Raw genomic sequence first — 110,566 nt, 5'->3', positions numbered from 1 at the left:
CCCGAATCGTTGGTGTCGGCCGCGAGCGAGTGACGCACGATGGCCGTGTTGGCATCGACCACCTTGATGGTCTGCTCGGTGATCGTGATGGTCACGAAGTCCGACTTGCCATCGAGCAGGTCGCTGATGAAGCTGGCCTTGGTGTCGACCTTGCCGCCCGAGTGGCCGTAGCTCAGGTCGTCGGCCACCAGCGCGCCGAGCGCGGCGGCGGTCGGGTCGACCATGGCGATGCGCAGGCGCTCGGCGGCCGCGGCCACCGAAGCCTGGTCCGACGCACCACCGCCCGCGGGCATCATGGCGCAGCCAGTGAACACCGCGGCCGAAGCGGCGATGAGGAAGAGTTTCTTGATGAACATGTCGTTGACTCCGTTGTTGTGTTGATGCTTGTCGACTGCGAAAAAAACGAGGCTTCTTACTGCGGGCCGAGCGTGGCGATCAGCGCCTTCAACTCTTCCATCTCGCCGGGCTTGAGGTCGGTCAGCGGTGCGCGCACCGGACCCGCGTCGTGGCCGACGATCTTGGCGCCGGCCTTGACGATGCTCACGGCGTAGCCCGGCGTGCGGTTGCGCAGCTCGAGGTAGGGCATGAAGAAGTTCTTCAGCAGGCGGTGCTGCGTGGCGAGGTCGTCGTTGGCGACCGCGTGATAGAAGTCCATCGCCGTCTTGGGGATGAAGTTGAAGACGGCCGACGAGTACACCGGCGTGCCCATGGCCTTGTAGGCGGCGGCATAGACCTCGGCGGTCGGCAGGCCGCCCAGGTAGGCGAAGCGGTCGCCCATCTTCTGGTAGATCGCGACCATCGCCTCGATGTCGCCCACGCCGTCCTTGAAGCCGACGAGGTTCGGGTTGCGTTCGGCCAGGCCGGCGAGCGTGTCGGGCTTCAGGCGGCTCGAGGCGCGGTTGTAGACGATCACGCCGAACTTCACGCTCTTGCACACGGCCTCGACGTGCGCGGCCAGGCCTTCCTGGCCGGCTTCGGTGAGGTAGTGCGGCAGCAGCAGGATGCCGTGCGCGCCGGCCTTCTCTGCCGCTTGCGCGCACTGGATGGCAAAGCGCGTCGGGCCGCCGGCGCCGGCAATGATCGGCACCACGCCGCGGCAGGTATCGACTGCCGTCTGGATGATGCCGGGGTACTCGTCGCCGGTCAGCGAGAAGAACTCGCCCGTGCCGCCCGCGGCGAACAGCGCGCTCGCACCGTAGGGCGCCAGCCATTCGAGGCGCTCGACGTAGCCCTTCTTGTTGAAGTCGCCGTTGCTGTCGAAGTCGGTCAACGGGAACGAGAGCAGGCCGGAGCCCATGATGGTCTTGAGTTCTTGCGGGTTCATCGGGAATTCCAAGAAATAGGTAAGAGGAAAAGAATTCAGAAAGCGGGAAGGCGGCCGCCGCCGGGCCGCCCCAAGGCGAGCCGCGCCTCCCCCTCGGGGGATGGCGAATTACACGGAGCGAAGCGAGTGAAAAGCCGGGGGGCGAACATGACTAGTCGAGCTTGACGCTGGCTTCCTTGATGACTTGGGCCCAGCGCGCGCGCTCCTTGGCGAAGAACTGGTCCTGCTCGGGCGCGGTCATGGTCACGACCTCGGCGCCCTGGCCTGCGAGGCGGGCTCGGATGTCGGGGGTGCGGATGATGCGGGTGAGCTCGCGGTTGAGGCGCGCGATCACCGCGTCGGGCACGCCGCGCCCGGCAACCACGCCCTGCCAGGTGCCCGATTCGTAACCGGGTGCACCCTGCTCCGCGATGGTCGGCACGCTGCCGATCAGCGGCATGCGCGTGGCCTTGGACACGGCGATCAGCTTGAGCTTGCCGGCCTGCACCTGCGGGTAGGTGGCGAGCATGCCGTTCATCAGCACCTGCGTCTGGCCCGAGACGGTGTCGAGCACGGCCTGCACGCCGCCCTTGTAGGGCACGTATTCCCACTTGGCGCCGACCTTGCGCTGCAGTTCGATGCCGGCCAGGTGCGCGGTGCTGCCGCTGGCAGTGACGGCGAAGTTGAGATCGCTTTTCTTCGAGAGTTCGACCAGCTCCTTCAAGGTGCTCGCCTGCACCGACGGATGCACCACCAGCAGGTGCGGCGAGTAGGCCAGCATGCCCACGCTGCGCAGGTCCTTCGACGGATCAAATGGCAGCTTCGGGTACAGCGACGGGCTGATGGCCAGCGCGCCCAGGTCGCACAGCATCAGCGTGTAGCCGTCGGCCGGCGCCTTGGCCAGCAGATCGGCGCCGAGGTTGCCGTTGGCGCCCGCGCGGTTGTCGATGATGACCGACTGCCCCAGCGCTTCCGACAGCGGCTGGCTGATGGAACGCGCAATGATGTCGGACGAGCCGCCCGGCGGGTACGGAACGATGATCCTAATCGGCTTGGACGGCCAGTTGCCACCGCTGCTGCTGCCCTGCGCGAACGCGCGCACCGGCAGGCTGGCGGCCAGAGTTGTGGCCAGGGCGGCGCCGAGTGCGCCGCGTCGGTTGATGGTCATGCGGATGTCTCCAGTTATTCGATGTGCCCCATGGCTTCGCCTGAATGCCCTAGCGAGTGATCAGTCATCGTACAACTAGAGAAACAACTTGTCCAGATTTGGACGCAAAAAATTCAGCGGAAGGGTTAGTTGTCGGACGAAGCGGCGCCACCGCCCTGGCCTGCTGCCGCGCCCACACCTTCGGCTTTCGCCTTCTGCTGCTGCGCGGCTTCCTGCGCCATGCGCAGCCGCTCGCGGCTGTTGGTCAGGTGGATGCGCATGGCGGCGCGGGCCGACTCGGGATCGCGGCGCGCGATGGCCGCGTAGATCTCTTCATGCTCGCGGTTCACGCGGCTCAGGTACGCGCCGCCGTCCTGGATGCGGATGGCGCTGATGCGCGTGCGCGGAATGATCGTGGTGCCCAGGTGCCGCATGATGTCGGCGAAATACGGGTTGCCGGTCGACTGCGCGATCTGCAGGTGAAAGCGGAAATCGGGCGCGACGGTGTCGCCGGCGATCGTCACGTTGTGCTCGAAGTCGTCGAGCGCCTGGCGCATGGCGACCAACTGCTCCTCGGTGCGCCGGCTCGCGGCGAGCCCGGCGGATTCCGTCTCGAGGCTGATGCGCAGCTCCAGCACGGCCAGCACGTCGACCGAGGCGGCAATCTCACCCGGATCGAGCCGGAACACGCCACCCGGCCGCGGCTGCAGAACGAAGGTGCCGACGCCATGCAATGTTTCGACCAGCCCGCCGGCCTGCAGCTTGGAGAGCGCCTCGCGCACCACGGTGCGGCTCACGCCGTAGGCCTGCATGATGGCCGACTCGGTGGGGAGCTTGTCGCCCGGGCGCAGCGACTGGCTGCGGATCTTGTCGCCCAGGTCTTCCACCAGCCCGTGCGCCAGACCGCGGGCACGCTGGCGCGGCCGCCCCACGAAGGCCGCGGGGCCTGCCGCCGAGCCGGCTTCCGCCGGCGCATCTGAAACCAAGGGATTTCCCGCAGTCGTCTGAACCATGGCCACGATGATAATCTCCAATTAGTTGTACGACAACAGATAACTCATCACTTAACCCATTCAAGGGCTGCCTCGGCATCGTACCGACGGCTTTCAGCCAGTGCCCGCCGCGCCGTCCCAGTCACCACATCCCGGAAACACATGTCGACGCCCCAACAAGCCCCCAACAACAAGCTCGAACGCCTCCTGCTGACCGGCGCGGCCGGCGGCCTGGGCAAGGTGCTGCGCGAAAGCCTCAAGCCGTATGCCAGGGTGCTTCGCCTGTCCGACATCGCATTGCCGGCCCCGGCCGCCGATGCGAGCGAGGAAGTCGTGCCTTGCGACCTGTCGGACAAAGCGGCAGTGCATGCCCTTCTCGAAGACTGCGACGCCATCGTGCACCTGGGCGGCGTGTCGGTCGAGCGGCCGTTCGAGGAAATTCTCGAAGCCAACATCAAGGGCATCTTCAATGTCTACGAAGCCGCGCGCCGCCACGGCGTCAAGCGCGTGGTGTTCGCCAGCTCCAACCACGTGATCGGCTTCTACAAGCAGACCGAGCACATCGACGCGCACGCGGCGCGCCGGCCCGACGGCTACTACGGCCTGTCGAAGTCCTTCGGCGAGGACATGGCGCAGTTCTACTTCGACCGCTGGGGCATCGAGACGGTGAGCATCCGCATCGGCTCCTCGTTCCCCGAGCCGCTCAACCGCCGGATGATGAGCACCTGGCTCAGCTACCGCGACCTGACGACGCTGGTGGAGAAGGCGCTCTTCACACCCGATGTGAAGCACACCATCGTCTACGGCATGTCGGACAACCGCGACGTGTGGTGGGACAACAGCGCGGCCGCGCACCTGGGCTTCGTGCCGCAGGACGGCTCCGAGGTGTTCCGCGACAAGGTCGAGGCGCAGCCGCCGGTCGCGCCGACCGACCCGAACGCCATCTACCAGGGCGGCGCGTTCACCGCGCAGGGGCCCTTCGGCGATGCAAGCTGAGCTCGTTCTCGATGCACGCAACGGCACCGGCGAAAGCCCGGTGTGGCATGCCGCGGAGCAGGCGCTCTACTGGGTGGACATTCCCGCGCGCACGCTGAATAGCTGGCGTGCCAGCGAGGGCCATGCGCTGTGGCGGGCCGATGAAATGATCGCCTGCATCGCACCGCGTGCCGACCTGCCCGGCGCATGGATCGCCGGCATGGAGAGCGGCATCTTCTCGCTGCAGCCAGAGGCCAACGGCACGCTGGTTGCCACCTCGCTCGCTCCCGTCGCGCACGCAGCACCCGCCATGCGCTTCAACGACGGTCGCTGTGATCGTCAAGGCCGCTTCTGGGCCGGCACGATGCTGCTCGACATGGCCGCTGGCGCACGCGTCGGCCGCCTGTACAGCTACAGCAAAGGCAGCAACAGCGCCACCCTGCAGCTTGATGATTTCATCGTGCCCAACGGCCTCGCCTTCAGCCCCGACGGCCGCACGATGTACCTCTCGGACTCGCACCCGAGCGTGCAGGCGATCTGGGCCTTCGACTACGACACCGAGACCGGCATGCCGAGCAACCGCCGCCTCTTCGTCGACATGAAGCCCCTGCCCGGCCGCCCCGATGGCGCGGCGGTCGATGTGGACGGCTGCTACTGGATCTGCGGCAACGATGCCGGCCTCGTGCACCGCTTCACGCCCGACGGCCGGCTCGACCGCTCGCTCGAAGTGCCAGTGAAGAAGCCCGCGATGTGCGCCTTCGGCGGCCCGGCGCTCGACACGCTCTTCGTCACCTCCATCCGCCCCGGCGGCATCGACCTCGCGGACCAGCCGCTGGCCGGCGGCGTGTTCGCGCTGCGGCCCGGCGTGGCGGGCGTGCCCGAGCCTGCGTTCGGCGGCTGACCTTTTCTTTTCACGTTTTCGATAACCACCAAGCAGAGGAAGAGACAAATGAAACTCCACAAGACCCTGATCGCACTTGCCGTCGGCGCCGCAGCCGCGCTGTCTACCCTGGCTGCCAGTGCCACCGAGTTCCGCTCGGCCGACATCCACCCCGACGACTACCCGACCGTGACTGCGGTCAAGTTCATGAGCGAGCGCCTGAAGGCGCTGTCGGGCGGCAAGCACACCATCAAGGTGTTCAACAACAGCTCGCTCGGCAGCGAGAAGGACACCATCGAGCAGACCAAGATCGGCGCGCTTCAGATGGTGCGCGTGAACATCGCCCCCATGAACAACATCTGCGCCGAGACGCAGGTGCCGACCATGCCCTTCCTGTTCCGCTCGGTCGATCACCTGCACAAGGTGCTGGACGGCCCGATCGGCGAGGAAATCCTGAAGTCGTGCGAGAAGCAGGGCTTCATTGGCCTCGCCTACTACGACAGCGGCGCGCGCTCGATGTTCACCGCCAAGAAGCCGGTGCGCACCTTTGCCGACATGAAGGGCCTGAAGGTCCGCGTGCAGCAGTCCGACCTGTGGGTGTCGATGCTCGAAGCCATGGGCGCCAACGCCACGCCGATGCCCATGGGCGAGGTGTACACGGGCCTGAAGACCGGCCTGATCGACGCCGCCGAGAACAACTACCCCACCTACGAAAGCGCCCGAGCCTTCGAAGTGGCCAAGTACTACAGCAAGACCGAGCACTCGATGGCGCCCGAGATGCTGCTGTTCTCCAAGCGCGCGTGGGACAAGCTCTCCGCCGAAGAACAGGGCTGGATCCGCCAGGCCGCCAAGGAGTCGGTGCCCTATATGCGCAAGCAATGGGAAGAGCGCGAGATCAAGTCGCTCGCCACGGTGAAGGCCGGCGGCGCCGAGATCATCGAAGTCGACAAGGCCCCGTTCCAGGCCGCGATGAAGCCGGTGTACGACAAGTTCATCACCGACGCGAAGCTCAAGGACCTGGTCAAGCGCGTTCAGGACACGAAGTAAGCAAGTCAGTCCATTGAACTGGTTCCTTCCCCTTGCGGGGGAAGGTTGGGATAGGGGCAAGCGGCGAGGGAGCAGATACGCCGCTTGTCTTCACAAGAAAGAAGAACCTTCATGTACACCAAACTTTGCCGCACCCTCGCCCGTGCCTGCATGTGGTTGGGCATCCTCGGTCTCGTCGCGGTGATCTGCGCGGTGAGCTGGCAGGTGTTCGGCCGCTATGTGCTCAACAACACCCCGACCTGGGCTGAAAGCCTCGCGCTGCTGCTGGTGATCTACGTCACCATGTTCGGCGTGGCCGTCGGCGTGCGCGATGCCGGCCACATCGGCCTGGAGTCGTTTCTCGTGCTCGCGCCCGACTGGCTGCGCCTGAAGATGGAATACCTGATCCACGCACTGATCCTGACCTTCGGCCTGGCCATGGCCTGGAATTGCGCCTCGCTCGCCGAATCGGTGTGGGACTACAGATTGCCCACGCTCTGGATTTCGGAAGGCTGGAAATACGTGCCCGCGTCCATCGCCGGCGTGCTCATCGTGATGTTCTCCATCGAACACATCATCGCGCTGGCACAGGGCCGCGAAGTCGAACCTGCTTGGGCTTGAGCCACCATGACGATCCCTCTCCTCATTCTCTGCATCTCGTTCACGGTCTTCCTGCTCCTGGGCGTGCCGGTCGCTTTCTCGATCGGCCTCTCGGCCCTGGCCACGCTGCTGTATGAAGGCCTGCCGCTCGCGGTGGGCTTCCAGCAGATGACCTCGGGCATGGGCATCTTCTCGTTCCTTGCGATTCCGTTCTTCATCTTCGCCGGCGAGCTGATGCTCTACGGCGGCATCGCGGACCGCATCGTCAACTTCGCGCGCAACCTCGTGGGCCATGTGCGCGGGGGCCTGGGCATGTCGAACGTGGTGGCCTGCACGCTGTTCGGCGGCGTCTCGGGCTCGCCCGTGGCGGACGTCTCGGCCATGGGCGCCGTGATGATCCCGATGATGAAGAAGGAGGGCTATCACGCCGACTACGCGGTCAACGTGACGACCCACGCGGCCCTGGTCGGCGCGCTGATGCCGACCAGCCACAACCTGATCATCTATTCGCTCGCGGCGGGCGGCAAAGTGTCGATCGCGGCGCTGATCCTGGCTGCCCTGCTGCCGGCGGCCGTGCTCACCATCAGCAACCTCGCGGCGGCCTACCTGGTGGCGGTGAAGCGCGGCTATCCGGCCGGCAAGTTCCCGGGCTGGGACATCGTGGCGCGTTCGTTCGCGGCGGCGCTGCCGGGCCTCTTCATCGTGGTGCTGATCCTCGGCGGCATTCTGTCGGGCATCTTCACGGCGACCGAATCGGCGGCAGTGGCGGTGCTCTATGCGCTCGGCCTCACCATCTTCGTGTACCGCACGCTGAAGTGGGAGCACTTCATCAAGGCGGCCTCCAAGGCGGTGCGTACCACGGGCGTGATCCTGCTCTTGATCGGCATCTCGAGCACCTTCGGCTACCTCATCAGCCTGTACGGCGTGGCCGAGCTCACGGGCCAGATGCTGTCGCAGGTGACCACCACGCCGTGGATGATCTTCCTGCTCATCAACATCATCCTGTTCGTGCTGGGCACCTTCCTGGACATGGCCGCGACGATCCTGCTGTGCACGCCGATCTTTTTGCCGATCGCCCAGCACTACGGCATGACGTCGGTGCAGTTCGGCGTCGTGATGCTGATCAACTGCGCGCTGGGTCTCAACACACCGCCGGTGGGAACCACGCAATTCGTGGGCTGTGCAATCGGCGGTGTCTCGGTGGGCACGGTGATGAAGACCATCTGGCCGTTCTACGGCGCGCTGATCTTCGCGCTCGGCGTGGTCACCTTCGTGCCCGCGTTCTCCACCTGGCTGCCCGACCTCTTCATGGTGGTGAAGTAAGAAAAGAAAGAGCCCCACGATGGCCGACGCGAACACCCGCCCCCCGCTCTACATCCGCATCCACGCGGCCGACAACGTCGCCATCGTTGCGAACGACGGCGGCCTGAAGACGGGCGCGACGTTCGCCGACGGCCTCGTGCTGGTGGACAACGTGCCGCAAGGCCACAAGGTGGCGCTGGCCGACCTGGCCGAGGGCGACGCCATCGTTCGCTACAACGTGGTGATCGGCTACGCCCAGAAGTCGCTGCCGCGCGGCAGCTGGGTGCACGAGCGCGTGATGCGCATGCCGACGGCGCCCGAGCTCGACGGCCTGCCCATCGCGACCGTGAAGCCCCCCGCCCTGCCACCGCTGGAGGGCTACACCTTCGAGGGCTACCGCAACGCCGACGGCTCGGTAGGCTCGCGCAACATCCTGGCGATCACGCAGACCGTGCAGTGCGTGGCCGGCGTCACCGAATTCGCGGTGCAGCGCATCAAGGCCGAGCTGCTGCCGAAGTTTCCGAACGTCGACGACGTGGTGGCGCTGGAACACAGCTACGGCTGCGGCGTGGCCATCGACGCGCCCGACGCGATCATTCCGATCCGCACGTTGCGCAACATCAGCCTCAACCCCAACTTCGGTGGCGAGGTGATGGTGGTGAGCCTGGGCTGCGAGAAGCTGCAGCCCGAGCGCCTGCTGCCACCCGGCACCATTCCGATCACGGACCAGCGCGGCGAAGGCGCGACCGATGCTGCGCTCGACGTGGTGTGCCTCCAGGACGACGCGCACGTCGGGTTCATGTCGATGATCGATTCGGTGATGCGCCAAGCCGAGGTGCATCTCGCGCGGCTGAACGCACGCCGGCGCGAGACAGTGCCCGCGAGCGAACTCGTGGTGGGCGTGCAGTGCGGCGGCAGTGACGCCTTCTCGGGCGTGACCGCGAACCCGGCCGTTGGCTTTGCGACTGACCTGCTGGTGCGTGCGGGCGCCACCGTGATGTTCTCGGAAACCACCGAAGTGCGCGACGGCATCGACCAGCTCACTTCGCGCGCGTCGTCGCCCGAAGTGGCCGAGGCCATGATCCGCGAGATGGCCTGGTACGACGCCTACCTGCAGAAGGGCCGCGTGGACCGCAGCGCCAACACCACGCCTGGCAACAAGAAGGGCGGGCTCTCCAACATCGTCGAGAAGGCGATGGGCTCGATCGTGAAGTCGGGCTCCGCGCCGATCACGGGCGTGCTCTCGCCGGGCGAGAAGGTCAGGCAGAAGGGCCTGATCTACGCGGCGACGCCCGCCAGCGACTTCATCTGCGGCACGCTGCAGCTGGCCGCGGGCATCAACCTGCACATCTTCACCACCGGCCGCGGCACGCCCTACGGGCTGGCCGAAGTGCCGGTCATCAAGGTCGCCACGCGCAGCGACCTCGCACGCCGCTGGCACGACCTGATGGACGTGAACGCGGGCCGCATCGCCGACGGCGACGCCACCATCGAAGACGTGGGCTGGGAACTGTTCCGGCTGATGCTCGATGTGGCCAGCGGCAGGAAGAAGACCTGGGCGGAGCACTGGAAGCTGCACAACGCGCTCGTGCTCTTCAACCCCGCACCCGTGACCTGAGGAGGTGACGGCGATCTGATCCGGATGGCACGGCGGAGGAGCCGGGCCTGGTTTTTTCTACAACAGAAGGAGACAGAGGATGCAGAAACCCAAGCTGGTATTGAGCCTGATCGCAGGCGCCGCCCTGCTCACCGCATGCGGCGGTGGGAGTAACGGTGGTGGCGTGTTCATTCCATCCGTGGCGGTCAACCCGCCAGCGCCGCCGCCGGCCGAGACCCCGGTGGACCCTGAAGTACTCGCAGCCCAGCCCAAGCTGTCGAACAAGCCGATGGACGACATCGTGCGGGAGAACCTGCTGCCGACGATCGACCGCTTGTTCGAGCAGGTGCGCGCGCAGGGCATCAAGACCGTGATCCAGGGACAGGAAGTGTTCGCCCCCACGAGCGGCGACAAGTTCCTCCCGGGCAAGGTTGCCATCGGGTTCTCTTATCTGCTGCTCAACACCCCGCCGTCGGACCCGAAGTACCAGACCTACCTGGACGGCTACCGCGAGATCGCCGACGTCACCATCGATTCGACCAACGACAGCTGGGGCATCTACTACTACATGTCGGCCCTGTGGAAGCTCAAGAAGGCGGGCCTCCTGGACGGCGCGAGCCCCGCGATCAACGCGGGCACGCTCGACAAGCTCAAGACCAAGCTCGACTGGCGCGCCTTCGTCAACCCGGCCGACTATTCGCTGATCAACCTGCCCACCAACTACTACGGCGTGGCCTTCAGCATCGCGCGCCTGCGCTACCTCATGGGCTGGGAAGGCCCGGAGGCCAGCGAGGCATTGCTGCAGAAGATGATCAACCACTACAAGACCTTCTCGGCCTTCGGCTTCTCCGACGAGACCGACGGCAGCGGGCGCTTCGACCGCTACAGCATCCTCTTGATCGGCGAGATCATGCAGCGGCTCATCGAGACCGGCATGACGGTCTCGGCCGAGGACGAAGCCTCGCTCAAGGGGTGGCTGCGCCAGTCGGTGGACGTGATCAAGGCCCGGCTCAACCCGGCCGGGAATGGTGTGGACTTCGGCCGCAGCCTCGCGGGTTATGCCGACACGGCCTTTGCCGAAGTGCTATCTGCCGCCGAGCACGAGAACGTGCTCACCGCCGAAGAGAAAGACATCGCCTATGCCTTCGCCACGCGCGTCACGGCCAAGTACGTCGAGTTCTGGTACGACGCCGAGGCCGGCTCGCTCAACATGTGGAACAAGGGCCGGCGCGTGGACAGCTACCGCGGCATCGCGCGCATCCTGGGCGAGAACCTGAGCCTGTCGCACCAACTGATCTACACCAACAACCTGTGGAAGAGCGCGGGCTATGCGCAGAAGCCGCCGGTGTCGACGCAGACTTTCCTGGCCTACCTGGACAAGCTGCCGCGCTCGACGCTGACCAAGTTCGCCGGCTTCGACGGCCAGCCCGCCACCTACGACCGCGGCCTCGTGACCTATCGCGACGGCCTGCGCGTGATCAGCCTGCCTGTGGTGAACGGCGCAGCGACCTACCACCGCACCAATCCGTACTTCGCGGTGCCCTACTCGTACAACATGCTCTCGGGCGTGGCCGACACGCGCTGGCCGCAGCTGCAGCCGCAATTCACTTTCGTGAATGCGGGCACGCCGCAGGTGCTGATTCCCGCGTCGTACCAGAAGAACCTCAAGATGCTCGAGGCAGGCAAGGTGCTGACGGTGAACTACGAGCAGGACGCGATGGACCGCGTGGCCGGCACCAGCAGCGGCGGCAGTCCGTTCAAGGACGCGCGCATCACCTCGTCGACCGCCTACACCTTCGAGCCGGGCCGGATCACCCGCTTGGACACCTACACGCCCGTGGGCACGCTCGACATCGGCAAGGTCGAGATGGAATTCGGCTCCTACTCCGACGGCGTGACTGCGCTCGGCGGCAACAAGTTCAGCTACGCCAACGGCGATGTGCAGGGCTTCGAGGTCGAAGGCCTGCAGGACTGCGCACCGGTCGACGTGAGCGCCGACAGGGACTACAACACGCCCACCGGCGCGCTCAAGACCAGCATCCGCTGCAGCACACCGGCCTTCAGCTTCGCCGCGCCGCTCACCATCAAGTGGGTGCTGAAGTACCGCTCGCCCAGCGTGGCGTCCATAGCGCCGCGCTGACCTTTCGATCTCATCAACGGAAGCTCTCATGGAAGACCTCAAGGACAAGACCGCGCTCGTCACCGGTGCCAGCACCGGCATCGGCGCCGCGGTGGCCATCGCTTTCGCCGCGCGCGGCATGCGCGTGGCGGTGCACTACAACAGCTCGGCCGACGCGGCGAACCAGGTCGTTGCGACGATCCGCGCCGCCGGCGGCACCGCGTTCGCGGTGAAGGCCGACGTGCGCGACACCGCCGCGATCCGCGACTGCGTGAAGCAGACCCAGGCGGAGTTCGGCCGCATCGACGTGCTGGTGAACAACGCGGACAGCCTGGTCAAGCGCGTGCCCATCGCCGAGTTCGACGATGCCCTGTTCGACGAGGTGATGCACATCAACGCGCGCTCGGTGCTCGCGTTCTGCCGTGAGGTGGTTCCCCTGATGCGCACGCAGGGCGGCGGCAACATCATCAACGTGACCTCGGTCGCGGCGCGCACCGGCGGCGGGCCGGCCGCGTACCTGTACGCGGGCTCCAAGGGCTTCGTGAGCACGGCGACGCACGGCCTGGCCAAGGAACTGGTGGGCGACAAGATCCGAGTGAACGCGGTCGCGCCGGGCGTGATCCAGACGCCCTTCCAGGACCGCTTCTCGACGCCCGCGATGCTGGAGAACTTCAGGGCGAGCATTCCGATGGGCCGCATCGGCGAGCCTGAGGAATGCGTCGGAGCATTTCTTTATCTGGCCTCGGAACAGCTCTCGGGCTATGTGACGGGCCAGGTCATCGAGGTGAATGGCGGGCAGTACATGCCCTGACCATTGGAGAGAGAGAACGCCCTCGCGGGCGTTCGTGGATCAGATCAACAACGGAGACAAGAGACATCATGAAAAGAAGCACATTCATTCGCGGACTCGCCGCCCTTTCGGCCACGGCCACCCTCTCGCTCGGCCTCGCCCCCACGGCCTCCGCGCAGGCGGCCAACGACTTTCCGAACCGCACGATCGAACTGCTGGTGCCCTACCAGCCGGGCGGCGGCACCGACGGCCTCGCGCGCGCTTTCTCGGAAGCGAGCCGCAAGCACATCTCGCAGAGCATCGTGATCGTCAACCGCCCTGGCGCGGGCGGCGCCATCGGCTGGACCGAGGTGATCAACGCCAAGCCCGACGGCTACAAGCTCGCGGTGCTCACGGTCGAGCTGCTCACGCTGCCGCACCTGGGTCTGGCGAAGTTCAACTACGACGACTTCCAGCCGATCGCGCAGCTCAACGCCGACCCGGCCGCGATCACCGTGAAGGCCGATGCGCCGTGGAACACGATCGAGGAGTTCCTGGCCGCCGCGAAGAAGTCGCCCGAGGGCATCCGCGTGGGCAACTCGGGCAACGGCTCGATCTGGCACCTGGCGGCGGCGGCACTCGAAGACAAGACCGGCACGAAGTTCGGCCACATCCCGTTCCAGGGCGCGGCGCCCGCGGTGCTCGCCCTCCTGGGTGGCCACATCGAAGCCGTGGCGGTGAGCCCGGCCGAAGTGACGACGCACGTGCAGGGCGGCAAGCTCAAGGTGCTGATGGTGATGGCCGACAAGCGCGTGAAGGGCTTCGAGAAGGTCCCGACCGCCAAGGAGCGCGGCATCGATCTGTCGATCGGCACCTGGCGCGGCCTCGGCGCGCCGAAGAACACGCCGCCCGAAGTGATGGCCAGGCTGCGCGAGATCACCGCGAAGACAGCGGCAGAGCCGCTGATGCACGAGGTGATGGACAAGCAGAACCTGGGCTACGTCTACACCGATGGCGCGGCGTTCAAGGAAACGCTGGCCAAGGACAACGCCTACTTCAAGGCGCTGATCACCAAGCTGAACATCAAGCCATGACCGGGCCATCGGAGACCAGAGACATGCAGCGCCGCACACTGATCCGAACCGCCCTCGCCACCTCGATCGCCTCTTCGCTCGCCACGGCCCTGCCCGCGTTCGCGCAAAGCAGCAACACCTGGCCCACGGGCAAGGCCATCACCTACCTCGTGCCCTTTCCCGCGGGCGGCACCACCGACGTGCTGGGCCGGTTGATCGGGCAGAAGCTGGGCACCGTGCTGGGCACGAGCGTGATCATCGACAACAAGGGCGGCGCGGGCGGCAGCGTGGGTTCGGAGATCGGCGCGCGCGCCGCGCCCGACGGCTTCACGCTGGTGGGCGGCACGATCAGTTCGCACGCGATCAACGTGAGCCTGTATCCCAAGATCGGCTACGACCCGCAGAAGTCGTTCGCGCCGGTGACGCTGATCGGCACCAACCCGGTGGTGCTGGTGGTGAACCAGGCGAGCCCGTACAAGACGCTCAAGGACGTGCTCGATGCGAGCAAGGCCAAGCCGGGCGGGCTCTCGTCGGCCTCGGCCGGCACGGGCACCTCGCAGCACCTGGCCCTGGAACTGCTGGCCTTCAAGTCGGGCGTGAAGTTCACGCACATCCCGTACAAGGGCAGCGGCCCGGCGATCCAGGACGCGATCGGCGGCCAGGTCGACATGATGTTCGACACCACGGTGGTCGCGGGCCCGCACATCCAGAGCGGCAAGCTGCGCGCCATCGCTGTCACCTCGGCCAGGCGCCTGGCCTCGATGCCCGACGTGCCGACGGTGGCCGAGTCGGGCATCGAGGGGCTGAAGGATTTCGAGGTGGTGTCATGGCAGGCGATCTTCGTGCCCGCGGGCACGCCGGCGCCGGTCGTCGAACGGCTGCACACCGAGATCCGCAAGATCCTCGCGACGCCCGAGATGCAGGACAAGCTCAAGGGCTTCGGCATGGAGCCGGCCGATCTGTCGACGGCGCAGATCGCGGCGTTCCAGAAGGCCGAGGTGGAGAAGTGGGCCGCGGTGATCAAGGCGGCCGGCATCAAGGCGGACTAAGTCATTCGCCGCCGGCCGGCACCCACGCAAAACCGAGGGAAGCTTCCTACGTTCCTTGCGGAGGGCGCTTTATAGAATGCCCCTCCAATCCGCATTCGAGGCTTCCCCCAACGTGTCCGACCGCTCCGCAGTTCTGCCCCAATACCTGTTCCCCAAGCAGGCCCTGACCAATTTCGCCGGCTGGGTCGCGGGGAAGGAACGCGGTGCCGTCACCACATGGATCATTCGCCGCTTCGTCGCCAAGTACGACGTGAACATGGGCGAGGCGCTCGAGTCCGACATCGAGCACTACAAAAGCTTTAACCAGTTCTTCACGCGCGCACTCAAGCCCGGCATGCGTCCGCTCGCGCAGGCCGACCTTGTGTGTCCCGTGGACGGTGCCATCAGCCAGTTCGGCGCGATCGAGGGCGACCAGATCTTCCAGGCCAAGGGCCACAACTACACGACCACCGCGCTGGTCGGCGGCGACGCCACGCTGGCCGCGAAGTTCGCGCACGGCAGCTTCGCGACGCTCTACCTGAGCCCCAAGGACTACCACCGCATTCACATGCCTTGCGACGGGCGGCTCGTTCGCATGATCCACGTGCCCGGCGAGCTGTTCTCGGTCAACCCGACCACCGCGCGCGGCGTGCCCGGGCTCTTCGCGCGCAACGAGCGCGTGGTGTGCGTTTTCGAATCGGCGCGCGGACCCTTCGTGCTGGTGCTCGTGGGCGCCACCATCGTCGGCAGCATGGCCACCGTGTGGCACGGCGTGGTGAATCCGCCGCGCGTGGGCGAGCTGCGCGAGTGGAGCTACAACGACCAGCAGATCGACATCAGGAAGGGCGACGAGATGGGCCGTTTCTTGCTCGGCTCCACCGTCGTCATGCTGTTCCCGGCGCCCGCGCTGGCGTTCAACCCCGACTGGTCGCCCACCCGCGCGATCCGTCTGGGCGAAGCCATGGCCGACTACACGAATTTGTGAGGCTTTGTCTCACAGCCCGCATGCAGCATGCCCTTACAGCTATAAAACTAGTAGCATCCACATCGTTTGCGCTATAGTCGCCGGCCAGCAGGACGGTCCATAACCAATCACAAACAAGAGCGCGCGGCATCGGCCAGCCACAGGCCCGCAGCCCGCCCAGCTTCGAGGAGATGATGTCGATGAGTACCAAGGAAAACGCAGCCGTCAGCCAGTTGCTCGCACTGCTCGAGGCCCGCTATGCGCTGCGTGTGCTCTGGGCCCTGCGCGACGGCCATGCCCAGACCTTTCGCCTGCTGCAGGACAGCGTGGGCGGCATCACTCCCAACACCCTGAACACCCGCATCAAGGAGCTGCGCGAGGCCGGCATCGTGAGCCACGGCAGCGACGGTTATTGCCTCACCCTGAGCGGGCAGGACCTGCTCAAGCGGCTGTCCGACCTGCAGGCCTTTGCCGGCAAATGGCAGCTGGGCCAGCTCAAAAAAGCGGCCGCACCAGTTGCGCCCGCGGCCAATGCGCCAGCCGTGCCCGTCACGCCTCCGACCCCCTCCTCGCCACCTCCCGCACCGCCCGCCGATACGACGAGCTGAGCAGGCCGTCAGCCGGCATCGGTAAACTCCGCGCCTTCGATCCAATTCACCATTCATCGACGCAAGGAGCGTTTTCCCATGCCTACCACCCCCTCCGGCCTCCAGTACGAAGACACCGAAGTCGGCACCGGCGCCGAAGCCAAGGCTGGCCAGCACGTGCATGTGCACTACACCGGCTGGCTCTACAACGACGGCGTGCAAGGCGCCAAGTTCGATTCGAGCCGCGACCGCAACGACCCCTTCGCGTTCTCGCTGGGCGCAGGCCAGGTCATCAAGGGCTGGGACGAAGGCGTCGCCGGCATGAAGATCGGCGGCAAGCGCACGCTGATCATTCCCGCATCGCTGGGCTACGGCGCCCGCGGCGCCGGTGGCGTGATCCCGCCGAACGCCACGCTCAAGTTCGACGTCGAACTGCTCGACGCGCACTGATCGCTCACTGGCCACGATTGGTGCACAGGCCCGATTTCGGGCCTTTTTCATGCCTCGACGGCCCCTTTTTCCGCATTTTTTCGCTTGAAATGCCCCTGGCCAGCCCCAAGTGGCTGGCTATCGTTTGTTTTCCCGGCGCACGCCGTTCTTTGAAAAATGTCTGACCCGCAACAATCCGCACAGAATTCGCAAATGCTGCAAGGCGAGCCCAGTCCCGAAGAACTGGAGGCCGCGCAGGCCGCCAATGAAGCCGACGCATTGGCCGCGGCGCAAGGCGAACTGGCAGCGCTGCAGGCCAAGAACGCCGAATTGGCCGATCAATACCTGCGCGCCCAGGCCGACGTTCAAAACGCCCGCCGCCGCGCCGACGACGAAATCACCAAGGCCCGCAAATTCGCGGTCGAGGCCTTTGCCGAAAGCCTGCTGCCGGTAACCGACAGCCTTGAAGCGGGCCTCGCCATCAAGGACGCCACCCCCGAGCAGATCCGCGAAGGCGCCGAAGCCACGCTGCGCCAACTCAAGAGCGCGCTCGAACGCAACAAGGTGATCGAAGTGGCCCCGGCCGCCGGCACCAAGTTCGATCCGCACCAGCACCAGGCCATCTCGGTGGTGCCCGCTCCCGGGCAGGAACCCAACACCGTGGTGAGCGTGCTCCAGAAGGGCTACACCATCAACGAGCGCGTGCTGCGCCCGGCGCTGGTCACGGTCAGCGCGCCGAAGTAACCAGCCAATCGGCACACAAGATTCCCACAGGAAATCCCCGCTCCTTCCCTTGAATCGGGCTGGGTTATCCACAAGTTCATAACAACATATTTTTCAGGCTTTCAGGAGTACAGAACATGGCAAAGATCATCGGCATCGACCTCGGCACCACCAACTCGTGCGTGTCGATCATGGAAGGCAACACCACGCGTGTGATCGAGAACTCGGAAGGTGCCCGCACCACGCCGTCGATCGTCGCGTACCAGGAAGACGGTGAAGTCTTGGTCGGTGCCTCGGCCAAGCGCCAGGCCGTCACCAACCCCAAGAACACGCTGTACGCGATCAAGCGTTTGATCGGCCGCAAGTTCGAGGAAAAGGAAGTGCAGAAGGACATCGACCTGATGCCCTACACCATCGCCAAGGCCGACAACGGCGACGCATGGGTCGAAGTGCGCGGCAAGAAGATGGCCCCGCAGCAAGTCAGCGCCGACATCCTGCGCAAGATGAAGAAGACCGCCGAAGACTATCTCGGCGAGACCATCACCGAAGCCGTGATCACGGTGCCGGCCTACTTCAACGACGCCCAGCGCCAGGCCACCAAGGACGCCGGCCGCATCGCGGGCCTGGACGTCAAGCGCATCATCAACGAGCCCACCGCTGCGGCCCTGGCCTTTGGCCTGGACAAGCAGGACAAGGCCGATCGCAAGATCGCCGTGTATGACCTGGGCGGCGGCACCTTCGACGTGTCGATCATCGAGATCGCAGACGTCGACGGCGAGAAGCAGTTCGAAGTGCTGTCGACCAACGGCGACACGTTCCTCGGCGGCGAAGACTTCGACCAGCGCATCATCGACTACATCATTGCCGAGTTCAAAAAGGACCAGGGCGTCGACCTGAGCAAGGACGTGCTCGCCCTGCAGCGCCTGAAGGAAGCCGCTGAAAAGGCCAAGATCGAACTGTCGAACAGCGCGCAGACCGACATCAACCTGCCCTACATCACGGCCGATGCCTCGGGTCCGAAGCACCTGAACATCAAGCTCACCCGCGCCAAGCTGGAGAGCCTGGTCGACGAGCTGGTCGAGCGCACCATCGCGCCCTGCCGCCTGGCCATCAAGGACGCCGGCATCAGCGTGAGCGACATCAACGACGTGATCCTGGTCGGTGGCATGACCCGCATGCCCAAGGTGCAGGAAAAGGTGAAGGCCTTCTTCGGCAAGGAACCGCGCAAGGACGTGAACCCCGACGAAGCCGTGGCTGTCGGCGCCGCCATCCAGGGCCAGGTGCTCTCGGGCGACCGCAAGGACGTGCTGCTGCTGGACGTGACCCCGCTGTCGCTGGGCATCGAGACCATGGGCGGCGTGATGACCAAGATGATCACGAAGAACACCACGATCCCGACGAAGTTCGCGCAGACCTTCTCGACCGCCGAAGACAACCAGCCGGCCGTGACGATCAAGGTGTTCCAGGGCGAACGCGAAATCGCTTCGGGCAACAAGGCGCTGGGCGAATTCAACCTCGAAGGCATTCCGCCCGCATCGCGCGGCACGCCGCAGATCGAGGTGAGCTTCGACATCGACGCCAACGGCATCCTGCACGTCGGCGCGAAGGACAAGGGCACGGGCAAGGAAAACAAGATCACCATCAAGGCGAACTCGGGCCTCTCCGAAGACGAGATCCAGAAGATGGTGAAGGACGCCGAGCTCAACGCCGAAGACGACAAGAAGAAGCTCGAGATCGTGCAGGCCCGCAACCAGGGCGAAGCCATGGTGCACAGCGTGAAGAAGTCGCTGGGCGAACATGGTGCGAGCCTCGAAGCCGCCGAAAAGGAAGCGATCGAAGCCGCGATCAAGGACGTCGAAGAAGCCCTCAAGGGTGAAGACAAGGCCGTGATCGAGGAAAAGACCAACACGCTGATGACAGCCAGCCAGAAGCTGGGCGAAAAGATGTACGCGGAATCGCAAGCGGCTGCGGCCAGCGCCTCGGCCGCCAGCGGTCCGGCTGGCGCGGAAGCTGCTGCGCACGCACAGGCCGACGACAACGTGGTCGACGCCGAAGTCAAGGAAGTCAAGAAGGGCTGATCCACAGCCCCTTGACCAAGGCTGGATCACCCCACGGGGTGCTCCAGCCTTTCTCGCTTCCAGTTACCCGAGTTCCCGCTGCCTCACGAGCCTCCTGATCGACCTGCCATGGCCACCAAACGCGACTATTACGAAACCCTCGGCGTCCCCAAGAACGCGAACGAGGACGAAATCAAGAAGGCTTATCGCAAGCTTGCGATGAAGCACCACCCCGACCGCAACCACGGCGACACCAGCAAGGACGCCGAGGCCAAGTTCAAGGAGGTGAAGGAAGCGTACGAAATGCTGTCGGACGGCCAGAAGCGCGCGGCCTACGACCAGTACGGCCACGCCGGCGTCGACCCCAACATGCGCGGCGGCCCGGGCACTGAAGGCTTCGGCGGCTTCGCGGAAGCCTTCGGCGACATCTTCGGCGACGTGTTCGGCGGTGCGCGCGGCGGTCGCCAGGGCGGCGGGCGCCAGGTGTTCCGCGGCAGCGACCTGAGCTATGCGATGGAAGTCACGCTCGAAGAAGCGGCCGAGGGCAAGGAAGCCCAGATCCGCATTCCCAGCTGGGACAACTGCGACACCTGCAAGGGCTCGGGCGCCAAGCCCGGCACCAAGCCGATCACCTGCACCACCTGCCACGGGGCGGGCGCAGTGCAGATGCGCCAGGGCTTCTTCAGCGTGCAGCAGACCTGCCCCACCTGCCACGGCACGGGCAAGATCATTCCCGAGCCCTGCACCGTGTGCCATGGCCAGGGCAAGATCAAGAACAACAAGACGCTCGAGGTGAAGATCCCGGCCGGCATCGACGACGGCATGCGCATCCGCAGCACCGGCAACGGCGAGCCCGGCACCAACGGCGGGCCTCCGGGCGATCTGTACATCGAGATCCGCCTGAAGAAACACGAACTCTTCGAACGCGACGGCGACGACCTGCACTGCGTGGTGCCGGTCAGCGTGACCACGGCCGCGCTCGGCGGCGAGATCAACGTGCCCACGCTCAAGGGTGCGGCCGCCATCGACATTCCCGACGGCACGCAGAGCGGCAAGCAGTTCCGCCTGCGCGGCAAGGGCATCAAGGGCGTGCGCTCGAGCTACCCGGGCGACCTGTACTGCCATGTGCGCGTCGAGACGCCGGTGAAACTCACCGAACACCAGCGCAAGCTGCTGAAGGAACTCGACGAGTCGCTCAAGAAGGGCGGCGACAAGCACAGCCCCACCGACAAGGGCTGGTTCGACAAGGCCAAGGAATTTTTCAGCTGAGTTGAGGGACCATCCCGCCGGGCACCAAAGACGTGCGGGGATGTTCGAGGCCCTGAGCCTCTGCGTGCATCGATTGCAGCAGGGCCTCGGGGCTTTTCTTCGTCTGTAACAGAGCCCATCGTCCTTCGGGCACATGGCGGCTCGCGCCGAGGCGGAAGGCCTTGTCTCTTCGGACTGGTGCATCCAAGGCCGCGAAACCCTCGTAGAGCACACAGTCGGTGCCCCTTGCACTGTTGCGGTACGCGCCGACCAGCATCTGCGCTGCTTTCCCACGCGTACATGCGCTAGGCGCCGATCTCAAGGTGGCGTGAGGATTGCTTTTAGATAATTTTTGGATGTGCAATAAACCAAACGACAGATCGCGCGTTATTGCAGGGAGGCGTATGTTTTTATTGAGCTACAACGCTCAATAGGCGCTGTGTTCTCGGGAAAACACCAATGCCATTCGATATAGGCATTTCACCCGGAGAGAATTACGCGAGACGAGCCTTTTAATTTAGCTGAAATTTGAAAACTAGTTCCGGCTTTTTTCAGGAACTTTACTTGCCAGTGGGGTCCGAAATAAATAAAAGATTTGCCGGGTTCAATCTTTGCTTTATCCTGATTGTTAGCAGAATGTTGTAGGGAGTTTTCCACCGTGTGCAGCGGGGCGGGCACCTTTTAAATGGCGCGCATTGCCTTTGCTGCAGACCTCGGGGCCAAAAGCCCCACTGACCTGATGGAGGCGTGACCATGGATGTGATCAGCAACTTTGCCGCCCGCTACGAGCGCACCCGCGAGGAGGTGATCTCGCTGCAGGAATACCTGGATATCTGCAAGCGCGATCCCACCGCCTACGCCACCGCCTCCGAGCGCATGCTCAAGGCCATTGGCGAGCCCGAGCTGGTCGATACGCGCAACGACCCCCGGCTTTCGCGCATCTTCGCCAACAAGGTCATCAAGATCTATCCGGCGTTCAAGGAGTTCTACGGCATGGAGGACGCCATCGAACAGGTGGTGTCCTATTTCCGCCACGCCGCCCAGGGGCTGGAAGAAAAGAAGCAAATCCTTTACCTGCTGGGGCCGGTCGGCGGTGGCAAGAGTTCGATCGCCGAGCGCCTGAAGCAGCTCATGGAGCACGTGCCCTTCTATGCGATCCACGGTTCGCCGGTGAACGAATCGCCCCTCGGCCTCTTCGACACCCTGGAAGACGGCGAGATCCTTGAAAAGGAATACGGCATTCCGCGCCGTTACCTGAATCGAATTCTCTCTCCCTGGGCCGTCAAGCGCCTGGAGGAATACGGCGGCGACATCCGCCAGTTCAAGGTGGTCAAGCGCTTCCCCTCGGTGCTCAGGCAGATCGCGGTCGCCAAGACCGAGCCGGGCGACGAGAACAACCAGGACATCTCCTCGCTGGTCGGCAAGGTCGACATCCGCAAGCTCGAGACCTATGCCCAGGACGATCCAGACGCCTACGCCTACTCCGGGGGCCTGTGCCTCGCGAACCAGGGCCTGCTGGAGTTCGTGGAAATGTTCAAGGCGCCCATCAAGGTGCTGCACCCGCTGCTCACGGCCACGCAGGAGAGCAACTTCAAGGGCACCGAAGGCTTCGGCGCCATTCCGTTCGACGGCATCGTGCTCGCGCACAGCAACGAGAGCGAGTGGAAGGCCTTCCGCAACAACAAGAACAACGAGGCTTTCCTCGACCGGATCTACATCGTCAAAGTGCCCTACTGCCTGCGCGCCTCGGAAGAAATCAAGATCTACGAGAAGCTGGTGCGCAACTCGTCGCTGGCCCAGGCCCCCTGCGCGCCCGGCACCTTGCGCATGATGGCGCAGCTCTCGGTGCTCACGCGCTTGAAGGAGCCCGAGAACTCCAGCACCTTCAGCAAGATGCAGGTCTACGATGGCGAGAGCCTGAAGGACACCGATCCCAAGGCCAAGTCGATCCAGGAGTACCGCGACTATGCGGGCGTCGACGAGGGCATGAGCGGCGTTTCCACGCGCTTCGCCTTCAAGATCATCTCCAAGGTCTTCAACTTCGACAGCTCCGAGGTCGCCGCCAACCCGGTGCACCTGATGTATGTGCTCGAACAGCAGATCGAGCGCGAGCAGTTCGCCCCCGAGGTCGAGCAGAAGTACATCAGCTACATCAAGGAGCTGCTGGCGCCGCGCTATGCCGAGTTCATCGGCAAGGAAATCCAGACCGCGTATCTCGAGAGCTACAGCGAGTACGGACAGAACATCTTCGACCGCTACGTCACCTACGCCGACTACTGGATCCAGGACCAGGAGTTCCGCGACGTGGACACCGGCGAAGTGTTCGACCGCGCCTCGCTCAACGGCGAACTCGAGAAGATCGAGCGGCCCGCAGGCATCGGCAACCCGAAGGACTTCCGCAACGAGATCGTCAACTTCGTGCTGCGCGCACGGGCCGGCAACGCGGGGCGCAACCCGGCGTGGACCAGCTACGAAAAGCTGCGCGCGGTGATCGAGAAGAAGATGTTCTCCAACACCGAAGAACTCCTGCCGGTGATCAGCTTCAACACCAAGAGCAGCGCCGACGAGCAGAAGAAGCACGAAGACTTCGTCACGCGCATGGTCGAGAAGGGCTACACCGCCAAGCAGGTCCGCCTGCTCTGCGAGTGGTACCTGCGCGTGCGCAAGAGTTCATAACGACGAGCCTTCAATCGTCCTCTTTTTGCAAGGAGCTTTGACACCATCGTGGCCATCCTGCAGCAGATCATCGACCGCCGGCTATCGGGCAAGAACAAGTCCATTGGCAACCGTGAGCGCTTTCTCCGGCGCTACAAGGGGCAGATCCAGGAGGCGGTGCGGCGCGCAGTCAGCGGCCGCAACATCCGCGAACTGGAGCAAGGCGAAGACGTGACCCTGCCGCGCCACGATGTGTCCGAACCGGTGTTCGGACATGCCCGTGGCGGCGACCGTGAATACGTGCATCCGGGCAACCAGGAGTACCTCAAGGGCGACCGCATCGCGCGACCCGAAGGCCAGGGCAGCGGTGGCTCGGGCAGCGGCGAGGCCAGCGACAGCGGTGAAGGCGAAGACGACTTCGTCTTCCGCCTCACGCGCGAGGAGTTCATGCGCGTCTTCTTCGACGACCTCGCGCTGCCACACCTCATCCGCACGCAGATTGCCGACGTGCCCGAGTGGAAGAGCCACCGCGCCGGCTTCACGAGCGACGGCTCGCCCAACAACCTGCACGTGGTGCGCTCGATGCGCGGGGCGCTGGCACGCCGCATCGCGCTGGGCGGCGAGCCGCGCAAGGAGCTCAAGCGCCTCGAAGCGCACCTGCTGCACCTGAAGGCGCATCCACAGGCCACAACGGCGATGATCCAGAAAGAAATCCGCGAGACCGAGGAACTCATCGCCGAGCTGCGCCGCACCATGCGGCACGTGCCCTACATCGACCCGATCGACCTGCGCTACCGCAACCGTGTGAAGACGCCGGTGCCCAGCGCCAAGGCGGTGATGTTCTGCCTCATGGACGTGTCGGGCTCGATGGACGAGGCGCGCAAGGACATGGCCAAGCGCTTCTTCATGCTGCTCTACATGTTCCTCACGCGGCACTACGAGACCATCGACCTCGTGTTCCTGCGCCATCACACGCAGGCGCAGGAAGTGACGGAGGAAGAGTTCTTCCACGCCACCGAGACCGGCGGCACCGTGGTCTCGAGCGCGCTGGTGCTGATGGACGAGATCATCAAGGCGCGCTACCCGAGCGGCGAATGGAACGTCTACGGCGCGCAGGCCAGCGACGGCGACAACTGGCACCAGGACAGCGGCCGCTGCCGCGAGTTGCTGGTCAACGACATCCTGCCGGTGGTGCGCTACTACGCCTACGTGCAGGTGGCCGAGACCGAGCAGAACCTGTGGCAGGAGTACGCGCAGCTCGAAGGCGTACAGCTCAACTTCGCGATGCGCAAGGTCTCCGACGCACAGGACATCTACCCCGTGTTCCGCGACCTGTTCAAGAAGGAAGGGGTCACCTCATGAGCACAATCATCACCACCGACCGCCCCCTGGAGCGCCTGCCCAGCCCTTCGGACTGGACCTTCGAGCTGATCGAGCAGTACCACACCGAGATCGCGAAAACCGCCAAGAGCTTCGGCCTGGACGTATACCCCAACCAGCTCGAGGTGATCACCGCCGAGCAGATGATGGATGCCTACGCCAGCGTGGGTATGCCGATGATCTATCGCCACTGGTCGTACGGCAAACAGTTCATCGCAACCGAGAAGAACTACAAGCGCGGCCACATGGGCCTGGCGTACGAGATCGTGATCAACTCCGATCCGTGCATCGCCTACCTCATGGAAGAAAACACCATGGCCATGCAGGCCCTGGTGATCGCGCATGCGGCCTACGGCCACAACAGCTTCTTCAAGGGCAACTACCTGTTCCGGATGTGGACCGATGCGTCGTCCATCATCGACTACCTCGTCTACGCGCGCCACTACATCGCCGAGTGCGAGGAGCGGCACGGCCTCGATGCGGTCGAGGAACTGCTCGACTCCTGCCACGCGCTGATGAACTACGGCGTCGATCGCTATCGCCGTCCGCAGAAGCGATCGCTCGCGCAAGAGAGCGTGCAGCGCGCGGACCGCGAGCGCCACATGCAGCAGCAGGTGAACGACCTCTGGCGCACGCTGCCCAAGCGCGCCGAGCAGGCGGCCGAGTCCGACGCCTCGCGGCGCTTTCCCTCGGAGCCACAGGAAAACCTGCTCTATTTCATCGAGAAGAACGCCGCGCTGCTCGAACCCTGGCAGCGCGAGGTGGTGCGCATCGTGCGCAAGATCGCGCAGTACTTCTATCCGCAGCGCCAGACGCAGGTGATGAACGAAGGCTGGGCCACCTTCTGGCACTACACGCTGCTCAACACGATGTACGAGCGCGGCCAGCTGGCCGACGGCTTCATGATGGAATGGCTCAGCTCGCACACGGGCGTGATCTTCCAGCCGCCGGTGGGCCACCGCGCCTACAGCGGCATCAACCCCTATGCGCTGGGCTTCGCGATGTTCACCGAGCTGCGCCGCATCTGCGAGAAGCCCACCGAGGAAGACCGCCGCTGGTTCCCCGACTTCGCCGGCAGCGACTGGGTCACGACGCTCGACTACGCGATGCGCAACTTCAAGGACGAGAGCTTCATCGGCCAGTTCCTGAGCCCGAAGACGATGCGCGATTTCCGGCTGTTCTCCATTCGCGACTTTCAGAGCGAAGCCGAGCTCGAGGTCTCCGCCATCCACGACGACAGCGGTTATCAATCGCTGCGCGAATCGCTGTCACGCCAGTACGACATCAGCAGCCGCGAGCCCGACATCCAGGTGTGGAACGTGGCCACGCGCGGCGACCGCTCGCTGACGCTGCGGCACACGCAGCGCAACAACCTTCCCTTGCACGATGGAGCGGAAGAAGTGCTCAAGCACGTTGCGCGCCTCTGGGGCTTTGACGTGCACCTCGAGAGCATCGACAGCGCCGGCCGCATCAGCCGCAGCTGGAAGGCCACGGCACCCAAGCAGATGTACTAGCGGGTCAGAGGCTGAGAGGCAATTCGGCGTGACCGAGCAGCCTCCGCAAACGGTCCCAATCAAGGCGCAAAGCGCAGCCATAGCTCGGGCTATGGCGAGCATTTGCAACGCAGAGTGGGGCCGTTTGCGGGGGATGAGCGGTCATGTCGGATTGCCTCTCAGCCTCTTAGGGCACCAGCGCGGCGATCGCCAGCGTGTAGCCCTTCACCCCCAGCCCCACGATGATCCCGCGCGCCGCGGGCGAGATGTACGACTTGTGGCGGAACTCCTCTCGCGCGTGCACGTTCGAGATGTGCAGTTCGATCAGCGGCACGCTCGCCCCCTTGATCGCATCGTGCAGCGCGATCGAGGTGTGGGTGTAGGCGCCGGGGTTCATCACCACGCCGAGCATGGTGCCGGCCGCCACTTCGCGGCCCGCTTCCTGGATCCAGTCGATCAGCACGCCTTCGTGGTTCGACTGGCGGCATTCGATCTCCACGCCGAGCTTCGCTCCGGTTTCCTTGCACAGGCGCTCGACATCGGCCAGCGTGTCGCGTCCGTACTGCTCGGGCTCGCGCGTGCCGAGCAGGTTGAGATTGGGGCCGTTGAGGACGAGGATTTTCTTCATGATGGATGGATCAGGCGGGCGTCAGACGGGCCGTCATTATGGTCTTGCACCCGCCCTGCCGCGCCGGGCCGCGGACGAGCCGACGTAGTAGTTGTACGAATCGATGTCCACCACGCAGCGCGCCATCAGGTCGACGAACGCACGCAGTTTCTGCCCCATGTAGCGCTGCCGCTGGTAAGCGCAGTAGATGCGCCGCGGCTCCGGCTGCCACTGCAACAGCACCGGCACCAGCACGCCCTGCGCCACCTCGGGCCGGGCGAAGAAGGCCGGCAGCAGCGCGATGCCGAAGCCGTCGATGCAGAAGGTCTTCATCACCCAGTGGTCGTTGGTCTCGAAGGTCGGCTCCGGACGAAAGGCATAGCTGCCCGACGCGCCCGAGACCAGCAGCACCTGCGACGGCCCCGAGGCCTCCTTCATCACGATCGAGCGGTGGTTCAGCAGGTCGTCAGGCGCCTGCGGCGTGCCCTGGCGCTCGAGGTACTGCGGGCTCGCGTAGAGGCCGTAGTTCAGCCGGCCCAGCAGCTTGGCGACGAGGTTCGGCGCATCCGGCGGCTCCGAGCAGACGTAGCAGTCCACATCGCCGATCTGCGGCGCGTTCAGGCGGCTCGCGACATCGAGCTGGCAGCGCACGTTCGGGTGCGACTCCAGGAACAGCTTCACCACATGGCAGACGAACGAGGTGCTGAACTGGGTGTCGGACAAGAGTGAGAGGCTGCCGGAGACGCCTGCCGTGATCTCCTGGATCTCGGTGCGCGCCGCCTCCAGCCGGCCCGTCACCTCGTCCAGCAGACCCTCGCAGCGCGCGAAGAAGGCGCGCCCGGCCTCGGTCGCGGTGACGCGGCGCGAGCTGCGCATCAGCAGTTGCGCGCCCAGCAGTTCCTCCAGCCGCGTGAGCTGCCGGCTCAGCGTGGCCTTGGAGACGCCCGACAGGCTCTCGGCCTTCGTGAGACTGCCGCTCTGCATGACCAGCACGAAAGCCTGCACCAGCGCCAGGTCGATGCCGGTCACGCGCGGTCTCCTTCGGTGGAGGCTCGCCGTTTCAGAAATGAAAAGTTGCGTCTCGGCATGTGGCTTTCGTGGGGAGGCAAGAAACGGTACGGTCTGCAGCTGCCGCAGGCACAGCGAATGCTATGCCAAGCCCCACCGAGCCCCTGCTCCCCACGATTGGAGAAAACCCGATGCACAGCCCTGCCCGACGCACCCTGCTCTCCGCCGGCGTCGCCGCCTCCCTGCTCCCGTTGCGCGCAGCCTGGGCGGCGGGGCCGCTCAAGATCGGCTTCGTCTTCCTGGGCCCGGTCGGCGACACCGGCTGGACCTACCAGCACGACCTCGGCCGGCGTGAACTCGAGAAGAACCTGGGCCCCCAGATCAACGTGCGCAGCGTGCCCGACACCAACGAGGGCCCCGATTCCGAGCGCGTGGCGCGCGAACTCTCGGCCGATGGCTGCAAGCTGATCTTCGGCGCCTCCTTCGGCTACATGAAGCCGATGCTCACCGTCGCCAGCGACAACCCGGACACGAAGTACCTGATCGCGAGCGGCTACCAGACCGCGAAGAACTTCGGCGGCTACAACGCCCGCTGGCACGAAGGCGGTTATCTCGCGGGCATCGTGGCGGGCAGAACCACACGCTCGAACATCATCGGCCTCGTCGGCGCGCACCCGGTGCCCGACGTGATGTGGTACCTCAACGCCTTCACGCTCGGCGCGCGCAGCGTCAACCCGAAGGCGATGGTGCATGTGGTGTTCATCAACTCGTGGTTCGATCCGCCCAAGGAGCGCGATGCCGCCGTCGCGCTCATGAACCAGGGCGCCGACGTGCTGACCCATTTCACCGACACGCCCGCCGTGGCCACCGCCGCCGAGGCGCGCGGGGTCGGCGTCGTCTCGTTCCATTCCGACATGCGCAGCTACGCGCCCAAAAACTACCTCACGAGCGTCACCCACCACTGGGGCGGCTTCTACACGCGGGTGGCGCGCGAGGTGATGGCCGGCACCTGGAAGCCCAGCCTCTACCTGGGCGGCATCGCCGATGGGGTGGTGCAGATGGCGCCGATGGGCCCGCGGGTGCCGAAGGATGTGGCCGACCTCGTGCAGGCGAAGGAACGCGACATCGCCAGCGGCAAGCTGCAGGTCTTCGGCGGCCCCATCAAGGACCAGAAGGGCGTCGTGCGCGTGGCGGCGGGCGCCCATGTGGCGGATGCGGATCTCGGCAAGATGGACTGGTTCGTCGACGGCGTGATGGGCGGTTCGCGTTGAGCGCCATGACGACGAATCCACACGCTGCCACCTGGCACCCCGTGGCGCGATCGGCCGATCTGCGCCCCGGCGCCAACATCGTCGCCGGCTTCGCGGAAGGCCAAGAGCTCGCGCTCTGGCGCTCGGCCGACGGCGCGGCCCAGGCCTGGGACAACCGGTGCCCGCACCGCAGCGTGCGCTTCACGCTCGGCCAGGTCGTCGAAGACCGCCTCTCCTGCGCGTACCACGGCTGGCAGTACGCCGCGGGCAACGGGCAGTGCGTCGGCATTCCGGCCCATCCGGCGATGCAGGCGCCGCGCAACGTCTGCGCCAAGGTGTTCGGCGCGGTCGACGCGGCCGGCATGCTGTGGGTCAACCTTGTCGCGCAGGATGCGTCCGCTGCGCCGCCATCGCTGGCCGGGGCCGTGCCGGCCGGCTGGCACTTCTGCCGCACGCTGACGCTGCGTGCCAACGCGCAGGACGTGCGCGATGCCCTCGCACAGTACGGCTTCGCAGCCAACGCGGCACCGGGCGCATTTCGAGGCGCGCTCGAAGAGGTGCAGACCGTTGCACTGGTGCTCGACGCGCAGCCGCAGCTTACTTTCGTCCACCTGTGGACCGAGGTATCCCCCGGCTCCGACGCGATGAAAACCCTCCACACGGCCGCGCGCAACCTGCGCAGCGCCATCGAAACACAAGGCTGAAGGAACCGCGATGCCCTTCGTCACCGATGACTCCAACATGCTCGACGACTGGCTCGTCGTTGGGCCTGCAAGCGCGCTCGCCAGCGCCTCCGAACAACAGCCGCACGCGACCCGCCTGCTCGGCGAAACGTTGGCGCTCTGGACCGATGCCGACGGCACGCCGCAATGCCGCCTCGGCACGCAGCCACTCGCCGTGCAATCGCACTACGGCTACCTCTGGGTCTGCCCCAGCGGCCGCCCCGCCCGCCCGCTCTTCGCGTTCGCCGAATACACCGAGCCCGGCCGCCGCACCGTCGATTGCGGCGGCATCGGCGTCGCGGTGTCGGGTCTGCGCGTGATCGAGAATTTCCTCGACATGGCGCACTTCCCCTTCGTGCATGCCGACTACCTCGGCAAGGTGCCGCATACCGAAGTCGCGCCCTACCAGGTGGACATCGACCCCGCCACCGGCGAGATCTGGGCGACCGACTGCCGCTTCTGGCAGCCCCGCGCCTCGGCCGCGCACGACACCGGCAGCCACGTGCTCTACAAGTACCGCGTGATGCAGCCCTTCTCGGCCATGCTCTACAAGTCGAGCCTGCGTTCCGACGCGCAGGACGCCATCGGCCTCTTCCTGCAACCGATCGACGACGAACACGTGATCGCCCACACGATCCTCGCCTGCTTCGACGAGGTGTCCACCGACGCCGAACTCATCGCCTTCCAGCAAACGATCTTCGGGCAGGACAAGCCGATCCTGGAGAACCACGCCTTCAAGCGCATGCCGCTCGAAGGCCGCGCCGAGACGCCGACGCGCGGCGACACCTCCTCGGTCACCTACCGGCGCTGGCTGCGCGAGCGCGGCATGCGCTTCGGCACGAGGGCCGCCGCATGACCGCGTTGTTGAAGCTGTACGACTACCCGCTTTCGGGCAATTGCTTCAAGGTGCGGCAGATGCTGGCCTGGCTTGGCGTGGCCTACGAAGCGGTGCCGGTCGATTTCTACCCGGGGCGCGAACACAAGTCGGCCGCATTCCTCGCGAACGTCAATCCGCTTGGGCAGATTCCGGTGATCGACGACGACGGCTTCGTGCTGCGCGATGCGCAGGCCATCCTGGTCTATCTTGCGAGCCGCCACGGCGCGCAGCACCGCTGGTATCCGGACGATCCGAAGCTGCGCGGCCAGGTCGCGATGTGGCTCGCCACGGCCGACGAGATCACCCGCACCGCATCGGCCGCCCGGCTGCACGACGCGCTCGGCTACCACCACCTGGACATCGCCGCCTGCCGCAGCGGCGCGCGCGCCGTGTTCCGCGTGCTCGACGACCACCTCGCCGAGCAGGCCAGCGCGGGCCTGCGCTGGCTGGCTGCGGCGCCCGAGCCGACGATTGCCGACCTCGCCTGCTTCCCGTATGTCGCGCTGGCCGGTGAGGGCGGCATCTCGCTCGACGAGTTTCCGGCCCTGCGCAACTGGGTCTGGGATTTCCGACACCTCCCCGGGTTCATCGGGATGTCGGGTATCTTCCCTGCTGGCCCCGCCTGAGTATTCTTGCGGGCCCACCTCCCACTCCCTCTTTCCCCCGAACCCGCCATGAAAACCAAAGCCGCCGTCGCCTGGAAATCCGGAGCCCCGCTCACCATCGAAACCGTGGACCTCGAAGGCCCCAAGTTCGGTGAAGTGCTGGTCGAGATCAAGGCCACCGGCATCTGCCACACCGACTACTACACGCTCTCGGGCGCTGACCCCGAAGGCATCTTTCCCGCGATCCTCGGCCACGAAGGCGCGGGCATCGTGGTCGACGTGGGCCCGGGCGTCACCACGCTCAAGAAGGGCGACCACGTCATTCCGCTCTACACACCCGAGTGCCGCCACTGCAAGTTCTGCCTCTCGCGCAAGACCAACCTGTGCCAGCTGATCCGCGGCACGCAGGGCAAGGGCCTGATGCCCGACGGCACCTCGCGCTTCAGCCTCGACGGCAAGCCGATTGCCCACTACATGGGCACCTCGACCTTCAGCAACTACACGGTGGCTCCTGAAATCTCGCTCGCCAAGATCCGCGAGGACGCGCCCTTCGACAAGGTCTGCTACATCGGCTGCGGCGTCACCACCGGCATCGGCGCGGTGATCTTCACGGCCAAGGTCGAAGCCGGCGCCAACGTGGTGGTGTTCGGTCTCGGCGGCATCGGCCTCAATGTGATCCAGGGCGCCAAGATGGTGGGCGCCGACAAGATCATCGGCGTCGACCTGAACCCCGAGCGCGAAGCCATGGCCCGCAAGTTCGGCATGACGCACTTCATCAACCCCAAGGACACCGAGAACGTGGTCGATGCCATCGTGCAGCTGACCGACGGCGGCGCCGACTACAGCTTCGAGTGCATCGGCAACACCAAGGTGATGCGCCAGGCGCTCGAATGCACGCACAAGGGCTGGGGCCGCAGCATCATCATCGGCGTGGCCGAAGCCGGCGCGGAAATCAGCACGCGGCCGTTCCAGCTGGTCACCGGCCGCAAATGGGAAGGCTCGGCCTTCGGCGGCGCACGCGGCCGCACCGACGTGCCGAAGATCGTGGACTGGTACATGGAAGGCAAGATCAACATCGACGACCTGATCACGCACACCATGCCGCTGGAAGACATCAACAAGGGCTTCGACCTCATGAAGCGCGGCGAGTCGATTCGCGGCGTGGTGCTTTACTGATCGGCCGGAGGCGTTCGCCATGAACCGCATGGAACCCTTGCGCAAGATCGAGGCGGGCGTCCTCGAAGTCGCGTACCACGAAGCCGGCCCTGCAGACGGCCCGCCCGTGCTGCTGATGCACGGCTTTCCGTACGACATCCACACCTACGCCGAAGTCGCGCCGATGCTCGCAGAGCAAGGCTGCCGCGTGATCGTGCCGTACATGCGCGGCTACGGCGCCACGCGCTTCCTCGCCGATGCCACGCCGCGCTCGGGCGAACAGGCGGCATTCGGCGCCGACCTGCTCGCGCTGCTCGACGCGCTGAAGATCGACCGCGCAGTGCTCGCCGGCTACGACTGGGGCGGCCGCGCCGCCTGCGTGGTCGCGGCGCTGTGGCCCGAGCGATGCGCGGGGCTGGTCTCGCTCAACAGCTACAACATCCAGAACATCGCGAAGGCGATGGAGCCGGACACGGCCGAGAACGAGCACAGCCTCTGGTACCAGTACTACTTTCACAGCGAACGCGGCCGCGCCGGGCTCGCGAAGGACCGCCAGGCCATCGCAAAGCTGCTGTGGAAGCTGTGGTCGCCGACCTGGCAGTTCGACGACGCCACCTTCGCGCGCAGTGCCGCCGCGTTCGACCATCCGGATTTCGTCGACGTGGTGATCCACTCGTACCGCCACCGCTTCGGCCTCGTGCCCGGCGACCCGGCGTATGCGGACATCGAACGGCGCCTCGCCGCACAGCCCACGATCACCGTGCCCGCCATCACCTTCGACGGCATCGACGACGGTGTGCGGCCGCCCGCCGATGCCTCGGCCCATGCACACCGCTTCAGCGGTCCGCGCTCGCACCGTCTGGTGCCCGGCGCGGGCCACAACCTGCCGCAGGAAGCACCGCGCACCTTCGCCGATGCGGTGCTCGAACTGGTGCCCGCACTGCGCAACGAAAAGCCATGACCGACCACACCCCCAAGACCCTGTCCGAACACTCCTGCTTCGGCGGCGTGCAGAGTTTTCACGAGCACGCCTCGCAAGAGATCGGGTTGCCGATGCGCTTCTCGGTCTACCTGCCACCGCAGGCTGCGAACGGGCCGGTGCCGGTCCTCCTGTACCTCGCGGGCCTCACCTGCAACGAGGAGACCTTCGCCATCAAGGCCGGCGCGCAGCGCATGGCCGCGAGCCTGGGCCTTGCGCTGATCGCACCCGACACCAGCCCGCGCGGCCCCTCCGTCGATTGCGTGCCCGGCGCGAAGGACGACTGGGACTTCGGCATCGGCGCCGGCTTCTACCTGGACGCCACGCGCGAGCCCTGGGCCACGCACTGGCGCATGGAAAGCTGGATCGTCCACGAGCTGCTGCCGCTCGTGGCGCAGCACTTCGCCATCGACGGCCAGCGCATCGGCATCTTCGGCCACTCGATGGGCGGCCATGGTGCGCTCACGCTGGCGCTGCGGCATCCGGGGCGATTCAAGTCGCTCTCGGCCTTCGCGCCGATCTGCGCGCCCACGCAGTGCCCTTGGGGCGAGAAGGCGTTCAGCGGCTACCTCGGCGCACCGGGCGTGGACCGCGCGCAGTGGCTCGCGCACGACGCCAGCGCGCTCATGCAGTCGCAGACCGTCGCGCCGTATCCGCAAGGCATCCTCATCGACCAGGGGCTGGCCGACAAATTCCTCGCCGAGCAGTTGCATCCGGAGGTGTTCGAGGCGGCCTGCTTCGCCGCCGGGCAGCCGCTCACGCTGCGCCGGCATGCGGGCTACGACCACGGCTACTACTTCATACAGAGCTTCATGGCCGACCACATCGCGCACCACGCACAAACGCTGCACGCTTAGAGGCGGCTGAAATACCTCGCCCCCAAGCCCCATCGGGAGGAGCGCCCTAGGCGCACGCCTCCAGCCAGCGGCAGAACGCGTGCGCGGCCGCGTTGTCCTGCGAGCGCGGCGGAAAGATCCAGAAGAAATCGTTCTCGCGCATCGTGATCGCGGCGAACGGCGCCACCAGCAGCCGGCTGTCGAGCATGTCGCGCAGCAGCGTCGGATTGCCCAGCGCGATGCCCAGCCCCTGCACCGCCGCCTGCACCGCCAGGTGCGCGTGGTCGAACACCAGCGCGCCCGCGGGCTCCAGCTTGCCGGCACCGGCCTGTGCCAGCCAGTCGCGCCAGGCCGTGGGTGTCGAGCGGCTGTGCAGCAGCGTGTGGTGCCGCAGGTCCGCGGGCTTCTTCAAGGCCGGGCCGCGCGCGAGCCAGTCGGGGCTGCACATGGGCGTCATCACCGCGTCCGGCAGGAAGCGGCCGAACCGCACGTCGCGCCATCCGGGCCGCGCCTGCAGCGCCGCGAGCTCGGCCGGGGACAGGCAGCGCAGCACCACGTCGTAAGCGCCGGGTTCGAAGTCGAGCACGCTGGTCGTGGTGGCCAGCTGCACATCGATGTCCGGCATCAACTCCCGAAAGCGCGACAGCTGCGGAATGAGCCACTGCGAGGCCAGCGTGGGCAGCGCATTCACCGACAGCGTGTGGCGGGTGGCCTGCCGCTCGATGCGCGCGGTGGCATGCGCCATCACGTCGAGCGCATTGCTCAGGCTCGGCAGGTAGGCCGCGCCCTGCGGCGTGAGCGCGAGCCGGCGCCCGTCGCGCGCCACCAGCGCCGCGTCCAGCCATTCCTCGAGCGCCTTGATCTGGTGGCTGACGGCACTCTGCGTCACATGCAGTTCCTGCGCGGCGCGCGTCACGCTGCCCAGCCGGCCCGCGGCCTCGAAGGCGCGCAGCATGTTCAGGGGCGGCAGGCGCCGTGGCGTCGATGCATGAGGTGAATTCATGGATGGGCCTGAAGATGTCGATAGTCGCGAGTCACGCATCTTCCTAGCATTCGGGCATGCGTGAACACCCAAGTCTTGTAAAAAATCTCATGAATTCCCGTGCGCTCGCAGGGCAGGTGGACGAGCCCTTGCGACCCCGGCCTCAGCGCCACACGACATTGCGCCGCCAGCAATACGCGACGCGCGCATTGTTCGGCATCGCAGGTTTCGCGGCCGCAGCCTGGGCCTCGGTGGTGCCTTTCGCCAAGAGCCGCGCGGGCCTCGACGAGGGCGCGCTCGGCCTCCTTCTGCTGTGCCTGGGGGCGGGCTCGATCCTCACGATGCCGCTGGTGGGAGCGCTGTGCGCGCGCCACGGCTGCCGCATCGTGATCTGGGTCGCCTCGGCCATGATCGCGCTGACCTTGCCGCTGCTCGTCACGGCTTCGACGGCCCCGGCGCTGGGCGCCGTGCTGTTTGTCTTCGGCGCGGGCCTGGGCGCGGTCGACTGCGCCATCAACATCCAGGCTGTCATCGTGGAAGCCGCGAGTGGGCGGCCGATGATGTCGGGCTTTCATGGCTTCTACAGCGCGGGCGGAATTGTCGGCGCCGCGGGGGTGAGCAGCGCACTGAGCCTGGGCCTCTCGCCTTTGGGCGGCATGCTGCTCGCCTCGGGCCTGGTGCTGGTCACGCTGTGGTGGGTGAGCGGGGGGCTGTTGCCCCATGGCAGCCCGCGCGAAGGCCCGGTCTTCGCCGTGCCGCGCGGCTTCGTGCTGCTGCTGGGCGTGCTGGCGTTCAGCATGTTCCTGGCCGAGGGCGCGATGCTCGACTGGAGCGCCGTGTTTCTCACGCAGGAGCGCGGACTGCCTTCCGCGCAGGCCGGCTTTGGCTTCGCCTGTTTCGCGCTGGCGATGACGGTGGGGCGGTTCTGCGGGGACGCCATCGTCCGCCGGCTCGGCCCCGTGCACGTCGTGCTCGGTGGCAGCCTGCTGGCGGCATCGGGTGTCACGATGGCCACGTTGATCCCGGCCTGGCAGTTGTCGCTGGCGGGGTATGCGTTGCTGGGCCTGGGCGCTTCGAACATCGTGCCGGTGCTGTTCAGCGCCGCGGGGCGTCAGAAGGCGATGTCGCAGGCTGCGGCCATTCCGGCGATCGCGACGCTGGGCTATGCGGGGGTGTTGTGCGGTCCGGCCGGCATCGGCTTCGTGGCGCACCACACCGGTCTGCCTGTGGCCTTCCTGGTCGTCGCGGGGTTGCTGGTGCTGGTCGCCGCAGCCGCTCCTGCGCTGCGGGACCGCTAGCCAGCGCCCCTGGAAGTCCAGCACCGGCCGATGGGTCATTGCAGCTTGCAGCATCCGACAAGTGCGTCGGGTCGCGAAACCAGATTCACGGGAACACCAAGCTGCAGCTTCAGTCGACCGGTACTTCAGCAACCTGTCAGGGCCACCCAATCGACTGCGGCGGGTGCCGGCCGTATCATGAAACGCATGTCCGCCGCCCAAATTCCCGCCTTCCACTTGCGGTCGCGCGATGGCACCGCCGAAGAGAGCATCGTGCTGGCCGGCATCTGGCGCCGCGCATGGATCTCGGCCAACCGCGGCGCCGCCTTCACCGAACCCATCTCGCACTGGCTGCGCCGCGTGCGGACCGAATTCGTGCCGCCGGCCGAGGTGGTGCTGGCCGAGCGCGACGGCCAGGTGCTCGCGTTCATGGTGCTGCTGGAGCGGCGCGAATACGTGGCGCAGCTCTTCGTCGAGCCGCACCTGCGCAACCAGGGCCTCGGGCAGGCGCTGCTGGACGAGGCGTGTGTGCGCATACCGACCGGCTGGCGGCTCCACGTGGCCACCACCAACACCGCCGCGCAGCGCTTCTACGAACGCTATGGCCTCGTGCGCGGCACGGTCGACCACCATCCGACCAGCGGGCGCGAACGCATCGCCTACCATTGGTCGCCCTCCCGCCCGCCATGGCGGGTGGACTGACAAGGTGTGAATAAACCTACTGCGCACCCCGATCTCGCACCTGCGGTCCTCACCGTACAAAGTACGGCTCCGGTCCTCGATGCAAGCTCGGGGCGCTCGCTACGGTTTCTTCACACCTTGTGAGCCACCGATTTTTTCTTTCCTATGCGCATCGATCACATCGCACGCTGCACCGCCGATCTCGAACGCTGCCATCCGCTGCTCGACCCGGACGGCAACCGCATCGAGATCACAGCCTGAAGGCGAAGGAACATCCCATGCACTACCTGCTGATCTACGACACCGCCCCCGACTACCTCGAGCGCCGCGGCGAATTCCGCGACGTGCACCTGGCCTTCGCGTGGCAGGCCGTGGAGCGCGGCGAGCTGCTGCTCGGCGGCGCCACCGGCAACCCGCCCGATGGCGCCGTGCTGCTGTTCGAGGCCGACTCCCCCGAGGTGCCCTCGGCCTTCGCCAAGGCCGACCCGTATGTGCTCAACGGCATCGTGACAGGCTGGCAGGTGAAGGCCTGGAACACCGTGGTCGGCGCGCAGGCATCGACACCCGTCAGACCCGCCGCGACCGCCCCGCGATGAGCGATTTCGTCCAGAGCCTGCACGAGGTCTTCGAGCGCCTGGGCCGCATCCAGACGCGCCGCATGTTTGGCGGCCACGGCGTGTGGCACGAGGGCCGCATGATCGCGCTCGTCGCGAAGGACACGCTGTACCTCAAGTCCGATGCCGGCAGCGCAGAACATTTCGAGCGGCTGAACCTGCCGCCCTTCACCTATGTGCGGCAGGGCAAGGAGATGCCGATGTCGTACCGGCTCGCGCCGGCCGACCTCTTCGAAGACCGCGAAGATGCAGCGCTCTGGGGCCGTCGTGCCTACGAAGCCGCCCTGCGTTCGGGCCAGCCGCCCAAACAACCCAAGCCAAAGCCCAAGCCCAAAGCCGCTGCGAAGAAAGCCGCCGCGAAAAAGACACCCGCAAAGAAAGCTCCAGTGAAGACCAAGAAAGCAGCCCCCCGGTGAGCGACAACACATCCGCGTTACCGCCCCTCCCCGAACGCGAGCAGATCGCCCTGCTCGAGCCCTTCGAGGGCCTGGACCTGAAGGACATCGTCGTCGTCACCACGTTGCAGGAGGCCGAGCAGGCCGCCGCCACCTTGCTGGCTGCGGGCGTCGCCGGCTTCGACACCGAATCCAAGCCCACCTTCGCGAAGAACGAGGTCTCGGGCGGGCCGCACGTGGTGCAATTCTCGACGCGCGACAGGGCCTGGCTCTTCCAGCTGCACCGCACCGAGTGCAACCCGGTGGTCGCCGCGCTGATCGCCTCGACCGAGTTGAAGAAGGTCGGCTTCGGCCTCTCGACCGACCTCACGCTGATCCGCAACCGACTGAACATCGAACCGGGCGCGGTGTACGACATCGACAACGAATTCCGCCGCCGCGGCTACCGCAAGTCGGTGGGCGTGAAGACAGCGGTGGCGCTGGTGTTCGACCGGCGCTTCATGAAGTCGCGCAAGGCGACCACCTCGAACTGGGCCAACAAGCAGCTGACGGAATCGCAGATCCGTTACGCGGCGAACGATGCCTATGCGTCGATCCGCGTGTACGACGCGCTCTTTGCCGGCGCCTGAATCCCCGAGGCTCAGTCCCGCCCCGCTTCCAGAATCGCCTGCGCGAGCCGCGCGGGGTTCGAGAAGAACATCTCGTGGCTGCCAGGGCATTCCACCAGCCTGAAAAGCCCCAGCCGCTCCGACAGGCGCGGATGCCACGGCAGGCTGTGCGGCAGCGCGATGTCCTGCTGGCAGTTGACGTAGGACTTGCCGAGCGCGAGGGCCGCCAGCGGCTGCTTCAGCTGGATCTTGTCGGTGAAGGTGCGGTACGCGTGCGGGTTCAGCTTGTCGTAGGCGGCCTGCGCGAGCGCGAGGTCGGCATCGTTGATGAAGGCGTCGCGCCAGACCTCGAACGGCAAGGTCACGGCGTTGCCGTTCGCCCCGGCGATGGCGTCGAACATCGCCACGTAATGCGGCGGCACCATGTCGTTGAGCGATTCGCCATCGAGCGGCACGAAGGCGTTGATGTAGACCAGGCGCTTCAACCGGTGCGCGATGCGGTCCGCCACGCCCGAGATCACCATGCCGCCGTAGCTGTGGCCTGCGAGGCGCACCTCGGTCAGGTCTTTCTCCTCGATGTAGCGCACGGCCGAGGCGATGGCGTCGTCCAGGCCGGTTGTCGCGCGATCGTCGCCGGGCCGGTTGCCTGCCAGCGTCGGGCAATGCACCGTGTGACCGGCTTTGCGCATGTGATCGGCCACGGTTTCGATTTCTGCGCCGGTGTGCCAGGCGCCGTGCACGAGAACATAGGTGTCGGACATGGGTGTCTCCTTCTTGATTGGGGGTTGAAGCAACGCGACTCTAGGAACCCGCATGCGCCGCGGATGGCCGATCTGCGCCAGTGCGATGGCCGATTCGTGTCACGAGCGGGGTTGCCTTTATTCAATAATTCAAAGATACTTGAACTATGGAAGAAAACGACGTCGTTCGATCGCTGGCCGCCCTTGCGCAGCCGATCCGCCTGCGGGTGTTCCGCGCGCTCGTGGTGGCTGGGCCCGTAGGCCTGACGCCCAGCGCACTGACCGAGGCACTGGAGGTCTCAGCGACGGGCCTGTCCTTCCACCTCAAGGAGCTCGTGCACGCAAGCCTGATCTCGCAGGAGCGGCAGGGCCGCAACCTCATCTACCGCGCGTCGTTCGATCGGATGAATGCCCTGCTGGGCTACCTCACCGAGAACTGCTGCCAGGGCGAAGCGTGCCTCGTCGAAGGCGCCGCTTCCTGCGAATGCTGAAGGAGAGACCCATGAAGCGCTTCCACGTCCACTTGCACGTCGATGACCTCGCCAAGAGCATCGCCTTCTATTCCAACCTGTTTGCGTCGCCGCCGGCACGCGTCGAGACCGACTATGCGAAGTGGATGCTCGACGACCCACGCGTCAACTTCGCAATCTCCACGGTAGGCCAGGGCAAGGGCATCGACCATCTCGGCATCCAGGCCGAGGACGAAGCAGAACTGACCGAGTTGAAGGCTCGCGGCCAGGCCGCCGACCGCACCCTGCTCGACGAGGGCGAGACCGTGTGCTGCTACGCACGCAGCGAAAAGCACTGGGTCACCGACCCGCAGGGGATCGCGTGGGAGCACTTCCAGACCTTGGACGGCACCGTGCCGGTCTACGGTCAGCCCAAGTCCGTCGCCAAGGCCGAGTCCGCCTGCTGCACGCCCGGTGCTGCCCGAGGCATTCCGGTCAACGTGTCCGCCAGAGGCACGGGCGACTGCTGCTGAGGGCTGCGCCGCCTCGGCCGTCTGCATGTTCAAAGAAATCACCCCCACCTCCTCCCCCGAGAAACATCGTCATGGCTGAGAAAACCTATAACGTCCTCTTCATCTGTACGGGCAACTCTGCGCGCTCCATCCTGGCCGAGGGCCTGCTCAACGACCTGGGCAAAGGGCGATTCAAGGCCTACTCCGCTGGCAGTCATCCTGCTGGCAAGGTCAACGCCTATGCGTTGCTCACTCTGGACAAGATGCACCTTCCCGTCACCGGCTATCGCAGCAAGAACTGGGACGAGTTCGCGAAGCCGGATGCGCCGGAGATGGACTTCGTTCTCACCGTCTGCGACAAGGCCGCGGGCGAGGTGTGCCCGGTGTGGCCCGGCCAGCCGATGACCGCGCACTGGGGCGTGGCCGACCCTGCGGCATTCGCGGGGCCGGAAGAAGCGACCGAGCGCCAGTTCATGGATACAGCTCTCACGCTGAAGCGCCGGATCGAGCTGATGCTGGCACTGCCTCTGGCCCGGCTCGACTCGATGGCCATCCAGCACGAGATCCGCGACATCGGCAAGGTTAAGAAGGCTGCGCAATGACGCTCAACGTACTCATTCTCTGCACCCACAATTCGGCCCGCAGCGTGCTGGCCGAGGGCATGCTCAACCACTGGGCCCAGAAGCTCGGCAAGGACGTGAAAGCGTTCAGCGCCGGCAGCGCGCCCAGCGGAAGAATCAACCCGTTCGCCATCGAGGTGCTGCAGGCGGCCGGGGTGAACACTGAAGGCTTTCGCAGCAAGAGCTGGGATGAATTCGCCACGCCGGTCATGCATGTGGTGATCACGGTGTGCGACAGCGCGGCGCAAGAAGCTTGCCCGTATTGGCCCGGCACGCGCGTCAAGGTGCATTGGGGATATCCGGACCCGTCCAACACCGAAGGTGGCGATGCCGCCAAGCGCCAGGCCTTCGAGCTGACGCGCCAGGCGATCTCCTATCGCATGCTGCAACTGCTCGCACTGGACAACCCGCAAGCAATGAGCGACGCCGAGTTGCAAGAGCGGCTGAAGCGCATTTCTGCGAACTGACACCATGAGCGCAGTCATCGAAAGCCCGCGCGCCAGCGCGGCCCCCATGAGCGTGTTCGAGCGCTACCTGACGGTGTGGGTGTTCCTGTGCATCGTCGTCGGCATCGCGTTGGGGCAATTGTTCCCGGCGGCATTCCAGGCGGTGGGCCGCCTCGAAGTCGCCAAGGTCAACATTCCCGTGGGCGTGCTGATCTGGGTGATGATCATCCCGATGCTGCTGCGGGTCGATTTCACGGCCCTTGCGCAGGTGAAAAACCACTGGCGCGGCATCGGTGTGACGCTGTTCATCAACTGGGCAGTGAAGCCGTTCTCCATGGCCTTCCTGGCATGGCTCTTCGTGCGCCAGGTCTTCGCCGGCTACCTTCCGGCCGAGCAACTCGACAGCTATGTAGCCGGTTTGATCCTGCTGGCCGCTGCGCCCTGCACGGCGATGGTCTTCGTCTGGAGCCGCTTGACCGGCGGAGACCCGGTCTTCACGCTGTCGCAGGTCGCATTGAACGACGCCATCATGGTGTTCGCTTTCGCGCCCATCGTCGGGTTGCTGCTGGGCTTGTCGGCGATCACGGTGCCGTGGGACACGCTCATCACGTCGGTGGCGCTCTACATCGTGCTGCCGGTGATCTTCGCGCAGCTGTTGAGAAAGCAACTGCTGAAGGCGGGGCCGGCCGCGTTCGAACGCGTCATGCATCGCATCGGCCCGTGGTCGATCGCTGCACTCCTTCTGACGCTCGTGCTCCTGTTCGCCTTCCAGGGCGAAGCCATCATCAAGCAGCCGCTCGTGATCGCGATGCTTGCGGTGCCGATCCTGATCCAGGTGGTGCTGAATTCCGGCCTGGCCTACTGGCTCAACCGCAAGCTCGGCGAAAAGCACAACATCGCCTGCCCGTCCGCGTTGATCGGCGCATCCAACTTCTTCGAGTTGGCCGTGGCCGCCGCCATCAGCCTGTTCGGCTTTCACTCGGGTGCTGCGCTGGCTACCGTGGTGGGTGTGCTGATCGAGGTCCCGATCATGCTGGCCGTGGTGAAGGTAGTGAACTCGTCGCGAGGCTGGTATGAGTCGTGAGCTTCCGAACGTAGATCCCGAGCTGTTCGAAAAGGCCGATCTGAATCTGCTGATGCCGGCGCAGCGCTCGACGCATGCGCCGCGCATCCTGCTGCTGTACGGCTCCGTTCGCGAGCGCTCCTACAGCCGATTGCTCACGGAAGAAGCAGCGCGACTGCTTCGAGCTCTGGGTGCGGAGACGCGGATTTTCGACCCCCGTGGATTGCCGCTCCCGGACGCCGAACCCGATGACCATCCGAAGGTGCAGGAGCTGCGCGAACTCGCGCAATGGTCCGAAGGCATGGTGTGGACATCGCCAGAACGCCACGGTGCGATGACCGGCATCATGAAGGCGCAGATCGACTGGATTCCGCTGGCAATGGGCTCGATGCGGCCCACGCAGGGCAAGACGCTCGCGGTGATGGAGGTGTCGGGTGGCTCGCAGTCGTTCAACGCGGTGAACCAGCTGCGCGTGCTGGGCCGCTGGATGCGCATGGTCACGATCCCGAACCAGTCGTCGGTGGCGAAGGCCTTTCTCGAATTCGACGACGACGGGCGCATGAAGCCTTCGCCGTACTACGAGCGCGTGGTCGATGTGATGGAAGAACTGGTGAAGTTCACGCTGCTCACGCGCGACTGCGCGGATTACCTGGTCGACCGCTACAGCGAGCGGCGCGAGAACGCTGAGGCACTGTCCAGGCGCGTGAATCTGCGCAGTATCTGAGGCCGCTCAGCGAAGACGCCGCAGTTCCCCCGGCGTCCGCCCCAGATGCCTTCGGCACTGCCGCACGAAGTGCGAGGCATCGCAGAGCCCGACGCGGAACCCGATCTCCGCAACGCTCAACCGGTCGAAGCGCGCATCGGCCAGCATGCGCCGCGCCACCTGCATCCGAAAGCCCGTGAGCGCGGTCGCGAACGTGGTGGCGCCGCCCGCCAGGCACCGGTGCAGGCTTCGCTCCGAAATGCCCAGCTCGCGCGCCACGCCCGCGGCCGTGAGGCCCGGCTCGGCATGGCGCTCGCGGATGGCGTCGAGCACGCGCTGGCGCAGGGCTGCGCGGCCGCCCTGGTCGGGCGTCATTGGCGCGATAGGCGCCTGCTGCCCGAACGCCAGCGAGAGCAGGCCGCCCAGCTGGTCGGTCAGCAGCGCCGGCGTCAGCGGCGGCTTCGCGGCCAGCTCGGGCGTCAGCTGCTGCGCGAAGGCACTGAGCACACCGCCCCAGCCGCTGCGCCCGTCGATGCGGCGCGCCACAAGGTCGCCGGCATCGGGCAGCCACGACTCGACCCAGGCCGTCGGCAGTTCGAGCGAGAGGGTGTCGGCCGATTGCGGCAGATGAAACGCATAGCAGCGCCGCGAATCGACCAGCACCACGTCGCCGGGCAGCATGCGGGCGGAGCGTTCTTCCTGCACGGCCACCCAGGGCGAATCGGTCTTGCAGAGCAGGTAGTAATAGTTGTTGCGGCTGTGGGCGATGGCGCGGCGCGTGCGGTAGACGTCCTGCGCGGTGCCGCGCACCCGGTTCACGCCGATGGGGCCGAGCGGCACGGATTCGAGCGTGGCGCCGAACGCGCCGGCCTCGGTGCTGGTCACGTCCATTTCGAGAAAGCCCTCGCAGATCGCGCCGATCCAGTAGTCCAGCCGCTGGGGCGGCGGCACGGCGTCGGTCGACCAGGCGTGGATGGCGGCGGGGGTCATCCCGCCAACATAGCCAGCCCGGGCCCGTTTGCCAAGCGGGTATAGACGCCCTCCGACGCCGGGCTCTGGTGGCCCCGGCACAATGACCGCCACATCCAACCGTCATCAACCGCATACCAAGGAAGGGCTCCGGGAAAACATGAGCAAGAAAAGCGATTTCGGACTGATCGGCCTGGCCGTCATGGGCCAGAACCTGGTGCTGAACGTGGAAAGCCGCGGCTTCCAGGTCAGCGTCTACAACCGCACCGAGGCCACGACCGAAGCCTTCGTCGCCGCGAATCCGGACAAGAAGCTGGTCGGTGCAAAAACCCTCGAAGAGTTCGTCCTGAGCCTCGAGAAGCCCCGCAAGATCCAGATCATGGTCAAGGCCGGTGCACCGGTGGACCAGGTGATCGAACAGCTCATTCCGCTGCTCGACAAGGACGACATCGTCATCGACGGCGGCAACAGCCTCTACACCGACACCGAGCGCCGCGATGCGCACCTTTCGAGCAAGGGCCTGCGCTTCATCGGCGCGGGCGTCTCGGGCGGTGAGGAAGGCGCGCGCAAGGGGCCATCGATCATGCCGGGCGGACCACTCTCCACCTGGGAAGTGATGAAGCCGATCTTCGAGAGCATCGCGGCCAAGGTGGACGGCGAGCCCTGTGTCATTCACATCGGCCCCGGCGGCGCGGGCCACTACGTGAAGATGGTGCACAACGGCATCGAATACGGCGACATGCAGCTCATCTGCGAGGCCTACAGCCTGTTCAAGGCCGCGGGCTTCAGCACCGACGAGATGGCCGCGATCTTCAACGAATGGAACGACGGCGAGCTGCAGAGCTACCTGATCCAGATCACCGCCAAGGCGCTCGAGCAGAAGGACCCCGAAACGGGCAAGCCCATCGTCGACCTGATCCTCGACAAGGCCGGCCAGAAGGGCACGGGCCAGTGGACGCTGATCAATGCGGCAGAGAACGCGGTGGTCATCAGCACCATCAACGCCGCCGTCGAGGCGCGCGTGCTCTCGTCGCAGAGGAAGGCGCGCGTGGCAGCCAGCAAGGTGCTGCAGGGGCCGAAGGTCGAACTCTCGCTCGAGAAGAAGGCACTGGTGGCCAAGGTGCACGACGCGCTCTATGCGTCGAAGGTGATCAGCTACACGCAGGGCTTCGACCTCATCAAGACGATGGGCGACAAGAAGGAGTGGAAGCTCGACCTGGGCCGCATCGCGGCGATCTGGCGCGGCGGCTGCATCATCCGCGCGCGCTTCCTGAACCGCATCACCGACGCCTTCCGCACCGACGCGGCGCTGGCCAACCTGATGCTCGATCCGTTCTTCAAGGACCTCTTGAACCGCACGCAGCAGAACTGGCGCGAGGTGGTGGCATTGGCGGTGAGCAACGGCATTCCGGTGCCGGCGTTCAGTGCTTCGCTCGCTTATTACGACAGCTACCGCACGGAGCGGCTGCCGGCGAACCTGCTGCAGGCTCAACGCGATTTCTTCGGCGCGCACACGTACGAGCGCGTGGACAAGCCCGAAGGCCAGTTCTTCCATACCGACTGGCCCGAAGTGATCGGCTGATGCCATGCCGGCCGTCGGCTACCCCAGTCACCTCATAGAGGACTGGCGTCTCGCCGACGGCACGCACGTTCGCATCCGCCCGATCCACGCCGACGACCTGCCGATGCATACGGCGTTCGTCGCGGGCCTGTCGAACGAAACGGGTTACCGCCGGCTGCTTTCGCCGCGCAAGCCGCAGCCCGACGAGCTCTGGCGCATGACCCACATCGACTACGACCGCGAGCTCGCGCTCATCGCGACCACCGTGGTCGATGGCGTCGAGCAGCAGATGGGCGTGGTGCGCTACGTTCGCGGCGAGACGCCGGAGACGGCGCACGTCGCCGAGTTCGCCGTCGTGATCGGCGATGCGTGGCAGCACCGCGGCGTCGCCCTGAAGCTCATGCGCAAGCTGATCGACGCGGCGGCCGAAGCCGGCGTGCAGCAGCTGGCGGACATCACGCTCTACGACAACGTCGGCATGCTGGCGCTCGCGCGCAAGCTGGGGTTCAGGGTGCAGCGCGATCCGGGCAATCCGAACGTCACGCGGCTGCGGCTGGCGCTCGATGCGCCCGCGCGCTGAACGGCCCTACCAGGCCGCGCTCATCACGCCCTGCTCCGCCGAGATCCAATCGCGCACCGGCGAGGGCAGCGCATGCGCGGGCGGCACGAGCCCCATGGCCGCGTACGACTCCAGGTTGGGCACCAGCCCGTCACGCCCCACGGCCGCGCCCTTCATGTAGCCGGCGGCGCAGACCTTGTCGCCCTTCACGAACTCGAAGCGCATGTAGTTCCAGTGCTGGTCGGTGGCATCGAGCCGGAAGCGCAGTGTGTACACCTCCAGGGGGTTCAGCCCGCGCCGGTAGCTGATGAGCGAACCACCCGACATCGGCCGCCAGCCCCGGCGCAGCATGGCCGAGGCAAAGCCGGTGCGCACGAAGTATTCGACCAGCATCAGATCGACGATCGTCAGATAGCGGCCGTTGTTCATGTGGCCGTTGATGTCCAGGTCGTTGGGCAGCACGCGCAGTTGCCGCTCCAGCGTGTCGCCCGGCGCCAGGCGCGGCGCGCGCCAGGCACGCAGCAGGGTCATCAGCAGGCGGAAATAGAGGTTCATGCGCGGGCTAGAATTGGTTCAACACTGAACAGTATACGTTCAATACTGAACCATATCGATGCCCGCCTCCAAAGCACCCAAGCCCCCGAAGACCGACCGAGCCCCCTCCTCGCCCCACGGCACCCTCGCCTGGCTGGCGGCGGTACGGGCCTACAACCTCTGCGACGCGGTGATGACCATGCGCCTTGTCGCCATCGGGCTGCGCGTGGGCGAACACGAGGTGCTGGCCACCATCGCGACCACGCCGGGCATCACGCAGCAGGCGCTGGCCGCGCGCTGCTTCGTCGCCAAGAGCGGCGTGAGCATGCTGCTCACCCAGATGGAGGCCAGGGGCTGGGTGCGGCGCGACAGCGATGGCGCCGATGCGCGCGTGCGCCGCCTGACCTTGACCGCCGACGGAACGGCCATGGCGCAGAAGTGCCTGGCGCTCCAGGCCGAAGTGGTCACCGCGATGGTTGCCGGGGGTACCGAGGACGAACTGAAAACGGTGGCCGACGTGATGGATCGCGCGTCCGTCGCGCTCGAGGCGCTGCGGGCCGGCAAGGCGTAGCGGGCATTCAGGACGGCGTTCACGCCGACGGTGGGGGCATTCGCGCTGGGCAATACCGGGTGGCCTGCGCGCGCTCCGGATACCAGCCGGAAGCCGCCCACATGCAGCCTTTTGGTAAAGCACCACACCCAAAGAAATGGCGGCAGCAAACTTAAATCTACTTCCTTATGATGCAAAACCTTTTTCCGCCGGAAGCAGAGAGCCCTGTCCATGGTCCAGCTCGCATTGCGTCGCCCGTACACCTTCATCGTCATGGCGATGCTGATCGTGCTGGCCACGCCTTTTGTCCTGGCGCGCATGGCCACCGACATCTTTCCGGAAATCAACATCCCGGTCGTCAGCGTCATCTGGAACTACACGGGCCTGCCGGCCCAGGAGATGGGCCAGCGCATCTCGGGCCAGGTCGAGCGGGGCCTGACCACCACGGTGAGCGACATCGAGCACATCGAGTCGCAGTCGCTCGCGGGCGTGTCGATCATCAAGGTGTTCTTCCAGCCCACGGCCAACATCGAGATGGCGATCTCGCAGGTGGTGGCCTCCATGCAGGCGCAGGTGCGGCAGCTGCCGCCGGGCATCACGCCGCCGCTGGTCATCAAGTATTCGGCCTCGAGCGTGCCGGTGATCCAGCTGGCGCTGTCGAGCCCCACGCGCTCTGAAAACTCGCTCTTCGACGCCACCGTCAACCAGCTGCGCCCGCAGCTCATCACCGTGCCGGGCGCGGCGATTCCCTTTCCCTACGGCGGCAAGAACCGGCTGATCTCGGTCGACCTGGACACCCAGGCGATGCAGGCGCGCGGCCTCACGCCGGCCGACGTGGTGAACGCGGTCAACACGCAGAACCTGATCCTGCCCTCGGGCACCGCCAAGTTCGGCGCCACCGAATACAGCGTGCGCATGAACGGCTCGCCCGACGCCATCGCGGGCCTGAACGACCTGCCGGTGCGCACCGTGAACGGCGCCACCACGTACCTGCGCGACGTGGCCTTCGTGCGCGACGGCTTCTCGCCGCAGACCAACATCGTGCGGCAGGACGGCGTGCGCGGCGTGCTGCTGTCGGTGCTCAAGAACGGCGGCGCATCGACGCTGGACATCGTGGCGAACATCCGCGCGATGCTGCCGATTGCCACCCAGTCGATGCCACAGGACATCAAGGTCACGCCGCTCTTCGACCAGTCGGTGTTCGTGAAGGCGGCGGTGAAGGGCGTGGTGTTCGAGGCCATCCTGGCCGCCGCGCTCACGGCCGCAATGGTGCTGCTGTTCCTGGGCAACTGGCGCAGCACGCTCATCATCGGCCTCACGATTCCGCTGTCGATCCTGGCCTCGATCCTGGTGCTGTATTCGCTCGGCGAAACGCTCAACCTCATGACGCTGGGCGGCCTCGCGCTCTCGGTGGGCATATTGGTGGACCAGGCGATCGTGACCATCGAGAACATCGAGCGCCACCTGCACATGGGCACGCCGCTGAAGGAAGCCATCGAGGTCGGCGCGGGCGAGATCGGCAGCGCCGCGTTCGTTTCCACGCTGTGCATCTGCATCGTGTTCGTGCCGATGTTCTTTCTCTCGGGCGTGGCGCGCTTCCTGTTCGTGCCGCTGGCCGAGGCGGTGGTGTTCGCGATGCTGGCTTCGTACCTGCTCTCGCGCACGCTGGTGCCCACGCTGGTGATGCTGCTCATGGGCGGCGTGCATGCGCAGCCGGTCAATGGCGACGTGCCCAAGAAGCCGAGCGCACTGCAGCGCGTCTACCAAAGCTTCGACCGCCGCTTCGAACGCGTGCGCCGCGCCTACACGCTGCTGCTGTCGGTGGTGTTGTCCAAGCGCGGCGGCTTCATCGGCCTCTTCCTCGGCTTCTGTCTTCTTTCCTGCCTGCTGTACCCGGTGCTGGGCCGTGACTTCTTCCCGACGGTCGACGCCGGCCAGATTCGCCTGCATGTGCGCGCCCCCACCGGCACCCGCATCGAGGAAACCGCGCGCCTCACCGACCAGGTGGAAGTGGCCATCCGCGAGCTGGTGCCGGCCGACCAGCTCGAAACCATCCTGGACAACCTGGGCATTCCCAACAGCGGCATCAACCTCTCGTACAGCAACGCCGGCACCATCGGCACCTTCGATGCCGAACTGCTGCTCTCGCTGAAGGACGGCCACCGGCCCACCGAGGAGTTCATCACGCTGCTCCGTGCGGAACTGCCCAAGCGCTTTCCGGGCATCGAGTTCTTCTTCCAGCCCGCGGACATCGTCACGCAGATCCTGAACTTCGGCCTGCCCGCGGCCATCGACGTGCAGTTCAGCGGCGCCGACATGGCCGGCAACGCGGCCCGCGCGGCCGAGCTCACGAAAGCGATCAAGCAGATTCCCGGCGCGGTCGATGCGCATGTGCACCAGCGGCTCGACGGCCCCAGCCTCAACCTGCAGATGGACCGCACGCGGCTGCAGCAGTACGGACTTACGGCCGCCAACGTCGGGCAGAACGTGCTGATCGCGCTCTCGGGCAGTTCGCAGACGGCGCCGGCCTTCTGGCTCAATCCGGTGAATGGCGTGGTCTACAGCATCGCGGTGCAGACACCGCAATACAACATCGACTCGCTCGATTCGCTGCTCAACATTCCGGTGGGCACGGGCGGCGCAGCAGCGGCCGGCGGCGCCTCGCAGCAGTTGCTGGGCAACCTGGTCGATGCGCAGGCGTCGCGCCAGCCGGCCATTCAGTCGCGCTACAACATCGCGCCGGTCATCGATGTCTACGTGAGCGTGCAGGGCACCGACCTCGCGAGCGTGGCCTCGAAGGTGCAGGTTCTGGTCGACGAGATGCGGCCCAAGCTCTCGCGCGGCAGCCAGGTCACCATCCGCGGGCAGGTGCAGACGATGCAGTCGTCGTTCATCGGCCTGGGCGTGGGGCTGGTGATGGCGATCGTGCTGGTGTACCTGCTGATCGTGGTCACCTTCCAGTCGTGGCTCGATGCGGCCATCATCATCACCGCCCTGCCAGCGGCGCTCGCCGGCATCGCGTGGATGCTGTTCATCACCGGCACCACGCTGAGCGTGCCCGCGCTCACGGGCGCGATCATGACCATGGGCGTAGCCACGGCCAACTCCATCCTGCTGGTGTCGTTCGCGCGCGAGCGGCTGCAGGCCGGCATTCCGCCGCTCTCGGCCGCGCTCGAAGGCGGCGCCACCCGCATCCGCCCGGTGCTGATGACGGCGCTGGCGATGATCATCGGCATGATCCCGATGGCTCTGGGCCTCGGCGAAGGCGCCGAACAGAACGCGCCACTGGGCCGTGCGGTCATCGGTGGCCTGCTTTTTGCCACGGTGTCGACATTGTTTTTCGTGCCCGCCGTGTTCGCGGGGGTGCACAGTCGGCTTGCGCATCGCAAGGCGGCGCGTGAAGAGGCCAGCCATTCGGCGCAACCGCCAGCGGGCGCAGCGCCCCAGGAGAACTGATTTCATGACGGAGCAACGCCACTCGGCATTGGCCATCCATCCCATCGCCGTCGAAGAGGGCGAGGGCGAACTGCTGCGCCGCCGGCAGATCGTGAAGCGCACGCGCTGGCTCGTCGTGATCGTGCTGGTTCTGCTGGCCCTCGGTGCGGCACGCACGGTCATCGTGCGCATCGCCAACGCGCGCGCGCTCGAAGCGGGCACGACGGAACGCGCCAAGCTCTATGTGCAGACCGCCCTGCCGCGCACGCCCACCGCCGGCCAGACGCTGGCGCTGCCCGGCACGCTGCAGGGCTTCGTGCAGTCGCCGATCTCGGCGCGCGCGAGCGGATACCTCAAGCGCTGGACCAAGGACATCGGCAGCCGCGTCGAAAAGGGCGAGCTGCTGGCGGAAATCGAAACGCCGGAGATCGACCAGCAGCTCTCGCAAGCCGTCGCCGCGCGCGCACAGGCCGCCTCGGGCCTCGCGCTCGCGCAGAGCACGGCCGAGCGCTGGGAAAACCTGCGCAAGAAGGACGTGGTCTCGCAGCAGGACCTGGACGAGCGCCGCAGCGCCGTCGCGCAGGCCACCTCGAACGTGGCGGCCGCCGATGCCAACGTGCAGCGCCTGAAGCAGACCGAAGGCTTCAAGCGCGTGGTCGCGCCGTTCGCGGGCGTCATCACGCGCCGCAACGTCGACGTGGGCGACCTGATCGATGCGGGCGCAGGCGGTGGCGCCGGGCGTGCGCTCTTCATGCTGGCGCAGACCGATCCGCTGCGCGTGTACATCAACGTGCCGCAGGCCTATGCGCAGCTCGTGAAGGCCGGCCAGCCCGTGGTGGTGACGCAGGCCGAGCTGCGCGGCCAGACCTTCAAGGGCGAAGTGGCGCGCACCTCGGGCGCCATCGACGCGACCACGCGGATGATGCAGGTCGAGGTGTCTCTCCCCAACCGCGACGGCGCGCTGCTGCCGGGCGCCTATGTGCAGGTGTCGCTGCCGCTGGCCGCGGCCCGCACGATCACGGTGCCGGCCAATGCGCTGCTGTTCCGCGCCGAGGGCACGCGCATCGCGGTGGTCGATGCACAGGGCCGCATTGGCCTGCGCGCAGTGACGCTGGGCCGCAACTACGGCGAGAACGTCGAAGTGATCGACGGCCTCGGCAACAACGACCGCATGGTGCTCAACCCCTCCGACTCGCTGGCCGAAGGCGACGTGGTGACGGTGGCGCCCGATGAACCTGCGCCCGCTGCGAAGGCAGCCACCAAGAAGGAACCGGCGTGAGACTGCTGGTCATTGCCGCCGCGGCGCTGATGGCCGCGGGCTGCGCGGTCGGCCCCGACTACAAGGCGCCCGAGACCCCGCTGCCCGTCAACTGGACGCTCGAGGCGCCCTGGCGCCAGGCCACGCCGAACGACGTGGCCGACAAGGGCCCGTGGTGGAAGCGCTTCAACGACGCACAGCTCGATGCGCTGCAGGACAAGGCCCTCGCCGGCAGCCCGACGCTGGTCATCGCCAACGCACGGCTCGCCCAGGCGCGCGCCAATCTCGACGCCAACTCGGCCAGTCGGTTCCCGCAACTGGGCCTCGGCGCCCGCGCCTCGCGCCTGAAGATTTCCGCCAACCGGCCGCTCACCAACTACGCGACCGCCAACTCGTCGACGGTGCAGAACGACTTCGCGCTGTCACTCAACGCGAGCTACGAGATCGACCTCGCGGGCCGCGTGCAGCGCACCGTCGAAGGCGCGACCGCCTCGGCCGAGCAATCGGCCGCCGACCTCGCGAACACGCGGCTCGTGCTCACCGCCGACGTGGCGAACAACTACTTCAACCTGCGCTCGACCGACATCGAACTCGATGTGCTCTCGCGCTCCATCGGCCTGCAGCGCCGCGCGCTCGAACTGGTCACGGCGCGGCACGAACTGGGCGCGGTGTCGGGCCTCGACGTGGCGCAGCAGCAGGCGCTGCTCGAGACCACGCTGACGCAGGTCGATGTGCTGAAGAAGCAGCGCGCGCAGTACGAGCACGCGCTTGCCACCCTCACCGGCACGCCGGCACCCAGCTTCGCGCTGCCGGTCGACCTGCGCGAGATTCGCCCGCCCGCGGTGCCACTCGGCGTGCCGTCCGAAATCCTCCAGCGCCGGCCCGACGTGGCTTCGGCCGAGCGCTCGATGGCCGCGGCCAATGCACAGATCGGCGTGGCCACCGCGGCCTTCTACCCGAGCTTCATCATCTCGCCGACCGTGGGCGTGGACAGCCGCTTGATCGAGTCGCTGTTCAACGGGCCGAGCCTCCTGTGGTCGGTGGGCGTGTCGGCCACGCAAGTGCTGTTCGACGGTGGCCGTGTGCGCGCGAACGTGGATTTCGCCAAGGCCGGCTACGACGCGACCGTGGGCAACTACCGCCGCACGGTGCTCACCGCGATGCAGGAAGTGGAAGACGGCATCACCGGCCTCTCCGCGCTAGACAGCGCCACCACGCAGGCGCAGGCCGCCGTCGCCGCCGCGCGCCGCGTGCTCGACATGGCGACCAGCCGCTACGAAGGCGGCGCGTCGACCTACCTCGACGTGATCACCGCGCAGCAGTCGCTGCTGACGGTCGAGCGGCAGGCCGCGCAGCTGCAGGGCCAGCGGCTGCTGACGGCGGTGTTTCTGGTGAAGGCACTCGGCGGCGACTGGGAAGGTCCCGCCACGCTCGGCTCAGTCGCGCGAAAGGAATGACAGCATCGCATCGCCGAACTCGGCGGGCCGCTCCATGTGCGGCATGTGCCCAACGCCCTCGAACACGATGACCTTCGCGTTGGGCATGGTGCCGGCGATGCGCTTCGCGTTGTCCGCGTTGAAGCCCATGCCCGCGCCGAGCTCGGGCGTCGTGTAGGGCTTGCCCGGCGCGTTGTGGTCGTTCGCGCCCATGATGAACAGCGTGGGCGTGCGCACCAGCGGGTACTCGTGCACCACCGGCTGGTCGTGGATCATCTGGTAGGTCTGCACGAACGAGCGCACCCAGCGCGGGTACTCGCCGCTGAGCTTCAGGCGCTCTCGCAGCACCACGAAGGGTTCGACGGCCTCGGCGGGCAACGACAGCGAATACGTGTCGCGAAGAAAGCTGCGATAGGCCGCGGCCGACAGCGCGTACTCCCGGTCGTAGAGGAACTGGTCCGTCACGGCCGGCACGGTCTGGCGGTAGTCCTCCAGGCCCACGGGCGCCTCGAGCACGAGCTTGCGCACGCGCTTCGGGTAGGTCCGCGTGAAGCGCACCGCGAGCATGCCGCCCAGCGAATGGCCCACGACGTCGACCTCGCCGATGCCCAGCGCATCGAGCAGCGCGGCGGTGTTGCGCGCATACATGTCGAAGGTGAAATGCACATCGGGCTTGCTGCTGCGGCCGAAGCCGATCTGGTCGGTGGCAATCACGCGGTAGCCGGCTGCGGCCAGCTTGCGCATCACGCCCTCCCAATAGCTCGCGGGGAAGTTGCGGCCGTGCAGCAGCAGCGCGGTGCGGCCGTTGGCCGGGCCCGTGGGGGCGAGGTCCATGTAGGCCTGGCGCACGGTTTCGCCTTCGAGCACGAACTCGTGAAAGCGCACCGGGAAGGGGTAGGGCCAGCCCTCGATGGCGATGCCCAGTGGTTCCAGCGCCGGCTGCGCCGTCGCCATGGCAGGCGCACCAACCAGAAGGCCCAGCAGCACCGGCACTGCGAGGCGTTGCCACGCCATGCGGCCCCGGCGGCGGGTGGTGGCGCGTCCACGGGAGACCTCGGAAATTGCTTCGTTCGACATATCCGGAAAAACCTGTTCGGTGTTGAGCGTCATGCGGCGCATGCGCAAGGAGTCGAACTGTGGACCCGTTCCGGTTGGCGTGCGAGGCGCTGGGCGGAAAGCTGTCTTGCAGCAGGGGAAACGCAGCCGGAGCGGACCACGCGCTCCCGCCGCGGGCCTTTCTCGAAGTGGTAGAAGGCTTCCGGAAAGCGGCGCCGGCTGACGGTTCCGCTCTTCGCTGTTCCTACTCCAACATTCAAAAGAAAGAACAAACCATGGCATTACATCTCTCGATCCTCAGGCTTGCCGTCGGCAGCTTGATCGTCACGGCGGCGCTGGCCGCATCGGCCGAAGACGCGCACACGCACTGGGACTACCGGGGCAAGCTCGGCGCCAAGGCCTGGGGCGACCTGGAGCCGGGCTTCGCGACCTGCAAGCTCGGCAAGCACCAGTCGCCGATCAACATCAAGGCGCGGCAGGCGCAGAAGGCGGCGCTGGCGCCCATCGGGTTCGACTACGCCGAGAGCACCGGCGAGACGGTCAACACCGGGCACACCATCCAGGTCAACCTGACGAACGGCGGCACGATCCATCTGGCCCAGGGCGACTTCAAGCTCGTGCAGTTCCACTTCCACACGCCGAGCGAAGAACGGATCGACGGCAAGGCCTACCCGATGGTCGCCCATCTGGTGCACAAGAGCGATGCGGGCCAGCTCGCAGTGGTCGCGGTGCTGCTGAAGGAAGGCCATGAAAACGCGGCGCTGAAGTCCGTGTTCGATGCGCTGCCATCCAAGGCCGGACAAGCCGAACCGTTGAAGGTGGCCCTGAACGCGTCGGACCTGTTGCCGGCGAAGCACGACTACTACCACTTCACCGGATCGTTGACCACGCCGCCGTGCAGCGAAGACGTGAGCTGGCAGGTGCTCAAGCAGCCGTTGGAGGTGTCCAAGGGCCAGCTCGCGGCGTTTCGCAAGCTCTACCGGATGAATGCACGCCCGGTACAGCCGCTGAACGGTCGCGTGCTCGAACAGAGCTGAGCGGCGGACATCACCGGGCGCGGGCGGGCCGCTAGAACAGGTTGCCCTGTCCCACCGCCCCCGGCGGCCGGAACGCGGTGAGGTCCATCGGAATGCGCTCGCGGTTGAAGCCCAGGCGATTCGTCGCCTTCTGGAAACGCTGGTGGATCAGGTCGGCCCACAGGCCCGAGCCCTTCATGCGCGTGGCGAAGTCGGCGTCGTAGTCCTTGCCGCCGCGCATCTCGTGGATGCGCGCCATGATGCGGTCCGCGCGCTGCGGGTAGTGCAGCGCGAGCCACTCCTTGAAGAGCGGTGCCACCTCCCATGGCAGTCGCACCACCGTGTAGAAGGCGCTGCGCGCGCCGGCCTCCCAGGCGGCTTCGAGCACATGCTCCATGTCTTCGGTCACGAAGGGAATCTGCGGCGCCACGCTCACGCCCACCGGCACGCCCGCCTCGGCCAACGTGCGGATGGTGCGAAGCCGCCGGTGCGGCGCGGCAGCGCGCGGCTCGAGCTTGCGGGCGAGTTCGCCGTCGAGCGTGGTCACGGTCACGTACACCGCCGCGAGGTGCTCGGCCGCCATCGGCGCGATGAGGTCGAGGTCGCGCTCGATGGCGCTCGACTTGGTGACCAGCGCGAACGGATGCCGCACTTCCTTCAACAACTCGATGACCGAGCGCGTGAGCCGCAACTCGCGCTCGATGGGCTGGTAGCAGTCGGTGGCGGTGCCGATGGCGATCTGGCTCGGCCGGTAGCCCTTGCGCCCGAGTTCGGCGCGCAACACTTCGACGATGTTGCGCTTGGCGATGAGCTTGGTCTCGAAGTCGAGGCCGGGCGAGAGGTTCAGGTAGCTGTGCGTGGGCCGCGCGAAGCAGTAGATGCAGCCGTGTTCGCAACCGCGGTACGGGTTGAGCGACCGGTCGAAGTAGATGTCGGGCGACTCGTTTCCGGTGAGCACCGACTTCACGTCCTCGAAGCGCACCTCGGTCGCGAGGGGCATGAGTTCGTCGGCCTCGGCCACGCCCTCTTCGAGCGTGCCCCAGCCGTCGTCGAAGGCGTTGCGCTCGTCTTTGGAGAAACGGTGCGCCAGCCGCGTGGCCGCGCCTCGGCCCTTGATGATGTGGATGGGAACGAGGGATGCGGGTGGCATGGCAAATCCTTGGGATGGAATTCACTGTTTATTCATACAGTATTCCACCATTCCCTGGCGCCCGGTGATTTTTCTATTTCTCTATTGACAGAAATTCAGGAAATCCTAGACTCGGCCTCATGGAACTCACAGAAATTCAACGCAAGTTCGTCGTCCACTGGGGCGAAATGGGCTCCATGTGGGGCGTCAACCGCACCGTCTCGCAGATCCATGCCCTGCTCTTCGCCCACGGCAAGCCGATGCACGCCGAAGAACTCTCCGACACGCTGGGCGTCGCCCGCTCCAACGTGAGCAACAGCCTGAAGGAACTGCAAGCCTGGAACCTCGTGCGCATCACCCACATCCTGGGCGATCGGCGCGACTATTTCGAGACCAGCGTCGACGTGTGGGAGCTGTTCCGCACCGTGGTGCGCGAGCGAAAGGAACGCGAATTCGACCCCACCATCCGCGTGCTGCGCGAACTGGTGTCCAGCCCCGATTTCCAGAAGGAGCCGGCCGATGCGCAGGACCGCATCCGCTCCACCATGGAACTCATGGACAAGCTCGCCACCTGGGCCGACGAGATGCTGCGGCTCTCGCCCGGCACGCTCGACAAGGTGCTGACGCTCGGGGCCAGCGTGCAGAAGTTCGTGCGCGGCGACGCGGCGCCAGCCGCAAAGGGCGACGACCCGGACGCGCACCACGCCAGCCTGCCAATGATCTGAGTTCTCTTTTTTTGCCTATTTATTTCTGTTTTGACTGAAATATCGAGAACCGAGACCGCCATGAGCCGCATCGCCGCCACGACCTACCCGCTGACCGTCTACTACGACGCCACCTGCCCGCTCTGCGTGGCCGAGATGGGCGCGATGCGCGCACGCGATGCAGGCGGCCGGCTGAACCTCGTCGACTGTTCGCCCCTCGGCTTCACCTCCGGCCCGGCGCCGCGCGAGGCGCTGATGACGGCGATGCACGCGGTCGACGCGGCGGGCCACGTGCTGTCCGGCGTCGCGGCGATCCGCGCCTGCCGCGCCGCCGTTGGCCTGCCCGCTGGCGGCGCACTGCTCGACCTGCCCGTCATCGGCGCGCTCGCCGACCGCGCCTATGCCGTGCTCGCACGCAACCGCTACCGCCTGCCCCGCTGGCTCATCGCACGCCTCGCAAACCGCGGCGCCATCGCGCCCGCCGCCTGTGCCGACGACCACTGCCGCCTCTGAGAGGCTGAGAGGCAATCCGACATGACCGCTCATCCCCCGCAAATGGCCCCACTCTGCGTTGCAAATGCTCGCCATAGCCCGAGCTATGGCTCCGCTTTGCGCCTTGATTGGGCCCATTTGCGGGGGCTGCTCGGCCACGCCGAATTGCCTCTCAGCCTCTGAACCAATCACGCTGTCACGCCCCCAGGGAAACACAAGAACCAACGTCCGAAGGAGCCTCGATGCCCACCGTCTTCCAGCCCGACTTCCGCATGCCGACGCAGGCAACCGAAGCGCCCACGCGCCCCGTCAGCCACTCCGTCACGGCCGAGGACACGCAGGACTACTTCACCGAAGTCGCGGTCGACTACAGCGCCTGGAGCCCGAGCTACAACATGCACTTCGGCTTCTGGCGCGCGGGGCTCAACCCACTGCGCCGCGAAGGCATGCTGGTCGAGATGAACCGCGCCGTCGGCCGCGCACTGCGGCTCGATGAGATGCAGCCCGCCGCGGGCCAACGGCGTTGCGTGATCGACATGGGCTGCGGCGCCGGCGCCACCGCGCGCACGCTGGTCGGCGACGACGCCTCGCTCTACGCAGTCACCGTCACCAACGTGCCCGTGCAGAACCGCATCGCCGCGCGGCTCGATGCGGCGGCCGGCGTGGCCGACCGCGTGGCCCACATCGAAGCCGACTACACCCGCACCGGCCTTCCCACCGCACAGGCCGATGGCGCCTGGGCGGTGGAGAGCGCCTGCTACGCCGAAGGCACCGCCAAGGCCGACTTCGTGCGCGAGGCCGCGCGCCTGCTCAAGCCCGGCGCGCGGCTCGTGGTGGTCGATGGTTTCCTGCTGCGCAAGAACCCCGGCCGCATCGCCGACTGGCTGCACCGCCTCTGGGCCGACAGCTGGGCCGTGCCCACGCTGGCCACGCGCGACGACTTCACCGCGGCGCTGCGCGACAACGGCTTCGAGGACATCGAATTCAAGTCGCTGCGCTGGCGCGTTGCACCGAGCGCGCTGCACATCCCGGTGCTGGCGACGCGCTTCACGCTGGCCGAACTCTGGAAGGCACGCGGCAAGTTGAGCCCGTGGCGCCGCAAGCACATCGTGGCGAGCTATTGCGCGCTCGCGCTGGGCATGTTCTGGCGCGACTTCGACTACTGCATGGTGACCGCCAGGCGCACCGGCTGCTAAAAACACAAGCACAAGAGGAGAAGACGTTTCCATGAGCACCGAACCCGAAGAAAGCAGGCTCTCCGAGCTCGCTCCCATCACCACGGTCAATGCCGGCGAGGACGAAGACAAGCCCCGCCGCCGCATGCCCTTCGCCTGGTTCTGGCCGCTGCTGGTCGGCGCGGCGGCCGCGCTCGTGCTGCGCATCGCCTTCAGCGGCGGGCCGGGCCATCCGTTCTCGGCGATGCTCGGCGCCTTCGTCTATCTGGCGCCCGCGGTGTGTGGCGCAGTCACGGTGTACATGGCCGAACGCATCGAGCGGCGCAGCTGGGGCTACTACATCTGGGCGCCGTGGGTGTCGACTGCGTTGTTCGTCATCGGCACGCTGCTGGTCTTCATCGAGGGGATGATCTGCGCGGTCGTCATCGTGCCGCTCTTCGCCGTCATGGGCAGCGTGGGCGGCCTCGCGATGGGGCTGGTGTGCCGCGTCACCGACTGGCCGAAACGCGCGCTCTACAGCTTCGCGATGCTGCCGCTCGTGCTCGGCGCCATCGAGCCGCACCTGCCCAACCCCGACCAGTTCTCGACCACCTCGCGCACGCTCTTCATTGCCGCGCCGGCCGAGCGCGTGTGGCACGAGTTGAACAATGCGCGCGACATCCGGCCCGCCGAGGTCGACGGCGCCTGGGCCTACCGCATCGGCGTGCCGCTGCCGCTGGCCGGGGTGACCGAGGAGACGCCCGAAGGCCGCGTGCGCAAGGTGCTGTGGCAGAAGAACGTGCACTTCGAGGAGGTCATCACCGAGTGGCAACCCGGCCGCCTGCTGAAGTGGCGCTACCGCTTCGCGCCCGACTCCTTTCCGGCCGGCGCGCTCGACGACCACGTGATGATCGGTGGCCAGTATTTCGACCTGCGCGACTCGGCCTTCACGCTGACCCCGCGCGACGGCGGCACCGAGCTGCGCGTCGACGTGGCGTGGCGCGTGAGCACGCGCTTCAACTGGTATGCGGACCGTGTCGCGGGCTTCCTGCTCGGTGACGGCGCGGAGCACATCCTGCGCTTCTACAAGGCGCGCAGCGAAGGCACCGTGGCGGTGGCGGCACGATGACGACGACACAGCAACCCGTCTTCCAGCAGGCACTCGGTGCGGCCTGGGCACAGCTGGGCGACGTGATCCGCCGTCACTACACGATGACGCCCTTCTCCGACGACTACGTGTGCGTTCGCGGCACCATGAACGAGGTGCATCACGCGCCGTGGGCCGCGCTGCTGATGCCCTTCGGCCGCCTCTTCGGCGCGCTCGTGCCGTACACCGGCACCGACGTGCCGATCGAGGTGCACTACCGCTGCCACCCTGACGATTCCAACCTGTACTGGGACCGCGTCTTCCACTTCGCAGGCCGCCAGCCTTTCCACTTCCGCTCACACATGGAACACACCGCCGCGCATGGCGCCGAGGTGATCGAGTACGTGCGCTTCGGCATCGGCATGCGCCTGGCAGTGAGCACAGAAGACGGCGCGCTGGTGTTCCGCGACCGGGGCTACATCTGGCGCGTCGCGGGCCTGCGCATTCCGTTGCCGCTCGGACTCTTCATGGGCACGGCCTATGTCGAGGAGCGCCCCGACCCAGCGAGCCCCGAGCACTTCACGATGAAGATGCTGCTGCGCCACCGCTGGTTCGGCGACGTGTTCCGCTACAGCGGGCGCTTTCACCTGCCTCCGCACCCGGCGCCGCGCGTGGGATCACAATGAGCGCACCATGCCGCGCCGCCCCGAAAACATCTACTCCCAATACCACGCCCACGTCTACTTCGCCCCCGCCACGGTGGCGCAGGCGCGTGCACTCTGCGAGCGCGCAGGCCATGAACTGATGGTCGTCGTGGGCCGCGTGCACGAGCGGCTCGTGGGCCCGCATCCGCACTGGAGCTGCCAGCTGGCCTTCGATGCGGCCGAGTTCGACCAGGTGATCGAATGGCTCGATGCCAATCGCAATGGCCTGGACATCTTCGTGCACGGCGTGACGGGCGACGACCTGGCCGATCACACGACGCATGCGATGTGGCTCGGCGAGGAAAGCGCGCTCGACCTGCGGATGTTCCGGCGCTAGCGCACGGCTCGCTCAGAACTCCGCGTCGAGCTCGTCGATCTCTTCGGGTTCCTGCTTCGCGGCAGCCACCCATTCCTTCATCGCCGGCAGTTCCATCACGCGCTTGCAGTAGGCCGCGCAGGTGCTGTCGAGCGCCACGTCGTAGCTGAGGAAGCGCGTGACCACCGGCGCGTACATCGCATCGGCAATGCCCGGCTGCTTACCGAACAGGAACGGCCCGCCGTAGGCCTTGAGGCATTCGCGCCAGATGGCAACAATGCGGTCGATGTCGGCCTGCGCGCGCGACCACACCTTGAAGTTCTTGAAGTGCGCCTTGATGTTCATCGGCAGCGCGCCGCGCATCGACGCGAAGCCCGAATGCATCTCGCCGCAGACCGCGCGGCAATGCGCGCGGGCGGCCACCTCGGCCGGCAGCAACCCGGCCTTGGGCTTGATCTCGTTGAGGTATTCGCCAATGGCCAATGTGTCCCACACCTTCACGCTGCCATGCTGCAGCGAGGGCACGAGCATCGACGACGAGAGCAGCAGCATCTCGGCCTTCATGGCCGGATCGTCGGGCGGAATGATCTTCTCGCTGAAATCGAGCCCGGCCAGCCTGCACATCAGCCAGCCGCGCAGCGACCACGCGCCGTAGTTCTTGCTGCTGATGGTGAGAACGGGTTTGGCCATCGGGACGCTCCTTGACATTGCATGCCTGCCTGCAAGCGCCATGCCACGTAGTACGCCGCTTGCTGGCCCACAACTTGCCTGCATCCACGGCATGCTGTACCGGGCCTATCAGAACCAAGCCGACCTTTTCTCGCCCTCGCGGCTCGCAGCGCAGTACTGGGGCAAGGCGCTCTGGAAGGACGGAACGGACCGCACCATGATGCGGCGCCTCGCTGCCCAATTCGAGGTGTTCTCGCGCATGCGGCTGACCCACTCGCGGCCCGCCTACGGCATCGATTCGGTCATGGTCGACGGCACCGAAGTCGTTGTCCACGAAGAGAAAACCTTGACCGCGCCTTTTGGAACGCTGTTGCACTTTCGCAAGGACATCCGGGCCGTGCACCCGCCCGTGCTTCTGGTTGCACCACTGTCGGGCCATTTCGCGACGCTGCTGCGCGAAACCGTGCGCACGCTGCTGCGCGACCACGACGTGTACCTGACCGATTGGCACAACGCGCGCGACGTGCCGCTGTGGCATGGCGGCTTCAGCCTCGACGACTACACGCTGCAGCTCATCAAGTTCCTCGAAGCCATCGGCCCCGGCGCGCACATGGTGGCGGTCTGCCAGCCCTGCGTGGCCGCGCTGGCCGCCACCGCGCTCATGGCCGAGGACGACAACCCCGCCACGCCGCGCAGCCTCACGCTGATGGCGGGCCCGGTCGATTGCCGCATCAACCCGACGGGCGTGAACGTGCTCGCGACCAGCAAGCCCATCGAATGGTTCCGCCGCAACCTCATCAGCCATGTGCCGTGGCCGCACGCGGGCGCGATGCGGCGCGTGTACCCCGGCTTCCTGCAGCTCTCGGCCTTCATGAGCATGAACCCCGAGCGCCACAAGAAGCAGTTCCAGGACATGTTCCTCCACCTCGTCGAAGGCGACATCGAGAAGGCCCGCACCATCGGCACCTTCTACGACGAATACCTCGCGGTGAACGACCTGCCGGCCGAGTTCTACCTGGAGACGGTGGAGCGCGTGTTCCAGACCTACGACCTGCCGCGCGGCGTGCTCACCGTGGGCGACCGCACCGTGAACCCGGCAGCCATCCGCCGCACCGCGCTGCTCACGGTGGAAGGCGAGCGCGACGACATCTGCGCGGTCGGCCAGACGGTGGCCGCGCAAGACCTCTGCACCGGCATCCGGCCGTACCTCAAGACGCACCACCTGCAGGCGGGCGTCGGGCACTACGGCGTGTTCAGCGGCAGCAAGTGGAACGCGCAGATCTATCCGCGGGTGCGCGAGACCATTCACGCAGCAGCCGAGCTGCACTGATCCCGCGGTTCAAACCCGACGGGCTGTCCGCCGGCCCGCAGGTACTTCCAGTACGCCACATACCCCGACAGGTAGTGCTCCACATCGTCGATGCGCACGCGGAAGCTGTGGTGGCGGATGAAGAAGCTGCCCACGATGCGTGCCGGATTCCTGAAGAACATCGCGAGCTCGGGCCAGAAGTGCCCCGTCAGCAGGTAGCGCGCACGCTGCTCCAGCGCACGGTAGAACTTCTCGATGTCGAAGCCTTCGAGCAGGTGCGCATGCACGGGGTCGGCCTGCAGGCGCGTGATCATCTTCTGCGCCGCCATCATCAGTTCCAGCAGCGTGGGAAAGGTGGTGATGCGGTCCAGCACGAAGTCCAGGTGGCCGCGCACGTTGTCCAGGCCGAAGCGGTGGTAGCGCTCCTCGGACCGGTAGAGCGTGAGCTCGTTGACGCAGTAACTCAGCCAGTGGTCGTGCGCCTCCCAGTGCCGGGCCTCGATGAAGTGTTCGAACGCCTTCTCGACCGCTTGCAGCCAGCGGGGATCGCGGGTCAGGCCATACAGACGCATGAGGCCGAAGGCGGCTTCGCCGTCGTAATAGATGATGCGGTTCTCCTCCTTGACGCTGAGGTCGGGATGGTTGAGCACGTGAACGAAACGGCCGGTTGCAGCGTCCTGCATGTGCACGATGCCCAGGGCCAGCTGCGCCAGCAGCGGCAGGTACTGCGCGTCGCCGGTGAGCTCGGTGTACTTGACCATGGCCAGCAGGCACACGGCATTGCCGCCCAGCTTGATCTCGTCGTCGATGTCGACCAGAAAGGCCGCCTCCTCGCCACCGGGCAGGGTGAGGCGCCGGATGAGCTTGCCGGTCAGGTAGCCCAGCGCGCGGTCGATGGCCGCCTTGTGTTCGGGCCGGCGCGTCAGCTCCCAGCCTTCGAGCAGCGCGAAGGTGGAGCTCGCATGGCGCAGCGCGTTGTAGGTGGGAATGGCGCGGTCGAAGCAGGGAAACCAGCCGTAGTGGTACGCCCCGGACGGCTTGACCTGCCGCGCCAGGTAGGCGGTGCTGGTCGCCACGATGCCGTGCACACGGTCGGCATCCCATGTCGCCATGCGGCGATGGCCCCGGCCGATCCCCTGGTGTTCGATGGCATGCAGTTCCTTGCCGTCGGTGAACACTGCACGCGTGTCGAAGACCCAGACCGGCTGCTGCGCCTCGGTGGGCCACTGCAGCTCCCGCCCATAGCGGTGCTGGCCGAAGAGCTGGAGGTTGACCGGATTGGGCGTCGCCTCGTCGAACTTTCCGTCGTACAGCACGGCATGCGCGCCGATGTCCTGCTCCAGCATGGCCACCGACAGTTCGGCGTCGAATGCGATGCCATGGCGAAAGTAGTTGCGCTTGGTCGTCTTCAAGGCCTGCGTGAGCGCCTGCCAACTCATGGCCTGCACGGTGTGCACCACGTCCACGCGCAGCCAGATGGGGGCGCTGCCCTGCTTGCGCAGCCAGGTCTGGAGCCGCTGCGCGCCGCGACGCCACACTTCCTCGAAGTTCTTGCCGCGCACCGTCACCACGTGCGCGCGCTCCTTGCCGTTGCAGACCGACATGAACAGAACGCCCACGGCCGGCGCGGTCACGCATTCGTCCCACGTGGCGACAAGCGCCGGCCTGGCCGACGCCAGCAGTTCACCAAGGCTCATCGCGCGTTTCCCCTGACCGCTTCTTCGTACTCCTGCGGGTCTCCGCAGAAGATGATCTCGCTGCGGTCGATCACTTCGTAGACAACGCGCCCGCCCTTCTGGATCAGCGCGTTGTAGCAAGGCGCGATGTAGTACTCGCCCCGGGTCATCGCCCGGTTCGCGCGCTGGTGCTCGAAGGCTTCGTTGAAGACCCGCGCGTCGGCGAAGTGGTAGAGGCCATCGCTGCACAGGTTGGAGATGCGCTCTTTCTCCGTCGTCCGGAGCACCGCATGGCCCGGGCCGGGCTCCACGAACGACCAGTGATCGCCTTCCCCCTCGAACACCTCCAGGTAGCCCAGCGCATCGGCCGCCAGTGCCGACTTGCGAAATCCCGGCCGGATCGTGTCGATGTTGAAGACGTAGAGGGCATCGTCGGAACGCACCTGCTGCAGCCCCCGGTGCACCGAGTCGGCCTGGCCTGACGTGTCGCCTTCCAGTTCGACGATGCGGAATTCCCTGACGCCCAGGCTCTTCAACTCCTGCCTCAGGTACCCCGCGATGTCGTGGTCGCGCCGCACCACGAAGAGAAAAAGATCGTCCTCGAAGTAGTGCTCGAACGACTTCACGACATGGAAGAAAACCGTCTGCCCGTGCAGCGGCAGCCGGTACTTGGGCAGCGCATAGCCGGCCTCCGTGAAACGGCGGCTCTTGCCCATCATGGGAATGACAAACATTTTTCTCAGTGCTCCATTTGCTCGTAAAGGCGCAATGCATTGGCGAGCATCGCGCGCTGGCGGCGCGGTGTGTCCTGGTGCAGCGGCAGCATCGACAGAAACAGCATGACGGTGACTGGCGCGACGTGGCGCGCCGTCATGCCGTTCAGCAACGGCAGCCCGGCGAACAGTTTTTGAATGGCGGCCGCGTCCTCGTCGGCATGGATGCGCAGCTGGAAGTCCAGCCCCGTGCCGTCGTCGATGTCGAAGGCATCGGCCACGATGTAGTCGTACAGGCCCAGCACCGAATGCGCGACCTTCGCGAGGTCGTAGCGCAGGTCGCCCACGAGCCGCGCCTCGCCGCGGAAATTGAGGCCGCGTGGGTCGATCACCTTGATGCAGTCCGAGCGCGTGTCGAACAGGATGTTGCTGAAGCACAGGTCGCCATGCATCACGCCCGGCACCAGCGGCACGCGCGCCGCGGCCTCGATGCAGCGCGCGAGGATGGCCGAGAGCGACGGCAACGCACGGCCGTTCAGCCGCGTGGGCGCCGACACGCTCAGGCCGCAACTGTCGGCATAGGCGTTCATGCGCGCCCGGGTCTTTTCCACGAGCATGCCGTGGCTGTCTTCGGCCACCCGCTGCCGCGCGTCGTCGGTCAGGGGCACCGCCGACTGGCAGGCCGCCAGCCAGTCGGCCAGATGTTTGAAGACGCGCGACCAGAACGCCGTCGAGTTGCAGCCGTGCACGTACAGCTCGTTGAGCGGCGCCATGCACATGTACTCCAGTTCGTAGCCGTAGCCATCGGGTGCGACCGGGCCGTGGTCCAGCAGCTGCGGCGCGTACACGCGCAGGCGCGGCGGCAGTGCGCCGAACCACTGCGCCTCCGCCTTGATCTTCTCGGCGGGGCGGCCCGTCTTGCGCACGCGGCGATCGCCGATCGCGAGGTCGTTGAACGCGCGCTGCGTGGTGATCTGCGCGCGCGAGCGGTAGAAGGTGTTGACGTGCCCGAAGTCCGACCACTTTTCGGTGTGCACGCGCTCCAGGTAGCAGGCCTCGTCGTAGGCCGAGACGGCCTTCTCGAACGACCCGCGCGCCGCGACCAAACACCTGGCCAGGCGTCCCACCGAGTGAAAGGCGAAGTAGCCGCACCAGACGCGCGTGCCGGCGTCCGGGCCGGGGTCGACGTGCCAGTTGTAGTCGTCCGCGGACTCCGCCACGCAGAGGCAATCCCAGGCGGCCGGAAGGTCCTGGATCAGCGTGTCGCCGTGCAGGATGCGCAGCCCCTCGTCGTAGTTGCCGATGGTGTTGATCGAGAACAGCACCGAATCGGCCAACGTGAGCCCGTCGGGCACGCGCAGCACCTGCACCGCCTGTGCCTGCAGCGCACGCACGTCGCGGTGAGGGATGGCGTAGCTCTCGGGCAGCGAGAGATAGATGCTCTCGCCGGGAAAGCGCGCCTGCAGCACCGAGAACTGCCGCAGGAACAGGCGGCGGTTGCCCACCGGAAGAAAAGCCGGCGGCAGGCGGCCGAATTCCGATTGCAGTTCCGAATCGACGTAGGCGGCGGAAGTGATGACGATCACTGGGCCTGCCCCAGATCGATGGCGAGGAATTGTTTGACCTCCGCCCCCGAAATCGAATAGGACGCCAATGCGCGTTGCACGATTTTCATCAGCCGGGGGTTGTGGATCGCGGCGCGCTGGTCTTCATTGGCCCAGGCATACGGCGGCAGGTTCTTTTCCTGGCCCACCACGTCGTCTTCCGCATCCAGCCCTTCCAGGATCTTCAACATCAAGGACCGGCCGCGCCAGATGTTGTCCTTGATCACCGGTGTGCCATCGGCGAATTTCCGGTCCCGCAATTCCGGGGGAATGATCATGGGGAATTCCTTTTTCTTGATGAGTTCCGCCAACCGGTTCCAGAAATGCCTGACGTCATAAGGATTTGGATTGAGAAAAACCTGCTCGTTCAATTCCTGCAAAGACGAAGGCAATGGCGTGCTCCACAATTTCGAATTGCGATCGTTCTCCGCCAGCGTGACCCATTCCGCCCATTTCGCCATTCCCTCCAGGAACCAGCTCGCGCGGAACATGGTGTAGCCGTATTGGTAGAGATGGAATAATTCATGCGGAATCAAAAAATCCTTCACCCGCTCGTGATTCCCTTTCAACGCGGAATTGATGGCCATCGAAATCGAGCATTTGTCGGCCCGGATGCGACTGCCCGGATAGCGGATCACCGCCGAAAAAGACAGGCCCCGCTTGTCCGTTATTTCGGGGCTGTAGACATCGAAGTTCATGAAATCGATGTCGATGGATTCGGCCTGTCGGAATCTCGGACTGGTAAGCGGGTCGCGGAAGCCGTTGCGGTTGAAGATCTGCCGGACGGTGTCCAAATGGAGTGCCGCATCCTCGACGATATCGGGCACACCATTGCGATTGATATCTGCATTGCTATACAGCGCGTGAGGGCCCGATTGCGTATAGAACACGCGGATGCCATTGAGTTCGAATTTTTGCTCCAATTCGAGCCGGTGCTGGTTTTTTGAATTCCTGCATCCCGGTGCTTCCTGCAATTCCCTGGCGGACACCGAAGGCACGCAGGCGGCATAGGCGATGGCGCCACCCGCAAGAATCTGCCTCCACGGCAATCGGATGGCTGGCATCGGGGCGCCTGTTGCAGATATTCGCATGGTTATTCCGGCGAATTATTCAATTCAGGGAATTCCAGAGCAATCTATCCATTTCGCTCGATGGTCCCGAGGGCAAATCGATGGAAAGCAATTTCCGCAATTCATTCCTCCCGTAGGACGCCGCAGGCATCGCCTCGACCGGCACGATGTTTTCGAGGGGGCGCCGCCGCACGCCCTGGAACAGAAGGGAATGCGCGAGCGAGCAGTGCGAGCGCAGCCGCCTCGGAAATCCGAACCACTTCTCATCGATGGCCTGGGTCTGGATCTTCAGCGTATTGGCATAGCAGCCTATGGCCTCGGGCGACCCGATGGCGAATTGATCGCCCGCATAAAGCGTTTTGGTGACCATCAGGTGATTGAAATAAATGATGCGCTGTTTGCGGCATTCTTCGGCCATCTTTATCCAGTCCGGCTTTTTGCCGCTCGCCCGGAATGTGCGGTCCGGCCTGATTCTGAGCACGAGATCGTAGGTGCCGCCGCCGTCCATCATCAGGCGGTGCGCTTCCTGAATCTTGTAGAACATCTTGCGCTGGTTGTTCGTGTCGTTCTCGAATTCAGGTCTTTGATGATTTTCGATGACCACTGCTGCGTCATTTCCGTAGATCGCTTTGATCTCTGGCTCATTGATCGTCGAAGATACGGCGAGCATCGAAAAGAAATTCGGGTAGGCCTTTTTCATCGCTTCAAGGCCATATTGAAATCCCGCCTGTTTATAGGCTTGGGCAAATGCCGCATGCTTGAATATGCGATCGACACCATTGCCCGACAGTGGATCGGGAAATCGCCAACCGGTGTCTTCCCAGGTATGGACGAAATATTTCACCCGATGCCCGTCGAGATGCAGGTGCTTCCAGGTTTCGAAAGCTTCTGCGTAACCTCGCATCTGGCCCGAGATGCAGACGGCAATATCGAGCTGCTGCCTGTCCAATTCCCGACTCGGGTGCTCGATGGCGGCGCCAAAGGCTCGAGAAATTCTTGCGCTGGACAGCGCCGCGCCACCATTTTCAGCCGCAACAGATTCGCGCGCCTGATGAAGCGCACAATCGTAGACCGCCTCATCCAGCAATGCGTACCCCAGTATCAGCACACGGCAGATGGCCTCGTCCTTCAGGCGCCGGATTCCTTTTTCGTCCTGCAGGATATCGGCGACGAATTCCCTGAATATCTTTCCGTTGGCGGGAAGTGCGGTCTGAAAGAATTTGCACAGGGTTTCGTGGTTCTGGCTTTCAAAGAAATCGATCAGGATTTCTTTTTGAATATCTTCCCCGTAGCCCTCGAACCCTTCAATTGCCAATTTCAATGCAATTGCGTCCTGAAGATTTTCGAACGATTTCTCCTCGATCACGGGCCGGGCAATACCGGCAATGCTTTTATAGGTCGCCGCATGATGCCTTTTCAATCCCGCCAGATAGGTGGCGAATTCAAAAGGAAACGCATCGATCACCTGCTCCAGCCGCCGCGCCAGCTGCGCGATCTGCCCCGCGATCAACTGCGTGAATGCGACATCCATCCCCTTCATATCCTTCTGGAACGCCTCCTTCCACGGTTCGCTGGCCCGCAGTTCCAGCGCCGCATTGACGTTGCCCGAAAGAATCAGCGCGTCCTGGTACCTCGGAAGAATCTCGTTCCTGAACGCGTGGTCTTCCTTCAGCGCGCTGCGCAGGCGATACAGGCTCAGCTCCAGCTGGTCCGACTTGCTGAAGGCGTGCAGGTCGGCGTCGATGTCCGCGGCGGATTTCCACGCGCTGGAACCGTTCATGTCACCGGTGGGCATCGGTCAGTCCGCCGCCGCGAAGGCATCCGACTTCTGGAACACCGGGAGCCACGGCTCGGCCAGCATGTGGAATTCCGGGCCCGGGTTCAGGCCCATCAGCAGGTGGGCGCGGCTGGAGGGCTCGTTGCTGCGGTTCACGGCGCGGTGGTTCACGTCCACCCGCACCAGCCAGGCCGAGCCGTCGGCGGGCAGGTGCACGCTCTCGATGCTGCCGTCGGCGCGCTGCCACTCGAAGAAGCAGTTCGGGTTGGTGATGATCGGGATGTGCAGGCGCCAGGTTTCCCGGAGCGCATCGGTGTGCAGCGGCATCTCCGCGCCTTCGCTCTCCAGCTGCATGATGCGCGCGCGGAATGGCGCAAGGCCCGCGTCGCGCAAGGCATCCATCACATCGGCCAGGTAGCCCGAGCAGGCGTCCGTCGGCGCGGTGCCGGGCACGAAAGGCTGCTTGCCGGGAATGCGGCGGATGCCGTCGGTCAACGTGCCGTCGCGGCTCGTCACGGCCCAGCCGATGTAGTCGACGCGGTTGTCGCGGTACGGCATCGACGGCAGCGTGCAGACATGGTCCAGGAAATGGCGCCGCAGCGCATCGGCATCGATGCGGAAGCTGGCCAGCCTCGCGAACATGACATCTCGTGATTGCTTCATGCGTGTTCTCCTCGTTCCTCTTTCTTGTCGGGCTGCCATCGCAAACCGATGGCGCGGATCGCGCGAGCGCATGCGATGGGCAAGGCTGCGCGCGCAAGCGCGTGGTCAGCGGGCGAGAAGCCCGGACCTACGCGATGGAGGCGAGAGACTGGGGCGGCCGCGCGGGCCGCTCGAGGAAGGTCAGCGAGAAGAACGCCGGTGCGAATTCCGGCTGCGATGCCGGCAGCGGCGCGAAGCCGAACAGGTGCTCGACGAACGGGGCTTCGATGCTGTGGCCGAGGTCGAGGTCCGCGTCGTCCGCGGGCTGCGTGGCAACGGACGCGCCCACTGCATCGACCGCATCGGCCGTTGCGGATGCGTCGGCAAAGAGCATGTGCGCCACTTCGTCGCGCTGGTTCGCCGCGTCGACCAGGCCCTGCGCGAACACGGCAAGGCCGTGGCAGCACAGAAGGATCGCGAACACGGCAGCGACGAGCGGGCGAGGCATGTGCGGCGCATCTTAGCCGTGGCTACGGCTGGCGTCGAACGCGTGTTCCCCGAGTGACACGGCGCGCTTTGGGCTCTCCACTTTGGGGCAATCGGTTACGCAGTAATGCGATGAGTTCCTGCGCCACCACATTGCGCATCGGCCCCGGCAGGTAGGCCAGCACCACGCGGCGCTCGATGCGCGGCTTCAGGAGCGGCACCACCACCAGTTCGGGGTCGCGCAGCGACGAGGTGTACAGCTGCGGCATCAGCCCCAGCGCCAGGCCGCTGCGCACCAGCGCGTAGAGCGTTTCGGAATAGCTCACGCGGTAGGGCTCGGCGCCCTGCGCGAACTGCGCGCGCGCCGGGTTGCCCAGCGCCGGCATGCTGCCGCTCTCGAACAGCACGAGGCGCTCCTTGCCGATGGCCTCCCAGTTCGCGTCACCGGCTGCGGCCAGCGGGTGATCGCGGCGCACCACCAGCACCAGCGGATCGCGGAACAGGTCGATGCAGGTCAGGCCGTTCGGCGGCTCGGTGATGGCGGCCACCGCCATGTCGAGCTGGCCGCTGCGCAGCTCGGCCAGCAGCGTGGTCGAGGGCGCATCGCGCCAGGCCAGCTCGACCTCGCGCTGGCCGTCCTGCTGGAGGAATTCGCTGACCGCCGCAGCAACGCGCGCGCTGGCCGACGGGATCACGCCCACGCGCACGAAGGCGCGGCCGCGCTGCACCGTGCTCTCGATGTCGCGCAGCGCCACCTCGAAGGCGTTGACGAGAAAGTCGGTGCGCGCCAGCACCTCGGCGCCCACGGGCGTGAGTTCGAGGCGATGGGTGGAACGGGTGAGCAATTCGGCGCCGAGCAGCTTTTCCATCTGCTTGATGGCATTGCTGAGCGCGGGCTGCGTGATGGCCAGGCGCCGTGCCGCGCGGCCGAACTGCCCTTCTTCCACCAGCACCGAGAAGAACTGCAACTGGCGCAGCGTGAGCGCACGCAGGGGCAAGGCGGCCGTGGCCATGGCGTCTCCAGTCAGCGGTGGTTATTGATCCGGTGAATCAAATTATAGAAATTCAAAATTTTCCTTATGAGCTTCGGCTCCCTAGACTGGTCAGCATGACCAGCCCCTCCCCGTCGCCGTCGTCCTCCTTCACGCTGGAATCGTTCCTCCGCGCGATCCCCAAGGTCGAGCTGCACTGCCACCTGTTCGGCACCGTGCGCCACGAGACCTTCAAGCAGCTGAACCTGCGCGCCGGCGCGCCGCTGGCGGCCGACGAGATCGAGGGCTTCTACACGCGCGGAGAAAAGCCCGTCGGCGTGCTGCGCGTGCTGCGCGCGCTCGACGCGCAGCTGGTGCGCGGCCCGGGTGACCTGTACCAGCTCACGCTCGAATACCTGCAGGATGCGGCCTCGCACAACGTGCGCTACGCGGAGTTCTTCTGGAACCCGACCGGCACGGTGCACGACTCGGGCATTCCCTACGCGCTGGCGCAGGCCGCGATCGTGCGCGCGATACAGGATGCGCAGCAGGAGTTCGGCATCACCGGCCGGCTCATCGCCGCCATCGACCGCGAGGCCAGCCCCGAGGCGGCGGTGGAGATGGTCGAGTGGGTCAAGGCGCACCGCTGCGACGAGGTGATCGGCATCGGCATCGACTACCGCGAGGTCGACCGGCCGCCCGAGCTCTTCACCGAGGCCTATGCCGCGGCGAAGAAGGCGGGCCTGAAAACCACCGCGCATGCCGGCGAGTTCGGCATGCCCTGGACCAACGTGCGCACCGCGCTCGACGTGCTGCAGGTGGACCGCATCGACCACGGCTACACGGTGGTCGACCAGCCCGGCTTCGCGCGCGAATGCGCCGAGCGCGGCGTGCTCTTCACCGTGGTGCCGACCAACTCGTACTACCTGCGCACGCTGCCGCCCGAGCGTTGGGCGCTGGATCACCCGATCCGCCGCATGCCGGGCCTGGGCCTGCGCATCCACCCCAACACCGACGACCCGACGCTGCACAGGGTCACGCCCACCGGGGCCTGGCTGATGATGGTGCGCGACTTCGGCTTTGACCTCGACGACCTGCGCGGCTTCATGCACAACGGCCTGGACGGCGCATGGATTGACGACAGCCAACGCCGCGAATGGCGCACGCAGTGGAGCGAGGCGTTCGACACGCTGCGCGCCCGCCTTGACGCCGAACCCACGCCTTCCACCTTCGAATGAACCACGCCATGAACACGCCCCGCCGCCTTCTCCTCGCCGCCGCGCTCTGCGCCGCATTGCCCACCGCCGCGCTCGCGCAGGCGTGGCCAACCGCCAAGCCCATCACGCTGATCGTTCCGTACACGGCCGGCGGCAGCGTGGACGTCAACGCCCGCCTGGTCGCGCAGCGGCTCGGCGAGCGGCTCAAGCAATCGGTGGTCATCGACAACGTGAGCGGCGCGGGCGGCGCCATCGGCGTGGCCAAGGCCGTGAATGCGGCGCCCGACGGCTACACGCTGGTGGTCGGGCCGGACAGCGCGATCGCCGTCGGCAAGCTGGTGAACCCGACGGCCTTCCGCTTTGATCCGCTGAAGGACCTGGCGCCGGTGGGCCTGCTCAACACCGCGCCGATGGTGCTGGTCGCACGGCCTGGCCTCGAGGCGCAGACTTTTTCCGACTTCGTGAAGCTCGCCAAGGCCAAGCCCGGCCAGTACAACTACGCGACCTCGGGCGTGGGCACCGTGCTGCAGTTGGCGATGGAGTTGCTCAAGGAGCGCAGCGGCATCTTCGTCACGCACGTGCCCTACCGCGGCGGCGCGCAGATTGCCACCGACGTGATCGGCAACCAAGTCGACCTCGCGATGCTGGTGAGCACCAGCGCCATCCCGCATGTGAACGGCAAGCGCCTGAAGGCGCTGGGCATCACCAGCAACAAGCGCCTGGCCGCGCTGCCCGGCGTGCCCACCTTCGACGAGATGCCGGGCCTGAAGGGCTTCGACATGGTGAGCTGGACCGGCATCTTCGCGCCCGCGAAGACGCCGCCGGCGGTGGTCGCGCAGATCAACCAGGAACTCAATGCGGTGCTGCAGGAGGAAGGCGTGCGCTCCAAGCTGATGGAGCAAGGGGCGCTGCCGGGGAGCGGTACGCCGGAGGCGTTCGGGAAGTTCGTGCAGGCTGAGTACAGCCGCAATCAGAAGATCGTGCAGACCGCCAACATCAAGGAGTGATGTCGGCGGCCGGGCCGGCAGGTCAGCCGGTCTTGCTCTCGTCTTCCGCCGGCCAGTCGCGGATGTACGCCTTGAGCATCTTGTTCTCGAAGTTCTGGCTGTCCACCACGGCCTTGGCCACGTCGTAGAAGCTGATCACGCCCATCAGCATGCGCTTGTCCATCACGGGCATGTAGCGCGCGTGGCGCTCCAGCATGATGCGGCGGATTTCGTCGAGGTCGGTTTCCAGGGTGCAGGTGACGGGGGCGTCGTCCATGGCCTTGCGCACCAGCGTGGTCCCGACCTGGCCGCCGTTGCCCACGATGGCCACGATGACTTCGCGGAAGGTGAGCATGCCCACGAGGTCGCCATGTTCCATGACCACGAGGGAGCCGATGTCCTTTTCCGCCATCGTGGTGGCGGCTTCTGCCAGCAGGTCGTCTGGCGTGATGGTGAAGAGCGTGTTGCCCTTGACGCGAAGGATGTCGCTGACTTTCATCGTGTGCTCCTCTCGGACTCTCGAACTCTCTTGCTGGGCGGTGTGCCGATTTGAATATAGCCCACAATCGACGACGACCTGAACGCCCCTGTCGCCCACGCATGCTTTGCAGACGTAACGGGGCTTTGCGAGAGACAACAGAAAGGCCCTCATGCCCGGTTATTCCGACCCCGGTTTCGACACCCTAGCACTGCACGCCGGCGCCTCGCCCGACCCCGCCACCGGCGCGCGGGCGGTGCCGATCCACCTGACCACCTCCTTCGTCTTCGAGTCCAGCGACCATGCGGCGGCGCTCTTCAACCTGGAGCGCGCGGGCCATGTGTATTCGCGCATCAGCAACCCGACCAACGCGGTGCTGGAGCAGCGGGTGTCTGCCCTCGAAGGCGGCATCGGCGCCATCGCCACCGCGAGCGGACAGGCCGCCCTGCACCTGTCGATCGCCACGCTGATGGGCGCGGGCTCGCACATCGTGGCCAGCACCGCCCTCTACGGCGGCTCGCAGAACCTGCTGCACTACACGATGCGCCGCTTCGGCATCGAGACCACCTTCGTGAAGCCCGGCGACCTGAACGGCTGGCGCGCCGCGGTGCGGCCCGAGACCAAGCTCTTCTTCGGCGAGACCGTGGGCAACCCGGGCCTGGACGTGCTCGACATCCCCGCTGTGAGCGACATCGCGCACGAAGCCGGCGTGCCGCTGCTGGTCGACTCCACCCTCACCTCGCCCTACCTCATCAAGCCCTTCGACTGGGGCGCCGACCTGGTCTATCACTCGGCGACCAAGTTCCTCTCGGGTCATGGCACGGTGATCGGCGGCATCGTGGTCGATGGCGGCAGTTTCGACTGGGAGAAGTCGGGCAAATTCGCAGAGTTGACCCAGGCCTACGACGGTTTCCACAACATGGTCTTCAGCGAAGAGAGCACCGTCGGCGCCTTCCTGCTGCGCGCGCGGCGCGAGGGCCTGCGCGACTTCGGCGCGTCGATGAGTCCGCACACGGCGTGGCTGATCTTGCAGGGCATCGAGACGCTGCCGCTGCGCATGGAGCGGCACATCGACAACACGCAGAAGGTGGTCGAGTTCCTCGCGAGCCATCCGTTCGTCTCGCGCGTGGGGCATCCGCTGATCGAATCGCACCCCAGCCATGCGCTCGCGCAGAAGCTGCTGCGCCACGGCGCGCGCGGCGCGGGCGCGGTGTTCAGCTTCGACATCAAGGGCAGCCGCACGCAGGGCAAGGCCTTCATCGAGGCGCTCAAGCTCTTCAGCCACCTGGCCAACGTGGGCGACTGCCGCAGCCTGGTGATTCATCCGGCCAGCACCACGCACTTCCGCATGACCGACGAAGCGCTCGCGGGCGCCGGCATTTCGCAGGGGACGATCCGCCTGTCGATCGGCCTGGAAGACCCGGCCGACCTGATCGACGACCTGAAGCGCGCACTGAAGGCCGCAGAAAAGGCGGGTGCCTGAGATGCACTACACCGTCAACGGCCACGCCACCTACTGCTACACCGGCGGCAAGCCCTTCGATGCGGCGAAGCCCACCGTCGTGTTCATCCATGGCGTGCTCAACGACCACAGCGTGTGGATCCTGCAGAGCCGCTGGTTCGCCAACCACGGATGGAACGTGCTCGCGCTCGACCTGCCCGGCCACTGCAAGAGCGAAGGCCCGCCGCCCGCGAGCGTGGAAGAGGCGGCGCAGTTCGTCGTCGCGCTGCTCGACGCGGCCGGCGTGCAGAAGGCCGCGCTGGTCGGCCACAGCTTCGGCTCGCTGATCGCGCTCGAAACCGCCTCGCGCGCACCCGAGCGCGTGACGCATCTGGCGCTGGTCGGCACGGCGTATCCGATGGTGGTGTCGCCCGCGCTGCTCGACGGCGCGCTGAACGATCCGCAGCGAGCGATCGCGATGGTCAACACCTTCTCGCATTCGCTGCTCGCACCGCCGCCCTCGTCGCTCGGCCCCGGCACCTGGCTCTACGGCAGCTCGCGCGCGCTCATGCGCCGCGTGCTCGCGAGCAACCGCGCGCACAACGTGTTCCACATCGGCTTCAGGGCCTGCAACGACTACGCGAATGGCGAAGCCGCAATGGAAGCGGTGCAGTGCCCGGTGCTGTTCCTGCTCGGCGATGCCGACCAGATGACGCCGCCGCGCGCGACCAAGGCGCTGGTCGGCAAGGCGCGCAACGCCAAGGTGGTGACGGTGCGTGCCGGGCATGCGCTGATGAGCGAAGCGCCGGACGAGACGCTGTTCGCGCTGCGCGACTTCGTCGCTAAGCCCGCAGGCTGAACCTGCGAGCTATTCGTTCGCGACGATGCCCGCGCGGTGCGCCAGCGCGCGATAGCGCGGAATCTCTTTTTCGACTTGCTGCCTGAAGGCGGTCGCGCCGACCATCGCCGGCTCGATGCCTTGTGCGTGCAGTTGCGCCTGCAACGCGGGGCTGCCCAGCGTTTCCGACAGCGCGCGCGTCAGCCTCGCGAGCACAGGTGCTGGCGTGTGTGCCGGTGCGGCAACGCCGTACCAGGCGTCGAAGCTCCCCTCGGGCAATCCCTGCTCCGCCAGCGTGCGCACGCCCGGCAGGAGGCCGGATCGCACGGTGCCTACGATGCCCAGCGCGCGCACCTTGCCGGTCCGCGCGTGCGGCGCGACCGAGGCCACGGTATCGATGCCCAGGTCGACTTCTCCGCCGATGACCGCCACCATCGCCTGGCTGCTGCCCCGGTACGGAATGTCCTGCAGCCGGATGCCCGCGGCCAGCGCGAACAGTTCCCCCGTGAGGTGCGAGCCCGACGCGTTGCCGAAGGTGGCATAGCGGATCTGCCCGGGACGCTGCTTGGCCGCATCGATCAGCGCGGGCAGCGAGTGCCACGGCGTGGTGCCGCCCGCGAACAGCACCAGCGGCACCCGCGCGACGATGGCGATGGGCGCGAGATCACGCGACGGGTTGTAGGCGCGTTCGGCGCGCAGCGCCGGATTCACGCTGTAGCTGGTGGAACCCGCGAGCAGCAGTGTGTAGCCGTCGGGCCTCGCGCGGGCCGCGATCTCGGTGCCGATGAGCGCGGAGGCGCCGGGCTTGTTGTCGATCACGACGGGCTGGCCCAGCTGCTGCGACAGGGTCTGGCCGATCATGCGCGCCACGATGTCCGTGCCGCCGCCGACTGCAAAAGGGACGACGAGGCGGATCGGCTTCTGCGGCCAGGCGCCCTGCGCTGTCGCTGCCCGATGCAGCGCCAGTGCCGCGCCCGGAGCCCCGCAAAGAAGCAGGCGGCGCGAGATGCCGGGAACGGTCTGCTTCATGGCACGCGCAGGCAAGGAGAAACGCAGGGCCGCAGCCGCGTGTCGCGAGGGCCGGTCAACGCAGGGCGTTGATGTCCGTCGGGTCGAGCAGCACCTTCGGCGCGCCGCTGCGGGCCACGGCCAGCATGGCCAGGCCGATCTGCTCGGAGGTCGTCATCTTGTCGGGCCAGAGCCGGTAGGCAAGGCTGAGCAGCGGCGAGATCACCATGTAGACGCTGTGGTACAGCGGTGTCTTGGAACGCACGCCGTGCAGCGGCTGGATGATGCCGGGGCGGAACATGTAGGCCGCCTTGAACGGCAGGCGCAGCAAGGCGTTTTCGGTTGCGCCCTTCACCCGTGCCCACATGCTGCTGCCGCGCTCGCTGCTGTCGGTGCCGGAGCCCGTCACGTAGGTGAAGGTCATGCCCGGATTGAGCCGCGCGAGCACGGTGGCCGCGGCCATCGTGAGGTCGTAGGTGACGCGGCGGTAGTCGTCTTCCTTCATGCCGACCGACGACACGCCGAGGCAGAAGAAGCAGGCGTCGAAGCCCTGCAGCTGCGACTCGACGGCGGAATAGTCGTACATGTCCTTCACGACCAGGTCCTCGAGCTTGGGATGCTGCTGCCCCGTGGCATTGCGCCCGACTGCGACGACGCGCTCCACGTCGGGGGCCAGCAGGCACTCGCGCAGCACGCCCTGCCCCACCATGCCGGTGGCGCCGAAGATCAGGATGTTCATGGGAGGAAGGTCCGGTTAAACCGAGAACGTCGCCGGTTTCTTGTTCAGCACGGCGAGGAGCAGATCGACGTCCAGGCTCGAAGGCTGCGGCGACTGAAGAGCCCCGAGCATGCGCGACAGCGTTTCGGCATGCGGCAGCAGCGGGCCCAGGAAGCGCGTGCCGTCGGCACCCGCGACCAGCAGCGTGGGGAAGGTCTCGACGTCGAAGCCATCGGCGATGTCGGCGTGGTCTTCGATGTCGACCCAGCCGAAGCGCAACTGCGGATGCGCGCGCGCCACCTGCTCGAACAGCGGCCGGTAGTCGCGGCAGGTGCCGCACCATTCGGCGCACAGGCACACGACCCACAGCGCGTCTCTGGCCGGATCGGCGGAATCGGTGGTGGTGGCGGGCAGAGCGCTCAAGGCTGATGCGTCAGTGGTGTGAATGGGGACCGGGGTGGTGCGGCCGCAAGGTCGTGGCTATTATGGTCAAAGCTCACACAAGGCGCTTCAGCGCCCAGGAGACCGCACGATGAACACCACGACTGCCCCGGAATCTGCCGTCGATCCGCGCCGTTTCAAGAGCTTCGCGGAGTTCTACCCGTTCTACCTGACCGAGCACGCCAACCGCACCTGCCGCCGCCTGCACTTCGCGGGCTCGACGCTGTCGCTGCTGTGCCTCGTGGCGCTGGTGGTCACACTCAACCCGTGGTGGCTGCTGGCCGGGGTGCTGGTGGGCTATACCTTCGCCTGGGTCGGGCATTTCGGCTTCGAGAAGAACAAGCCGGCCTCGTTCAAGCGCCCGCTCTATTCCTTCATGGGCGACTGGGCGATGTACCGCGACATCTGGCTGGGCAAGGTCAAGATCTGACCGGCTGCTAGATCAGCAGCACGTCGCCCAGGCGAAGTGACCTGAGCGGGCCCTTCTGCCAGAGGTCTTCGAGCGGCTCGGCCTGCGGCATCAAGAGCTCCTTGAGCAGCGGCTCGATAGGCGTCGACGGGTCCGCCAGCAGCACGTAGCGCGGATCCTGGTCGGCAGGTTCCTCGGCCAAGGGAGCGATCCAGTCGAGTGCCACCAGCGCTTCGAGCACGGGAGAGAGTTGCAGGGCATCGACCCGCATGCGCGTCACGAGTTCGGTCGCGCCCATGCCCTTGGCCGGCGTGGCCTGCGCGCGCGCCAGGTGCTGCAGCGTTTCCATCGCCAGTTGCAGCGGCCAGCCCGCCGCGCCGCCGCGCCGCGCCACACCCGTGAGCAGGCTCGGCAGGTAGGCCGCGATGACCGCGCCGAGCAGCACGATCACCCAAGCCACATAGATCCACACCAGCAGGATCGGGAAGGTGGCGAAGGCGCCGTACAGCACCGAGTAGGTCGGCACCAGGCTCAGGTAATAGGCCAGCACGCGCTTGGCAATCTCGATGGCCGCCGCCACGAAGATGCCGCCGGCCCAGGCATGCGACCAGCGCACATTGGTGTTCGGCACGTAGTGGTAGAGCGAGGCCATGCCGACCGCGAGCAGCATGAATTCAAGGGTGTCGAAGAACAGCTTGACCATGCCGCGCCCCACCACGTCGCTCGTGGCGGAGACCACGTAGGAGGTGGTCGACAGGCTCACCGCGAGGATGATCGGCCCCAGCGTGATGGCAGCCCAGTAGATCAGCACCCGCTGCGCGAAGGGCCGCGGCGTTCGCACCCGCCAGATGTTGTTGAGCGTCTTGTCGATCGTGAGGATCAGCGCAATGGCCGTGATCAGCAGCACGATCAGGCCCGCGATGCCCAGGCCGCTAGCCTTGCTCGCGAACTGGTTCAGGTAGCCGAGTACCTGGCGCGCGATGTTCTCCGGAATCAGGCTCTCGATGAGCCAGCGCTGCAGGCGGCCCTGCATCTTGGCGAACATGGGGAACACGGTGAAGAGCGCGAGCGCGACCGTGAAGAACGGGACCATCGCGATGGTCGTGGTGAAGGTCAGGCTGCTGGCCGTCAACCCGAGCCGGTCTTCGCGAAAACGCTCGCCCAATACCGCAGCGGTGTTGCGCCACGGAAAACGCGAAAGATCCCTCCAAAGCTGCCGACGATTCATGGCCGGTATCATGCCATCCGCTCTTCAATGCGCCGCCTTCCACGGTGCGCCCTCTCCTTCGTCGCACCGTGACCGCCACCCCGCTCCCGCCCTCTTCCGTCCGCGCCACCCGATGGCTTGCCGTGGGCAGCCTCGTCGGCCTGATCGTGCTGGGCCTGGCCTGGGAGCTGTGGCTCGCGCCGCTGCGGCCCGGCGGCTCGCTGCTCGCGCTGAAGGTGCTGCCGCTGGTCGTTCCGCTCGCGGGGCTCTACAAGAACCGCATGTACACCTACCGCTGGGTCAGCCTGATGATCTGGCTCTATTTCACCGAGGGCGTGGTGCGCGCCTGGAGCGACACCAACGGCGTGGGGCAGGTGCTCGCGCTTATCGAGGTGCTGCTGTGCCTGGTGCTCTTCGCGGCCTGCGCGTGGCATGTGCGCCTTCGCTTGCGCCATGCCAAGGCCGCTGCTGCTGCCCGTCAACTGGAGGTTTCCGCCCAATGACTTCTTCTGCTTCCCCTGCTGCATTGATCGACCAACTGCGCGCCATCGTCGGCGCCTCGCATGTGCTCAACGAGGGCGACCTCACCGCCTACGAACAGGACTGGCGCAAGCGCTCGCGCGGCAAGTCGCTCGCGGTGGTGCGTCCGGCGAATGCGCAGCAGGTGGCCGACGTGGTCAAGGCCTGCGCCGCGGCCGGCACGGCCATCGTGCCGCAGGGCGGCAACACCGGTCTGGCGGTCGGATCGATTCCCGACGACAGCGGCACGCAGGTGGTGCTGAGTCTCCAGCGCCTGAACACGATCCGCACCTTCGATGCCGCCAACCTCACGATGACCGTCGAAGCCGGCTGCATCCTGCAGACGCTGCAGGAGGCCGCGGAGAAAGCGGGCTACCTGTTCCCGCTGAGCCTCGCCGCCGAAGGCAGCTGCACCATCGGCGGCAATCTCGCGACCAATGCGGGCGGCACGCAGGTCGTGCGCTACGGCAACACGCGCGAGCTGTGCCTGGGCCTCGAAGTGGTCACGCCGCAGGGCGAGATCTGGGAAGGCACGAGCGGCCTTCGCAAGGACAACACCGGCTACGACCTGCGCGACCTCTTCGTCGGCAGCGAAGGCACGCTGGGCATCATCACCGCCGCGACCATGAAGCTCTACCCGCTGCCGGCCGCGCAGCTCACGGCCTGGGCCGCGGTGCCCACGCTCGACCATGCAGTCACGCTGCTGGGCCTCGCGCACAAGCACCTGGGCTCGGGGCTCACGGGTTTCGAGGTGATGGGCAAGTTCGCGCTGAGCCTGGTCGACAAGCACATGCCGCAACTTCGCGTGCCCTTCATCGACGATGCGGCGGTGCCCTACTGCGTGCTGCTGGAGAACTCCGACAGCGAATCCGAGGACCACGCGCGCGCCCGCTTCGAGGCGCTGCTGGAGACCGCCTTCGAGGACGGCTGCGTCACCGACGCGGTGGTGGCCGAGAACCTCACGCAGGCGCACCAGCTCTGGCACATCCGCGAGAGCATTCCGCTCGCGCAAGCCGAGGAAGGCCTGAACATCAAGCACGACATCTCGATTCCGGTGTCGCGCATCCCGGCCTTCGTGGCCGAGACCGATGCGTTGCTGCAGCGCGAGATCGCCGGCGTGCGGCTCGTGAACTTCGGGCACCTGGGCGACGGCAACCTGCACTACAACGTGCAGGCGCCGGAGAACATCGACACCAAGGCCTTCTTGAAGAATGAGGAAGACCGCATCAACACGCTGGTGTACGACGCGGTCGAGAAGTTCGGCGGCTCGTTCTCGGCCGAGCATGGCGTGGGCTCGCTCAAGGTCGACAAGCTCGAGAAGCACAAGTCGCCGGTGGCGCTGGAGATGATGCGGGCGATCAAGCGCGGGCTCGATCCGAAGAACACGCTGAACCCGGGGCGCGTGATCCGGGTCTAGGTTTTGGTTTTCCTCCCTCCCCTCCCGGGGGAGGGCCGGGGTGGGGGCACGCGGCGCTCGATGAAGCACTGCGCCGAACCAGCGCCGCTTGCCCCCATCCCAGCCTTCCCCCAAAGGGGGAAGGAGCAAGGCAAGTCAGCGCGGAAAATCCTCGCCGCGCAGCTCGATCGGCTGCCCATGCGGCGTACGGTCGGCCGCGTGGTCCCAGGCGTGGCGATAGCGCGCGAGTTCGTCGCCCGAGCTCGCACCCTTGCGGGCCACGAGGCCTTCGAGCGCGGCAAGCCAGTGGCGGTAGTACGTCTCGCCGCTGTCCGGATCGCCAGCGGCTTGCGCCGCAGCGATCTGTGCCGCAAGTGCTTCGGCCCATTCGACCCAAGTGAACAGGCCGCGTTCGTGCACTGCCAAAGTCATCGCGAAGGCCTGCGCTTCCCACGGTTCCTTGAACACCGGCCCATCTGCGTCGCGCGGCATGCCGGGTACCAGCGGCACATCGCCCGTCATGCGGCTGCTTCCAGATAACTCTCCCACGCATCGACCGACACCGAGAGGTTCTGTGGCGCCGCTTGCTCGCCCCAGAGTTCGGCTTCGTCGAAGACCACCGTGTACAGCCACTGCGGTTGTTCGCCCAGCCCTTGCGCGTGCGCATCCGCGAACACATGCGCACCGTGGACATGCTCGATCGTGCCGCGCTTGCCCTGCACATAGCCCGGCAGCCGCGTGTGATGGTCGACCTTGCCCAGGTGCATGCGCACGGCCTGCCCGACGGCAAAGCGCGCGGGGCCCGGCTCGGGACGCTCGGTGGGCGAGCCCCTGGCGAGCACCGCGGGCACGTTCGCGGCCTGCAGCACGCGGGCGACCGGTGCGGCCGGATGCTTCATCTCGCCGGATGCGATCTCGTCGGGGAAAAGCTGCGCGCGCTGCAGCATCAGCTGCTCCAGCGCGCCGAGCCAGATCTGGTAGTAGCTCAGGTCGCGGTAATCGGGCAGCGTCTCGCGCACGGCGCGGCTCGCATCGATGTTCCAGGAGCCGGTCGCGCCCATCGCCAGCGTGAGAGCCAGCGCGCGCGGCTCCCAGTCGGCGTAGAACAGTTCGCCCTCGGGCTCCGGCGTGACCGGCCCGCAGCCCGACTGGCCGCCGAGGTCGGCATGCGTGAGGTAGCTCATGCGGGGCTCCCCGTCGAAGGCGCGTCCACCAGCCGCGTGCCGATCATCGAATCACGTGAGACCAGTGCGGCGAGCTCTTCTTCGCTCAGGCCCTCGGTACCTGCGGGACGCTGCGGAATCACGAGATAGCGCACCTCGGCAGTCGAATCCCAGACACGGATGCGCGTGGTCTCGGGCAGCGTCGTGCCGAAGTCGGCCAGCACACCGCGCGGGTCCTTCACGGCGCGCGATCGGTACGGCGCGCTCTTGTACCAGGTGGGCGGCAGGCCGAGCACGGGCCAGGGGTAGCAACTGCAGAGGGTGCAGACGACCATGTGATGCTGTTCATCGGAGTTCTCCACCGCCACCATGTGCTCGCCCTGGCGACCGGTGTAGCCGAGCGAGGCGATGGCGGCCGTGGCATCCGCCATCAGCCAGTCGTGGAACTCTTGGTCGATCCAGGCCCGCGCCACCACCCGTGCGCCGTTGCGCGGGCCGATGCGGGTCTGGTAGGTGTCGATCAGCGCGTCGAGCGCGGCGGGGTCGACGTAACCCTTCTGCGTGAGCACGCTTTCCAGGGCGCGGACCCGCAGGTCCATCTCGCCGAGTTCGCTGTGGTCATGGGCATGATCGTGGCCGTGTTCGTGGTCATCTTCTTGGCCGCTCGTGGGGTGGTCTTGGCTCATGGCCGCCATGCTAAGCCCGGGCACTTAAAATTCGAGAACCCGCCTCTGAGAGCCCCTCTTGCCATGACCTCCACGCCCACCCGCCCCGTCCGTTCCCAGTACGAAGATTTCATGCGCCACGTCGACACCCACGGCGTGTTCAAGAGCGACCGCACCGGCACCGGCACCAAGAGCGTGTTCGGCCATCAGATGCGCTTCGACCTGAACGAAGGCTTTCCGCTGGTGACCACGAAGAAGGTGCACCTCAAATCCATCATCCAGGAACTGCTGTGGTTCCTGACCGGATCGAGCAACAACAACTGGCTCAAGGAACGCGGCGTCAGCATCTGGGACGAATGGGCGCGCGAAGACGGCGACCTGGGCCCGGTGTACGGCGTGCAGTGGCGCAGCTGGCCCACGCCCGACGGCGGCCACATCGACCAGATCTCGGACGTCATCAAGACCCTGAAGACCAACCCCGATTCGCGCCGCATCATCGTGAGCGCCTGGAACGTGGCCGAGCTCTCGAAGATGGCGCTGATGCCCTGCCATGCGTTCTTCCAGTTCTACGTGGCGCCGCCGCAGGCCGAGGGCGAACGCGGCAAGCTGAGCTGCCAGCTCTACCAGCGCAGCGCCGACATCTTCCTGGGCGTGCCCTTCAACATCGCGAGCTATGCGCTCCTCACGCACATGGTCGCGCAGCAGTGCGACCTCGACGTGGGCGACTTCATCTGGACCGGCGGCGATTGCCACATCTACAGCAACCACGCCGAGCAGGTGAAGCTGCAGCTGAGCCGCGATCCGTACCCGTACCCCACGCTCAACATCAAGCGCAAGCCCGACTCGATCTTCGACTACCAGTACGAGGACTTCGAGGTGCTCGACTACAAGCATGGCGATCCGATCAAGGCGCCTGTGGCGGTCTGAGCGCATGAGTGCCCGTATCAACCTCATCTACGCCCGCGCCGCCAACGGCGTCATCGGCGCCAACGGCACGATCCCCTGGCACCTGCCCGAGGACATGGCGCACTTCAAGCAGCAGACCGCCGGCGCGCCGGTGGTCATGGGCCGCAAGACCTGGGACTCGCTGCCGCCGCGCTTTCGCCCGCTGCCGGGACGGCAGAACATCGTGGTCACGCGGCAGGCCGACTGGCGTGCCGAAGGTGCGCTGCCGGTGAGCAGTCTTCGCGATGCGCTCTCGCTCTGCGCAGAGGCGGCATCGTCCGAGGTGTGGGTGATCGGCGGCGCGCAGATCTATGCCGAGGCCGAGCCACTCGCACAGCGCGCGGTCGTGACCGAAATCGCACGCGACTACGAAGGCGATGCGCACGCCCCCACGCTCGACGGCGCAGCATGGCGCGAGACGCAGCGCGAATCGCACATCTCGGCCAAGGACGGCCTGGCCTTCAGCTTCGTGACCTACGAGCGCATCGCACCCGCGCACGCATGAGCGACAACCGGCCCATCCGCCCGCTCGCGCAGCAACTGAAGCGCCGGTCCGTGGTGATGGGTGGGGCCGCCTTGCTCGCAGGCCTTGCGCCGATGCAGGCGCTTCATGCCGCCGAGCCGCTCGAGGCCGACGAGGAAGCGCTCTTCATGCCCGGCACGGCGCGCCCCACCGACGATGGCCGGATCGAGGTCGACATCCACGCCTGGATCTTCGAGCGCGAACGGCGCTGGGGCCTCGACGCCGCGCTGGCGCGCTACCTCGGGCTGAACCTCAAGAAGCTCTCGCCCACGGCGCGGCTGCGCTTCAACCAGCGCACCGCGCTGTTCCATGCCGAATCGGAAGAAGGCAAGCTGATCGACGTCGTCTTCGACGGCACGCAGACCCGCGTGAAGATGCCGCCCTCGGGCGCAAACGGCCGCACCAACCTGCGCGTGGTGGTCGATGCGCCGCGCACCGCCGCGCCGGTGCAATGGCTGCAGTTCCACGGCGTGACGGGGCCGGGCGAGCTGATCCCCCGCTTCAGGGGCCAGGCGCTGGTCGTGCCGGCCGAGGGCGTGTCGGTGATCTCGGACATCGATGACACCATCAAGCGCACGCAGGTGCGCGAGCGGCGCGAGATGCTGCTGAACACCTTCGCGCGGCGCTTCGAGGCGGCGCCCCGCATGGCCGCGTACTACCGCGCACTGGCGCAGGTGCCGGACACACGCTTCCACTACCTCTCATCGAGCCCGATCCAGCTGTATCCCGCGCTCACGGACTTCGTTCGCGACAACGACTTTCCGGCCGGCAGCATGCACCTGCGCGAGAGCACGACGTGGCGCACGCTGATCCCCGGTGCCGAGGATTCGCGCGCGCACAAGCTCGGCGTGATCGACCGGCTGCTCACCGAATTTCCACGGCGCCGCTTCGTGCTGGTGGGCGATTCGGGCGAGGCCGATCCGGAGATCTACGCACAGGTGTACCGCGCGAACCCGCAGCGCATCGACGGCATCGTGATCCGCGACGTGACCGGCGAGGGCCGCCTTTCCGATCGCTACCGCGCGACCTTCGATGGCATCGACCCGGTGCTCTGGCACATCCTCATGCCCGACACCACGGCGTGGCCGCTTCATTCCAGCAAATAGCTTGCTGCAGTGCAGCGGCAAACGGTTGCGCCCGCACCGCGCAGGCAAAGTGAAAACTTCAGTACAAGCGTCAAAAGGGCTTGCGTACGGCAGGGATTAGCCACAGCTAATTGTTTGTGCGCAAAATGTCCGAACCGCCATAAAGACAAGGAGACGGCTCATGTCCATGGAGTTTCTTCGGGTGATCTCCGAGCAGAGATTGCCCTATGTCATCCACACGCCCGCAGACATAGACAGGCTGCGCGTGCTGCGTGCGGCCGATCTGGTCACCGCCTTCATACCGCCTTCCGAGCGTGCGCCGGATGAGCGTGCGATACGTCAACTGGCCCAGGTCGAATCGATCACCGCCAAGGGCAAGCTGGCACTGAACAAGGCCACGTCCGCATTCATCGAGTTGTGAACTCGCTTTCCGACGCATGCCCCGCCGCATGGCGCTCCAGAAACAGGTAAAGCACCATCCCGCCGGCCAACGGCAGCAGGTAATAGAGCGCCCGATACGCGAGCACCGCCCCCATCAATGCGCCCTGCTTCACGCTGCCTGACAACAGCGCGAGATAGACGGCTTCCAGTACCCCGAGCCCCGCGGGAATCGGTGTGATCACCCCCACGATCGATGCGGCCAGCAGCACGCCCAGCGTGGTCGTGTAGGGCACCTGCTGGCCGAGCAGCAGGTACATCGCGGAACCCATCAACGCCCAGTTCGTGGCCGACAGCGCGAGCTGCACCAAGGCAAGCCGTCCGGTGGGCAGCTTCAGCCGCCGACTCCTCACGCGCCATTCGCGGCCGCGCAGGACGGCGCAGGCCACGACGTACGCCACGGCCAGCAGGATCATCACGACGCCGATCGCGCGCAACGCACCGGCACCGATCGGCGCCCGGCTCGGCGGCGCGATGGCACCCGCCGCGAACAGGCCACCCGCCAGCAGCCCATAACCGAGCCAGTTGGTGACCAGACTGAGCCCGACGATCTGTGCCACCGTCGCTTCGTCCAGACCCGCACGCGCATACAGGCGCGCACGCATCGCGATGCCGCCGACCAGCGAGCCGAGGTTCAGATTGAAGGCGTAGCTGGTGACCGCAATCGCCCATGTGCGCCAACGCGGCAATGCATGACGCGTGTGCTGCTGGCCGATCAGGTCGAAGCAGCCATACAGCGCGTGACTCGCAGTGGCGAGCCCCAGCACGCCGAGCAGCAGCCAGGGGGAATAGCGTTGCAGCGCATGCCATGCGCCGGCCCAGTCCACCTTGTGCGCATGCGACAGCAGGAGGCCGAGGATGGCGATGCCGACCAGCGGCAGCACCCAGCGACGGCTGCGCCGCCAGAGTGACGTGGCGGGTGCGGGCGAAGTTCCGACGGGAACGGTGGCTGCGTTGCCGTTCATGGGCGCGCCTTGCGGTCCGGATTTCAGGAATGCCGCTGCGGTGTCAGGACTTGCCCTTCTCTGACTTCTCCGGTGTCTTTTCTTCCGACGAGCCTTCGTCGTGGAGCTTGCGGTTCTTCACCTGCTTCATCAGCTCCTCGCCTTCGGCGTCCCGGCCGTCGCTCGGCACGGATTCCTCTTGCGTGATCTCGGGCTCCTCATGGGGGCGCGCTTTGGAATTCATGGGCATCTCCTGTTGAACACCCGAGTTTCCGGATGCGCGGCGCGCGACTCGCCAGCCGCCGGCGACGCGGCGTGCAGGACATTGCCCCTAGTTGCGCCGCATCAGGCGCTGCCGACCAGCGCCCACAGCGCCTCGGCCACGGGCGTCATCGGGGCGAGCTGCCGGTACAGCCGGATGTCCACCGGCACCCGCCAGCCGCCCGCGCCGGCATCCACCAGCGCGCCGCTGCGCAAGTCGTCCGCCACCAGGCTCATCGGCAACCACGCGAGGCCGCGGCCGTCGAGCGCCATGGTCCTGAGCAGCCCGGCATGGTGCGCCGTGAAGACCACCGAGAGCGACGGCGCGAAGCCCTTGCCGAACTCGCTGTCCTGGATCGATCGCATGATCCGCCCGAGGCCCGATGCCTCGCTGTACGCCAGCACCGAAGGCGCACGCTCTGCACGCAGCGCATGCTGCGGCGCGCCGTCCGCACCGGGTGCGGCGACCGGCACCAGCACGTCTTCGCTCAGGCGCTGAACCGGGTACTGCGCTTCATCGAGCCGGCCGGGCGCACCGGCATGGCCGTGGCACAGCACGAACTGCACGCGGCGCTGCAGCATCAGGTCTTCGCAGGACTGGGAGCTGTCGGAGATGGTCTGGATCGGCCCCGTGCTCAACCGGGCCTCCACGCTGCCCAGCCAGCGCGGGAAGAAGGTGAGCGAGAGCACGTGCGTGGCCGCGAAGCTCAGGCTCGCCGCGTTCAGGTCGTGTGCATCACGCGCCTCGGTACGGGCGGCCTGAAGACCGGCCAGCAGCTCCTGCAACAGCGGCTGAAAGCGCTTGCCCGCCGCGGTCAATGCGACCGGGTGTGCGCTGCGGTCGAACAGGTCGACGCCCACCCATTCCTCCAGCGCGCGGATGTGACGACTGAAGGCAGGCTGCGCGATGGAGCGGGCCTCTGCCGCACGCGAGAAATTGCCGGTCTCGGCGAGAGACAGGAAGTCTTCCAGCCATTCCAGGTCGAGCGGTCGGTTGCCGGGGCCCATGTGCAGCGCGTTTGAATAGTTGTATGCAATTGGAGTATTGGACGGTGCAAGCGCCGCCGGAAAAGATGCATGCCTTCCTGCACTGCACCTTGAACCACGGCGGAGATTCTCCCCCACCCCTCACCATGAAGATCGTCGACATCCTCGAATCCACGCGTCCCATCAAGTCGGACATCCGCAACGCCTACATCGACTTCTCGAAGATGACCCTGAGCCTGGTGGCCGTGGTCACCGACGTGATTCGTGACGGCAAGCCGGTCATTGGCTACGGCTTCAACTCGAACGGCCGCTACGGCCAGGGCGGCCTGATCCGCGAGCGCTTCCTGCCGCGCCTGCTCGAGGCCGAACCCTCATCGCTCATCGACGAGACCGGCGAGAACCTCGACCCCCACAAGATCTGGGCGCGCATGATGATCAACGAGAAGCCCGGCGGCCACGGCGAGCGCTCGGTGGCCGTGGGAACGATCGACATGGCCGTGTGGGACGCGGTCGCCAAGATCGCCGGCAAGCCGCTGTATCAACTGCTGGCCGAACGCTACGGCAACGGCACGCCCGACCCGCGCGTGTTCGTGTATGCCGCGGGCGGCTACTACTACCCCGGCAAGGGCGTCGAAGGCTTGCAGCGCGAGATGACCAGCTATCTCGAGCGCGGCTATTCGGTCGTGAAGATGAAGATCGGCGGCGCCACGCTCGCCGAAGATTGCGAACGCATCGAGTCGGTGTTGAAGATCCTCGGCCCCGGCCAGCAACTGGCAGTGGACGCCAACGGCCGCTTCGACCTGTCCACCGCCATCGACTACGGCCGCGCGCTCTCGCAATACCCGCTCTTCTGGTACGAGGAAGCCGGTGATCCGCTCGACTACGAACTGCAGGCGAAGCTCGGCGAGGTGTACGCCGGCCCGCTGGCCACGGGCGAGAACCTGTTCTCGATGCAGGACGCGCGCAACCTCATCCGCCACGGCGGCATGCGGCCCGATCGCGACTGGCTGCAGTTCGACTGCGCGCTGAGCTACGGCCTCGTCGAATACCTGCGCACGCTGGACATGCTGAAGGAACACGGCTGGTCGCCTTCGCGCTGCATTCCGCACGGCGGCCACCAGATGTCGCTGGCCATCGCCGCGGGCCTCGGGCTCGGTGGCAACGAGAGCTACCCCGACCTCTTCCAGCCCTACGGCGGTTTCCCCGATGGCGTGAAGGTGCAGGACGGCTACGTCACGCTGCCGCCGCTGCCGGGCATCGGCTTCGAGGGGAAGGCGGATCTGATCGCGGAGATGCGGGCGCTGGCCAGCTAGCCGGTCAGCCGATGCGCCACGCCTGCGTCCACACGGCCAGGCCATCGAGCGCTTCGTCGAGCGCGTCCTCGTTCGAGCGCCCGCTGCGCTTGGGCACGCTGAACGAGTGGTCGGCGTCCTCGATCTCAATCGACGTCGCCAGTGACCCCGGGTCGCGAAGCACGGGGCGCATCTGCTCGGGCTCGGCGAGCTTGTCGCGCGTGCCGTGCACGAACAGCATCGGCACCTCGACTTCGCTCAGGTGGGCGGCGCGGTCGATGGAAGGGGCGCCCGATGGGTGGAGCGGGAAGCCGAAAAAGATCAGGCCCTGAGCGCCCGGCATGGGCTCCAGCGCCTGGGCCTGCGACGTCATCCGGCCTCCGAATGACTTGCCACCGGCGAACAGGCGAACGCCATCGAAATGCTGCGAAGCGCATCGAACGGCCGCTCGCACGGCGGCGTGGGCGAGCGCCGGCGAGTCCACGCGCTTCAGGCCTTTTTCCATGTACGGGAACTGATAGCGCAGCGTTGCGATGCGCCGCTCTGCAAGGCCCGCGGCGACGGCGTTCATGAACGGATGCGCCATGCCCGCGCCCGCACCGTGCGCCAGCACGAGGCAGGCTTCGGCATCCGCCGGCGCCACCGCCAGGGCCGAGACGTCGACACCGGATGCGACGGAGATTGCGATCTGCATTGTTTTCATGGCAAAGCCTCGATCCTCGTTCGTGGAGGCATTCCGTTCAAGCCGCGATGTCCTCGCGGTTCTTTTGCTTCAACTGGCGCTGGCGTTCCGCGACGGCGAGCGTCCTGGCCTTGTCGTGGCCATGCTTGGCCACCGAGAACGCCTTGCTCACCGAGCCCTTTCCAGCGGTGTAGGTGATGGCCATCCAGTAGCCCGGATGCTCGCGCCGGGGCGCCTTGAAGGTGACGCCGGGGATGCCGCTGCGGTTGTTCTTCCGGACGATCTCGGATGGCGAGCGTTTCGGCAAAAGCGCCGCGGTCGGACGCGCAGGCGCATTCCGGATCGCCTCTTCGGCGGGATGCACCTTCGCCAGCCCAGACATCTGGTCCAGCTGCCACTCGCGCTCCCGGATCGCCATCGACCGCGCGGCACCGCCCTGGCCATCGGTGACGAACAGAGCCCGCAGGATCTGGTCGTGGGCGATGTAGGTCCTGGCGAGCCACCCCAGCATCTTTCCGTTGGTCGACAACAGGGGGAACACCCCGGGCACGCCGGTCTTGTTGTTGGGCCGGATCTTCTCGGCCCGGGAGCGGCGCGTGGCCGGCGGCAGGTTTTCACCAGCGCATCGCGCCACTGCTGTGCATGCCTGAGCGCCTGCGGAATGCCGCCGTAGCTGGCCAGGCCGAACGCCGCGCGATGCCGCACGCCGGCCCTGACGATCGACACCTCGAAACCCCAAGGCCGGCTGTAGATGCCGTACGTATCGGCCGGATTTGGAACACCTTTTGGCATGCGTTGAACCGTGCTGAGTCGTGTATCGGGTTACTTATCGTAATAACGGAGCGGCGAGCAGCGCTTGCATGGGCTTGGGCCGTGATCCGACACGGCGCGACCCGTGCGGCAACGTACATTTCTGGTTCGGGACAGCGCCCGCAGTTCCGTCGGACAGGCGTCTTTACGCGGATCCGGCGTATCGTTCCGCGAACCTCATTGAAACCAACAACTCAGCGATCCATGAAAATTGCCACCTGGAACGTCAACTCCCTCACGGCCCGCCTGCAGCATGTGCTCGACTGGCTGATCGCCAATCCGGTCGACGTGCTCTGCCTGCAAGAGCTCAAGATGACCGACGACAAGTTCCCGCTCGAGGTGCTCAAGTCGGCCGGCTACGAAGCGGCCGTGTTCGGGCAGAAGACCTACAACGGCGTCGCCATCCTGAGCCTCGCGCCGGTGCGCGACGTGGTGAAGAACATCGAGGGCTTCACGGACGACCAGTCGCGCGTGATCGCCGCCACCATCGAGACGCCGTCGGGCCCGCTGCGCGTGGTCAACGGCTACTTCGTGAACGGCCAAGCGCCGGGCTCCGACAAGTTCGAATACAAGATGAAGTGGCTGGACGCGTTGCGCGAATGGCTGCGCCAGGAGCTCGTGGCGCATCCGAACCTGGTGCTGCTGGGTGACTTCAACATCGTGCTCGAAGACCGCGACAGCTTCGACCCGGTGGGCCTGAAGGAAACGATCCATCACACGACCGAGGAGCGCAATCATTTCAAGGCGCTGCTCGGCCTGGGCCTGACCGACAGCTTCCGCATGTTCGAGCAGCCCGAGAAGAGCTATTCGTGGTGGGACTACCGCATGCTCGGCTACCAGAAGAACCGGGGCCTGCGCATCGACCACATCCTGGTGAGCGAGCCGCTGGTGCCGCGCGTGAAGGGCTGCGTCATCGACCGCGTGCCGCGCAAATGGGAGAAGCCGAGCGACCACGCCCCCGTGGTGCTCGACCTGGATCAGAGCGCCTGAGCACCAGCCCGCGATGACCGAGCACCTGCTTCTGCGGACCGGCCGCACCCTTGGGATCTTCGCCATCGCGCTGACGCTGGGCGCCTGCTCGATCCTCAAGCCTGCCGAGAAGACGGAAGACGGCAAGAGCGCCACCGCGCCCACGGACGAAGCGGCACCACCGGGCAAGAGCGACGTGCCGACGGTGCGGCTGATCACCGCGCAGACGCCCGCAGTGCGCGCTTACCGCAAGACCGGCGCGCGCCACATCTACAAGGCGTATGCGAACCGGATCTACAAGGGAAAGATTCCGCCGCTGGTCTACGCCGTGGTGGTGGTCGAGACGGACATCGATGCGGATGGCAAGGTCACCAACGTGAGCTTCAGCCGCGTGCCGAGCCATGCGCCGGAGGTGCCGCCGATGATCGCCGAGCTCATCAAGGCGACGTCCCCGTTGCCTTCACCGGGCAAGCTGGGCGGCCACACCTATGTCGATACCTGGCTCTGGGACAAGAGCGGGAAGTTCCAGCTCGATTCGCTGACGCTCGGTCAACGAAGCAGATAACCCCCGAGGCGCGATGCCTCGGGCCGGCCTTCATCACTCGATGCCGAGCTCCTGGATCTTCCGGGTGATGGTGTTGCGCCCGATGCCCAGCTTCTGAGCGGCCTCGATGCGGCGGCCGCGGGTGTTGGCCAGCGCCGTGAGGATCAGGCGCGATTCGAAGCGGCGCGAGAGCGCATCCCACACGTCGGTGCGGCCGGCGGCCAGCAGGGCCTGGGCTTCGAGTTCCAGGCCGCTTTCCCAACTGCTCACGCCGGCCGGTGCTTCCACCGCGTCAGACGCGCCAGCGGTCGATACGGATTCGCGCTCGGCACTGACCGGCGACGGCACGACCGGGGCGTGGGCAACCGCGGCCGGAGCCCCCAGTGCCACCGCCTCGGCCCCATGCCCTTCGGCAGCCGCAGCCATCACTTCGGGCGGCAGGTCCTTGGCTTCGATCAGCTGCGCGGGCGCCATCACGGTCAGCCAGTGGCAGATGTTCTCGAGCTGGCGCACGTTGCCCGGGAAGCCGAAGGTCGCGAGCTTCGTCAGCGCCGCGTCGGAGATGCGCTTGGGTTCGACGCCGAGCTGCCGCGCGCTCACCTGCAGGAAGTGGCGCGTGAGCGCGGGCACGTCCTCGCCGCGTTCGCGCAATGCCGGCAGGCGCAGGCGGATCACGTTGAGGCGGTGAAACAAGTCTTCGCGGAAGCCGCCGATCTTGACGCGCTGCTCCAGGTCCTGGTGGGTGGCCGCGATCACGCGCACGTTGGCCTTGACCGAGTTGTGGCCGCCCACGCGGTAGAAGTGGCCGTCGCTCAGCACGCGCAGCAGGCGCGTCTGCAGGTCGAACGGCATGTCACCGATTTCGTCGAGGAAGAGCGTGCCGCCCTCGGCCTGCTCGAAGCGGCCGCGCCGCATGGTCTGCGCGCCGGTGAAGGCGCCGCGCTCGTGGCCGAAGAGTTCGCTCTCGAGCAGGTCCTTCGGAATGGCCGCGGTGTTGATGGCAACGAACGGCCCATTGGCGCGCGGCGAGTGCTTGTGCAGCGCGCGCGCCACCAGTTCCTTGCCCGAGCCCGATTCGCCGGTGATGAGCACCGTGACGTTGCTTTGCGAGAGCCGGCCGATGGCGCGGAACACGTCCTGCATCGCGGGCGCCTGGCCGAGCATTTCGGGCGCAGCCACCATGCGCTCTTCGGAGACTTCCTCGCGCTGGCTTTCGTCGACCGCGCGACGGATGAGTTCGACCGCGCGCGGCAGGTCGAAAGGTTTGGGCAGGTATTCGAAGGCGCCGCCCTGGAAGGCCGAGACGGCGCTGTCGAGGTCGGAGAAGGCCGTCATGATGATGACGGGCAGGCCGGGGTGCTTGGCCTTGATCTTGTCGAGCAGGTCGAGCCCGGAGCCACCGGGCATGCGGATATCGCTCACCAGGACCTGGGGGCCCTGCTGCTCGTCGTCGTCGGCCTGTTCGAGGGCCGCGAGCACCTCGCGCGTATTCGTGAAACTGCGTGTGGGCAAGTCTTCGCGCAGCAAGGCCTTCTCGAGCACGAAGCGGATCGATTGGTCGTCATCAACTATCCAGATCGGCTTCATGCATCTCCTTGTTGCCGTGCTGCGCTAGGGCAGCGGTATCAGTATCTTGAAATCGGTCCGGCCCGGGACGCTGTCGCACTCGATCACGCCGTGATGCTGTTGCACAAAAGTTTGCGCAAGGGTCAGCCCCAGGCCTGTTCCGCCTTCCCTGCCCGATACGAGCGGGTAGAAGATGCGGTCCTTGATCGTGTCCGGCACACCCGGTCCATTGTCGATGACATGCAATTCCAATGCCAATCGATACCACTGCTTGTTGAATATCACCTGGCGGGCGATGCGGGTCCTGAAAGTGATCTGTGCATCGCCGGCCGCGCGGCGCTCCGCGAGGGCCTGCGCGGCGTTGTGCACGATGTTGAGGGTGGCCTGGATGAGTTGCTCGCGATCGCCGCGGAACTCGGGGATCGACACGTCGAAGTCGCGCTCGATGTGCAGGTCGCGCGGAAACTCCGCAAGGATCACCGAGCGCACGCGCTCGCAGACTTCGTGGATGTTGACGTCGCCCACCACGTGTGGCCGGCGGTGCGGTGCCAGCAGGCGGTCGACCAGTGTCTGCAGCCGGTCGGCCTCGTGGATGATGACCTGCGTGTATTCGATGAGGTCGCGTGACTCGACCTCCATCTGCAGCAGTTGCGCCGCGCCGCGGATGCCGCCGAGCGGGTTCTTGATCTCGTGCGCGAGATTGCGGATGAGTTCCTTGTTCGCCTGCGCCTGGTCGATGAGCCGCTCTTCGCGGTCCTGCCGCACCTGCTGTTCGAGCAGCGACATCTCGATGATGAGCTCGCCCTTCTTGTCGCCGTGCGCGAGCGTGACCTGCACCGGCATCAGCTCGTGGTTGACGCGCCGCAAGAAGGCTTCGTAGCGCAGCGTGGCGAAGTCGTTGCTGCTGGCGCCGTCGATGGCGGTGCGCAGCACCTGCGGCTCGTGAAAACAGGCGCCGAACTGCGAGCCTTCGAGCGTGCGCCGCGAGGTGCCCAGCGCGTCTTCGAGGCCTGCATTGGCGAACAGCACGGAGCCGTCGCTGTTGACCACGGCGATCAGCGTGGACAGCAGGTCGAAGGTCTGAAAGCGCGTGTTGGCGCCAACCGCCTTCTTCCCGAATGCCATGTGATTACTGGGGTTTGTTGGCCGGCAACCGGCCGATTTCCCGGCGGATGCCTGCGATGTCGCTCTCGTTGCGCGCGAGTTCGGCCTTCATTTCGGCCACGCGATCGAGGTACTTCTGGTAGTTGCGGCCTTCGCTACCCTGCTTCTCGGGCTCGCCGTTGTTGAATTCCTTCTGCAGCTCGGCCTGGCGGGTCTCGGCCTTCTTGAGCTCGGACTCGAGCACCGAGCGGGCTTCGCCGTCCCGGGCGCGCTGGTCGACGCCTTCGACGCGCGGGCTGCCGGCCGGTGCGCGCGCGGCGGAAGAGCCCGAGGAGCCGCTCGACGACTTCGTCGTGCCGCCGCCACCCTGGACGACGGTAACGTTGCCGCCCTCCATGACCTTGCAGCCCTTCTGCTGGGCGATGGTGGCGTTGTTGGTGTATTCATTGCCGCAGCGCCACACGCGCTCCTGCGAGGACGCCGGCAAGGCAGCCAACAATGAACCGGCCAGGAAAATGAGAGAAGCAGTCTTCATGTGAATCGGTGGGTGGCGCGACAAAGGCGCATTTTCATGCAATTCCGCGCCACCGGTGACAAGATGTTCCATGCCAAGGAAAAAGGACGGCCGAGGCCGTCCTTTTGTCTTACTTCCCCGTGAGGGGTCGCTTTACAGCGAGTAGTACATGTCGAACTCGACCGGATGGGTCGCCATGCGGAAGCGCGTGACTTCCTGCATCTTCAGCTCGATGTACGCGTCGATGTACGCATCGGTGAACACGCCGCCCTTGGTCAGGAACGCACGGTCCTTGTCCAGGTATTCCAGGGCCTGGTCGAGGCTGTGGCACACGGTCGGGATCAGCGCGTCTTCTTCCGGCGGCAGGTGGTACAGGTCCTTGCTGGCAGCTTCGCCCGGATGGATCTTGTTTTCCACGCCGTCGAGACCGGCCATCAGCAGCGCGGCGAAACCGAGGTACGGGTTCATCAGCGGATCGGGGAAGCGCGCTTCGACGCGGCGGCCCTTCGGGTTGGCCACGAACGGGATGCGGATCGAGGCCGAGCGGTTCTTGGCCGAGTAGGCCAGCTTCACCGGGGCTTCGAAACCGGGCACCAGGCGCTTGTAGCTGTTGGTGCCGGGGTTCGTGATGGCGTTCAGGGCACGGGCGTGCTTGATGATGCCGCCGATGTAGTGCAGCGCGAAGTCCGAGAGGCCTGCGTAGCCGTCGCCGGCGAACAGGTTCTTGCCGTCCTTCCAGACCGACTGGTGCACGTGCATGCCGGAGCCGTTGTCGCCGACGATGGGCTTGGGCATGAAGGTGGCGGTCTTGCCGTAGGCGTGAGCCACGTTGTGGATCACGTACTTCTGCAGCTGGACCCAGTCGGCGCGCTGGACCAGCGTGCTGAACTTGGTGCCCAGTTCCATCTGGCCGGCGTTGGCCACTTCATGGTGATGCACTTCGACCGGGATGCCAAGGGCTTCGAGCACCAGGCACATTTCCGAGCGCATGTCCTGGAAGCTGTCGACCGGGGGAACCGGGAAATAGCCACCCTTGACCGCCGGACGGTGGCCGGTGTTGCCGTGTTCGTATTCCTTGTCGGTGTTCCACGAGGCTTCTTCGGAATCGATCTTCACGAAGCAGCCAGACATGTCGTTCTTCCAGCGAACGCCGTCGAACACGAAGAATTCGGGTTCCGGACCGAAGAAGGCGGTGTCGCCCAGACCCGAAGCCTTCATGTAGGCCTCTGCGCGCTTGGCGAGCGAACGCGGATCGCGCTCGTAGGCCTTGCCGTCTGCCGGGTCGATCACGTCGCAGGTCAGGATCAGCGTCGTTTCTTCGAAGAAGGGGTCGATGTTGGCGGTGTTGGGGTCGGGCATGAGCTGCATGTCCGAAGCTTCGATCCCCTTCCAGCCGGCGATGGACGAGCCGTCGAATGCGTGGCCCGAAATGAATTTGTCTTCATCGAAATGCGACACGGGCACGGTCACGTGCTGCTCTTTGCCACGGGTGTCGGTGAAGCGGAAGTCGACGAACTTGACCTCGTTTTCCTTGACGAGCTTGAGTACATCGGCGACGGTCTTTGCCATCAGTTTCTCCTGAGTTGGATAGTGGTTAGGAATACGGGAACGAAGGATGCAGTTTCTGTGCCATTGTCGCCTCACGAAATGCGACTTTGTGGACGGATGCACCGCTTAAATACGTGCGCAACATCACCAAATTGGTGCTTCGACTTTTATCGCACCAATTCTGGGCCAAGCTTGGCATCGAAAGTGTGCAACCCTTCGATCAGCTGGGTATAGGCCGCATCGAGCCGGCCGGGGTCGCCTTTGACGCCCAACTCGATATGGCGGCCATATTGGGGGTGATCGACGCTCGGCAGGCTGAACACTTTGATGCCCGCGTGGGCCTCCTCGATGGCCTGCATCAAGGGCGTGAGGGTGGCTTCCATCGCACCGAAAACGATCACCGACTTCTCGGCAATGGCGTTGCGGGTGAAAAGCTCGGCATAGCGGCTGTCGAGCACCGATTCGATCATCGGCCAAGCCATGACCGGGAAGCCCGGCACGAAATGCACATGCTCGACGCTGAAACCCGGAATCTTGTTGTAGGGGTTCCGGATGATCGTCGCGCCCTGCGGAAACACGCCCATGTTCAGGCGGTGGATGTTGTCGGGCCGGTCGGGCTCGTAGACCACGCCCTGCTCCTTCGCCGTGTCCTGCATGCGTTCGCGGATCAGCACTTCGGCTTCGGGGTGCAGCGCGAGCGGCACGCGCAGGGCCTTGGCGGCGCACTGGCGGGTGTGGTCGTCGGGCGTGGCGCCGATGCCGCCGGTCGAGAACACGATGTCGCCCGAGGCGAAGGCACGCATGAGCGCGGCGGTGATGCGCGTCGGCTCGTCGCCCACGTACTCCGCCCAGCCCAGCTGCAGGCCGCGCGCGGCGAGCAGTTCGATGACCTTGGGCATGTGCTTGTCGGCGCGCTTGCCGGAGAGGATCTCGTCGCCGACGACGATGAGACCGAATGCGCGTGTCATGGTGAACCCCATTGAGAAAGTGCGGCCTGGTTGGCTTCGGCCGCCTCGAGGGCGGGCGTGCCGCCTTCGGCCGAGGCCAGCGCCGCGGCGCGCTGCGTGCGCAGCTGGGCCAGGGCATCGAGGCAATAGTGCGCGAACCAGAGTGCCGAGAAGGCGAAGACCAGTGTGTAGATCCAGATGGCGATCGGCACCAGCACGAAGAAAGCGGCGGCAAACAGCAGGCCAGAAGCCCAGACGATGCTCGGCGCAGCGCCCAGGTAGCCGCAGAGCACGCCGATGCACAGGAGCGGAAGCCGGTGCGTGCGCAGCAGCGTGGCGCGCTCCTCGGGGCTCGCATGCTCGGCCAGCGCATCGAAGCTCATGACCCGATAGGTGAGCCAGCCCCAGATGAGCGGCGGAAGAATCAGCACCAGCGGCGGAATGAGCCAGAGCGGCATCGAGACCACCAGCGCCAGCAGCGCGAGGAGGGTCACGCCCAGCGAACGGGCCACGCTGCCGAGGAAGGAGGCGCCCTTCTTCTGCTCCAGCGAGGGAAAGCGGCGTTCGCCCACGAGCTTGGTGAGGGCTGGCGACATCAGCCCCGCCACGATCAGCAGCGACACCACCACGATCAGTGGCGTGGCGGCGAACACCACCACCATCGAGGCCAGCGCGGAAGTGATATCGCTGGAGAAAAGCCGCCCGATCCAGGCCCAGAAGCCGGAGAGCAGCGGCCAGGCGTCGAGCGCGCCGCGCGTCCAGGTCACGGCCGGCTCCCAATAGAAGTAGCCGAGGCCGGCGGCCAGCACCACCATCAGGCCCAGCGGCAGCAGCGACAGAACGATCACGCGCGGCAGCATGCAGTAGGCGACCGCGCGCCAGAAGGAGTCGAGGAGCAGGCGCATGAGGCAGCGAGGATAACGCCTGGGATCAAGCCCGGGGCGATTCAGCCGCGGCCGACCATGCGCTTGAGGCCCAGCCACTGCTGCGCCCAGAAGCCCCGGCCGTAGTCGCGCGTGCGGCCGCCCTCGTCCGGCTCGACCTGGTCGCGGATGCCGGTCGGGTCGTAGCGATCCTCGAAGTTCGCGGTGCGGAACAGCATGTCCCACCAGGGCAGCAGCACACCGAAGTTGTGGCCGCCCAGCGTGCTCTTGCCACGCGATTCATGGCCGAGGCCGATGCTGTGGTGCAGCCGGTGGAAGCGCGGGCTGACCCAGAGCCGCTCGCCGATGGCGCCGAAGCTGAGCCTCAGGTTCGCGTGCTGCAGGCTTTCGCTCAGCTGCGTGAAGGCGACGAAGGCGATGAACTGCCCCGGCGCCACGCCGATCAGCTGCGCCACGATGACGATGAGCGCATCGTGGATCACGTCGTCGAGCAGGTGGTTGCGGTCGTCGCTCCACATCGTCATCTGGCGCTGCGAGTGGTGCAGCGAATGCAGGCCCCACCACCAGTTGAACTGGTGCTGGCCGCGGTGGATCCAGTAGCCGACGAAGTCGAGCACCACAAGGTAGATGGCAAAAGCCACCACCGGCACGTCGGTCACGCCGGGCCAGACCTCGTCGAGGTGGAAGGTGCCCCACCCCGCCGTGCGGAGGCTCCCCAGCGCATCGTCGAAGAAAGGCTGCAGCGTGAAGAAGAGCGCCAGGCGGAAGAGCCCCAGCTTGTGGATCAGCGTGTAGAGCACGTCGATGCGGATCGCGTGGCGGTCGACCACGGGCTCCACCGAACGCCAGCGCTGCAACGGCCCGATCACCGCGAGCAGCACGACGATCTGGATGAATCCGACCAGCAGCCAGCCGGTGGCGTCGAAGGCGTCCTCGGTCCAGCCGCCCAGCCCGACGGCATACACCAGCGGCTGCACCGCCGCCTCGAAGAACCAGCCCTGCAGGGCGGAGAAAAGGTCCGTCAACCAGTCGATCACAGCGGCAGCCTCAGAAGGTGTGAATGAATTCGGCGTGGCCGAGCAGCCCGCTCAGGCGCGCCTGCTCAAGGCGCAAAGCGCAGCCATAGCTCGGCTATGGCGAGCATTTGCAACGCCGAGCGGGTGTGCCTGGGCGGGATGAGCGGGCATGACGGATTCGTTCACACCTTCTCAAGGATGGGATGCGATCCAGGCGCGGTAGTCGGGGTGCTGGCGCAGGGTCTGGAAGCAGAAGCCCTTGGCCTTCAGGCCGACGATCAGCGGCTCGAGATTGGCCGGAGCCCACGGGTCCTTGCGCGACCAGATGCCCAGATGCGCGAGCAGGATGTCGCCGGGGCGGATGGTGTCCAGCGCCTGCGTCAGCAGCTTCTCGTTGCTGAATTTCTCGCTCGGCAGCTCGTCGCCGAGAAAGCCGGCGGGCGCCCAGCCCACGTGCTCGAAGCCGCAGGCCTTGGCCGCGGCCAGCAGCTTGGGCGAGGTCTTGCCGCCCGGCGCGCGGTACAGCGGCAGCGGCTTCTTGCCGGTGATGAGTGCGAGGCGATCGGAGGCCTTGCTGATGTTGGCGCAGTACTCGGCGGCGGTCCAGGTGAACTCGCGGCCAGCGAACGCGCCCGCCGAGGGCTTCACGCGGAAGGTCGGCGTTGTGCCCTTGAGGTCGGCACGCCAGTAGGTGTGGTCGTAGGTGTGCGAGGCGAACTCGTTGCCCTCGGCCGCCCTCGCCTTCCACCACGGCGCCCAGTGGTTGTCGAGGCTGTCGCCATCGGTCGTGGTGCGCTCGGCGGCGGCGAAGAAGGTGACGCGCACGTCCTGCCGCTTAAGCACCTCGGCCACCAGCGGGGCGATGCCCATGTGGCCGGTGTCGAAGGTCAGGTAGACCGGCTTTTCGCACGAGCCGCCCTGCGCCCAGGCGGCGGGGACGACGGCGACGGCCATCGCCAGCGCGACGGCCCGGCGAGCGCGGCTAGATGCGCTTGGCATGGTCGAGAGTCCAGACGCCGTGGGGCGAACGGCCGACGTTGACTTGCCGCACCACCTTCTGCGTGGCCAGGTCGACCACGGTGAGCTTCTTAGCCCAGCGCGAGGTGACGTAGAGCGTCTTGCCGTCGGCCGACACGTCCATGCAGTCGGGGCCGCCGGGCACCGCGTAGGTCGCGCTGACCTTCAGCGTCGCGATGTCGATGCGGCTGACGGTGTTGGCCACGCGGTTGCTCACGAACACGCTCTTGCCGTCGCCGGCCGAGCGGAACGCATGCGCGCCCTTGCCGGTGGGAATCTTGCCGACCAGCTTGGGCTCGGTGCCGGCCACGTCGAACACCTGCACGCCGTCGCTGCCGGTCAGGCCCACGAGCAGGGTCTTGTCGTTGTGGATGCCGTAGATGTCGGCCGGCATGGCGCCGGTGGCCACGCGCCAGCGGATGGTCTGCGTGGGCAGGTCGACGGCGATCATCTCGTCGCTGTCCTGCATGGTCACGTAGGCGATGGTGCTGGTGTTGTCGATCCAGATGTGGCTGGGCGTCTTGCCGGAAGCGATGCGCTTGGCGAGCTTCAGGTCCTTGCCGTCCCAGCGATATACGTCGACGTGGTTCAACCGGTTGCCCGCGGTGACGAACCACTTCATGTCGCGCGAGAACTGCAGCTGGTACGGATCGATGATGCCGTAGACCACCCGCTGCACTTCCGCCGTCTTCGGGTTGAGGAAAGTGAGCGAATCGCCCGCCGAATTGGCCACGATGACCGATTTTTCGTCGGGCGTCATGTAGATGTGGTGCGGCTCCTTGCCCGTGGGAATGCGCAGCTTTTCGGTCCAGTCGACCGGGTTGATCACGCTGACGTTGGCGTCCAGCGAATTGAGCACGAAGATGGGAGGAGGTTCTGCCGGCGCGGCGGTGGCGGCGTGGGCCACCAGGGCTGTCAGGCAAGAAAACAGGAAGGCCGCAACGCGGCCGTTCGGGCGGGCAGGAAGTCGCAAGGGGAAGGTTCCGGGAAAGAGCTGAGGATCTTAACGGCCGGCCCTGAAGGCTGGCTGACCGGCCCGGCGCGCTTTCTCCTCCCCTCTTGTCTCTACTTGGGTGGTTTGGCCGGCTTGGCCGGCGCACGCAGCGCCGCCACCTCCTCGGCCGTCAGCCAGCGCCACTGCCCCGGCGCCAGACCTTCAGGCAGCGACAGCTCACCGATGCGCGAACGATGCAGCCCTTCGACCCGATTGCCGACCGCGGCCAGCATGCGCTTGACCTGGTGGTACTTGCCCTCGGTGAGCGTGAGCCGCAGGTGCAGCGGGCTGTCGGATTCGCAGGCCGCCGCGCGCACCGGCTTCGGGTCGTCGTCGAGCACCACGCCGGCCAGTAGCTTGGCGATCTGCGCCTCGTCCACCGGGTGCTTGGCAGTGACCTCGTAGACCTTCGGCACATGGTGCTTGGGCGAGCCCATCTTGTGGATGAACTGGCCGTCGTCGGTCATCAGCAGGAGGCCGGTGGTGTCCTGGTCGAGCCGGCCGATGGCCTGCACGCCCTGCACCGCGCCCTTGTTGGGCCGAAGGCGCAGCGGCGACGGCAGCAGCGTGTAGATACTCGGATAGGTCGAGGGCTTCTGCGAGCACTCGGTGCCGGCCGGCTTGTGCAGCATCAGGTAGGCCTTCTCGTGGTAGGCCCACGGCGTGCCCTGCACGGTGTAGAGAAGGCCTTCGGGGTCGAGGTCGGCGAAAGGGTCCGTCACGGCCTTGCCGTCGATGGTCACGTGGCCTTGCTGGACCAGCCCCGCGCACACGCGACGCGTGCCGAAGCCCTGGGTGTAGAGGATGTCTTGCAGGTGCATGGGAAATGAAAAAGGCGGCCGCGCCAGCATGGCACGACCGCCCCTGAGTTTGCAGGATCAGTAACCGGCGGCCAAACCGGTGTTGCGGCGGGGGTCGTTCGCGCCGTAGAAGCGGTTGGCGCCGACCGGCTTGCCGCCGAGCGATGGAGCGCCGACGATGATCGCCGCGAGGTGGTTGGCCGGCTGTGGCACACCGAGGTTGTGGCCCATGTCGGTCAGGATCTTTCGGGTGTCGGGGCTGATGGCGAAGGTCTCGACGTTGGTGACGTCGGGCAGCCATTGCTGGTGGAAGCGCGGCGCATCGACGGCTTCCTGCACGTTCATGCCGTAGTCGACCACGTTCAGGATGGTGTGCAGCACCGCCGTGATGATGCGGCTGCCGCCGGGCGTGCCGACCACGAACACCGGCTTGCCGTCCTTGGACACGATGGTCGGGCTCATCGAGCTCAGCGGGCGCTTGCCCGGGGCGATGGCGTTGGCCTCGCCCTGCACCAGGCCGTACATGTTGGGCACGCCGATCTTGGAGGTGAAGTCGTCCATCTCGTTGTTCAGCAGCACGCCGGTCTTGTCGGCCGTGACCTTGGCGCCGAACCAGTCGTTCAGCGTGTAGGTGACCGAGACCGCATTGCCCCACTGGTCGGTGATCGAGTAGTGCGTGGTATTGCTGCCTTCATGCGGCGCGACGCCGGGCTTGATGTCCTTGGAGACGCCAGCCTTCTTCGGGTCGATGACGCCGCGGATCTTCTCGGCGTAGCCCTTGTCGAGCAGGCGGTCGAGCGGGTTCTTCACGAAGTCCGGGTCGCCCAGGTAGCTGTTGCGGTCCACGTAGGCGTGGCGCATGGCCTCGATCTGGTAGTGCACCGATTGCGCCGAGCGGAAGCCCAGGTCCTTGAGCGGATAGCCCTCCAGGATGTTGAGCATCTCGCAGATGATCACGCCGCCCGAGCTCGGGGGCGGTGCCGACACCACGCGGTAGCCGCGGTAGTCGCACTCGACCGGCGCGAGTTCGCGTGTCTTGTACTGGTCGAGGTCGGCCTGCGTGATGATGCCCTTGCCGGCCTGGCTCGAGGCCACGATCGCCTTGCCGACCCAGCCCTTGTAGAAGCCGTCTGGGCCCTTGGAACTGATCTCCTTCAGCGTCTTGGCGAGGTCTTTCTGCACCAGCTTCTGGCCGACCTGGAAGGGCTGGCCCTTGTTCAGGAAGATCGCGCCGGAGACCGGGTCTTTCTGGAAGTCGGCGGTGGAGGTCCAGAGCATGTCGATGTCGCCCTGCTCCAGGGCGAAGCCCTTGTCGGCCAGCTGGATCGAGGGGGCGATGAGGTCGGCGCGCTTCATCGTGCCGTACTTCTCTCGCGCGTATTCCATGCCCGACACCGAGCCCGGCACGCCGACGGCGAGGTGGCCGTTGGTGCTCAGGCCCTTGATGACGTTGCCGTCCTTGTCCAGGTACATGTTGGCCGTGGCGGCCAGCGGCGCCTTCTCGCGGAAGTCGAGGAAGGTCTTGCGGCCATCGGCCAGTTGTACGGTCATGAAGCCGCCGCCGCCGAGGTTGCCCGCTGCCGGGTACACCACCGCCAGCGCATAGCCCACGGCGACCGCCGCATCGACCGCGTTGCCGCCGCGCTTGAGCACATCGACGCCGACCTTGCTGGCTAGGTGCTGCGCGCTCACGACCATGCCGTGCTCGGCCGCGACCGGCGCCTGCGAGGCCGCCTGCGACGCGCTCGCCGCGCTCAGCGCAAGCGCGGCTGCGACGGCTGCGCGCAGTGTCGGGGTCCAGTGGAATTGCTGCATGGGAAGTCTCCTCTTTGAGTTGGATGAAGAAGATGGATCTGATCGATCGGGTCAGGCCGTGAGCAGCGCCTTGCGCCGCAGGTCTTTCAACGCCAGTGCCACCTGTTGTTGCGCGAAATCCTTCAGCGCCTCGGGGTCGGGCAGCGGTTGTTCGTCCTTGATGAAGCGCAGGCGGTCGGCACGCACTTCGGCGGCCAGGTGTTCGGCCAGCGCTTCGTGCGAATGCGCGCCGTCGAGCAGTGGCAGCAGGCTGCGCTCGAGCAGCGTGAGCCCCACGGACTCGTGCCACTGGTTGCAGGCCTGGGCGTTGGCACCCGCGGTGAGCGCGAGGCCGCGCGCACCGCGAACCGTCGCCAGGGCTTGCGGCAGGCTGGAGACGTCAGTCGCCGTTGGCACCGGCGTGCGCCGGAACCGCAAGGCGCCAAGGATCACCAGTTCCTCGAGCATGGCCAGCACGACCCGTTCGACCGCATCGCGTGGCTCGCCGGTGAGCTTTGCCGCGGCATCGATCAGGGCTTCGGCCGACACGGACGCCGGATAGCGCGTCTCGAGCACCTGCGCCACGGCCTTGTGCACGGGCAGGCGCAGCGTGACCTTGAGGTTGCGGATCGCATGGCTGGGCTGCTCGCGCGCATCGAGCGTCAGCGCGCCGCCATCTGCGGTGGTGAACATGCCGGCAAATTCCAGGGCACGGATGCGCGCGGGATCGAGGCGATAGCGGATGTCCCTGGCACGCTCCTGCTTGACCAGCAGGGTCTGGCGGAAGGTGCGGTTGACCAGGAAATCAAGGTACTGCTCCATCATGATCTGGCTGCCGCCGCATTCGCGCAGCAGCGGATCGCGCACCTTCTCGCCGTAGTTCTGCACGAACATCGTCGAGGGCTCCGCGTCGCAGAAGTAAGCCAGGCCGCGGGCGTCGGCACGCGCGGCGAACTCCTTGAAGTAGCACGGCTCGTTGCAGGGCTCGAGGAACTCGTGCAGCAGGTAGGAGCTGTTGGCGCCACGCACGATCGGCATGGTCTCCTCGAGCGTTTTCTTGAGCACGCTGTCGGGGCGCGCCGACTGCTCGAGGAACTCGAGCATGCCGCGGGCGTAGGCCAGTTTTTCGTCGGGCGTGTCGCGCGGGCCGCCGCGCAGGATCATCGCGTCGCGTACGATCTCGCGCGCCTTCCAGCCCGGGTACACGTTGTAGCTCACGTAGGCCACGCCGTTCGGCGCGAGGTTCTCCGAGCAGATGCGCAGGATCGCGTCCTGCACCGGACCCGGCACCCAGCTGTAGACGCCGTGGCAGACGATGTAGTCGAACTGGCCGAACGAGGCGTCGATGTCGGCGATGTTGAACGCCTTCAGCTCCACATTCGACAGGCCTGCATGGGCGATGGCCGCGACGCCTTGCGACACCTGCACGGTCGACAGGTCGACGCCCAGGGCGTGCGCTTCGGGGTGGCGCGCCGCGAAGGGAATCAGGTTGCCGCCGGCCGCGCAACCGAGCTCGAGCACGCGGGCTGTGGCGGGTGCGGGAGCGTCGAGTCCGAACAGGAAGGCCAGCGCCTCCAGGTGCTCCATCGCGGACTGTGGGAACGGGTGCGAGTCGTAGGGCACCGTGTCGTAGTAGCTGGTCAGCGTGGAAGTCAGTGAATCCGGCACGAACGTCCTTTGAGGATCTGCGAAGGTTCTGGGGGTTGCGCTGTGACAGCGCTGGTCGACTATAGCCCCGCGTTCGGGCAAAAAAAACCCAGCGGGTGACGCTGGGCTCAAGCCTTTCTGCTGGCATGGCATCAAGGACCCCGCACAGGTGGCTGGCGGGGGACGGCTGACCCGTCAAGGAGAAATCGGGAGCTGCACTGAAGGCAACCGGTTGGGTGGAGCGGCCGGCGCGTGCGCCGAGGCTTCCGTGAGAGGACGAAGCCAATCGTCGGCGGCCTCATCGGGCGACATGGCCCTCAGCCGCGCATCTCGCCGAAGCGTGCGCGCGATGTCTTCCAGCTCAAGGGCATCGACCGAGTGCCAGCGCTGCCGCAATCGATGCGCGCAGGCGGCGATCCAAAGGGTGGCCGGGATGTTTTCCATGACGATATTTTACTGTAAATTTGTACAGTCTTTTCATCAAGGATGCCGCAATGTCTACGACCGAAGATATCGACCCCGCCCCCAATACCGCATTGACCGAGGCCCTGGCCTGGATCTCGAAGTTCGCGCACGCCTGGAAGGCCATCGAGCCTGCGCCCAGGAGCCTCAGCATCGACGGCTTCATCATCTGGGGACCCGTGCTCTACGAGAAGCACAAGGGCGAAGACCCGGTGAGGCTCGCACAACAAATGTTCGGCAAGTCCGGTGCGTACTTCAGGTACCTCTATCCCGGGCGCAAGCCCGGCGCGGGCTCGGACCTGGCGTCTTAGAATGCCTCGATGAATTGGCGCACCACTTTGCTTCCGCTTGCCTTGATCACCACCGTCATCACCGGTTGTACGGCCCCGAACGAGATCGTGCCGTTTCGCGAAGGCGTGCTGCGTGCGCCCAGCTACACGCTAGCAGCAGACTATTGCAGTGCGAAGGACCTGACGCCGAAGTGGATCGGCAGAGCGCCTGCGGAATCCGGCGTTCTGTTCCAGTGCTACTGAAGCCCTGCGGGCTGAAATGAAAAACGGCAGCCGTTGGTGACAACGACTGCCGTTCTGTTGAGTGGTGGAGCTGGGGGGATTTGAACCCCCGTCCGCAAGCCTTCATCGCGCAGTTCTACATGTTTAGTGATCTGATTTGAGTCTCGCTTCCGGAGTCGCGCAGTCACACGCTAAACCGGACGCCAGCACCCTATTTTCTCGCCCCGACCCAAGGTACCCGGATCGGAGCCAGCCCATGTAATTATCTTTGCAGCCGGGAGGATTCAGATTGCTCTGTCACCCCCTTGCCCAGCCCATCGGCCTGCTGTTGCAAAGCTCACTGGCAATTAAGCAGCGAGTGCGAAACGTTCGTCGTTTGCAGTTAGTTTGTTTGAATCTGTTTTACGAGCGCATTCAGCTCGACATGCCCCGCTGCGACTCCGAACCCACGTCGAAACCAGTGCAGCCCCAAGCGCTCTATTTTAGGCGCTATTGAGCAAATGCAAGAGCTCCATGGGCGAAGAGATTGAAGCATCGGCCTCCCAGAGCGCAGCATCGGCCTGCGAACCCATGTAGCCGTAGGTGGCGGCCACGGTTCGCATGCCGGCGGCGCGGCCCGCGATGATGTCGCGTTCATCGTCGCCCACGTAGATACATGCCTCGGAGGGAACGCCCAATCGACGGGCTGCTTCGTGCAGCGGTTCGGGGTGCGGCTTGGCATGCGGCGTGGTGTCGCCGCTCACGATGGCGCCCGCGCTGGCGAAGAGCGGCATGGCACTGGTCAACGGGTCGGTGAATCGCATCGACTTGTTGGTGACCACGCCCCAGAGGAGGCCGCGCGCCTGAATGGCATCGATCAACGCCTGGACGCCGTCGAACGCTTGCGTGTTGAGCAGCATGCGGCGTTCGTAGGCGACGAAGAACTCTTCGCGCAGCTCGGGGAATTCTGGGGCATCGGGCGTGATGCCGAATGCCACGCCGAGCATGCCCCGCGCCCCCGAACCCGCATGCGGGCGATAGCGATCGAGGGGATAGGACTCCAGGCCGCGATCGGTCCGCATCTTGTCGGCTGCAGCGCCCAGGTCGGGCGCGCTGTCGATCAGCGTGCCGTCAAGATCGAACAGCACAGCTTGTGTGAGTGAGCCCTTCATCCTTGCGAACCCGGCAGCGGAGGCCTCTGCGTTGCGAACATGTAGTTGACGCTGGTGTCGCCACTGAGCCAGTAGCGGCGAGTCAGCGGGTTGTGCTCCATACCGCGCGTGTGCCGCAGATCGAGGCTCGCTGCACGACAGTAGGCCGCAAGCTCGCTGGGACGAATCAGCTTCGCGTACTCGTGGGTGCCGCGCGGCAGCATCCCGAGGATGTATTCCGCACCCACGATCGCCAGCGCGAAGGACTTCAGGTTGCGGTTGATGGTCGAGAAGAACACCCACCCACCGGGC

Annotated in this window: 115 protein-coding genes, 1 other RNA gene and 1 pseudogene (2 of these 117 running past the window's edge); 67 read left to right on the top strand and 50 right to left on the bottom strand. The window is 66.1% G+C overall.

The features are described 5' to 3' along the window. The 4 genes from NU688_RS01660 to NU688_RS01645 all read right to left on the bottom strand — a co-directional run. On the bottom strand, positions 1-356 hold the 5' portion of the coding sequence (locus tag NU688_RS01660; protein WP_257858834.1) for a nuclear transport factor 2 family protein. It extends 100 nt beyond the left edge of the window; the window shows 356 of its 456 coding nt (coding positions 1-356); its start codon is at positions 354-356; its stop codon lies beyond the left edge, outside the window. A gap of 56 nt (positions 357-412) precedes the next feature. Next, positions 413-1,324 carry a 5-dehydro-4-deoxyglucarate dehydratase gene (kdgD, locus tag NU688_RS01655; protein WP_257858833.1) on the bottom strand — a complete coding sequence of 304 codons (912 nt, stop codon included), beginning with the start codon at positions 1,322-1,324 and terminating at the stop codon, positions 413-415. 151 nt (positions 1,325-1,475) lie between these two features. Then, entirely contained in the window at positions 1,476-2,471 is a 996-nt protein-coding gene (locus NU688_RS01650; protein ID WP_257858832.1) for a tripartite tricarboxylate transporter substrate binding protein, read from the bottom strand. A gap of 125 nt (positions 2,472-2,596) precedes the next feature. Then, entirely contained in the window at positions 2,597-3,463 is an 867-nt protein-coding gene (locus NU688_RS01645; RefSeq protein WP_257858831.1) for a FadR/GntR family transcriptional regulator, read from the bottom strand. A gap of 141 nt (positions 3,464-3,604) precedes the next feature. Between NU688_RS01645 and NU688_RS01640 the strand changes: the two genes are divergently transcribed. From NU688_RS01640 to NU688_RS01550, 19 genes and pseudogenes are all read left to right on the top strand, one after another. Continuing rightward, a complete protein-coding gene (locus tag NU688_RS01640) occupies positions 3,605-4,438 on the top strand; it encodes an NAD(P)-dependent oxidoreductase (protein ID WP_257858830.1) in 834 nt (277 codons plus the stop codon). After that, positions 4,428-5,318: an SMP-30/gluconolactonase/LRE family protein gene (locus NU688_RS01635; RefSeq protein ID WP_257858829.1), complete on the top strand. Its 891-nt coding sequence runs from the start codon at positions 4,428-4,430 to the stop codon at positions 5,316-5,318. Before NU688_RS01640 ends, NU688_RS01635 begins: the two co-directional genes overlap by 11 nt. A 48-nt stretch (positions 5,319-5,366) precedes the next feature. Beyond that, on the top strand, positions 5,367-6,344 hold the full coding sequence (locus tag NU688_RS01630) for a TRAP transporter substrate-binding protein (RefSeq protein WP_257858828.1): 978 nt from the start codon (positions 5,367-5,369) through the stop codon (positions 6,342-6,344). 111 nt (positions 6,345-6,455) lie between these two features. Next, the gene (locus tag NU688_RS01625) at positions 6,456-6,944 is read left to right on the top strand and encodes a TRAP transporter small permease (protein ID WP_257858827.1); all 489 of its coding nucleotides are present in this window, start codon (positions 6,456-6,458) and stop codon (positions 6,942-6,944) included. Positions 6,945-6,950: 6 nt separating this feature from the next. Then, positions 6,951-8,246: a TRAP transporter large permease gene (locus NU688_RS01620; RefSeq protein ID WP_257858826.1), complete on the top strand. Its 1,296-nt coding sequence runs from the start codon at positions 6,951-6,953 to the stop codon at positions 8,244-8,246. A 19-nt stretch (positions 8,247-8,265) separates the two neighbouring features. After that, positions 8,266-9,843, top strand: a complete 1,578-nt coding sequence (garD, locus tag NU688_RS01615) for a galactarate dehydratase (RefSeq protein WP_257858825.1) — start codon at positions 8,266-8,268, stop codon at positions 9,841-9,843. Between the two features lie 79 nt (positions 9,844-9,922). After that, the gene (locus NU688_RS01610; protein WP_257858823.1) at positions 9,923-11,962 is read left to right on the top strand and encodes a hypothetical protein; all 2,040 of its coding nucleotides are present in this window, start codon (positions 9,923-9,925) and stop codon (positions 11,960-11,962) included. Between the two features lie 28 nt (positions 11,963-11,990). Further along, positions 11,991-12,752: an SDR family NAD(P)-dependent oxidoreductase gene (locus NU688_RS01605; RefSeq protein WP_257858821.1), complete on the top strand. Its 762-nt coding sequence runs from the start codon at positions 11,991-11,993 to the stop codon at positions 12,750-12,752. A 68-nt stretch (positions 12,753-12,820) separates the two neighbouring features. Next, a complete protein-coding gene (locus NU688_RS01600; RefSeq protein ID WP_257858820.1) occupies positions 12,821-13,804 on the top strand; it encodes a tripartite tricarboxylate transporter substrate binding protein in 984 nt (327 codons plus the stop codon). 23 nt (positions 13,805-13,827) lie between these two features. Further along, positions 13,828-14,832 (top strand): tripartite tricarboxylate transporter substrate binding protein, encoded by a 1,005-nt coding sequence (locus tag NU688_RS01595; protein WP_257858819.1) that lies wholly within the window; start codon positions 13,828-13,830, stop codon positions 14,830-14,832. 112 nt (positions 14,833-14,944) lie between these two features. Next, on the top strand, positions 14,945-15,796 hold the full coding sequence (asd, locus tag NU688_RS01590) for an archaetidylserine decarboxylase (protein WP_257860480.1): 852 nt from the start codon (positions 14,945-14,947) through the stop codon (positions 15,794-15,796). A 179-nt stretch (positions 15,797-15,975) separates the two neighbouring features. Beyond that, positions 15,976-16,278 (top strand): annotated as a pseudogene (locus NU688_RS01585) (winged helix-turn-helix transcriptional regulator); the annotation flags it as partial. Between the two features lie 183 nt (positions 16,279-16,461). Further along, the gene (locus NU688_RS01580; RefSeq protein WP_013540334.1) at positions 16,462-16,812 is read left to right on the top strand and encodes an FKBP-type peptidyl-prolyl cis-trans isomerase; all 351 of its coding nucleotides are present in this window, start codon (positions 16,462-16,464) and stop codon (positions 16,810-16,812) included. A 156-nt stretch (positions 16,813-16,968) separates the two neighbouring features. Then, complete coding sequence (gene grpE, locus NU688_RS01575; RefSeq protein WP_257858810.1) at positions 16,969-17,535, top strand: nucleotide exchange factor GrpE; 567 nt, start codon at positions 16,969-16,971, stop codon at positions 17,533-17,535. A 116-nt stretch (positions 17,536-17,651) separates the two neighbouring features. Further along, positions 17,652-19,592 carry a molecular chaperone DnaK gene (gene dnaK, locus NU688_RS01570; RefSeq protein WP_257858809.1) on the top strand — a complete coding sequence of 647 codons (1,941 nt, stop codon included), beginning with the start codon at positions 17,652-17,654 and terminating at the stop codon, positions 19,590-19,592. A gap of 108 nt (positions 19,593-19,700) precedes the next feature. Continuing rightward, positions 19,701-20,840: a molecular chaperone DnaJ gene (gene dnaJ, locus NU688_RS01565; RefSeq protein ID WP_257858808.1), complete on the top strand. Its 1,140-nt coding sequence runs from the start codon at positions 19,701-19,703 to the stop codon at positions 20,838-20,840. A 732-nt stretch (positions 20,841-21,572) separates the two neighbouring features. Beyond that, positions 21,573-23,495 (top strand): PrkA family serine protein kinase, encoded by a 1,923-nt coding sequence (locus NU688_RS01560; protein ID WP_093434367.1) that lies wholly within the window; start codon positions 21,573-21,575, stop codon positions 23,493-23,495. Positions 23,496-23,543: 48 nt separating this feature from the next. Further along, positions 23,544-24,836, top strand: a complete 1,293-nt coding sequence (locus tag NU688_RS01555) for a YeaH/YhbH family protein (RefSeq protein ID WP_257858807.1) — start codon at positions 23,544-23,546, stop codon at positions 24,834-24,836. Next, entirely contained in the window at positions 24,833-26,368 is a 1,536-nt protein-coding gene (locus NU688_RS01550) for a SpoVR family protein (protein WP_257858806.1), read from the top strand. The genes NU688_RS01555 and NU688_RS01550 overlap by 4 nt, the downstream gene beginning before the upstream one ends. A 166-nt stretch (positions 26,369-26,534) precedes the next feature. Here the strand turns inward: NU688_RS01550 and aroQ are convergent, their stop codons facing one another. Beyond that, a complete protein-coding gene (gene aroQ, locus NU688_RS01545; protein ID WP_257858804.1) occupies positions 26,535-26,975 on the bottom strand; it encodes a type II 3-dehydroquinate dehydratase in 441 nt (146 codons plus the stop codon). A 36-nt stretch (positions 26,976-27,011) separates the two neighbouring features. Next, positions 27,012-27,983 carry a LysR family transcriptional regulator gene (locus NU688_RS01540; protein WP_257858803.1) on the bottom strand — a complete coding sequence of 324 codons (972 nt, stop codon included), beginning with the start codon at positions 27,981-27,983 and terminating at the stop codon, positions 27,012-27,014. 170 nt (positions 27,984-28,153) lie between these two features. On the opposite strand from NU688_RS01540, the gene NU688_RS01535 reads away from it, so the two are divergent. From NU688_RS01535 to fghA, 7 genes are read left to right on the top strand one after another with little or no spacing between them, the layout of a single operon-like run. After that, a complete protein-coding gene (locus NU688_RS01535; RefSeq protein WP_257858801.1) occupies positions 28,154-29,233 on the top strand; it encodes a BMP family ABC transporter substrate-binding protein in 1,080 nt (359 codons plus the stop codon). A 5-nt stretch (positions 29,234-29,238) separates the two neighbouring features. Continuing rightward, positions 29,239-29,916: a Rieske 2Fe-2S domain-containing protein gene (locus NU688_RS01530; RefSeq protein WP_257858800.1), complete on the top strand. Its 678-nt coding sequence runs from the start codon at positions 29,239-29,241 to the stop codon at positions 29,914-29,916. A 10-nt stretch (positions 29,917-29,926) separates the two neighbouring features. Continuing rightward, a complete protein-coding gene (locus tag NU688_RS01525; protein WP_257858799.1) occupies positions 29,927-30,790 on the top strand; it encodes an aromatic ring-hydroxylating dioxygenase subunit alpha in 864 nt (287 codons plus the stop codon). After that, positions 30,787-31,437, top strand: a complete 651-nt coding sequence (locus tag NU688_RS01520) for a glutathione S-transferase family protein (protein ID WP_257858797.1) — start codon at positions 30,787-30,789, stop codon at positions 31,435-31,437. Before NU688_RS01525 ends, NU688_RS01520 begins: the two co-directional genes overlap by 4 nt. Before the next feature lie 48 nt (positions 31,438-31,485). Further along, positions 31,486-32,592, top strand: coding sequence for an S-(hydroxymethyl)glutathione dehydrogenase/class III alcohol dehydrogenase (locus NU688_RS01515; protein ID WP_013540323.1), 1,107 nt, complete (start codon positions 31,486-31,488; stop codon positions 32,590-32,592). Between the two features lie 19 nt (positions 32,593-32,611). Continuing rightward, on the top strand, positions 32,612-33,532 hold the full coding sequence (locus tag NU688_RS01510) for an alpha/beta fold hydrolase (RefSeq protein ID WP_257858796.1): 921 nt from the start codon (positions 32,612-32,614) through the stop codon (positions 33,530-33,532). Then, entirely contained in the window at positions 33,529-34,407 is an 879-nt protein-coding gene (gene fghA, locus NU688_RS01505; protein ID WP_257858795.1) for an S-formylglutathione hydrolase, read from the top strand. Before NU688_RS01510 ends, fghA begins: the two co-directional genes overlap by 4 nt. Positions 34,408-34,453: 46 nt before the next feature. On the opposite strand, the gene NU688_RS01500 is transcribed toward fghA, so the two are convergent. Continuing rightward, positions 34,454-35,389, bottom strand: coding sequence for a LysR substrate-binding domain-containing protein (locus NU688_RS01500; RefSeq protein ID WP_257858794.1), 936 nt, complete (start codon positions 35,387-35,389; stop codon positions 34,454-34,456). 89 nt (positions 35,390-35,478) lie between these two features. On the opposite strand from NU688_RS01500, the gene NU688_RS01495 reads away from it, so the two are divergent. From NU688_RS01495 to NU688_RS01475, 5 genes are all read left to right on the top strand, one after another. Continuing rightward, complete coding sequence (locus NU688_RS01495) at positions 35,479-36,666, top strand: MFS transporter (RefSeq protein ID WP_257858793.1); 1,188 nt, start codon at positions 35,479-35,481, stop codon at positions 36,664-36,666. Positions 36,667-36,852: 186 nt separating this feature from the next. Then, on the top strand, positions 36,853-37,347 hold the full coding sequence (locus tag NU688_RS01490) for a GNAT family N-acetyltransferase (RefSeq protein WP_257858792.1): 495 nt from the start codon (positions 36,853-36,855) through the stop codon (positions 37,345-37,347). A gap of 257 nt (positions 37,348-37,604) precedes the next feature. Further along, a complete protein-coding gene (locus NU688_RS01485) occupies positions 37,605-37,922 on the top strand; it encodes a YciI-like protein (RefSeq protein ID WP_257858791.1) in 318 nt (105 codons plus the stop codon). Beyond that, positions 37,919-38,356 carry a TfoX/Sxy family protein gene (locus NU688_RS01480; protein ID WP_257858790.1) on the top strand — a complete coding sequence of 146 codons (438 nt, stop codon included), beginning with the start codon at positions 37,919-37,921 and terminating at the stop codon, positions 38,354-38,356. Before NU688_RS01485 ends, NU688_RS01480 begins: the two co-directional genes overlap by 4 nt. Further along, entirely contained in the window at positions 38,353-38,964 is a 612-nt protein-coding gene (locus tag NU688_RS01475) for a 3'-5' exonuclease (RefSeq protein ID WP_257858789.1), read from the top strand. The genes NU688_RS01480 and NU688_RS01475 overlap by 4 nt, the downstream gene beginning before the upstream one ends. Positions 38,965-38,975: 11 nt before the next feature. Here NU688_RS01475 and NU688_RS01470 read toward each other — a convergent pair whose 3' ends face one another. After that, the gene (locus NU688_RS01470; protein ID WP_257858788.1) at positions 38,976-39,704 is read right to left on the bottom strand and encodes an alpha/beta fold hydrolase; all 729 of its coding nucleotides are present in this window, start codon (positions 39,702-39,704) and stop codon (positions 38,976-38,978) included. Between the two features lie 146 nt (positions 39,705-39,850). Here NU688_RS01470 and NU688_RS01465 point away from each other — a divergent pair, with 146 nt between their 5' ends. The 6 genes from NU688_RS01465 to arsH all read left to right on the top strand — a co-directional run bounded on the left by NU688_RS01465 (position 39,851) and on the right by arsH (position 43,497). Further along, the gene (locus NU688_RS01465) at positions 39,851-40,174 is read left to right on the top strand and encodes a helix-turn-helix transcriptional regulator (protein ID WP_257858787.1); all 324 of its coding nucleotides are present in this window, start codon (positions 39,851-39,853) and stop codon (positions 40,172-40,174) included. An 11-nt stretch (positions 40,175-40,185) separates the two neighbouring features. Then, complete coding sequence (locus tag NU688_RS01460; protein WP_257858786.1) at positions 40,186-40,665, top strand: ArsI/CadI family heavy metal resistance metalloenzyme; 480 nt, start codon at positions 40,186-40,188, stop codon at positions 40,663-40,665. 71 nt (positions 40,666-40,736) lie between these two features. Next, positions 40,737-41,246 (top strand): arsenate reductase ArsC, encoded by a 510-nt coding sequence (locus NU688_RS01455; protein WP_257858785.1) that lies wholly within the window; start codon positions 40,737-40,739, stop codon positions 41,244-41,246. After that, the gene (locus NU688_RS01450) at positions 41,243-41,731 is read left to right on the top strand and encodes an arsenate reductase ArsC (RefSeq protein WP_257858784.1); all 489 of its coding nucleotides are present in this window, start codon (positions 41,243-41,245) and stop codon (positions 41,729-41,731) included. The genes NU688_RS01455 and NU688_RS01450 overlap by 4 nt, the downstream gene beginning before the upstream one ends. Positions 41,732-41,735: 4 nt before the next feature. Further along, entirely contained in the window at positions 41,736-42,794 is a 1,059-nt protein-coding gene (arsB, locus tag NU688_RS01445) for an ACR3 family arsenite efflux transporter (protein ID WP_257858783.1), read from the top strand. Next, on the top strand, positions 42,784-43,497 hold the full coding sequence (gene arsH / locus NU688_RS01440; protein ID WP_257858782.1) for an arsenical resistance protein ArsH: 714 nt from the start codon (positions 42,784-42,786) through the stop codon (positions 43,495-43,497). The genes arsB and arsH overlap by 11 nt, the downstream gene beginning before the upstream one ends. A 6-nt stretch (positions 43,498-43,503) precedes the next feature. Here the strand turns inward: arsH and NU688_RS01435 are convergent, their stop codons facing one another. After that, the gene (locus NU688_RS01435; protein WP_257858781.1) at positions 43,504-44,466 is read right to left on the bottom strand and encodes a helix-turn-helix domain-containing protein; all 963 of its coding nucleotides are present in this window, start codon (positions 44,464-44,466) and stop codon (positions 43,504-43,506) included. 139 nt (positions 44,467-44,605) lie between these two features. Here NU688_RS01435 and gnd point away from each other — a divergent pair, with 139 nt between their 5' ends. Together gnd and NU688_RS01425 are read left to right on the top strand one after the other, a co-directional pair. Then, a complete protein-coding gene (gene gnd, locus NU688_RS01430) occupies positions 44,606-46,027 on the top strand; it encodes a decarboxylating NADP(+)-dependent phosphogluconate dehydrogenase (RefSeq protein ID WP_257858780.1) in 1,422 nt (473 codons plus the stop codon). A 4-nt stretch (positions 46,028-46,031) separates the two neighbouring features. Further along, positions 46,032-46,586, top strand: a complete 555-nt coding sequence (locus NU688_RS01425; protein WP_257858778.1) for a GNAT family N-acetyltransferase — start codon at positions 46,032-46,034, stop codon at positions 46,584-46,586. Positions 46,587-46,592: 6 nt separating this feature from the next. Here NU688_RS01425 and NU688_RS01420 read toward each other — a convergent pair whose 3' ends face one another. Further along, positions 46,593-47,120: a thioesterase family protein gene (locus NU688_RS01420; protein WP_257858777.1), complete on the bottom strand. Its 528-nt coding sequence runs from the start codon at positions 47,118-47,120 to the stop codon at positions 46,593-46,595. Positions 47,121-47,178: 58 nt separating this feature from the next. On the opposite strand from NU688_RS01420, the gene NU688_RS01415 reads away from it, so the two are divergent. The 4 genes from NU688_RS01415 (at position 47,179) to NU688_RS01400 (ending at position 53,799) form a co-directional block, all read left to right on the top strand. Further along, on the top strand, positions 47,179-47,670 hold the full coding sequence (locus NU688_RS01415) for a MarR family winged helix-turn-helix transcriptional regulator (protein ID WP_257858776.1): 492 nt from the start codon (positions 47,179-47,181) through the stop codon (positions 47,668-47,670). A 210-nt stretch (positions 47,671-47,880) separates the two neighbouring features. Continuing rightward, the gene (locus tag NU688_RS01410) at positions 47,881-51,105 is read left to right on the top strand and encodes an efflux RND transporter permease subunit (protein WP_374684605.1); all 3,225 of its coding nucleotides are present in this window, start codon (positions 47,881-47,883) and stop codon (positions 51,103-51,105) included. A gap of 4 nt (positions 51,106-51,109) precedes the next feature. Continuing rightward, positions 51,110-52,363, top strand: a complete 1,254-nt coding sequence (locus NU688_RS01405; protein WP_257858775.1) for an efflux RND transporter periplasmic adaptor subunit — start codon at positions 51,110-51,112, stop codon at positions 52,361-52,363. Between the two features lie 29 nt (positions 52,364-52,392). Further along, positions 52,393-53,799: an efflux transporter outer membrane subunit gene (locus tag NU688_RS01400; protein ID WP_257860478.1), complete on the top strand. Its 1,407-nt coding sequence runs from the start codon at positions 52,393-52,395 to the stop codon at positions 53,797-53,799. On the opposite strand, the gene NU688_RS01395 is transcribed toward NU688_RS01400, so the two are convergent. Continuing rightward, positions 53,779-54,888, bottom strand: a complete 1,110-nt coding sequence (locus NU688_RS01395) for an alpha/beta fold hydrolase (protein ID WP_257858773.1) — start codon at positions 54,886-54,888, stop codon at positions 53,779-53,781. The genes NU688_RS01400 and NU688_RS01395 overlap by 21 nt on opposite strands. Before the next feature lie 221 nt (positions 54,889-55,109). Here NU688_RS01395 and NU688_RS01390 point away from each other — a divergent pair, with 221 nt between their 5' ends. After that, on the top strand, positions 55,110-55,871 hold the full coding sequence (locus NU688_RS01390) for a carbonic anhydrase (protein ID WP_257858772.1): 762 nt from the start codon (positions 55,110-55,112) through the stop codon (positions 55,869-55,871). 31 nt (positions 55,872-55,902) lie between these two features. Here NU688_RS01390 and NU688_RS01385 read toward each other — a convergent pair whose 3' ends face one another. Beyond that, complete coding sequence (locus NU688_RS01385; RefSeq protein ID WP_257858771.1) at positions 55,903-57,000, bottom strand: PA0069 family radical SAM protein; 1,098 nt, start codon at positions 56,998-57,000, stop codon at positions 55,903-55,905. Between the two features lie 119 nt (positions 57,001-57,119). Here NU688_RS01385 and NU688_RS01380 point away from each other — a divergent pair, with 119 nt between their 5' ends. The 6 genes from NU688_RS01380 to NU688_RS01355 all read left to right on the top strand — a co-directional run bounded on the left by NU688_RS01380 (position 57,120) and on the right by NU688_RS01355 (position 61,457). Next, positions 57,120-57,704, top strand: coding sequence for a GbsR/MarR family transcriptional regulator (locus tag NU688_RS01380; protein ID WP_257858770.1), 585 nt, complete (start codon positions 57,120-57,122; stop codon positions 57,702-57,704). 60 nt (positions 57,705-57,764) lie between these two features. After that, complete coding sequence (locus NU688_RS01375; RefSeq protein ID WP_257858769.1) at positions 57,765-58,196, top strand: thiol-disulfide oxidoreductase DCC family protein; 432 nt, start codon at positions 57,765-57,767, stop codon at positions 58,194-58,196. 221 nt (positions 58,197-58,417) lie between these two features. Further along, a complete protein-coding gene (locus NU688_RS01370; protein ID WP_257858768.1) occupies positions 58,418-59,371 on the top strand; it encodes a methyltransferase domain-containing protein in 954 nt (317 codons plus the stop codon). Between the two features lie 31 nt (positions 59,372-59,402). Then, on the top strand, positions 59,403-60,458 hold the full coding sequence (locus NU688_RS01365; protein WP_257858767.1) for an SRPBCC domain-containing protein: 1,056 nt from the start codon (positions 59,403-59,405) through the stop codon (positions 60,456-60,458). Continuing rightward, the gene (locus NU688_RS01360; RefSeq protein ID WP_257858765.1) at positions 60,455-61,102 is read left to right on the top strand and encodes a DUF4166 domain-containing protein; all 648 of its coding nucleotides are present in this window, start codon (positions 60,455-60,457) and stop codon (positions 61,100-61,102) included. The genes NU688_RS01365 and NU688_RS01360 overlap by 4 nt, the downstream gene beginning before the upstream one ends. A gap of 7 nt (positions 61,103-61,109) precedes the next feature. After that, positions 61,110-61,457: a DOPA 4,5-dioxygenase family protein gene (locus NU688_RS01355; protein WP_257858763.1), complete on the top strand. Its 348-nt coding sequence runs from the start codon at positions 61,110-61,112 to the stop codon at positions 61,455-61,457. Between the two features lie 12 nt (positions 61,458-61,469). On the opposite strand, the gene NU688_RS01350 is transcribed toward NU688_RS01355, so the two are convergent. Next, positions 61,470-62,126, bottom strand: coding sequence for a glutathione S-transferase (locus NU688_RS01350; RefSeq protein WP_257858762.1), 657 nt, complete (start codon positions 62,124-62,126; stop codon positions 61,470-61,472). A 91-nt stretch (positions 62,127-62,217) separates the two neighbouring features. Between NU688_RS01350 and NU688_RS01345 the strand changes: the two genes are divergently transcribed. After that, positions 62,218-63,435 (top strand): polyhydroxyalkanoate depolymerase, encoded by a 1,218-nt coding sequence (locus tag NU688_RS01345; RefSeq protein WP_257860476.1) that lies wholly within the window; start codon positions 62,218-62,220, stop codon positions 63,433-63,435. Here NU688_RS01345 and NU688_RS01340 read toward each other — a convergent pair. The 8 genes from NU688_RS01340 to NU688_RS01305 all read right to left on the bottom strand — a co-directional run bounded on the left by NU688_RS01340 (position 63,411) and on the right by NU688_RS01305 (position 72,395). Further along, positions 63,411-65,111: a glycoside hydrolase family 127 protein gene (locus tag NU688_RS01340; protein ID WP_257858761.1), complete on the bottom strand. Its 1,701-nt coding sequence runs from the start codon at positions 65,109-65,111 to the stop codon at positions 63,411-63,413. The two genes, NU688_RS01345 and NU688_RS01340, sit on opposite strands and share 25 nt — an antisense overlap. Continuing rightward, positions 65,108-65,824 carry a glycosyltransferase family 2 protein gene (locus tag NU688_RS01335; RefSeq protein ID WP_257858759.1) on the bottom strand — a complete coding sequence of 239 codons (717 nt, stop codon included), beginning with the start codon at positions 65,822-65,824 and terminating at the stop codon, positions 65,108-65,110. Before NU688_RS01335 ends, NU688_RS01340 begins: the two co-directional genes overlap by 4 nt. A 5-nt stretch (positions 65,825-65,829) precedes the next feature. Beyond that, positions 65,830-67,389 (bottom strand): aminoglycoside phosphotransferase family protein, encoded by a 1,560-nt coding sequence (locus tag NU688_RS01330; protein ID WP_257858758.1) that lies wholly within the window; start codon positions 67,387-67,389, stop codon positions 65,830-65,832. Continuing rightward, positions 67,386-68,471, bottom strand: coding sequence for a hypothetical protein (locus NU688_RS01325; protein WP_257858756.1), 1,086 nt, complete (start codon positions 68,469-68,471; stop codon positions 67,386-67,388). The genes NU688_RS01330 and NU688_RS01325 overlap by 4 nt, the downstream gene beginning before the upstream one ends. A gap of 46 nt (positions 68,472-68,517) precedes the next feature. Next, entirely contained in the window at positions 68,518-70,272 is a 1,755-nt protein-coding gene (locus NU688_RS01320; protein WP_257858755.1) for a hypothetical protein, read from the bottom strand. Positions 70,273-70,275: 3 nt separating this feature from the next. After that, positions 70,276-70,917, bottom strand: coding sequence for an aspartyl/asparaginyl beta-hydroxylase domain-containing protein (locus tag NU688_RS01315; RefSeq protein WP_257858754.1), 642 nt, complete (start codon positions 70,915-70,917; stop codon positions 70,276-70,278). 127 nt (positions 70,918-71,044) lie between these two features. Next, positions 71,045-71,404 (bottom strand): hypothetical protein, encoded by a 360-nt coding sequence (locus NU688_RS01310; protein WP_257858753.1) that lies wholly within the window; start codon positions 71,402-71,404, stop codon positions 71,045-71,047. Positions 71,405-71,426: 22 nt separating this feature from the next. Beyond that, positions 71,427-72,395, bottom strand: a complete 969-nt coding sequence (locus NU688_RS01305) for a LysR family transcriptional regulator (protein WP_257858751.1) — start codon at positions 72,393-72,395, stop codon at positions 71,427-71,429. Between the two features lie 95 nt (positions 72,396-72,490). On the opposite strand from NU688_RS01305, the gene NU688_RS01300 reads away from it, so the two are divergent. After that, positions 72,491-73,591 carry an adenosine deaminase gene (locus tag NU688_RS01300; protein WP_257858750.1) on the top strand — a complete coding sequence of 367 codons (1,101 nt, stop codon included), beginning with the start codon at positions 72,491-72,493 and terminating at the stop codon, positions 73,589-73,591. An 8-nt stretch (positions 73,592-73,599) separates the two neighbouring features. Next, on the top strand, positions 73,600-74,577 hold the full coding sequence (locus NU688_RS01295; RefSeq protein ID WP_257858749.1) for a tripartite tricarboxylate transporter substrate binding protein: 978 nt from the start codon (positions 73,600-73,602) through the stop codon (positions 74,575-74,577). Between the two features lie 22 nt (positions 74,578-74,599). On the opposite strand, the gene NU688_RS01290 is transcribed toward NU688_RS01295, so the two are convergent. Beyond that, entirely contained in the window at positions 74,600-75,055 is a 456-nt protein-coding gene (locus NU688_RS01290) for a CBS domain-containing protein (protein ID WP_042578619.1), read from the bottom strand. 151 nt (positions 75,056-75,206) lie between these two features. Between NU688_RS01290 and NU688_RS01285 the strand changes: the two genes are divergently transcribed. Both NU688_RS01285 and NU688_RS01280 read left to right on the top strand, forming a co-directional pair. After that, positions 75,207-76,517: an O-acetylhomoserine aminocarboxypropyltransferase gene (locus tag NU688_RS01285; protein WP_257858747.1), complete on the top strand. Its 1,311-nt coding sequence runs from the start codon at positions 75,207-75,209 to the stop codon at positions 76,515-76,517. Between the two features lies 1 nt (position 76,518). Beyond that, positions 76,519-77,334, top strand: a complete 816-nt coding sequence (locus NU688_RS01280) for an alpha/beta fold hydrolase (protein ID WP_257858746.1) — start codon at positions 76,519-76,521, stop codon at positions 77,332-77,334. Between the two features lie 9 nt (positions 77,335-77,343). Here NU688_RS01280 and NU688_RS01275 read toward each other — a convergent pair whose 3' ends face one another. Genes NU688_RS01275 through NU688_RS01265 form a run of 3 tightly spaced genes read right to left on the bottom strand, consistent with a single transcriptional unit; the run spans position 77,344 to position 79,462 of the window. Beyond that, a complete protein-coding gene (locus NU688_RS01275) occupies positions 77,344-78,342 on the bottom strand; it encodes a tripartite tricarboxylate transporter substrate binding protein (protein ID WP_257858745.1) in 999 nt (332 codons plus the stop codon). A gap of 55 nt (positions 78,343-78,397) precedes the next feature. After that, the gene (locus tag NU688_RS01270; RefSeq protein WP_257858744.1) at positions 78,398-79,060 is read right to left on the bottom strand and encodes an NAD-dependent epimerase/dehydratase family protein; all 663 of its coding nucleotides are present in this window, start codon (positions 79,058-79,060) and stop codon (positions 78,398-78,400) included. A 15-nt stretch (positions 79,061-79,075) separates the two neighbouring features. Continuing rightward, positions 79,076-79,462, bottom strand: a complete 387-nt coding sequence (locus NU688_RS01265; protein ID WP_257858743.1) for a thioredoxin family protein — start codon at positions 79,460-79,462, stop codon at positions 79,076-79,078. A 109-nt stretch (positions 79,463-79,571) separates the two neighbouring features. Between NU688_RS01265 and NU688_RS01260 the strand changes: the two genes are divergently transcribed. Further along, the gene (locus tag NU688_RS01260) at positions 79,572-79,910 is read left to right on the top strand and encodes an Mpo1-like protein (RefSeq protein ID WP_257858742.1); all 339 of its coding nucleotides are present in this window, start codon (positions 79,572-79,574) and stop codon (positions 79,908-79,910) included. 7 nt (positions 79,911-79,917) lie between these two features. Here NU688_RS01260 and NU688_RS01255 read toward each other — a convergent pair whose 3' ends face one another. Then, positions 79,918-81,129, bottom strand: a complete 1,212-nt coding sequence (locus tag NU688_RS01255) for a YihY family inner membrane protein (protein ID WP_257858741.1) — start codon at positions 81,127-81,129, stop codon at positions 79,918-79,920. A gap of 56 nt (positions 81,130-81,185) precedes the next feature. On the opposite strand from NU688_RS01255, the gene NU688_RS01250 reads away from it, so the two are divergent. Beyond that, the gene (locus tag NU688_RS01250) at positions 81,186-81,599 is read left to right on the top strand and encodes a DUF2069 domain-containing protein (RefSeq protein WP_257858740.1); all 414 of its coding nucleotides are present in this window, start codon (positions 81,186-81,188) and stop codon (positions 81,597-81,599) included. Next, positions 81,596-83,032, top strand: a complete 1,437-nt coding sequence (locus NU688_RS01245) for an FAD-binding oxidoreductase (RefSeq protein WP_257858739.1) — start codon at positions 81,596-81,598, stop codon at positions 83,030-83,032. Before NU688_RS01250 ends, NU688_RS01245 begins: the two co-directional genes overlap by 4 nt. A gap of 135 nt (positions 83,033-83,167) precedes the next feature. On the opposite strand, the gene NU688_RS01240 is transcribed toward NU688_RS01245, so the two are convergent. The 3 genes from NU688_RS01240 to nthA are packed head-to-tail and all read right to left on the bottom strand — an operon-like array spanning position 83,168 to position 84,860. Then, the gene (locus NU688_RS01240) at positions 83,168-83,533 is read right to left on the bottom strand and encodes a nitrile hydratase accessory protein (protein ID WP_257858737.1); all 366 of its coding nucleotides are present in this window, start codon (positions 83,531-83,533) and stop codon (positions 83,168-83,170) included. Beyond that, a complete protein-coding gene (gene nthB, locus NU688_RS01235) occupies positions 83,530-84,195 on the bottom strand; it encodes a nitrile hydratase subunit beta (RefSeq protein WP_257858736.1) in 666 nt (221 codons plus the stop codon). The genes NU688_RS01240 and nthB overlap by 4 nt, the downstream gene beginning before the upstream one ends. Then, a complete protein-coding gene (gene nthA, locus NU688_RS01230; protein ID WP_374684604.1) occupies positions 84,192-84,860 on the bottom strand; it encodes a nitrile hydratase subunit alpha in 669 nt (222 codons plus the stop codon). Before nthA ends, nthB begins: the two co-directional genes overlap by 4 nt. 63 nt (positions 84,861-84,923) lie before the next feature. Between nthA and NU688_RS01225 the strand changes: the two genes are divergently transcribed. The 4 genes from NU688_RS01225 (at position 84,924) to NU688_RS01210 (ending at position 87,813) form a co-directional block, all read left to right on the top strand. Further along, entirely contained in the window at positions 84,924-85,766 is an 843-nt protein-coding gene (locus NU688_RS01225; RefSeq protein ID WP_257858733.1) for a thymidylate synthase, read from the top strand. A 4-nt stretch (positions 85,767-85,770) separates the two neighbouring features. Further along, positions 85,771-86,289 carry a dihydrofolate reductase gene (locus NU688_RS01220; protein ID WP_257858732.1) on the top strand — a complete coding sequence of 173 codons (519 nt, stop codon included), beginning with the start codon at positions 85,771-85,773 and terminating at the stop codon, positions 86,287-86,289. Then, entirely contained in the window at positions 86,286-87,413 is a 1,128-nt protein-coding gene (locus tag NU688_RS01215; protein WP_257858730.1) for an App1 family protein, read from the top strand. Before NU688_RS01220 ends, NU688_RS01215 begins: the two co-directional genes overlap by 4 nt. Before the next feature lie 160 nt (positions 87,414-87,573). Then, a complete protein-coding gene (locus NU688_RS01210; protein WP_257858729.1) occupies positions 87,574-87,813 on the top strand; it encodes a hypothetical protein in 240 nt (79 codons plus the stop codon). Here the strand turns inward: NU688_RS01210 and NU688_RS01205 are convergent. From NU688_RS01205 to NU688_RS01195, 3 genes are all read right to left on the bottom strand, one after another. Beyond that, positions 87,800-88,795 (bottom strand): lysylphosphatidylglycerol synthase domain-containing protein, encoded by a 996-nt coding sequence (locus NU688_RS01205; RefSeq protein WP_257858728.1) that lies wholly within the window; start codon positions 88,793-88,795, stop codon positions 87,800-87,802. The genes NU688_RS01210 and NU688_RS01205 overlap by 14 nt on opposite strands. 43 nt (positions 88,796-88,838) lie before the next feature. After that, positions 88,839-89,018, bottom strand: coding sequence for a hypothetical protein (locus tag NU688_RS01200; protein ID WP_257858727.1), 180 nt, complete (start codon positions 89,016-89,018; stop codon positions 88,839-88,841). A 101-nt stretch (positions 89,019-89,119) separates the two neighbouring features. Continuing rightward, positions 89,120-90,043, bottom strand: coding sequence for a LysR family transcriptional regulator (locus NU688_RS01195; RefSeq protein ID WP_257858726.1), 924 nt, complete (start codon positions 90,041-90,043; stop codon positions 89,120-89,122). 125 nt (positions 90,044-90,168) lie between these two features. On the opposite strand from NU688_RS01195, the gene NU688_RS01190 reads away from it, so the two are divergent. Then, a complete protein-coding gene (locus NU688_RS01190) occupies positions 90,169-91,335 on the top strand; it encodes a mandelate racemase/muconate lactonizing enzyme family protein (RefSeq protein WP_257858725.1) in 1,167 nt (388 codons plus the stop codon). 4 nt (positions 91,336-91,339) lie between these two features. Here the strand turns inward: NU688_RS01190 and NU688_RS01185 are convergent, their stop codons facing one another. Together NU688_RS01185 and NU688_RS01180 are read right to left on the bottom strand one after the other, a co-directional pair. Then, on the bottom strand, positions 91,340-92,017 hold the full coding sequence (locus NU688_RS01185) for an alpha/beta family hydrolase (RefSeq protein ID WP_257858724.1): 678 nt from the start codon (positions 92,015-92,017) through the stop codon (positions 91,340-91,342). A gap of 37 nt (positions 92,018-92,054) precedes the next feature. Next, positions 92,055-92,630, bottom strand: coding sequence for an AP2 domain-containing protein (locus NU688_RS01180; RefSeq protein WP_257858723.1), 576 nt, complete (start codon positions 92,628-92,630; stop codon positions 92,055-92,057). Between the two features lie 380 nt (positions 92,631-93,010). Here NU688_RS01180 and xth point away from each other — a divergent pair, with 380 nt between their 5' ends. Together xth and NU688_RS01170 are read left to right on the top strand one after the other, a co-directional pair. Continuing rightward, the gene (xth, locus tag NU688_RS01175) at positions 93,011-93,796 is read left to right on the top strand and encodes an exodeoxyribonuclease III (RefSeq protein WP_257858722.1); all 786 of its coding nucleotides are present in this window, start codon (positions 93,011-93,013) and stop codon (positions 93,794-93,796) included. Positions 93,797-93,809: 13 nt separating this feature from the next. Beyond that, on the top strand, positions 93,810-94,340 hold the full coding sequence (locus NU688_RS01170) for a hypothetical protein (protein ID WP_257858721.1): 531 nt from the start codon (positions 93,810-93,812) through the stop codon (positions 94,338-94,340). A gap of 33 nt (positions 94,341-94,373) precedes the next feature. Here the strand turns inward: NU688_RS01170 and ntrC are convergent, their stop codons facing one another. From ntrC to NU688_RS01105, 13 genes are all read right to left on the bottom strand, one after another. After that, positions 94,374-95,906: a nitrogen regulation protein NR(I) gene (gene ntrC / locus NU688_RS01165; protein WP_257858720.1), complete on the bottom strand. Its 1,533-nt coding sequence runs from the start codon at positions 95,904-95,906 to the stop codon at positions 94,374-94,376. A 24-nt stretch (positions 95,907-95,930) separates the two neighbouring features. Continuing rightward, positions 95,931-97,010, bottom strand: coding sequence for a nitrogen regulation protein NR(II) (gene glnL / locus NU688_RS01160; RefSeq protein WP_257858719.1), 1,080 nt, complete (start codon positions 97,008-97,010; stop codon positions 95,931-95,933). A 4-nt stretch (positions 97,011-97,014) separates the two neighbouring features. Continuing rightward, on the bottom strand, positions 97,015-97,524 hold the full coding sequence (locus NU688_RS01155; RefSeq protein WP_257858717.1) for a hypothetical protein: 510 nt from the start codon (positions 97,522-97,524) through the stop codon (positions 97,015-97,017). A gap of 132 nt (positions 97,525-97,656) precedes the next feature. Next, complete coding sequence (gene glnA / locus NU688_RS01150) at positions 97,657-99,072, bottom strand: type I glutamate--ammonia ligase (RefSeq protein WP_257858716.1); 1,416 nt, start codon at positions 99,070-99,072, stop codon at positions 97,657-97,659. Between the two features lie 146 nt (positions 99,073-99,218). Next, the gene (locus NU688_RS01145; protein WP_257858715.1) at positions 99,219-100,019 is read right to left on the bottom strand and encodes a molybdopterin-binding protein; all 801 of its coding nucleotides are present in this window, start codon (positions 100,017-100,019) and stop codon (positions 99,219-99,221) included. Then, positions 100,016-100,903: an EI24 domain-containing protein gene (locus tag NU688_RS01140; RefSeq protein WP_257858714.1), complete on the bottom strand. Its 888-nt coding sequence runs from the start codon at positions 100,901-100,903 to the stop codon at positions 100,016-100,018. Before NU688_RS01140 ends, NU688_RS01145 begins: the two co-directional genes overlap by 4 nt. A 41-nt stretch (positions 100,904-100,944) precedes the next feature. After that, positions 100,945-101,919 carry a sterol desaturase family protein gene (locus NU688_RS01135; protein ID WP_257858713.1) on the bottom strand — a complete coding sequence of 325 codons (975 nt, stop codon included), beginning with the start codon at positions 101,917-101,919 and terminating at the stop codon, positions 100,945-100,947. A gap of 171 nt (positions 101,920-102,090) precedes the next feature. Further along, positions 102,091-102,897: a polysaccharide deacetylase family protein gene (locus tag NU688_RS01130; protein ID WP_257858712.1), complete on the bottom strand. Its 807-nt coding sequence runs from the start codon at positions 102,895-102,897 to the stop codon at positions 102,091-102,093. Further along, positions 102,881-103,888, bottom strand: coding sequence for a YncE family protein (locus NU688_RS01125; protein ID WP_257858711.1), 1,008 nt, complete (start codon positions 103,886-103,888; stop codon positions 102,881-102,883). The genes NU688_RS01130 and NU688_RS01125 overlap by 17 nt, the downstream gene beginning before the upstream one ends. A gap of 92 nt (positions 103,889-103,980) precedes the next feature. After that, the gene (locus NU688_RS01120) at positions 103,981-104,730 is read right to left on the bottom strand and encodes a pseudouridine synthase (protein WP_257858710.1); all 750 of its coding nucleotides are present in this window, start codon (positions 104,728-104,730) and stop codon (positions 103,981-103,983) included. Positions 104,731-104,787: 57 nt separating this feature from the next. Further along, a complete protein-coding gene (gene ggt, locus NU688_RS01115; protein ID WP_257858709.1) occupies positions 104,788-106,524 on the bottom strand; it encodes a gamma-glutamyltransferase in 1,737 nt (578 codons plus the stop codon). A 51-nt stretch (positions 106,525-106,575) separates the two neighbouring features. Continuing rightward, positions 106,576-108,171: a class I SAM-dependent methyltransferase gene (locus tag NU688_RS01110; protein ID WP_257858708.1), complete on the bottom strand. Its 1,596-nt coding sequence runs from the start codon at positions 108,169-108,171 to the stop codon at positions 106,576-106,578. Positions 108,172-108,345: 174 nt separating this feature from the next. Next, positions 108,346-108,594 (bottom strand): hypothetical protein, encoded by a 249-nt coding sequence (locus NU688_RS01105; protein ID WP_257858707.1) that lies wholly within the window; start codon positions 108,592-108,594, stop codon positions 108,346-108,348. 50 nt (positions 108,595-108,644) lie between these two features. Between NU688_RS01105 and NU688_RS01100 the strand changes: the two genes are divergently transcribed. Continuing rightward, entirely contained in the window at positions 108,645-108,923 is a 279-nt protein-coding gene (locus NU688_RS01100; protein WP_257858706.1) for a hypothetical protein, read from the top strand. Positions 108,924-108,932: 9 nt separating this feature from the next. After that, positions 108,933-109,145 carry a hypothetical protein gene (locus NU688_RS01095; RefSeq protein ID WP_257858705.1) on the top strand — a complete coding sequence of 71 codons (213 nt, stop codon included), beginning with the start codon at positions 108,933-108,935 and terminating at the stop codon, positions 109,143-109,145. Positions 109,146-109,207: 62 nt separating this feature from the next. Here the strand turns inward: NU688_RS01095 and ssrA are convergent. The 3 genes from ssrA to ubiG all read right to left on the bottom strand — a co-directional run. Continuing rightward, positions 109,208-109,594: a transfer-messenger RNA gene (ssrA, locus tag NU688_RS01090) on the bottom strand. A 12-nt stretch (positions 109,595-109,606) separates the two neighbouring features. Continuing rightward, a complete protein-coding gene (locus NU688_RS01085) occupies positions 109,607-110,275 on the bottom strand; it encodes an HAD-IA family hydrolase (RefSeq protein WP_257858704.1) in 669 nt (222 codons plus the stop codon). After that, positions 110,272-110,566 carry the 3' end of a bifunctional 2-polyprenyl-6-hydroxyphenol methylase/3-demethylubiquinol 3-O-methyltransferase UbiG gene (gene ubiG, locus NU688_RS01080; protein ID WP_257858702.1) on the bottom strand. 434 nt of this gene lie beyond the right edge of the window, so the window shows 295 of its 729 coding nt (coding positions 435-729); its start codon lies beyond the right edge, outside the window; it ends in the stop codon at positions 110,272-110,274. The genes NU688_RS01085 and ubiG overlap by 4 nt, the downstream gene beginning before the upstream one ends.

The organism is Variovorax sp. ZS18.2.2 (genome assembly GCF_024701975.1).
In the GTDB taxonomy this organism is placed as follows: Bacteria; Pseudomonadota; Gammaproteobacteria; order Burkholderiales; family Burkholderiaceae_C; genus Variovorax.
This window is presented reverse-complemented; position numbering and strand designations above follow the sequence as displayed.

What these genes read in the sequence shown, in the direction of transcription:
- NU688_RS01315 (WP_257858754.1), bottom strand. Translation starts at nt 70,917, where the DNA reads ATGAAGCAATCACGAGATGTCATGTTCGCGAGGCTGGCCAGCTTCCGC.
- NU688_RS01385 (WP_257858771.1), bottom strand. Translation starts at nt 57,000, where the DNA reads ATGCCACCCGCATCCCTCGTTCCCATCCACATCATCAAGGGCCGAGGC.
- NU688_RS01515 (WP_013540323.1), top strand. Translation starts at nt 31,486, where the DNA reads ATGAAAACCAAAGCCGCCGTCGCCTGGAAATCCGGAGCCCCGCTCACC.
- NU688_RS01240 (WP_257858737.1), bottom strand. Translation starts at nt 83,533, where the DNA reads ATGACGGGCGATGTGCCGCTGGTACCCGGCATGCCGCGCGACGCAGAT.
- NU688_RS01305 (WP_257858751.1), bottom strand. Translation starts at nt 72,395, where the DNA reads ATGGCCACGGCCGCCTTGCCCCTGCGTGCGCTCACGCTGCGCCAGTTG.
- NU688_RS01155 (WP_257858717.1), bottom strand. Translation starts at nt 97,524, where the DNA reads ATGAAGACTGCTTCTCTCATTTTCCTGGCCGGTTCATTGTTGGCTGCC.
- nthB (WP_257858736.1), bottom strand. Translation starts at nt 84,195, where the DNA reads ATGAGCTACCTCACGCATGCCGACCTCGGCGGCCAGTCGGGCTGCGGG.
- kdgD (WP_257858833.1), bottom strand. Translation starts at nt 1,324, where the DNA reads ATGAACCCGCAAGAACTCAAGACCATCATGGGCTCCGGCCTGCTCTCG.
- NU688_RS01400 (WP_257860478.1), top strand. Translation starts at nt 52,393, where the DNA reads ATGGCCGCGGGCTGCGCGGTCGGCCCCGACTACAAGGCGCCCGAGACC.
- NU688_RS01495 (WP_257858793.1), top strand. Translation starts at nt 35,479, where the DNA reads ATGAATTCCCGTGCGCTCGCAGGGCAGGTGGACGAGCCCTTGCGACCC.
- NU688_RS01350 (WP_257858762.1), bottom strand. Translation starts at nt 62,126, where the DNA reads ATGGCCAAACCCGTTCTCACCATCAGCAGCAAGAACTACGGCGCGTGG.
- NU688_RS01520 (WP_257858797.1), top strand. Translation starts at nt 30,787, where the DNA reads ATGACCGCGTTGTTGAAGCTGTACGACTACCCGCTTTCGGGCAATTGC.
- NU688_RS01625 (WP_257858827.1), top strand. Translation starts at nt 6,456, where the DNA reads ATGTACACCAAACTTTGCCGCACCCTCGCCCGTGCCTGCATGTGGTTG.
- NU688_RS01530 (WP_257858800.1), top strand. Translation starts at nt 29,239, where the DNA reads ATGACGACGAATCCACACGCTGCCACCTGGCACCCCGTGGCGCGATCG.
- NU688_RS01085 (WP_257858704.1), bottom strand. Translation starts at nt 110,275, where the DNA reads ATGAAGGGCTCACTCACACAAGCTGTGCTGTTCGATCTTGACGGCACG.
- NU688_RS01480 (WP_257858790.1), top strand. Translation starts at nt 37,919, where the DNA reads ATGAGCGATTTCGTCCAGAGCCTGCACGAGGTCTTCGAGCGCCTGGGC.
- NU688_RS01285 (WP_257858747.1), top strand. Translation starts at nt 75,207, where the DNA reads ATGCCCGGTTATTCCGACCCCGGTTTCGACACCCTAGCACTGCACGCC.
- dnaK (WP_257858809.1), top strand. Translation starts at nt 17,652, where the DNA reads ATGGCAAAGATCATCGGCATCGACCTCGGCACCACCAACTCGTGCGTG.
- NU688_RS01300 (WP_257858750.1), top strand. Translation starts at nt 72,491, where the DNA reads ATGACCAGCCCCTCCCCGTCGCCGTCGTCCTCCTTCACGCTGGAATCG.
- NU688_RS01550 (WP_257858806.1), top strand. Translation starts at nt 24,833, where the DNA reads ATGAGCACAATCATCACCACCGACCGCCCCCTGGAGCGCCTGCCCAGC.
- NU688_RS01255 (WP_257858741.1), bottom strand. Translation starts at nt 81,129, where the DNA reads ATGATACCGGCCATGAATCGTCGGCAGCTTTGGAGGGATCTTTCGCGT.
- ntrC (WP_257858720.1), bottom strand. Translation starts at nt 95,906, where the DNA reads ATGAAGCCGATCTGGATAGTTGATGACGACCAATCGATCCGCTTCGTG.
- NU688_RS01320 (WP_257858755.1), bottom strand. Translation starts at nt 70,272, where the DNA reads ATGCCCACCGGTGACATGAACGGTTCCAGCGCGTGGAAATCCGCCGCG.
- NU688_RS01580 (WP_013540334.1), top strand. Translation starts at nt 16,462, where the DNA reads ATGCCTACCACCCCCTCCGGCCTCCAGTACGAAGACACCGAAGTCGGC.
- NU688_RS01260 (WP_257858742.1), top strand. Translation starts at nt 79,572, where the DNA reads ATGAACACCACGACTGCCCCGGAATCTGCCGTCGATCCGCGCCGTTTC.
- NU688_RS01595 (WP_257858819.1), top strand. Translation starts at nt 13,828, where the DNA reads ATGCAGCGCCGCACACTGATCCGAACCGCCCTCGCCACCTCGATCGCC.
- NU688_RS01295 (WP_257858749.1), top strand. Translation starts at nt 73,600, where the DNA reads ATGAACACGCCCCGCCGCCTTCTCCTCGCCGCCGCGCTCTGCGCCGCA.
- NU688_RS01100 (WP_257858706.1), top strand. Translation starts at nt 108,645, where the DNA reads ATGTCTACGACCGAAGATATCGACCCCGCCCCCAATACCGCATTGACC.
- gnd (WP_257858780.1), top strand. Translation starts at nt 44,606, where the DNA reads ATGAGCAAGAAAAGCGATTTCGGACTGATCGGCCTGGCCGTCATGGGC.
- NU688_RS01335 (WP_257858759.1), bottom strand. Translation starts at nt 65,824, where the DNA reads ATGTTTGTCATTCCCATGATGGGCAAGAGCCGCCGTTTCACGGAGGCC.
- NU688_RS01490 (WP_257858792.1), top strand. Translation starts at nt 36,853, where the DNA reads ATGTCCGCCGCCCAAATTCCCGCCTTCCACTTGCGGTCGCGCGATGGC.
- NU688_RS01455 (WP_257858785.1), top strand. Translation starts at nt 40,737, where the DNA reads ATGGCTGAGAAAACCTATAACGTCCTCTTCATCTGTACGGGCAACTCT.
- glnA (WP_257858716.1), bottom strand. Translation starts at nt 99,072, where the DNA reads ATGGCAAAGACCGTCGCCGATGTACTCAAGCTCGTCAAGGAAAACGAG.
- NU688_RS01465 (WP_257858787.1), top strand. Translation starts at nt 39,851, where the DNA reads ATGGAAGAAAACGACGTCGTTCGATCGCTGGCCGCCCTTGCGCAGCCG.
- NU688_RS01470 (WP_257858788.1), bottom strand. Translation starts at nt 39,704, where the DNA reads ATGTCCGACACCTATGTTCTCGTGCACGGCGCCTGGCACACCGGCGCA.
- NU688_RS01185 (WP_257858724.1), bottom strand. Translation starts at nt 92,017, where the DNA reads ATGAAAACAATGCAGATCGCAATCTCCGTCGCATCCGGTGTCGACGTC.
- NU688_RS01275 (WP_257858745.1), bottom strand. Translation starts at nt 78,342, where the DNA reads ATGAAGCAGACCGTTCCCGGCATCTCGCGCCGCCTGCTTCTTTGCGGG.
- glnL (WP_257858719.1), bottom strand. Translation starts at nt 97,010, where the DNA reads ATGGCATTCGGGAAGAAGGCGGTTGGCGCCAACACGCGCTTTCAGACC.
- NU688_RS01560 (WP_093434367.1), top strand. Translation starts at nt 21,573, where the DNA reads ATGGATGTGATCAGCAACTTTGCCGCCCGCTACGAGCGCACCCGCGAG.
- arsH (WP_257858782.1), top strand. Translation starts at nt 42,784, where the DNA reads ATGAGTCGTGAGCTTCCGAACGTAGATCCCGAGCTGTTCGAAAAGGCC.
- fghA (WP_257858795.1), top strand. Translation starts at nt 33,529, where the DNA reads ATGACCGACCACACCCCCAAGACCCTGTCCGAACACTCCTGCTTCGGC.
- NU688_RS01245 (WP_257858739.1), top strand. Translation starts at nt 81,596, where the DNA reads ATGACTTCTTCTGCTTCCCCTGCTGCATTGATCGACCAACTGCGCGCC.
- NU688_RS01270 (WP_257858744.1), bottom strand. Translation starts at nt 79,060, where the DNA reads ATGAACATCCTGATCTTCGGCGCCACCGGCATGGTGGGGCAGGGCGTG.
- NU688_RS01340 (WP_257858761.1), bottom strand. Translation starts at nt 65,111, where the DNA reads ATGAGCCTTGGTGAACTGCTGGCGTCGGCCAGGCCGGCGCTTGTCGCC.
- NU688_RS01220 (WP_257858732.1), top strand. Translation starts at nt 85,771, where the DNA reads ATGAGTGCCCGTATCAACCTCATCTACGCCCGCGCCGCCAACGGCGTC.
- grpE (WP_257858810.1), top strand. Translation starts at nt 16,969, where the DNA reads ATGTCTGACCCGCAACAATCCGCACAGAATTCGCAAATGCTGCAAGGC.
- NU688_RS01610 (WP_257858823.1), top strand. Translation starts at nt 9,923, where the DNA reads ATGCAGAAACCCAAGCTGGTATTGAGCCTGATCGCAGGCGCCGCCCTG.
- NU688_RS01360 (WP_257858765.1), top strand. Translation starts at nt 60,455, where the DNA reads ATGACGACGACACAGCAACCCGTCTTCCAGCAGGCACTCGGTGCGGCC.
- NU688_RS01435 (WP_257858781.1), bottom strand. Translation starts at nt 44,466, where the DNA reads ATGACCCCCGCCGCCATCCACGCCTGGTCGACCGACGCCGTGCCGCCG.
- NU688_RS01405 (WP_257858775.1), top strand. Translation starts at nt 51,110, where the DNA reads ATGACGGAGCAACGCCACTCGGCATTGGCCATCCATCCCATCGCCGTC.
- NU688_RS01130 (WP_257858712.1), bottom strand. Translation starts at nt 102,897, where the DNA reads ATGCCAAGCGCATCTAGCCGCGCTCGCCGGGCCGTCGCGCTGGCGATG.
- NU688_RS01210 (WP_257858729.1), top strand. Translation starts at nt 87,574, where the DNA reads ATGTCCATGGAGTTTCTTCGGGTGATCTCCGAGCAGAGATTGCCCTAT.
- NU688_RS01535 (WP_257858801.1), top strand. Translation starts at nt 28,154, where the DNA reads ATGCACAGCCCTGCCCGACGCACCCTGCTCTCCGCCGGCGTCGCCGCC.
- NU688_RS01355 (WP_257858763.1), top strand. Translation starts at nt 61,110, where the DNA reads ATGCCGCGCCGCCCCGAAAACATCTACTCCCAATACCACGCCCACGTC.
- ggt (WP_257858709.1), bottom strand. Translation starts at nt 106,524, where the DNA reads ATGCAGCAATTCCACTGGACCCCGACACTGCGCGCAGCCGTCGCAGCC.
- NU688_RS01325 (WP_257858756.1), bottom strand. Translation starts at nt 68,471, where the DNA reads ATGCCAGCCATCCGATTGCCGTGGAGGCAGATTCTTGCGGGTGGCGCC.
- NU688_RS01390 (WP_257858772.1), top strand. Translation starts at nt 55,110, where the DNA reads ATGGCATTACATCTCTCGATCCTCAGGCTTGCCGTCGGCAGCTTGATC.
- NU688_RS01345 (WP_257860476.1), top strand. Translation starts at nt 62,218, where the DNA reads ATGCTGTACCGGGCCTATCAGAACCAAGCCGACCTTTTCTCGCCCTCG.
- NU688_RS01140 (WP_257858714.1), bottom strand. Translation starts at nt 100,903, where the DNA reads ATGCGCCTGCTCCTCGACTCCTTCTGGCGCGCGGTCGCCTACTGCATG.
- NU688_RS01640 (WP_257858830.1), top strand. Translation starts at nt 3,605, where the DNA reads ATGTCGACGCCCCAACAAGCCCCCAACAACAAGCTCGAACGCCTCCTG.
- NU688_RS01280 (WP_257858746.1), top strand. Translation starts at nt 76,519, where the DNA reads ATGCACTACACCGTCAACGGCCACGCCACCTACTGCTACACCGGCGGC.
- NU688_RS01375 (WP_257858769.1), top strand. Translation starts at nt 57,765, where the DNA reads ATGAGCCGCATCGCCGCCACGACCTACCCGCTGACCGTCTACTACGAC.
- nthA (WP_374684604.1), bottom strand. Translation starts at nt 84,860, where the DNA reads ATGAGCCAAGACCACCCCACGAGCGGCCAAGAAGATGACCACGAACAC.
- NU688_RS01410 (WP_374684605.1), top strand. Translation starts at nt 47,881, where the DNA reads ATGGTCCAGCTCGCATTGCGTCGCCCGTACACCTTCATCGTCATGGCG.
- NU688_RS01195 (WP_257858726.1), bottom strand. Translation starts at nt 90,043, where the DNA reads ATGGGCCCCGGCAACCGACCGCTCGACCTGGAATGGCTGGAAGACTTC.
- NU688_RS01630 (WP_257858828.1), top strand. Translation starts at nt 5,367, where the DNA reads ATGAAACTCCACAAGACCCTGATCGCACTTGCCGTCGGCGCCGCAGCC.
- NU688_RS01095 (WP_257858705.1), top strand. Translation starts at nt 108,933, where the DNA reads ATGAATTGGCGCACCACTTTGCTTCCGCTTGCCTTGATCACCACCGTC.
- NU688_RS01485 (WP_257858791.1), top strand. Translation starts at nt 37,605, where the DNA reads ATGCACTACCTGCTGATCTACGACACCGCCCCCGACTACCTCGAGCGC.
- NU688_RS01205 (WP_257858728.1), bottom strand. Translation starts at nt 88,795, where the DNA reads ATGAACGGCAACGCAGCCACCGTTCCCGTCGGAACTTCGCCCGCACCC.
- NU688_RS01600 (WP_257858820.1), top strand. Translation starts at nt 12,821, where the DNA reads ATGAAAAGAAGCACATTCATTCGCGGACTCGCCGCCCTTTCGGCCACG.
- NU688_RS01145 (WP_257858715.1), bottom strand. Translation starts at nt 100,019, where the DNA reads ATGACACGCGCATTCGGTCTCATCGTCGTCGGCGACGAGATCCTCTCC.
- NU688_RS01500 (WP_257858794.1), bottom strand. Translation starts at nt 35,389, where the DNA reads ATGAATTCACCTCATGCATCGACGCCACGGCGCCTGCCGCCCCTGAAC.
- NU688_RS01425 (WP_257858778.1), top strand. Translation starts at nt 46,032, where the DNA reads ATGCCGGCCGTCGGCTACCCCAGTCACCTCATAGAGGACTGGCGTCTC.
- xth (WP_257858722.1), top strand. Translation starts at nt 93,011, where the DNA reads ATGAAAATTGCCACCTGGAACGTCAACTCCCTCACGGCCCGCCTGCAG.
- NU688_RS01200 (WP_257858727.1), bottom strand. Translation starts at nt 89,018, where the DNA reads ATGAATTCCAAAGCGCGCCCCCATGAGGAGCCCGAGATCACGCAAGAG.
- NU688_RS01290 (WP_042578619.1), bottom strand. Translation starts at nt 75,055, where the DNA reads ATGAAAGTCAGCGACATCCTTCGCGTCAAGGGCAACACGCTCTTCACC.
- NU688_RS01170 (WP_257858721.1), top strand. Translation starts at nt 93,810, where the DNA reads ATGACCGAGCACCTGCTTCTGCGGACCGGCCGCACCCTTGGGATCTTC.
- NU688_RS01370 (WP_257858768.1), top strand. Translation starts at nt 58,418, where the DNA reads ATGCCCACCGTCTTCCAGCCCGACTTCCGCATGCCGACGCAGGCAACC.
- NU688_RS01380 (WP_257858770.1), top strand. Translation starts at nt 57,120, where the DNA reads ATGGAACTCACAGAAATTCAACGCAAGTTCGTCGTCCACTGGGGCGAA.
- NU688_RS01650 (WP_257858832.1), bottom strand. Translation starts at nt 2,471, where the DNA reads ATGACCATCAACCGACGCGGCGCACTCGGCGCCGCCCTGGCCACAACT.
- NU688_RS01635 (WP_257858829.1), top strand. Translation starts at nt 4,428, where the DNA reads ATGCAAGCTGAGCTCGTTCTCGATGCACGCAACGGCACCGGCGAAAGC.
- NU688_RS01510 (WP_257858796.1), top strand. Translation starts at nt 32,612, where the DNA reads ATGAACCGCATGGAACCCTTGCGCAAGATCGAGGCGGGCGTCCTCGAA.
- NU688_RS01450 (WP_257858784.1), top strand. Translation starts at nt 41,243, where the DNA reads ATGACGCTCAACGTACTCATTCTCTGCACCCACAATTCGGCCCGCAGC.
- NU688_RS01215 (WP_257858730.1), top strand. Translation starts at nt 86,286, where the DNA reads ATGAGCGACAACCGGCCCATCCGCCCGCTCGCGCAGCAACTGAAGCGC.
- NU688_RS01120 (WP_257858710.1), bottom strand. Translation starts at nt 104,730, where the DNA reads ATGCACCTGCAAGACATCCTCTACACCCAGGGCTTCGGCACGCGTCGC.
- NU688_RS01105 (WP_257858707.1), bottom strand. Translation starts at nt 108,594, where the DNA reads ATGGAAAACATCCCGGCCACCCTTTGGATCGCCGCCTGCGCGCATCGA.
- NU688_RS01365 (WP_257858767.1), top strand. Translation starts at nt 59,403, where the DNA reads ATGAGCACCGAACCCGAAGAAAGCAGGCTCTCCGAGCTCGCTCCCATC.
- NU688_RS01605 (WP_257858821.1), top strand. Translation starts at nt 11,991, where the DNA reads ATGGAAGACCTCAAGGACAAGACCGCGCTCGTCACCGGTGCCAGCACC.
- dnaJ (WP_257858808.1), top strand. Translation starts at nt 19,701, where the DNA reads ATGGCCACCAAACGCGACTATTACGAAACCCTCGGCGTCCCCAAGAAC.
- NU688_RS01525 (WP_257858799.1), top strand. Translation starts at nt 29,927, where the DNA reads ATGCCCTTCGTCACCGATGACTCCAACATGCTCGACGACTGGCTCGTC.
- garD (WP_257858825.1), top strand. Translation starts at nt 8,266, where the DNA reads ATGGCCGACGCGAACACCCGCCCCCCGCTCTACATCCGCATCCACGCG.
- arsB (WP_257858783.1), top strand. Translation starts at nt 41,736, where the DNA reads ATGAGCGCAGTCATCGAAAGCCCGCGCGCCAGCGCGGCCCCCATGAGC.
- NU688_RS01310 (WP_257858753.1), bottom strand. Translation starts at nt 71,404, where the DNA reads ATGCCTCGCCCGCTCGTCGCTGCCGTGTTCGCGATCCTTCTGTGCTGC.
- NU688_RS01420 (WP_257858777.1), bottom strand. Translation starts at nt 47,120, where the DNA reads ATGAACCTCTATTTCCGCCTGCTGATGACCCTGCTGCGTGCCTGGCGC.
- NU688_RS01190 (WP_257858725.1), top strand. Translation starts at nt 90,169, where the DNA reads ATGAAGATCGTCGACATCCTCGAATCCACGCGTCCCATCAAGTCGGAC.
- NU688_RS01225 (WP_257858733.1), top strand. Translation starts at nt 84,924, where the DNA reads ATGACCTCCACGCCCACCCGCCCCGTCCGTTCCCAGTACGAAGATTTC.
- NU688_RS01620 (WP_257858826.1), top strand. Translation starts at nt 6,951, where the DNA reads ATGACGATCCCTCTCCTCATTCTCTGCATCTCGTTCACGGTCTTCCTG.
- NU688_RS01415 (WP_257858776.1), top strand. Translation starts at nt 47,179, where the DNA reads ATGCCCGCCTCCAAAGCACCCAAGCCCCCGAAGACCGACCGAGCCCCC.
- NU688_RS01395 (WP_257858773.1), bottom strand. Translation starts at nt 54,888, where the DNA reads ATGACGCTCAACACCGAACAGGTTTTTCCGGATATGTCGAACGAAGCA.
- NU688_RS01460 (WP_257858786.1), top strand. Translation starts at nt 40,186, where the DNA reads ATGAAGCGCTTCCACGTCCACTTGCACGTCGATGACCTCGCCAAGAGC.
- aroQ (WP_257858804.1), bottom strand. Translation starts at nt 26,975, where the DNA reads ATGAAGAAAATCCTCGTCCTCAACGGCCCCAATCTCAACCTGCTCGGC.
- NU688_RS01645 (WP_257858831.1), bottom strand. Translation starts at nt 3,463, where the DNA reads ATGGTTCAGACGACTGCGGGAAATCCCTTGGTTTCAGATGCGCCGGCG.